This is a genomic window from Gordonia hongkongensis (genome assembly GCF_023078355.1).
GTDB classification, from domain to species: domain Bacteria; phylum Actinomycetota; class Actinomycetes; order Mycobacteriales; family Mycobacteriaceae; genus Gordonia; species Gordonia hongkongensis.
The window spans coordinates 3511125-3626467 of record NZ_CP095552.1; the positions used below are offsets into that span (position 1 = coordinate 3511125).

Below are 115343 nucleotides of genomic sequence, written 5' to 3' on the forward strand. Positions count from 1 at the left end.
ATCTTCGCGATCAGTGTCTGCGGACTCACCGCGGTGATGGCCTGATAGGCCGAGAACGCCTCGCCCCGAGTCGATCCGTACCGCCCCAACTCGTCGACGATCATCGCGATGGCCTGGTCGAGCCGGCCGTCGTTCGCCGACGCGTCGTCGGCGAGCATCTCCGCCAGCGCGTCCCGGACCGCCTCGACATCGAGCTCGCCGTCGGGGGTACGCGGGAGATCCTCGGTCACTGTGCGCATTCCGGCGCCGAGGGGGAACCACAGGTCGAAGACCCGGTCGAACACACCGCGATGGGCGTGATCGACGAGCAGTGTCGTCGCGAGCCCCTCACGCAGACGGGGGCGTTCGAGGAGATCGAGGACCTCCATCGCGCTCGCCGCATCGATCAGCGCCGACGGCCCGACCACGATCCCGCGACGACGCAACTCGTCGACGAAATCGGTGAGGTGCGCGACGAGCGGAGCCGTCATCAGCCCAGCTTGAGTTCTTTGAGAGCCGTCTTGAGGTCCGGCCGGTGCTTCAGCACGACACCGAGCGTCCGCGCTATGAGTCCGTCGTCGAATCCGCCACCGCTCTTCGCCGTTGCCTTCTCCCCGGCTCCCAGCGCCAACAGCGTGTTCGCCCAGTCGATCGTCTCGGCCACCGACGGCTTCTTGCGGATGTCGAGTGTGCGTAGGACACCGACGATCCGCACCAGCTCGGCGCTGAGCGAATCCGACAGGTTCGGCACCCGCGACGCGAGGATCTCCTTCTCGCGCTCGGCATCCGGGAAGTCGATGTAGAGGTACAGACAACGACGCTTGAGTGCCTCGGACAGTTCACGGGTCGCGTTCGATGTCAGCAAGACGATCGGACGACGTTGAGCGGCCACCCCCCCCCCCCCCCCCCCCCCCCCCCCCCCCCCCCCCCCCCGGTTCCCATCTCCGGGATGGTGATCGCGAAATCGCTGAGCACTTCCAGCAGCAGCCCCTCCATGTCGACGTCGGCCTTGTCGACCTCGTCGATGAGGAGCACGGTGGCACCCTCGCGCGAGATCGCCTTGAGCAGCGGCCGCGGCAGGAGGAACTCGTCGGAGAAGATGTCGGCCTTGGCCTCATCCCACGCGCGGTCCCCCGTCGCCTGGATGTGCAGGATCTGCTTGGCGTGATTCCACTCGTACAGCGCGCGGGCCTCGTCGATGCCCTCGTAGCACTGCAGGCGGATGAGTTCGGCATCCGTGGCCGCCGCGATGGACCGGGCGAGTTCGGTCTTGCCGACACCCGCGGGTCCCTCGACCAGCAACGGCTTGCCGAGACGGTCGGCCAGGAAGGTCGAGGTCGCGGTCGCGTCGTCGGCGAGGTAACCCGTCGCGCGAAGGCGACCGACGACGTCGTCGACACCCTCGAACGACGGCACGACGGCCGGGCCCGAGCCGGTGTATCCCGCGGTCCCCGCGTCCGGGGTCGTCGCGCTCATCAGGCGGGCCGCACGTGGCCGTTGCCCCAGACCACCCATTTGGTCGAGGTCAGTTCCGGCAGACCCATCGGGCCGCGGGCATGGAGCTTCTGGGTGGAGATGCCGATCTCGGCGCCGAAGCCGAACTGCTCGCCGTCGGTGAAGGCGGTCGATGCGTTGACCATGACGGCGGCGGCATCCACGCGCCGGGTGAACTCGTCGGCGGCCGCCAGGTCGGTGGTGATGATCGCCTCCGTGTGGCCGGTTCCGTAGGTGTCGATGTGGGCGACCGCGGCGTCGAGCCCGTCGACCACCTTCATCGCGATGTCCATCGACAGGTATTCCATGGACCAGTCGTCCTCGGTGGCCGGCTCCATACCCGGCTCGTCGCCGTGGATGACCACGCCCTGGGTCTGCAGCACCGAGGTGATCCGCGGCAGCGCGTCGGCCGCGACGGCCTTGTCGATGAGCACGGTCTCCGCGGTGTTGCAGACACTCGGCCGGCGGGTCTTGGAGTTGAGAATGACACGCGCCGCGACATCGAGGTCGGCGAGTGCGTGGACGTAGACGTGGCAGTTGCCGACGCCGGTCTCGATCGTCGGGACCGTCGCATTCGACACCACGGCCTCGATGAGCCCCGCGCCGCCACGGGGGATGACCACGTCCACGAGTCCGCGCGCCCGGATGAGCGCGGTCACGCTGGACCGATCGTCGCTGGGCAGCAGCGACACCGCATCCGCGCTGACCCCCTTGGCCGACAGGGTCTCCCGCAGCACGCGCACCAGTTCGGCGTTCGACGCCGCCGCCGACGACGAGCCACGCAGCAGCACCGCGTTCCCGGACTTGAAGGAGATCCCGAACGCATCGACGGTGACGTTGGGGCGCGCTTCGTACACGATGCCCACGACCCCCAGGGGCACGCGCAGCTGACGCAGCTGCAGCCCGTTGGGGAGGGTCTTCCCCGCAACCACCTCACCGATCGGGTCGGGGAGCACGGCGACCTGCCGCAGACCGTTGGCGATACCGGCCACGCGCGACGCGTCGAGCCGCAGCCGGTCGAGCAGGCTCACCTCGATGTCGGCCGCCTCGGCACGCGCGATGTCCTCCGCGTTCGCGGCGAGGATGGTGTCGGTGGCCGCCTCGATGGCGTCGGCCGCGGCGAGCAGGACCTCGTTCTTGCCCGCGGTCGTCAGACCGCTCAGCGAACGGGACGCCGATTTGGCGGCACGGGCAAGCCCGAGAACGACCTTCTCCGTGTCGGACTTCTCGGTGTCGGACTTCTCGGTGTCGGACTTCTCGGCGCCGGAGCCGCCTTCGGCAACGGACTGCTCTGCGGTGGGTGCGCTCATCAACATCCTCGACTTCGGTGGTTCCGGGCGCGACCGCCCGGAAAGTGCCGTTCTCAGAGTAACGCCGCAGGTTCGGAGTCCCCAACGAGATCCACGGACGGCGCCTCAGGCGAGTGTGAGGAAGAGCTTCTCCAGCTCTGCCTCGGTCAACGGCGGTTGCTCACCGTCAACGGTCTCGATGCACTGCCGCATTCCCGAGGCCACGATCTTGAAACCGGCGCGGTCGAGCGCACGGGACACCGCGGCGAGCTGTGTGACGACGTCCTTGCAGTCGCGCCCCGCCTCGATCATCGCGATCACACCGGCGAGCTGCCCCTGCGCTCGGCGTAGACGGTTGAGGACGGCACTCATCGCATCGTCGCCGACGGCCACGTGGGGCCTCTTGTCATCGGCCATCGAGGCCTCCTCGCTGTCGTGCACCACCGACGTCCGGTTGGGTGCTGAATTCTTGACGTCAAGATACCCCCATGGGTATGTTGGCCGCCAGACGGATACCCCGAGGGGTATATACGAAAGGAAATCCATGGCGCCGATCACACCTCTGTCCGACGAGGCGACCACTACCGACCCCGCGGGCTCCCCGCCCGGGGGCCTCGGCCGGTGGGGTGCGGCCATGGCCGCGCACGCCCGCTGGGTGTTCGGCGTGTGGCTCCTCGTCCTGCTCGTCCTGGGAGCCGCGGCGCCGTCGGTGTTTTCCGCACTCGCGGGCGCGGGCTGGCAGGCCGACGGGTCGGAGTCCGTGCAGGTCCGCGAGCTGGCTCAGCAACATTTCGGCGGGAACTCGTCGGCAGCGGTCCATGTGGTCGTCCACTCCGAGCGCGACACGGTCGACGGTCCCGCGATTCGAGAGGTGGTCGGCGAGATCGCTGCACTGGCGGGGACGGACAGCCGGTTCGCCCAGGTCGTCCCGCCACAGCCCGGCATGTCGATCAGCCCGGACGGCCACACCGGGATCGTCATAGTGGGCGCGGCCGCCGACACCGACGAGATGGTGCGCGCTGTCGATGAGCACAAGGACGCGTTGATCGCCCTGTCCGGAAACGGGATCGAGGTGTACCCGACGGGTGCCTCGGCCCTGTGGAGCGACTTCAACGAGGCCAATCACGACGCGATGATCAAGGCCGAGCTGTTCTCATGGCCGGTCACGCTGACGATCATGGTGCTCGCCTTCGGGTCGCTCGTCGCGGCCGGTCTCCCATTGTTGCTGACCATCGCCGGTCTCGTCGCATCCGCGGGCGGCCTGGTGTTGTTGAACCAGGTCACCCCGATCTCGGTGTGGGCCATGAACTTCGCGATGATGTTCGCGCTGGCGCTGGGCATCGACTACGCACTGTTCCTGGTGTCGCGGTTCCGCGACTCGGTCCGGGAGCACGGCGACGACATGCGCGCGGCGGTGGCGCAGACGATGGACACCGCAGGCAAGGCGGTGTTGCTGTCCGGCATCACGGTTCTGGTGAGCCTGTCGGCCGTGCTGCTGGTTCCGGCACCGGCGGTGCGCACGATGGCGGTGGGCATCATGCTCGCGGTGGCCTTCGTCCTCGCGGCAACCCTCACTCTCCTACCCGCCGCGCTGGGCGCCCTGAGTGGCCGGATCAACGCGGTCTCGCTGCCGTACGCGCGCCGCCAGCAGCACCGATCGCCGGTGTTCGCACGCTGGGGCGGCTTCCTGCAGCGCCATCCGTGGGCTGTCGCCACCGGCTCCCTGGTTGTTCTCGTCGCGCTCGCGATCCCGGTCGTCGGGTTGAAGGTCGCTATGCCCTCCATCGGCGTCGTCCCGGCCGACGCGCCCGTCCGCCAGGGCTATGAACTCGTGCAGTCGCAGATGGGCGAGGGCGCACCGGGGATGCTGCAGATCGTCGCACCCGCCGACGAGGCGCAGCAGGCCGCCGCGGTCGCGGCGCAGTCCCCGGGGATCACCATGGTCACTCCCGCGACGCCGGCCGCGGACGACTCGGACCTCGTTCTCATGCAGGCTCTTCCGACCGTCGACCCGTCCGCCGGCCAGATGGCCACAATCGTCGACGACCTGCGTGACGCATTGCCCGACGGCGCTCTCGTCGGCGGCGCGCCCACCGAGAACCTCGACCTGCAGCACGCTCTGAACGACTACTTCCCGCTGGTCGTCGCCGTCATTCTCGTCCTCGGTTTCGTCTTGCTGCTGGTGTCACTCCAAGCGCCGCTGATCGCACTCATCGGCACTGTGGTGAGCCTGCTGTCCACCGCCGCGGCGTTCGGCGTCGCGAAGCTGATCTTCCAGGACGGGCACCTGGCAGACCTGCTGGGCTTCACACCTCAGGGATTTCTCGACGGCTGGGCCCCCGTGTTCTTCTTCGCCATGATCTTCGCGATCGCGATGGACTACACCGTGTTCCTCCTCGCCACCGCCAAAGAACACTACGAACGCTCCGGGGATCCATCGACCGCGCAGGTCGACGGCATGGCCCACTCCGGGCGGATCATCTTCGCCGCAGCTGCGGTCATGGTCGCCGTCTTCTTCACCTTCGCCCTGGCCCAACCACTCCCTCCGAAGGAGATGGGGATCATCCTGGGTGTGGCAGTCCTGCTCGACGCCGTCCTGATCCGCCTCACCCTCCTGCCGGCGCTGCTACGCATCACCGGCCGGGCGGCGTGGTGGACACCATCCTGGTTGCGCCGGATCCTCCCGTCGATCAGCTTCAAGCATTGACCTCACCCGAATCGGGTACACGCCCCTTGAGGGCCGACAAGAAAGGACACACGATGTCACTCGCGCTGACCACCACGCTGCCGCACCCCTTCCCGGAGGCGGTCGAACGGACCAGAGCCGCGCTCGCCGATCAGGGATTCGGCATCCTCACCGAGATCGACGTCCAAGCGACGCTCAAAACGAAACTCGACGAGGACATGGAGCCCTATCTGATTCTCGGTGCCTGCAATCCGCCGCTGGCGCATCGGGCGCTCGGCGTCCACCGGCAGATCGGGTTGCTGTTGCCGTGCAACGTCGTCGTCCGCGCCGACCCGGGCAACCCCGACCACACGCTCGTCGAGGCGATGAACCCCGACCTCATGGTCCAGGTCTCGGGCGAACCCGACCTCGAACCGGTCGCACGTGATGCCGCGGAGAAGTTGCGCGCCGCGATCGATTCCCTGACCGCACAGTCCTGAATCCCCTTGCACATCCGCCCGAGACCTCCGGAGTTCTCATGACCCACTTCGATTTCTACTTCGACCCCGTGTGCCCCTTCGCCTGGGTCGCATCGCGATGGCTCATCGATCGGGCTCAGGCACACGATGCCTCCGTCGACTGGCACGTGATGAGTCTGGCCATCCTGAATGAGGACCAGGAGCCGGATTCCGACGAGCAGCGGCAGCAACTCGACACCTCGCGGCGACTCGGACGTGTGTTGATGGCGGCCGTCGACGAGTCCGGGACCGATTCGCTCGAACCCCTCTATTCGGCGATCGGCCGACGGCTCCACCATGTGGGCGACGAGATGACGCCCGCGGCGGTGTCGGAGATCCTCGTCGACACCGGCCTCCCCGCCGGCCTGGCCGAGGCAATGGACGACGAGTCGTTCGACGACGCCCTGCGCGCGTCGCATCAACGCAGTCAGGATGCGCTGGGCGAGGCCGGCGGCAGCCCCATCACCGGGATCGACGGCAACCATTTCTTCGGTCCCGTCCTCTCCGACATCCCGACCGGTGACGAAGCGGACGCACTTTTCTCGTCTCTGGTGACGCTCGCGGGCGTCTCGGCATTCGCACAGGTGAAGCGGCCGGCAGGAGGACCTCCGTCGTTCTCGGACTGATCTCGGCGCGCATCCCGCCCGTCTCCCGCCTACTGTGACGCCGTACAGATGTCCGAAGACGGGAGCGATCGCGAAGTGGCGTGGCTTGTCCTGGTGACCGCGGGTCTGGTCGAGATCATCTACATGGCAGCTCTGGAGAAGTCGAACACCTTCACACGTCCGATGTGGACGGCCCTGTTCATCATCGGGGTGATCGTGAGCATGGCCGGTGTCGCCTACGCGATCCGCTCGATCCCCCTGGGCACGGCCTACGCGGTCTGGGTGGGGATCGGCGCGGTCGGTACCGCGATCTATGGAATCCTGTTCCTGCGAGAACCGGCCGGCCTCGCTCGGCTCGGATGCATCTTCCTCATCCTCACGGGTGTCGTCGGACTGAACCTGTTGCACAACTCGGAGGGCGCGGGGGCGCATTGACGCGGCGGCGCATGGTCGTCAGTCCGCACACCGCAGCGCCTCCGACAGGACGCGTCGGGAGGGTTCGTCGATCGCCAATCCGTATGTAGCCGTGACGATCACGAACTGAATCGCGTACTGGCACCAGAATCCACGGGCCGGTGGCATCCAGCGCGCGGGTTCGGAGTCGCTCTTTTCCTGGTTCGAACGCCCGTCGACGGCAACGAGATTGGCGGGGTCGTTCGCGAAGTCCAGCCGCCGGTCGGGCGGCCACGCCCACGCTCCCATGTCCCAGGCATACGACAGCGGGACGATGTGGTCGATCTGCACCGCCGACGCGCTCCGATCGCGCCGGAAGACGACGAAGTCGCCGGTGTACGGGCTCCGCAGTTCGCCCGCCAGTACGGCACGAGGACAACTCGGCGTCGGGCCGGCTCGGATGTCGTGGAGATCCCGAGCCAGCACGTCGTTACGGGTGTCGCACCCGTTGCCGCCTCCGGGAACGGACCCGGCGTCCGACCAGGCGCTGCCGAACGCGGCCCGGTCGTAATCCTGTCGGTCGGTACGACCCGCACTGATCGGGATCGAGGCGAGCGACGACGCCGCCTGCCCCGCCATCGCCCGAATCCTCGGGTCGGTGTCGGGACCGGCCCGAAAGGCGTCGACGCCGACGGCGACCACCACCGCCGTGACGACGGCGGCGACGAGCACCGCCCACTGCCGTGGCGACCAGGACGGCGAGTCCCGCGGCGTCCAGCGCATCCATCGGATCCGCATGCGGAGTCGTCGCAGCGTCGGCGAACGCATCACCATGCATTCTCAGACGCACGCGGCAACCTTCTGGTTCCGTGTGTCGATCGGCCCGGTACCGGTGTCGCAGAACGTGGCGCCAGGCGCACCGATGCGCGACAACTGGGCTCGGGCCGAGCCGGTCAGGACTTGTCGAGGTACGCGATCTTGTGCGGCACGAGGATTCCGTCGACGAGATCCGCGAGCGGTCGGTGTTCGAGCAGCGTGATGTCCTCGCTCACCACCTCTTCCGCGAGTCCGCGGGCGTCCTCGATGACCTCGACGTCCTCGAGCAGGGACAGGAACCGCAACGACGTGTTGACGCCCGACTGTAGGGACCCGAGCAGATCACCCTCCCGGCGTTGCTCGAGATCGACTCGCGCGAGCTCGAATCCGTCGTTCGAACCGGCCACGGCGCGGAGGCGGTCCATCGACGGCGAGCCGTCCCGGGCATTCGTCATCAGCAGGCACAGACCCGCATGCCGCCCACGTCCCACACGACCGCGCAACTGATGCAGCTGGCTCACTCCGAACCGATCGGCGTCGACGATGACCATCGTGGTCGCATTGGGCACGTCGACACCCACCTCGATGACGGTGGTGGACACCAGCACGTCCACCTCGCCCCGACCGAAGGCATCCATGACGGCGTTCTTCTCGTCGGCGGGTAGGCGGCCGTGCAGGAGCTCCACGCGTCGGTGCGCGAACGGGCCGGCGACGAGGGCCTCGTACTGCTCGAGGACCGAGGTCGGCCGCGGGCCCTTCTCCTCGTTGTCGTCGGACTCGGGTTCGGGCCCGTCGCCGATGCGCGAGCACACGACATAGACCTGACGGCCGGCGTCGATCTCCTCGTTGGCGCGCGACCACACCCGGTCGACCCATGAGGATTTCCCGGTGGGCACCACCGACGTGGTGATCGGCTGCCGGCCGCGCGGCAGCTCCCGGAGGACCGAGGTCTCGAGGTCACCGAAGGCGGTCATGGCGACGGTCCGCGGGATCGGCGTCGCGGTCATCACGAGGAAATGCGGTATCCGCCCGTTGCGGCCCTTGCCGCGCAACACATCTCGCTGCTCCACGCCGAAGCGGTGCTGTTCGTCGATCACGACGAGTCCGAGGTCGAAGAACTCGACCTTGTCCTCGAGGAGCGCGTGGGTCCCGATCACGATCCCGGCCTGGCCCGTCACCACGTCGAGGAGCGTCTCGCGCCGGCCCTTGGTCTTCATCGAACCCGTCAGCAGCGCGAGGCGCGTCGCGCCGTCGGCCGCGGTCAGTTCGCCCGCCTCGGCGAGGTCGCCCAGCATCGTCTTCATCGTCCGGTAGTGCTGTGCGGCAAGCACTTCCGTCGGGGCCAGGATGGCGCACTGGTACCCGTTGTCGACGACCCGCAGCATTGCCAGCAACGACACGAGTGTCTTCCCGGACCCGACCTCGCCCTGCAACAGCCGCGACATCGGCTGCGCGCGGGCCAGATCCTCGGCGAGCTCCTCCCCCACCTCGACCTGACCGTCGGTCAGGGTGAACGGGAGTCGGTCACGCAACTTGTCCTCGAGACCGCCGGGCACGCGTGGACACGGTGGCGCCGACTCGCTCCGCCCCGCCAACCGGCGCTGCGCCAGCACGGTCTGGATGGCCAGCGCCTCATCGAACTTCAGCCGATGGGCGGCGACCTTCACGTCGTCCTCGGCATCGGGCAGGTGGATCTTGCGGATCGCCTCGTCGGTGCTGACGAGACCCCGCGCGCGGCGTTCGGCTTCGGTGAGTGCGTCGGGAATCGGCGCGCTCTCACTCAGGACCCGACGGACCGCGCCGAGGATGTCCCAGGTCTGAATGTTCTTGTTGGCCGGGTACATCGGCAGGATGTCGCGGTCGAACATGGTGACCAGGGGGTGATCGCCGCGCTCTCCGGTGATCTGCTCCTCGATCGCGTACATCTCGGTCAGCATCTTGGAACCGACGACGTCCTCGATCTCCGGATCGCCGTCGGGAAGGATCATCCATTCCGGATGCGACAACTGGATCTGGTCGCGGAAGTACTTGACCGCGCCGGCCATCATCACCCGTGCACCGGGTCGGAACAGCCCCTTGAGGCGGTGGGCGTTGAAGAAGCTGGCCTCGTAGACGTCGTTGTCGTCGGTGACCTTCACCTTGAGGAACGACCCTTTGCGGCTCCTCATCTTGATGAGATCGGACTTGGTGATCCGTCCGACGATCGTCAGCCACTCACCCGGTTCGGGCCGCTCCTGGTCGACCACGTGGCCGCGTCGGATGTACCGGCGGGGCGTGTACCGCAACAGCTCCCCGACCGTGTGCACGCCGACGGTGGCGAGCTGTTCGGCGGGCTTGGTCCCCAGGACGTCGGACAGCGAATCCGACAGTGCCAGTTCGGTCACTCCACACCCACCTGGACGAGATCGGTGCGCTGTCCGGTGCGGTACACCGCCAATTCGATGCCGGGGTAGCTGCGCCGCATCTGCTCCGCGACGGCCTCGAGGGCGGCCTCGTCGACCTCGACGCCGGCAAGCACCGTGACCAGCTCGCCTCCGGTGGAGAGCATGAGGTCGACGAGGGCGGTGCACGCCGACGTCTGATCCGGCGCCACGACGAGCACGTCGTCGCCGATCAGCCCCAGCACGTCACCGACCTCGCTCATCCCCGCCAGCGTCATCATCCTCGTGGTCGCCGACTGCAGCGATCCCCAGCGTGCCCCGGCGGCGGCCTCGGCCATCGCGTAGGCGTCGACGTCGGGGACCTCGCTCGGATCGTGCACGGCGAGAGCGGCGAGGCACTGGGTCATCGACGACGTCGGCAGCATCAGGACCGAACGCTGGGTGGACCGCACCTCGGTGGCGACCGTGACGAGATCCTGCGATGTCAATGCGCCGTTGGCCATGACGACGACATGCGCGCTGTCGGTGTCGCGGATCGCGCGGCCCAGCTCGTGGGCGGAGAGTCCGTCGTCGGCGCGCAGCACGACCGCACCGGCCTCGCCGAACAGTTCGGCCGCGCCGTCACCGGACACGACGACCACCACCGCCCGTTTGTGCCGGGGCGGCGGCTCAGCCGAATCCGCCTGTGCCCGAATGGCATCGAGAGCGAAGCAAGTGATCCGGACATCCGAGAGCTGCCCGATGCCCGCGCCGGCCTCGACCGCCGCACCCGGGTGGCAGGTGTGGACATGTACCGAGAAGCGTTCGCCCTCACCGCTGGAACTGTCGCCGACGATCACCACCGCGTCGCCGAGTTCGTCCAGACGTTCGCGCAGTTCGGCGATCTGCTCGCCGGCCGCGCCGTCGAGGAGGTACATGACCTCGAAGTCCTGGTCGCTCCCGTCGAGGCAACTGTCGTCCGGTCCGTGACCCAGCGTGGTGCTGTCGGTGAGGATGCCCCGGTAACGCCGGCGGCGGTGCGAGACGCCGGTGATGACCTTGACCATGGCGTCCACGATCGCGAGGAAGCCACGCCCGCCCGCGTCCACCACGCCCGCGTTCGCGAGCACCGACAGCTGTTCCGGGGTGCGTTCGAGCGCTTCGGCACAGTCGTCGGCGACGGCGCGCACCTGGTCGGCCGGGGACTCGTGCTCGTGCGCCGCGGCCGATTCGGCGGCGACCCGCACCAGCGTGAGGACCGTGCCCTCGCGCGGTTCACTCACCGCACGGGTCGCCGCGAGCGAACCGAGACGCAGACCCAGCGTCGAGAACTCGGCGAAGGTCAGGGCGTCGGTGTCGCCCAGGATCTCCGCACCGTCCGCGAGTCCGACCAGCACCTGCGAGAGGATGATCCCCGAGTTGCCCCGCGCCTGCGCCACCGCGCCGTCGGCCATCGCGCGGGCGACCTCGGGCAGCGACGCGTCGGGCGGCGTCTTCTCGACCGCCTCGGCCGCGGCCCGCATCGTGAAGAGCATGTTGCTCCCGGTGTCCGAATCGGGGATCGGGAAGACGTTGAGGTCGTTGATCTCGCCGCGCAGCGACTCGAGCTGTTCGACCGAGACTCGGGCCCAATCGCGCAGCAACTGCGGGTTGACGGTGCGGGCGATCACACGGTGGCTCTTTCTCGCAGACGCGGCGCGCGACGTACTGTGCTCTCGCGCGCAACGTGACCGGCTGGTGAGGTTGTGGGCAAGGTTACTCGGGGTGTCCGACCGTGCGGCGCGCCCGAGCGGGACCGGGTGGCGGATCGGCTCGGATTTGGTCACGCCACCACGACCTGGTTATCCTTGCAGGGTTGCCTTTCGCCTCGAGCGCGCACACCCACCGGTGGTGCCGATCGATCCGAGCGGCTGAACACCAGACCATGATCATCTACCAAGGGAGTTCGACGATGGCTGCCGTCTGCGATATTTGCGGCAAGGGCCCGGGCTTCGGCAAGTCGGTGTCTCACTCGCACCGCCGTACCAACCGCCGCTGGAACCCGAACATCCAGTCCGTTCGCGTGGAGGTCGCCCCCGGCAACCGCAAGCGCAAGAACGTCTGCACCTCCTGCCTGAAGGCCGGCAAGACCGCAGCTGTCTGACCTCCTCGCCCGTCCGCGGGTGGGAGTTCGAGAGCACGAGACCCGATGCCATGAGCGCAAGCTCCCCGGCATCGGGTCTTTGGTGTGTGCGCGATAGGGTTTCGCGCATGGCCTCATCGAACCCCACCGCCCCCGCTGCCGTAGACGACACCGACGCTCTGGTGCACGAGCGCAACGGCGTCCTCACCCTCGCGGTCTCGACGGCGGGCGCGGGCAACTCGCTCGACGACGCCGCCCTCGCCGCGGGAACCCAGGCACTGCGCGAGGTCGCGCGTGGACAGCGTGACGTGGGGGCGGTCCTGCTCGTCGGGCTGGGCAAGAACTTCTGCGCCGGCGGCAACGTCCGCGCCTTCGCCTGTGCGGACGACCGCCCGACCTATCTGCGCGAGATCGCCGACAACTTCCATCAGCTCGTCGGCGCCCTGTACGAGGCGAACCGCCCCGTCGTCGTCGCCGCGAAGGGCTGGGCCGCCGGCGCGGGCATGTCGCTGGTGTTGCACGCCGACGTCGCCGTCGGTGGTCCGTCGACCCGGCTGCGGCCCGCCTACCGCGGTATCGGTCTCACTCCCGACGGGGGTCTCACCTGGACCCTCCCCCGCGCCGTCGGCGCTGCCCGGGCACGCCAGATCATCCTGACCGACCGCGTCATCAGCGCCGACGAGGCCCAGCAGTGGGGGCTGCTGTCGGAGATCGTCGCCGACGACGAGGTCGAGTCCGCCGCGCGCACGGCCGCCGAGGCCATCGCGTCGGGTCCCCGCGACGCCGACGCGATGACCAAGCATCTGTTGGCCGTCTCCGCCGACACCACGTTGGTCGAGCACCTCGCCCTCGAAGCCCGCTCCATCTCCGAACGGTCCGGACTGCCCGAGGGCATCGAGGAGTTGACGCCTTCGTCGGCAAGCGCGCGCCGGACTTCACCCGGGGCCGTGCCACCACCGCCCCCTGATCCGAAAGAACTACATAACCATTGCTCCCTGAGGTGCGAGGAGCGCCAGCGACGAGCCACGAAGGGCCTGGTGAGACAGGTTGCGGAGCCCTTCGTGGCTCGCTTCGCTCGCACCTCAGGGAGCAGAGATGTGGACGCTCAAACAGTGTTCTTTCGTAGTCCACGACGGCCGCCAGGCCGCAGGTACTGAGGTGCGAGGAGCGCGTCGAGGTCGACGAGCCTCGAAGGGTCACGGCAGACGCCACTCCACCGGTTCGGCCCCGAGGTCCATCAGTTCCTCGTTGGCCCGGCTGAAGGGTCGGGACCCGAAGAACCCGCGCGAGGCCGACAACGGTGACGGATGCGCCGACACGATGGTCGGGACGTCGGGCAGCCACTTCTCCAGTCCCGCGGCGTCCCGGCCCCACAGGATCGCGACGAGCGGCTCGTCGCGGGCGGCAAGCGCCTTGATCGCGCACTCGGTCACCTCTTCCCAGCCCTTCCCCCGGTGAGAGGCCGGCTCGCCGGGGGCCACCGTGAGCACGCGGTTCAACAGAAGCACACCGTTGTCCGCCCAGGGCGTGAGATCCCCGGTGGTCGGCATGGGGTAGCCGAGATCGGCGCAGTACTCGGTGTAGATGTTCGTCAGGGAACGCGGGATCGGGCGCACGTCGGGCGCCACCGAGAAGCTCAGTCCGACGGCGTGTCCCGGCGTCGGGTACGGATCCTGCCCGACGATCAGCACGCGCACGTCGTCGAGGGGGCGCGTGAAGGCCCGCAGGACATGTTGTCCCGCAGGCAGATAGCGCCGCCCCTCGGCGATCTCGGTGCGCAGGAACCGGCCCATCTCGGTGATGAGCGGCTCGACCGGGGCGAGCGCCTGCGCCCAGCCCGGGTCGATCAGTTCGGCAAGGGGTTTGGGTGGTGCGGTCACTCGATTGCCTCCGTCGTGGGCGGTCGTCAGTCCAGTCGTTTCAGGGCGGTGCGATAGTGCTGCGCGTTCTGGAAGTACATCTCGCAGTTGAGTTCGGTGTGCCCCTCCGGTACCTCGTAGCCGTCGCGGAGCCGGGCCGGTACACCGAGCGCCATCCGTCGCGAGGGAACGTCGAACTTGAACGGGACCACCGCGCCGGCTCCGACGATCGCGCCGTCGCCGACCGTGGACCCGTTCAGGACCACCGATCCCGAGGCGATGAGGCAGTCGTTTCCGATCGTCGCGCCCTCTATGTGCGCGTTGTGTCCGACGACGCACCGTTCGCCGATCACGGTCGGGTCGAGAACCGTGCAGTGGATGACGGTGCCGTCCTGGATGTTGCTGCGGGCGCCGACGGTGATGGTCCCGTAGTCGCCGCGGAGTACCGCGCCCGGCCACACCGAGACACCGTCGCCCAGGGTGACCGCGCCGATCACCACCGCGTCCGGGTGCACGTAGGTGTCCTGTCCCAGGACCGGTTCTCGGTCGTCGAGTGCGTAGATCGCCATGAGGCGACTCTAATGGTGCGCCCCGGGGACCTCAGTCACCAGTCGGGTCGGCGAAGGACTGCCACCCGTGCAGTTCGAGACCGTCGGGCCCACCGACCCGGCGGTCGTCGACCCAGACCTCGGGCGCCGACGAGGACTTCTCCCCCACCGAGCCGATGACGGTCCACCCTGGCGGCACCACCGCGGGCCCGCCGAACGCCGCGAGCAGGTGATGGTCCTCGCCGCCGGCCAGTACCCAGCGGTCGACGTCCGCCCCGAGTTCGCTTGCCGCGGCAGCCAGATCCGGGCGCCGCGGTACGGCGTCGCCATGCACGGTCATGGCGACCTGGGCAGCCCTCGACATCGTGAGCAGTTCCTCGACCAGACCGTCGGAGATGTCGGTCATGGCGTGCGCACCTGCCGCCGCGGCGACCGGCCCCTGGGTGAGGTCGGGGTTCGGAACTCGGTGCAGTGCAACCAGTTCCGACCAATCGCTGACCATGAGACGCGGATCGGACAGCACCGCGAGTCCCGCGGCGCTGGCCCCCAGCGGACCGCTCACCGCGAGGACGTCACCAGGCCGGGCACCGCCCAGCGAGACGGGGGGCCGACCCTCGAGCGCGCCGACCGCGGTGACACTCACCACCACCTGACCGGCCGCGACGAGGTCGCCGCCCAGCACCCGGGCCCCCTGTCCGTGTGCCGCGCGGACCACGCCGTCGTTGAGGTCGAGGACGACGCCGACCGGCGTGTCCGACGGACACGCGATGGACACGACGAGACCCGTTGTGCGGCCGCCCATCGCGGCGACGTCGGCGGCACTCTGCACCACCGCGCGGGCGCCGACCTGCTCCGGCGTCGACCAGTCGAATCGGAAGTGGCGCCCCTCGACGACGGTGTCGGTGCTGATCACCGCCGATCCCCCGATGTCGAGAACGGCTGCGTCGTCACCGGATCCGATCACGATGTCGTCGGCGGGCTCACCGGAGGTCGCGGACGCGGTCAACGCGGCGATCACGGCACGCTCACCGATCGCCCCGACCGTGTCGGTCCGGTCGATCGCGCGGTCCTGCCGACCTGTCTCGTCGAAGGTCACTCGTCGGGGCCTTTCCTCTTCCGGTCGCGCGCGCACGGGGTTGTCGGTGACAATGTGTGCCACAGTGTATGGGGCCGCCGGGCGAGAGCGATCCGCAACAGTCCGGCCGCCCGCGGCAGTCGTGCACTGCCCGACGACCGCGCATGCGCCGAGCCGCCGGTACGACAGCCCGTGTCGACGATGTGCCCCATACGATGTGGCCCGGGAACGACACAGACGGAGAGGATGTCCGTGGTTCAGGCATACATACTGATCCAGACCGAGGTCGGCAGGGCCGCCCTCGCAGCCGCGACCATCGCCGAGATCGCCGGGGTCGCCTCGTCGGAAGAGGTCAGTGGGCCGTACGACGTGATCGTCCGGGTCGACGCCTCCGATGCCACCCACCTGACCGAGAACGTGGTTCCGCAGATCCAGAAGGTGGACGGGATCACCCGCACCCTGACCTGCCCGGTGGTCCCCACGACGCGCTGAGGGGCGTCGGCCGGCCGCCCACGACGGTGATCGTGACGGGTCCCCGTGCGCGGGTTCGGCAGACCGACTCCTACTGTTGTGGGGTGACGTCAGCAGGTTCGGATGACACCCAGCAGGATCCCGTCGACGGCGAATCCGCCGAGGACTCCGCGCGGTATGGCGGCGGCGGACGTCTCAGCCCCGCACTCGTCGCGACCCTGGTAGCCATTCCGGTGATGGTGCTCGCCGGCTTCATCGTGTTCGCCGCGATGCGCCCCGATCCGGTGACCCCGATCGAGTCCTACGACTCCGTCGGCCCGGTCGCCGCGGAGTGCACCCGCTTGCTCACCGAAGCACCGGACACCTTCGAGGGTTTCGGCACCAAAGAGGTCTCCGGCGACCGCGCGACGTGGCCGTCGACCGGCCCGGGCGACGACATGACACTTCGGTGCGGGGTGACCCGACCTGCCGAGCTGTCTCCCACCAGCAATCTCCAGGAGATCCACGCCGCCGGCCAGGCCGGGGTCCAGTGGTTCATCACGGACACGGTCGACGGCTCGGGCCAGGCCTATGTGTGCGTCGACCACCGGCCCTATGTCGCGATGTGGATTCCGACGAACGCCGGCAACGGACCCATCACCGACATCTCGGGACTGATCGACCGCACCCTCGAACGGGGACCGCTCGACTTCGGCTGATCGGCGGCGGGCGCTCAGTCCCGGTAGATCTCCGGCTTGGTGCTGCGGCCCAACAGCGAATTGACCGCGTCGGCCACCGACATGCCGTCGTGACAGACCTGGTGGACCGCGTCGGTGAGCGGCATCGGCACCTGGTGTCGCTCGGCCAGCGCACGCACCGACGAGCACGACTTGACGCCCTCGGCGACCTGCCCGTTGGTGGCCTCCTGAGCCTGCGCCATGGTGGCACCCTCCCCCAGCCGCGCGCCGAACGTGCGGTTGCGCGACAACGGCGACGAACACGTCGCGACGAGATCCCCGATCCCGGCGAGACCCGCCAGCGTCTCGATCTGCGCGCCCACCGCGACGCCCAACCGGATCGTCTCGGCGAGCCCACGAGTGATGATCGTCGCCAGGGTGTTCTGACCGAACCCGATGCCGCTGGCCATCCCGCAGGCCAGCGCGATGACGTTCTTCGCAGAGCCGCCGATCTCACATCCGACGACGTCGGTGTTGGTGTACGGCCGGAAGTATCGCGTACTGAACGCGCTCTGCAGCGTCACCGCCCGCGCCTCGTCGGCACAGGCGATCACGGTCGCCGCCGGTTGACCCTCCGCGATCTCGCGTGCCAGGTTCGGCCCGGTCAGCACCGCGATCCGGTCGTCGGCGACACCGGTCACCTCGGCGATGACCTCACTCATCCGCAGCAGGGTGTTGGATTCGATGCCCTTGGCGAGCGACACCAACGACGCATCCGACCCGATGTAGGGCGTCCACTGCGTCAGGTTGGGGCGCAACGACTGCGACGGGACACCGCAGACGACGACGTCGGCGCCGAGCAGGGCATCGACCGCCGAACTCGTCGCGGTGAGCGCGGCGGGCAGCGCGATGCCGGGTAGATAGTCGGCGTTGACGTGCTCGGTGTTGATCGCCTCGGCGAGTTCGGGTCGCCGCGCCCAGATCACGGTGTCGGTACCGGCATCGACCAGCACCTTCGCCACCGAGGTTCCCCAGGAACCCGCACCCATCACCGCTGCGCGCACCGCAACCTCCCACCGGGCAAGCCCAATTCCGTATTCCCACCGCCGGCGCCGGCCGGACGGCCGACCCTGCTCACCCTAGTGCCTGCCGGGTATGGCCGACCCGGAATGTCACCGACCAGGGGTCGGTGCATCATGATGGTCGGCATGGAACACAGCACCGTCGGCGCGGGCGCCGACTCGACGGTCGTCGACGCGGGGGGCAACGAGCCCGTCGCGACGTCGGTCGCGGCCGTGCTGGCGGTCAAGAATCTGCACCGCGCGAAGTCTCGACTGGCGGCGACGCTGTCCACCGCATTCGAGGGTGACGACCCCGTCGCCCGGGGTTCCCTCGTCCTGGCGATGTTCCTCGACACCGTCGACGCCTTGCGCGGCGCCGGGATCTCTCGGCTCGTCGTCGTCAGCCCCGACGACGAGGTGCTCGCCGCGGCGCGGCGCTCGGGCATGCGCGGCCTGAGCGAGTCGCCGCACCGGGCACCCGCGGACGCCGGTCTCAACTCCGCGTTCGTCGAGGGTGCGCGCTGGGCGCGCGAGGCGTGGCCCGAGTCGACGGGCCTGATGTACGTGCAGGCCGATCTGCCGGCGGCGACGAGCACGTCCGTCGCCGCCGTGTTGCGCGCCGCCGGTGAACACCGCTCGAGCTTCGTCACCGACCGGGACGGCTCCGGGACGGTGCTGCTGCACGGCACCGGTACCGGCGTCCCCGCTCCCCGTTTCGGTCCCGGTTCGGCGGCCGCCCACCGGGCCGCCGGCGCCGTCGAACTCGACCCGGCCGGCCGGGAGTGGGCCGACCTGCGCACCGACGTCGACACCGCGGCGGACCTGGGCGTCGCCCGCGAGCTCGGCCTCGGACCGCACACCGTCGCTGCGCTGCGTCATCTCTGACCCCGACCCGCAATCGACAAGCGTCCGACCGGCGGGCGTGTACGCCGGGGACGGCGATGGGTCATCATTGGGGGGTGAGCCCCGCCGACGATGACGTATCGCAGACCGCCACGGTCACCACGACACCGATCCCGCATGCCCCGCCGGCCGCCACCCTGGTGCCCGACGAATCCGCCGACCTGCCCGAGGACCGTTACCTCAACCGGGAATTGAGCTGGCTGGACTTCAACTCCCGGGTGCTCGCACTCGCCGAGGACACCTCCCTGCCGCTCCTCGATCGTGCGAAGTTCCTCGCCATCTTCGCCTCGAACCTCGACGAGTTCTTCATGGTGCGGGTGGCCGGACTCAAGCGGCGCGACGAGACCGGCCTGTCGGTCCGGTCCGCCGACGGCCTGTCGCCGCGAGAACAACTCATGCGCATCGCCGGACGCGCGCAGACCGTCGCCGACCGGCACGCGCGCGTCTTCCTCGATTCGGTCCGACCGGCGTTGGCCGACAACGACATCTACGTGGTGTCCTGGTCGCAGCTCACCGCCGAGCAGCAGGCGCGGATGACCGATTATTTCCAGGACGAGGTATTTCCGGTCCTGACGCCCCTGGCGGTCGACCCCGCTCATCCGTTCCCGTACATCAGCGGGTTGTCGCTGAACCTCGCGGTCACGGTCCGCGACGTCAACGAGAGCGGCGAGCACTTCGCGCGGGTCAAGGTACCGGACAACGTGAACCGCTTCATCCGCGTCGACCGGCTGTCGCCCGCTCGGGCGCCCGACGACGACAAGGCCGCCAGGAGCGCGGTGTTCCTACCGTTGGAGAGTCTGATCGCGGCCAACCTCGGGACGTTGTTCCCGGGTATGGAAATCGTTGAGCACCACGTCTTCCGGATCACCCGCAACGCCGACTTCGAGGTCGAAGAGGACCGCGACGAGGACCTCCTCCAGGCGCTCGAGCGAGAACTCGCGCGCCGCCGGTTCGGCTCGCCGGTGCGGCTCGAGGTCGCCGACGACATGAGCGAGCACATGCTCGAGTTGTTGCTGCGCGAGCTCGAGGTGGACCCCGCCGACGTCATCCAGGTGCCCGGACTCCTCGATCTGTCATCACTTTTCGAGATCTACGCGCTCGACCGCCCGCATCTCAAGGACCGTCCGTTCGTCCCCGCCACCCACCCCGCGTTCGGCGAGCGAGAGACACCCAAGAGCGTGTTCTCTACTCTTCGCGACGGTGACGTACTCGTCCACCATCCGTACGACTCGTTCTCGACGAGCGTGCAGCGGTTCATCGAGCAGGCCGCGGCCGACCCGCAGGTCCTGGCCATCAAGCAGACGCTGTACCGCACCTCCGGCGACTCCCCGATCGTCAACGCGCTCATCGACGCCGCCGAGGCCGGGAAGCAGGTCGTCGCGCTGGTGGAGATCAAGGCCCGCTTCGACGAGCAGGCGAACATCAAGTGGGCCCGCAAACTGGAACAGGCCGGCGTCCACGTCGTCTACGGCCTCGTCGGTTTGAAGACCCACTGCAAGACCTGCCTGGTGGTGCGTCGCGAGGGCTCGACGATCAAGCGGTACTGCCACATCGGGACCGGCAACTACAACCCGAAGACCGCGCGGCTCTACGAGGACGTGGGCCTGCTGACCGCGGCCCCCGACATCGGCGCCGACCTGACCGACCTGTTCAACACCTTGACGGGCTACTCCCGCAAGCAGGAGTACCGCAACATCCTCGTTGCGCCGCACGGCATCCGGGCGGGCATCATCAAACGGATCCATCGCGAGATCGAGCTGTTCCGCGACGGCGACACGCGCGCGAGAATCCAGCTCAAGGCGAATGCACTGGTCGATGAGCAGGTGATCGATGCGCTGTACCGGGCCTCGCAGAGCGGGGTACCCGTCGACGTCGTCGTCCGTGGCATCAGCGCGCTGCGGCCCGGGGTCGAGGGTTACAGCGACAACATCCACGTGCGGTCGATCCTGGGGCAGTTCCTCGAGCACTCCCGAATCCTGTATTTCGGTGCGCAGAACGAGTACTGGTTCGGCAGCGCGGACATGATGCACCGCAATCTCGATCGGCGCGTGGAGGTCATGGTGAACGTCCGTGACGAGCGTCTGGCCGGTGAACTCGGTGACATCTTCGCTTCCGCCCTCGATCCGCGGACCCGCTGCTGGGTCCTGCAGTCCGACGGGAGCTGGGTGGCCTCACCCGCCGAGGGCGAAGAGGTGCGCGACCATCAGCGACAGATGATGCGGCGCAATCGTCGTCGGCCGGAAACCAGTTCGTGACCGGCACCGACGCGTAACCTTCGACCTCTACGATCACCATCGACATGGCGAAGAAGACGAATGAGGTGTGGGCCGCCGGCGGTGTGGTGTGGCGACCGGTTGTCCCCGGTCCGACCGGGAACGATGCCGCCGAGATCGACGATGTCGAGATCGCGGTCGTCCACCGCCCCAAGTACGACGACTGGACGCTGCCCAAGGGAAAGGCCGAGCCGGGCGAGACCCTCATCGACACGGCGGTGCGCGAGATCGCCGAGGAGACGGGCCAACACGTCGTTCTCGGCCGGCACCTGGACGACGTCCACTACGACCTCGGCAGTACCCGCAAGCATGTGCGCTACTGGTCGGCGCGAGCGTCCGACGGAGAGTTCGTCGCCGGGCACGAGGTCGACGAGCTGCGGTGGCTCCCCGTCGACGAGGCCCGGGAGATGTTGAGCTATCCGCTCGATCGCACGATCCTCGAGGAGTTCGTGCGGCTACCCGCGGACCTGCACACGTTCCTGTTGGTACGGCACGCCAAGGCCGGCCGGCGCTCGACCTACAAGGGCGACGACCGGTTGCGGCCCCTCGACAAACTCGGCCGGGCGCAAGCCGCCGCCCTCGCCCCATTGCTGATCGCGTTCGGGGCGAGCCGGGTGCACTCGGCCGATCGCGTCCGCTGTGAGCAGACCCTGGAACCGCTACGCGACCGGCTGGGGGTCGAGTTGCACAGCGAGCCGGATCTGTCGGAGGAGACGTATCGGACCAATCCGGCAGCGGCGCAACGCCGGATCCTCGAACTCGCCGCCGACACGACGTCGACCCTGGCGGTCTGCAGTCAGGGCAAGGTGATCCCGCCCCTCATGGACTGGTGGTCCGAGCGCGACTCGATCCCGCTTCCCAAGGCCTCCAACCGCAAGGGCAGTGTGTGGGTTCTGTCTCTGTTCGACGGCCGGCTGGTGGCGGCCGATCACATCGCCGGGCCGCTCCCGACAGCCTGAGTCCCGCGCCCCTCCGCCGGTTGACCCCGAACACGATTCAGCCCCCGGCGGGGGAAGTACGCCGGGGGCTGAATTGTGGTCGTCGACTGCGGTTGTCCCGCAGGTCAGCGACGGGTGGTCTTCTTCGCCGCGGTCTTCTTCGCGGCAGTCTTCTTGGCCGGAGCCTTCTTCGCCGCGGTGGCCTTCTTCGCCGGCGCCGCCTTCTTGGCCGGAGCCTTCTTCGCCGCGGTGGTGGTCTTCTTGGCCGCCGTGGTCTTCGCCGGAGCCTTCTTGGCCGCGGTGGTCTTCTTGGCCGCCGTGGTCTTCGCCGGAGCCTTCTTGGCCGCCGTGGTCTTCTTGGCGGCGGCGGTCGTCTTCTTGGCGGCCGTCTTCTTCGCCGGCGCAGCCTTCTTGGCTGCCGTGGTGGTGGCCCCGCTTCCGCGCTTCACAGCCGGACCGGTCGCGGACAGCTTCTGCTTGCCCGCCACAACAGCTTTGAACTGAGCGCCCGGACGGAACGCCGGCACCGAGGTCGCGCGGACCTTGACGGTCTCGCCGGTGCGCGGGTTACGGGCGACGCGCGGTGCGCGCTTCCGCTTCTCGAATACGCCGAAGCCGGTGATCGTCACGCTCTCGCCCTTGTTGACTGCGCGCACGATCGTGTCGACGACGAGCTCGACGGCTTCAGTCGCAGTCTTGCGATCCGCGTCGAGCTTCTTGGTCAGCTCATCAATGAGCTCCGCCTTGTTCATGAGTACCTCCGCAAGCTGATCTGACCGAGTTTCGGCCAGCTACCAACACACGGTAAACGTCGGATGTGAAAACGTCCATCTTCCACGCCAATTAGGACGCCGTGTTGCGAAATGGCATGGCAGCTCACGACGGTGCCGCCGCGGCGAGATGACCCCGCCGCGGCGGTGCGGAATCAGTCCGCGAGGGTGCGCGGCTTGAATGCCGGACGCGCCGACTCGTACTCGGAAATCGCCTCTACCTCGCGCAACGTGAGTCCGATGTCGTCGAGACCCTCCATCAGACGCCACCGCGTGTAGTCATCAATTGCCAACGGCACCACGAGGTCTCCGGCGGTGACCGTCTTATCGACAAGGCTCACCGTCACTTCGAGGCCAGGATTCTCCTCGAGGCGCTTCCACAGCAGTTCGACGTCGGGCTGCTCGACCTGCGCGGCCACCAGACCCGCCTTGCCCGAGTTGCCGCGGAAGATGTCGGCGAAACGCGACGAGATCACCACGCGGAAGCCGAAATCGGACAGCGCCCAGACCGCGTGTTCACGCGACGACCCGGTGCCGAAGTCGGGACCGGCGACCAGGACCGACCCGCGGCTCCAGGGCTCGTTGTTGAGGATGAAGTCGGGATCGGTCCGCCAACCGGCGAACAGACCGTCCTCAAAGCCGGTGCGCGTCACCCGCTTCAGATAGACGGCCGGGATGATCTGGTCGGTGTCGACGTTGCTGCGACGCAGCGGGACACCGATACCGGTGTGTTCGGTGAACGGTTCCATGAGAAAAGCCCCTGTTCGAATGATGTGGCTGGGATATGGGTCGGACCGTGACTCAACCGAGATCGGCGGGCGCCGGCTGTGCGTCCAGGTCGGCGGGCGCGGACAAGGTGCCGCGCAGCGCGGTGGCCGCTGCCACTCCCGGAGACACGAGGTGCGTTCGGCCACCCTTGCCCTGGCGCCCTTCGAAATTGCGGTTGGAGGTCGACGCACACCGCTCCCCCGGGGCGAGCTGGTCGGGGTTCATGCCGAGGCACATCGAGCACCCGGCTTGCCGCCATTCGGCGCCGGCCGCGAGGAAGATCTCGCCGAGACCTTCGTCCTCGGCCTGTGCACGCACCCGCATCGAACCGGGCACGATGAGCATCCGCATCCCGTCCGCGACCCTGCGCCCCTTGAGGATGCCGGCGACCTCGCGCAGGTCCTCGATCCGCCCGTTGGTGCAGGAGCCGACGAAGACCGTGTCGACCTTGATGTCGCGCAGCGGCGTTCCGGGCTCGAGGCCCATGTACTCCAGCGCCTTGGCCGCGGCACTCGCCTTGACCTCGTCGCCGTACTCCGCCGGGTCGGGTACCGCGTCGCCGAGCGGCGCACCCTGTCCCGGATTGGTCCCCCACGTGACGAACGGGGTCAGCGAGGCGGCGTCGATGTGCACCTCGGCGTCGAAGGTGGCACCGGGATCGGTGCGCAGACTGTCCCAATAGGCAACGGCAGCATCCCAATCGGCACCCGACGGGGCATGCGGGCGGCCCTTGAGGAACTCGTAGGTGACCTCATCGGGTGCGATCATCCCCGCCCGGGCGCCTGCCTCGATCGACATGTTGCACACCGTCATCCGCGCTTCCATGGAGAGCTTGCGGATCGCCTCCCCGCGGTACTCCAGCACGTAACCCTGCCCGCCGCCGGTGCCGATCTTCGCGATGATCGCGAGGATCAGGTCCTTGCTCGTCACACCGGGCGGGAGCTCGCCGTCGACATTGATCGCCATCGTCTTGAACGGGCGCAGCGAGAGGGTCTGCGTCGCCAGGACGTGCTCGACCTCACTGGTACCGATACCCATCGCGATCGCTCCGAAGGCACCGTGCGTCGAGGTGTGGCTGTCACCGCACACGACGGTCATGCCGGGTTGGGTCAGGCCCAACTGCGGCCCGACCACGTGGACGATGCCCTGCTCGGCGTCACCCATGGGATGAAGGCGGACGCCGAATTCCTCGCAGTTGCTGCGCAGCGTGTCGACCTGGGTCCGCGACACGGGATCGGCGATGGGCTTGTCGATGTCCACCGTCGGGACGTTGTGGTCCTCGGTCGCGATGGTCAGATCCGGTCGGCGGACCGGACGACCGGCGAGGCGCAGACCCTCGAAGGCCTGGGGGCTGGTGACCTCGTGGACGAGGTGGAGATCGATGTAGATCAGGTCGGGATTGGTGTTGCCGGACGCATCGACGTCACCGGGGACGACGACATGGTCGCGCCACACCTTCTCGGCGAGAGTCAGCGGCTGGGCTGGGCTGTTGCTCATGGCTTCACTCGTTATCTGCTCGGGTTCTTCGGACTCTGCACGCGGTGTTGACGTTCTGGCTGTGTTTCGAACGTGCATCTCACTATTTGGACAGCTAGTATCGTCCTATGGGAAAGGATACCGCATCCGCGGTCAGCAGCGGAATCGGAGTGCTCGACAAGTCCGTGGCGGTGCTGCACGCGATCGCCGAGGCGCCGTGCAATCTCTCCGAACTCTGCGAACGCACCGGTCTGCCCCGGGCGACGGCACATCGACTCGCCGTGGGACTCGAGACGCACCGCTTTCTGACCAGGGATGTCACCGGCCGTTGGCAGCCCGGCCCCGTCCTCGGCGAACTCGCCTCCTCGGCACACGATCCCGTCACCGAGTCGGCTCTCATGGTCCTCCCCCGGCTCCGCGACATCACCGGCGAATCGGTTCAGGTCTATCGCCGCGAAGGTGCCGAACGCGTCTGCGTCGCCGCGATGGAACCACCGACCGGCCTGCGTGACACCGTGCCGGTGGGCACCCGCTTCCCCATGAGCGCAGGGTCCGCGGCGAAAGTCCTCCTCGCCTGGGCCGACCCTGCCACCCAGCGCGCGCTCGTGCCGGACAGCGTCTTCAGCGAGCGCGCACTGCACGAGATCCGCCGGCGCGGGTGGGCCCAGAGTGCCGGCGAACGCGCCGCCGGAGTCGCGAGTGTGTCGGCTCCCGTGCGCGACGGCAACGGTGACGTGGTCGCCGCGATCTCGGTGTCCGGGCCGATCGACCGGATGGGCCGACGACCCGGTGCACGCTGGGCCGCCGATCTGCTCGCCGCCGCCGACGCCATCCACAAACGCCTCCAGGCCGCACGTCCCTGACCCAGAGCCGTTGCACCCGGAGCGGTTCCGATGAACCCGCCGGTGGGCTAGCGTCGGGGAATGGGAGTCAACCAACGCAATCAGATCGTCATGTCCGAGGCCGAGATCGCGGAGTTCGTGGCGCGCAGTCGGACCGCGACCCTCGCCACCACCGGAGCGGACGGGAGCATCCACCTCGTGGCGATGTGGTACGGGATCATCGACGGCGAGATCTGGTTCGAGACCAAATCCAAGTCGCAGAAGGCGGTCAACATCCGTCGCAACAACCGGTGCTCGGTGATGATCGAGGACGGTGACACCTACGACACACTGCGCGGCGTCACCTTCGAGGGCACTGCCGAGATCCTCGACGACCCGGACTCGTGCCTGAAGGTCGGCATCAGCGTCTGGGAACGCTACACAGCGCCCTACACCGAAGAATCGCGACCATTCGTCGAGCAGATGATGAACAAGCGCGTCGCCGTCCGGATCCGTCCGTCCCGCACCCGTTCCTGGGACCACCGCAAGCTCGGCATCCCCGAGATGCCGGCCTCGGGCACCACCGCCGAATTCCTCTGACCGCAGTCCCGGCGCGACACCTTCCGACCCTCGTCCGTGTTTCGGTGTGATCATCGCAACACGGACGAGATGGTCTGTCGCGCAATGAAAAACACCCTCCCCCTGCATCGCAGAGGAAGGGTGTTTCTCGTAGCCCCGACGGGATTCGAACCCGCGCTACCGCCTTGAGAGGGCGGCGTCCTAGGCCGCTAGACGACGGGGCCATGGGAACTTCCGGCGATCAAGACCTTAGCACGGTCTCGATCTCTTTCTGTCCGCTGGGGTACCAGGACTCGAACCTAGAATGGCGGTACCAGAAACCGCTGTGTTGCCAATTACACCATACCCCATTGGCTTGATTCTCCTTGCGGAAAACTGCCGAGAAAGAGAGTATCAAAGGGTCACCGTAAGTCCACAAACGTGCAGCTCAGCGGCACTATTTGGCTGCGATCTCCCGTGCCGAGGCCAGCCGCGCGAGCGTCTTGTCGCGACCCAGGATCTCCATCGATTCGAAGAGCGGCGGACTGACCTGGGAGCCGGTCACCGCCACGCGTACCGGACCGAACGCCTTGCGCGGTTTGAGCCCCAGATCGTCCACCAGCGCAGCATTCAGTGCGTCCTGCAGTGCGGCGGTGGTGAAGGAGTCCAGCGACTCGACCGCGGCGATGGTGGCGTCCAGGACCGGCACCGCGTCGGCGCCCAGGTTCTTGCTCGCCGCCTTCTCGTCGATCGTGAACTCGTCGTCGGAGACGTAGGCGAAGGAGATGAGGTCCCACGCGTCGCCGAGGACCTGGATACGCGTCTGCACCAATTCGGCCAGAGCCGCGAAGGTCTCGTCGTCGGCGCTCTCGGGGAGCTTGCCCTGCGCGACGAGATACGAGCGCAGCCGCGCCGTGAAGTCGGCGACCTCGAGCATCCGGATGTGCTCGGCGTTGATGGCGTCGGCCTTCTTCTGATCGAACCGTGCGGGGTTCGAGTTGACCTGTCGCACATCGAAAGCCGCGATCATCTCGGCCAGGCTGAAGACGTCGACATCGCTCTTGTAACCCCAGCCGAGCAGCGCGAGGTAGTTGAGCAGACCCTCGGGGATGAAACCGCGGTCGCGATGGTGGAAGAGGTTCGACTGGGGGTCGCGCTTGGAGAGCTTCTTGTTGCCCTCACCCATCACGAAGGGCAGGTGCCCGAAGGCCGGCACGGCGTCGGCGACGCCGATACGGATCAGCGCGTCGTACAGCGCGAGCTGCCGCGGAGTCGACGACAGGAGATCCTCGCCGCGCAGCACATGGGTGATCTTCATCATCGCGTCGTCGACCGGGTTGACCAGCGTGTAGAGCGGATCGCCGGTCGCACGGGTCAGCGCGAAGTCGGGAACGGTACCCGCCTTGATCGTCGTCGTGCCGCGCACGAGATCGTCCCAGGTGAGGTCGGTGTCCGGCATCCGCAGGCGGACAACGGGTTTACGTCCTTCGGCGAGGTAGGCCGCACGTTGCTCGGGCGTCAGGTCACGATCGAAGTTGTCGTACCCGAGCTTGGGGTCGCGTCCGGCGGCGCGGTGCCGGGCCTCCACCTCTTCCGGGGTCGAGAACGCCTCGTAGGCCTCGCCGGCCTCGAGAAGGCGGGCGACGACGTCGGCATGGAGTTCCCGCCGCTCGGACTGCCGGTAGGGACCGTAGGGTCCGCCCACCTCCGGCCCCTCGTCCCAGTCGAGACCGAGCCAGCGCAAGGCGTCGAGGATGGCCTCGTAGGATTCTTCGCTGTCTCGCGACGAGTCGGTGTCCTCGATGCGGAAGACGAAGGTGCCACCGTCGTGCCGGGCCTGCGCGAAATTGAAGAGCGCGGTCCGCACGAGTCCCACGTGGGGAGTGCCGGTCGGGGATGGACAGAATCGGACGCGAACGGCCTCACTACTGGTCATGAGGCTCAGCGTATCGAAGCCGACCGCCGCCCCCGCACGCCCGCCGTCAGGCCCGGTGGCGCTCGCAGAACTCCACCAGGACCCGGTTCACCTCGGCCGGCTGTTCGAGATAACCGAAATGACCGGCCCGCTCGATCTCGACGTACTCCGCGCCTGGAATGGCTTCGGCGACTTCGCGCGCCAGCTTCGCCGGCAGGGTCCGGTCGTCGGCGAATCCGACGACCAGCGCGGGCCGGGTGATGCCGCGGTACGCCGCGAGACGGTTGGACTCCTTGTTGTGGAGTTCGAGCTGTGCGCGGACGCCCGGGGTGATCGTCTGCGGGGAGAACCCGATGATGTCGAGCCAGTCTCGCGCGGTGCGGTCGTCGTCGAGCGTGTGCGGCGACAGGTTGAGATGCGCGGTGATGGCGGCCTCGTACTCCGGTGGCAGCTTGATCTTGTTGTCGTAGAGGGCCCGCTCACCGGCCGAGATCGCTTCCTGCAGTGGGGTGTTGCGGCCGTACGTCGCAACCATCACCGCCGCCTTGACCACGTCGGGGCGGGCCAGCGCCAGCTCCTGGGTGATCCGGGCACCCAACGAGGTGCCGATCACGATCGCCGGACCGCGGCCGAGGTGTTCGATCAGAGCCGCGGTGTCGGCGACCATGTCGTCGAGCGTGAAACCCTCGGCGCACTCCGACGACGGTGCGACACCGCGGTTGTCGAACGTCACGACGGTGAAGCCGGCTTTCACCAGCGCGGGTTCCTGATGCGCCTTCCAGACGCGGCCGGGACTTCCGGTTCCCATGACCATGACCACGAGCGGGCCCGACCCGGCGAGGCTGTAGGAGATGTCGATCCCGTTGACACGGGCCGTGCTGGGAGCTGTCACTTGTCCACCACCGGGTTGGAGAGCGTACCGATACCGTCGACGGTCACCGAGATACGTTGACCGGCGACCATGGGCCCGACCCCTTCCGGGGTGCCCGTGAGGATCACGTCGCCGGGCAGCAGGGTCATCACGCGCGAGATCCACTCGACGATCTCACCGACGTCGTGGAGCATCAGCGATGTCCGGGTCCGCTGCTTGACCTCGCCGTCGAGTTCCGTCACGAGTTCGACGTCCGACGGATCGAGCGAGGTGTCGATCCACGGGCCGAGCGGACAGAAGGTGTCGTACCCCTTGCCGCGGGTCCACTGACCGTCGGCCTGCTGGTGGTCGCGGGCGGTTACGTCGTTGGCGACCGTGTATCCGAGGATCACGCCCTTGGCCTGCGCGGCCTTCACGTCCTTGCACGGGCGTCCGATGACGGCCGCGAGCTCCCCCTCGTAATCGACCCGTTGCGACGACGGCGGACGCACGATGGGCACCTCGGGGCCGATGATCGAAGTGTTGGGCTTGAGGAAGATCACCGGGTCGGCGGGCGCCTCGCCGCCCATCTCCGCCGCGTGTGCGGCGTAGTTCTTGCCGATGCAGATCACCTTGCTGGCGAGGATCGGCGCCAACACCCGGACATCCGCCAGCTTCCACGACCGGCCGGTGAACGTCGGCGTACCGAAGGGATGTTCGGCGATCTCCTTGACGACGGCGTCGTCTCCGTCGCCCTCGACGGACACGAAGGCCACGCCGTCAGGACTCGCAATTCGACCTAAGCGCATGTCCAGACCCTATCGCACCGCCGATCCCACACGTTGGGAGACGAGTTGGCGGACGTCGGTGCCGGTTTTACAATTTGGTCACACTGTTTCATATATTGAGATATCCAACCCCGGTTCACCGGGTCCGGACAGGCAGCGAGGTGAGTAGACCATGACCGATGTCGACGACATCACCACTGCCCGAAGGTGGATCATCCTCGGGTGCTCGCTGCTCGCCGCGCTCACCACGACTTGTGTGGTCAGCGGTGTCGCCTACCTGATCCCCACGCTGCACACCGACGCCGGACTCACCCTCACCCAGGCCTCGGCGCTTGCCGCGATCCCGACGGTCGGACTGATGGCGGCGACGATCCCGTGGGGAATCCTGTTGGACCGCTACGGCGAACGACGGATCCTCCTGCTGTCGCTGTCGATCTCGCTCGCCGGCGCGACCGGGGCGACCGTCGCCGCGTCAGCCGATGCGTCCTATGCCGTCGTGGGTGCCGCGCTCTTCGTGGGCGGTCTCGGCTCGGGGGCGGCGAACGGGGCCAGCGGTCGCATCGTCGTCGGCTGGTTTCCCGCACACCAGCGTGGGACTGCGATGGGCATCCGGCAGATGGCACAACCGCTGGGGATCGGCGTCTGCGCTCTCACCATGCCGGTTGTCGCAGCGAGTTCGGGACCCGCTGCGGCACTGGCGATCCCAGCCGTGGTGACTGCTGCAGGACTCGTCGCGGTGGTCGTCGGCATCACCGATCCGCCGCGTCGGCCGGCTCCCGCGTCGACGGTCGGCAACCCTCCCCCGCGCACGAATCCCTACCGCGACAACTCTTTCCTCGCACGCATCCACATCGTCAGCATGCTGCTGGTCATCCCCCAGTCCATGCTGTGGACCTTCGTACCGACCTGGCTGATCGTCGCGCACGGGTGGTCACCGGCCGGCGCCGGAACCCTGATCACCGTGACCCAGATCATCGGTGCACTGGGCCGGATCGTCGCCGGACGGTGGTCGGACGCCTGGATGTCGCGGATGCGACCGGTCCGCGTGATCGCGGTGGCCGGTGTCGCCGCCATGTCCGCGCTCGCGATCGCCGACTGGTTCGACAGCCCACTCGCGCCCGCGCTCATGGCGGTGGCGAGTGTCATCTCGGTGGCCGACAACGGCTTGGCGTTCACCGCCATAGCCGAGTACGTCGGACCGGAATGGAGCGGACGCGGACTCGCCGTGCAGAACACCGGACAGTATCTGGTGACCGCGGCGACCACACCGCTTCTCGGAGCACTCATCGCGACCGTCGGTTTCCCGATCGCCTTTGCCGCGACCGCCCTGGCACCGCTTATCGCGACGCCCCTGGTCCCGCGCGACCGGATGCGGGCAGCCGATGAGCTGGTCGACGTGTAACCCCACCAACGGGCGAACCCGCCACCGAATCGGTGGCGGGTTCGCCCGTTGCTCTTGAATCTGCCTGCGAATCAGAGCCGTTCGCGGATACGCGCACCGATCTCGGAGGTGCTGAACGTACCGCTGCGCTCGGCGAGGTCGTCGGCGACGGCCTTCTCGATCCGGGCCGCGGCGTCGTCGTCGCCGAGATGCTGGAGCAGGAGCGCGACCGACAGGATCGCGGCCGTCGGATCGGCCTTGCCCTGCCCGGCGATGTCGGGTGCCGAGCCGTGCACCGGCTCGAACATCGAGGGGTTGGCGCCGGTGGCGTCGATGTTGCCCGACGCGGCCAACCCGATACCACCGCTCACCGCGGCGGCGATGTCGGTGATGATGTCGCCGAACAGGTTGTCGGTGACGATCACGTCGAAGCGGCCGGGGTCGGTGACCAGGTAGATGGTCGCCGCGTCCACGTGGCAGTAGTCGGTGGTGACGTCGGGGAACTCGGCACCCACCTCCTCGACCGCGCGACTCCACATCGACCCGGCGAAGGTCAACACGTTGGTCTTGTGGACCAGCGTCAGCTTCTTGCGACGCTGCTGGGCACGCTGAAATGCGTTGCGCACGACGCGTTCCACACCGAACCGGGTGTTGACGCTGACCTCGGTGGCGACCTCGTTCGGGGTTCCGACACGGATCGCGCCACCGTTGCCGGTGTAGGGCCCCTCGGTCCCCTCCCGCACGACCGCGAAGTCGATGTCGGGGTCGCCCGCGAGGGGCGAGGAGACACCGGGGAAGCGGCGCGACGGCCTCAGGTTGACGTGGTGGTCGAGTGCGAATCGCATCGTCAGGAGCAGACCGCGCTCCAGCACGCCCGACGGTACGGACGGATCGCCGATGGCGCCCAACAGGATCGCGTCGTGACGACGAAGCGACTCGAGGTCGTCCTCGGTGAGCAGCTCGCCGTTGCGGTGGTAGCGGCGCGCGCCGAGGTCGAACTCGGTGGTGCTCACCGACGGTACGACCGAGTCGAGGACGCCCAGCGCCTCGCCGATGACCTCGGGACCGATGCCGTCGCCGGCGATGACTGCGAGTTTCATGCGAGGTCGACCTGTTCGATGAGGGTTGCGCTGACCGCGTCACCGATCGCGGCGACGACCTCGTCGTCGAGGACGCTGCTCACGCGCAGCATCATGGTCGCGCCGCCGCCCTCGGCGTCCTGCGACAAACCGGCCGCCAGGATGTCGATGCCGGCGTTCCCGAGCAGCGTTCCGATCTTGCCGAGGGAACCCGGCTGGTCGGCGTAGCTGACGATGAGGTTGTGCCCTTCGGCACGCAGGTCGAAGTTGCGGCCGTTGATGTTGACGATCTTCTCCACCAGGCGCGGACCCGACAGGGTGCCCGAGACATTGTGGGTCGAGCCGTCGGCGAACACGGCCTTCACGTCGACCACGCTGCGGTGGTTGGGACTCTCCGGCGCGGTGGTGACCTCGCTGGTCACGCCGCGTCCCTCGGCGACCGCGGGGGCGTTGACGAAGGTGACCGGCTCGTCGAGCACTGCGGAGAACAGGCCGCGCAGCGCGGACAGGCCGAGCACGTCGACGTTGTTCGCGGCGAGTTCACCCCGTACGTCGACGACGATGGAGGTCGGCGGCTCCTTGCTGATGGCCCCGACGAGCACGCCCGCCTTGCGAGCGACCTCGAGCCACGGTGCGACCTCTTCGTCGACGGCGCCCCCGGTGATGTTGACGGCGTCGGGGACGAAGTGACCGGCCAGCGCCAGCCGGACGCTCTTGGCGACGTCGGTGCCCGCGCGATCCTGCGCCTCGCTGGTCGATGCGCCGAGGTGGGGCGTCACGACGACCTGCGGCAGCTCGAAGAGCGGCGAGTCGGTACAGGGCTCGGTGGCGAAGACGTCCAGGCCGGCCGCGCGGACCTGACCGGAGTTGATCGCGTCGGCCAGTGCCTGCTCGTCGATGAGGCCACCGCGGGCGGCGTTGACGATGACGACGCCCTTCTTGGTCCGGGCGAGCTGCTCGGCGCCGATGAGGCCCAGGGTCTCCGGGGTCTTCGGCAGGTGGACGGTGATGAAGTCGGCGCGTTCGAGGAGTTCGTCGAGGCTGACCAGCTCGATCCCGAGCTGGGCCGCACGAGCCGGCGACACGTAGGGGTCGTAGGCGATGATGTGGGTTTCGAAGGCTGCCAGCCGCGCGGCCACCAGCTGGCCGATGCGGCCGAGTCCGACGACACCGACGGTCTTGTCGAAGATCTCGACGCCGTTGAACGACGAACGCTTCCAGGTCTTCTCGCGCAAGGTGGCGTCCGCGGCCGGGATCTGGCGCGACGCTGCCATCAGCAGCGCGACGGCATGTTCGGCCGCGGTGTGGATGTTCGAGGTCGGGGCGTTGACGACCATGACGCCGCGCTCGGTCGCGGCAGGCACGTCGACGTTGTCCAGACCGACACCCGCCCGGGCGATGATCTTCAGCTTCTTGCCCGCGTCGAGGACCTCGGCATCCACGGTCGTCGCGGAGCGGACCAGAATGGCGTCGGCGTCGACGACCGCCTCGAGCAACTTGGGACGATCCGGGCCGTCGACCCATCGCACCTCGACACCGTCACCGAGTGCTTCCACGGTGGACGGCGCCAGCTTGTCGGCGATGAGTACAACCGGGCGGCCAGCAGAGCTCACAGTCATTTCTCCAGGTTCGGGGAGTGCGGTTTCACGAACGTCGGTTCGGAGTGTCGATGACGACTCCGTACGACAGCTTAAAGGTGTGGTAGGTGCCGTCGAGCATGCGGTCTACCCCGGAACGAGAGCCCTGTCCCCCGGCACGAGTAGAGTGTGACGCGCATTACGGCAACTCGCGCGGCGCATCACAGAAGTGTTGCAAACCGACCGCGGCTCGATCCCACGCCGCCGTGCGCGCGTGGGGCGCCCGGTACGGTGTGCTTGCCGCCCATCGCTAAGTTCCCGACGGGCGGCGATGCCCGTGATCGAGAACTGGTAGACCCGAGAAGTGGAGTGCGGATGACGAAGAAGCTGACAGTACTGTTGGCGGTTTTGGCTGCGACGGTGCTGGCCGGCTGGGGAGGGGGCGTCGCGGTCGCCGCACCGGCGAAGATCTTCATGGGAGGCGGGTCCGGAATCCTGGTGCTCAAGGGCGGCAACTCCGCCGCGGCCTGCACCCTGACCACCATCGGCCGCTCGAAGACCAACAAGCTCATCGGCGTCACCGCGGGACACTGCGGCACTCCCGGCCAGAAGGTCTACTCCGAGACGTTCCAGGACCGCGGCCAGGCAGGCACCATCACCTACACCGCGCCGGATCTCGACATGGCGATCATCGAACTCGACGCCTCGCGAGTCGTGCCGCTGCGCACGGTCCGCGGCGTGACGATCCGCTCGGTCGACCAGGCGCCGCTCGCCTTCCCGACCATCGCCTGCAAAGAAGGCCGGACCACCGGCAACACCTGCGGCATCGCCTGGTTCTCCGACGGCGACGTGCACGTCAGCCAGATGTGCGTCATCGAAGGTGACTCCGGTAGCCCCGTGGTCGTCGGCGACCGGCTGGTGGGCATGGTGAACGCCTACTACTTCCTCGGTTGCCTCGGCCCCGAGACCGGCACCAACATCCAGCCGATCCTGAAGCGGATCGCTTCGCTCGACGCTTACAAGGGGTTCCGGGTCGCCTGACGACTCTGGGTCCCACCCCCACCGACGCCCCGGATGGTTTCCTCCGGGGCGTCGTCGTGTGCGGGGTGACGTGCGCAGTGAGGCGCCGGGACGACTGCTCGGGCCGAGCACGACCCGGGTGGTCAGCCGGCTTCGGTCACCGGGTGACCCCGAGCCAGTCCTCGATCTCCCGGGTGACCGCTGCCGTCGCCTCCAGGGGTGCGAGATGTCCGACACCGTCGAGGATCACGGGGTCGCGGCGGTCGGGCAGGAGGTCTCGTAGCTGCGTGGCCTGCTCGACGGGAATCCACGGATCGTCGGCGCCCCAGCCGATCCGCGTCGGGCATCGAACCTGAGACAGGCGTTCCGCGACGGGTCTGGTATGCTCCGGCCGCAATGCCGCGATCTGACGATAGAACCCGGCCTTGCCGTCCCCGCCGAGCCACGGACGAGTCAGCTCGTCGAGGTCATTGTCCGTCAGCCGGTGCCGCGCGGCACCGGCGATGTACTCGCGCACCAACGCCGCGTGCAAGGGGTCGGGAAGTTGCTCGAAGACCTCGGTGTTGTCGGCGACCAGTCGGAAGAAGGGCGACCCCCACGGATCGAGAGTCACGATGTCCCAGAGGAACAACGACGCGTACTCGCGACCGTGGAGCAGATGCGCGCCCAGTGCCACCGCGCCCCCGATGTCGTGTGCGATCACGTGCGGCCGCGTCAGACCCCACTGAGACTGCAGCACAGCGAATCTCGACATCTGGGTCGCCAGATCCACCGGTGCGTCCGTGACCATCGACTGCCCGTATCCAGGCATGTCCCACAGGAAGACTCGGCGACCGAGGCCGATCTGTTGCGCCACGCCGGCCCACACGTACGCCGACCACGGAGTCCCGTGGCACATCACCACATCGATGTCGGTGTGCCCCGCCGGCTCGAGAACATATGTCGCAACACGCTCCACGTCGACATAGACCGGCGGTGGCAGAACGATCCCTTGGCTGTCCACGAGTCAGACATTAAACCCGTCGAGCCGAACCCACCCATTTTCGGTATTTCCTCACCCCGCGACCCCGGTGGGTTTGCCGAAAAGGGGTGGGTCTGCGGAGACGCACGCGGGCCCGCACCACATCGGTGCGGACCCGCTGTCGGCGCTACGTTCAGCGCAATACCGCTGCGACTCAGGCGGTCTCGGTGATCGGACGATCAACCCAGCTCATCAGGTCGCGCAGCTTCTTGCCGGTGACCTCGATCGGGTGCTCGGCGTTCTCCTTGCGCAGGCCCTCGAGCTCCTTGTTGCCGCCCTCGACGTTGGCGACGAGGCGCTTGACGAAGGTGCCGTCCTGGATGTCGGTGAGGATGCCGCGCATGCGCTCCTTGGTGTCGGCGTCGATGACCCGCGGGCCCGACACGTAACCGCCGAACTCGGCGGTGTCCGAGACCGAGTAGTTCATGCGCGCGATGCCGCCCTCGTACATGAGGTCGACGATCAGCTTGAGCTCGTGCAGCACCTCGAAGTAGGCCATCTCGGGGGCGTAACCCGCCTCGACCATCACCTCGAAGCCGGTCTTGACCAGTTCCTCGGTGCCGCCGCACAGCACGGCCTGCTCGCCGAAGAGGTCGGTCTCGGTCTCTTCCTTGAACGTGGTCTTGATGATTCCGGCACGACCACCGCCGATGGCGCTGGCGTAGCTCAGCGCAAGCGCCTGGCCCTCGCCCTTGGGGTCCTGGTGGACGGCGATGAGCGCGGGAACGCCCTTGCCGTCGACGAACTGGCGGCGCACGAGGTGGCCGGGGCCCTTCGGGGCGACCATCGCGACGGTCACGTTCTCCGGCGCCTTGATGAGGCCGAAGTGGATGTTGAGACCGTGGCCGAAGAACAGCGCGTTGCCGTCCTGCAGGTTCGGCTCGATGTCCTCGGTGAAGATCTTCGCCTGCGAGGTGTCGGGCGCCAGCACCATGATGACGTCGGCCCAGGCGGCGGCCTCGGATGCGGTGAGCACCTTGAGGCCCTGCTCCTCGGCCTTGGCCTTCGACTTGGAGCCCTCACGCAGACCGATCACGACGTCGACGCCGGAATCGCGCAGCGACAGCGAATGCGCATGGCCCTGGCTGCCGTAGCCGATCACCGCGACCTTGCGACCCTGGATGATCGACAGATCCGCGTCGTCGTCGTAGAACAGTTCGATGGCCACTATGTTTCCCTTCGATATGTGGTGTCCCTGGCGGATTCTGAAGAATCCGTCGGGATTCGTAATTCCCTTGTCGCTCCTCGCCGATGCTCAGATGAGCGCGAGGACAGCGGGATTCTCTGTCAGCGGTTGGCCGACATGCTCTTCGGTCCCCGACCGAGGGTCACCGCGCCCGATTGCGCGATCTCCCGGATTCCATACGGATCGAGCATCCGCAGAAGTGCTTCGAGTTTTTCCGACGTGCCGGTGGCCTCGATCGTCAGCGACTCGGGCGAGACGTCGATCACCTTGGCGCGGAACAGATTCACCACCTCGATGACCTCGGTGCGCACCGTCGAATCCGACCGCACCTTGACCATCATCAGCTCGCGCGAGACCGAGCTCGCCGGGTCCTGCTCGACGATCTTGATCACGTTGATCAACTTGTTGAGCTGCTTGGTGACCTGCTCGAGGGGGAAGTCCTCCACCGAGACCATGATGGTCATCCGCGAGATGCCCTTGAGCTCGGTGGGGCCCACGGCGAGTGACTCGATGTTGAATCCGCGCCGCGAGAACAGCGCCGAGATCCTCGCGAGGACGCCGGGTCGGTCTTCGACCAGGACACTGAGGGTATGGGTGGTGCTCACTGCTCGTCCTTCTGGTTTGCGCGATCGGCCGGCGCGTTGTCGACCGTTTGATGGCCATCCATCGCCTGGTGGATCTCCACCGGACCCGACGCCGACTCGTCGTCGTCGAACAGCGGCCGGATGTCGCGGGCGGCCATGATCTCGTCGTTGCCGGTACCGGCGGCGACCATCGGCCACACCTGGGCGTCCTTGCCGACGATGAAGTCGATGACCACCGGGCGGTCGTTGATCTCCCGCGCCTTCGCGATCACCTCGTCGACGTCCTCCTCGCGCTCGACGCGGAAGGCCACGCAGCCCAGCGCCTCCGAGAGCTTGACGAAGTCCGGGATCATCCGCGAGTGCGTCGACAGATCGGTGTTCGAGTAACGCTCTTCGTAGAACAGCGTCTGCCACTGACGGACCATGCCCAGGTTGCCGTTGTTGATCAGCGCCACCTTGATCGGGATGCCCTCGATCGCGCAGGTGGCGAGTTCCTGGTTGGTCATCTGGAAACAGCCGTCACCGTCGATCGCCCAGACCTCGGCGTCGGGGTCGGCGGCCTTGGCGCCCATGGCGGCGGGCACCGCGTAGCCCATCGTGCCCAGACCACCGGAGTTGAGCCAGGTGCGCGGCTTCTCGTAGGAGATGAACTGTGCGGCCCACATCTGGTGCTGGCCGACACCTGCGCAGTACACCGCGTCCAGGCCGGCGGCCTTGCCGAGGGCCTGGATGACGAACTCCGGCGACATCGAGCCGTCGGTCTGACGGTCGTAGCTCAGCGGATAGGTCCGACGCAGGTTGTCGAGGTAGGACCACCACTGCGAGATGTCGGGAGTCGAGCCGCTGGTCGCCCGCTCCTCGCGCAGCGCCTCGGTGAGCTCGGCGATGACCGCCTTGCAGTCACCGACGATCGGCACGTCGACGGGCCGGTTCTTGCCGATCTCGGCGGGGTCGATGTCGGCATGGATGACCTTGGCGTTCGGCGCGAACGACGACAACTGTCCGGTGACCCGGTCGTCGAAGCGTGCTCCGAGGGTGATCAGCAGGTCGCTGCGCTGCAGGCCCGCGACCGCCGCCACCGTGCCGTGCATGCCGGGCATGCCCAGGTGCAGCTGGTGGCTGTCGGGGAACGCGCCGCGTGCCATCAGCGTGGTGACCACCGGGATGCCGGTCAGCTCGGCCAGTTCCAGCAGCTCGGCCGACGCGTTCGCCTTGATGACACCGCCGCCGACATAGAGCACCGGCGACTTCGCGGCGTTGATCATGCGGGCCGCCTCGCGAACCTGCTTGCCGTGGGGCTTGGTCACCGGGCGGTAACCGGGCAGGTCGATCTGCGGCGGCCAGGAGAACGTGGTCTGCGCCTGCAAGATGTCTTTGGGGATGTCGACCAGGACCGCGCCGGGACGACCGCTCTCGGCGATGTGGAACGCCTCGGCGATGGTCTTCGGGATGTCGATCGCCCGGCTGACCAGGAAGTTGTGCTTGGTGACGGGCATCGTGATACCCGAGATGTCGGCTTCCTGGAACGCATCGGTGCCGATGAGCGCGCGACCGACCTGGCCGGTGATCGCGACGACCGGCACCGAGTCCATCTGGGCGTCGGCCAGCGGGGTCACCAGGTTGGTGGCACCGGGACCGGACGTGGCCATCATGACGCCGGCGCGTCCGGCGACCTGGGCGTACCCGGTCGCGGCGTGACCTGCGCCCTGCTCGTGACGGACGAGGACGTGGCGGACCTTCTGCGAGTCCAGCAGCGGGTCGTAGACCGGCAGGACCGCGCCACCCGGAATGCCGAAGACGACCTCGACACCGAGCTCCTCGAGGGAACGAACCACAGACTGGGCGCCGCTGACACGCTCGGGAGCAACGGTGTGCTGGGTTACCGCACGGAGGTTGCCCGCCGCCGGAGACTGCTGCCGCAGTCCTGCGTTGCGCGTCGGCTCGTTGCGGCCGGCGTCGGTGCGTGCTGTTGGTGCGCTCACTGCACGATCCTCATCTTGGTTGTGGAATCCGATATCGGTGATGGAAGTACCTGGCATGAAAAAACCCCCGACAGCTTCCGCTGTTCGAGGGTGGCGCGTCGATGCCGGTTGGGGGTCTGCGAGGTGACCGGTCAGGCGAAGACGCGCCAGCCGATTACTACGAGGATCCCGTTCTGCATCACGGGTTCACGGTAGGACTGTGTTCGGTTCTGAGTCAAACTCCGGACCACGCCGTCTCACCATCTGGGAAAACACTGGTCGAGTCGGTTGTCTGCGCACCTCGATTTCGGTCCGGCGCGACGAACCCGTCGGCGAGAGGCCTCGGGGCCGGTTGGCACAATGGAGCGGTGCCGACTGATTCCACCGACCCCGTAGACCCGAAGACCAGCGCGACCCCTGCCGACGACGTCGCATTCGACTATCCGGTGACGTTCCGTATCAACCGGACCGCCTACTTCACGGTCCCGATGGCCGCGCTGGTGGTCGTGCTCCTGGTCGGCGCCTCCCCGTGGTTTGCCTTCGCCCTGATCGTCCCGGTCCTGGTCTGGTTGTGGATCCACCGGTTGCGGACCGTGGTCACCGAGAACGGACTCACCTCGGTGCGGATGTTCTCGACCACCGAGATCGCCTGGTCCGACATCGCCGGCCTGCAGTTCCCGAAGTGGAGTTCGGTGCGTGCGGTCCTGACGGATGGCAGTCGAGTTCGTCTGCCCGCCATCGGTTTCCGTGATCTTCCCGCGTTGTCGCTCGTCAGTGGTGGCCGCATTCCGGACCCCTTCGAGGCGGCCCGCTCTGCCGAGTAGTCACGGTCTCCTCGTTTCCGGCACGGATCCGACTCCGCTCGGTCTCAGAGGCCTCCACCTGCCGGCGATAGAGTGCGGCCGTGGAGCACACCCGAACATTCGACGCCGGTGAACTCGACGAACTGATCTCGGCAGGTCGCCTCGCAGACGTCGGGACGACGCTGTCCGCGATGCCCGCGGGCGACATCGCCGCCCTGCTCGACCGGCTCCCCCACAAGTCCCGTGGCGTCGCGTTCCGTCTGCTGGCCAAGGACCTCGCGGTGGAGGTGTTCGACGATCTGTCGGCCGGCTCGCAGCGCCGCCTCATCGACGATCTGGGCACCGCGGACGTGGCCGCCGCCTTCGACCACCTCGACCCCGACGATCGCGCCGAGTTGCTGGACGAGTTGCCCGCGGGAGTCGCCAAGTCGCTGATCCAGCAGTTAACCCCGGCCGAACGCGACATGACCGCGGTGGTTCTCGGCTACCCGCGCGGTTCGGTGGGGCGTCGGATGAGTCCCGAGTTCGTCCACGCCCGAGAGGACGAACCGGCCGGCGACGCGTTGGCCCGCGTGCGAGAACGCAGACACGCCGCGGAGACGATCTACACGGTGCCCGTCCTCGACGGCGCTCGCTCGCTGTGCGGTGTGGTCAGCCTGCGCGACCTCCTCCTGGCCGACCCGGCCGAACCCGTCCACGACCTGATGAACAAGCCGATGTTCGCTCATGCCGAGGATGACGCCGAGGCCACCGCACAGAGGTGTGTGGACCGGGGAATCCTCGCCATGCCCGTCGTCGACAGCGACAGCCGCCTGGTCGGCGTCCTGACGATCGACGATGCCGTCGACGTCGTCGAGCAGGCCCGGGACACCGACGAGGCCCGTGCGGGCGCGCGTGAACCCCTCCGCGACCCGTACCTGTTCTCGTCCATCCTGTCGATCACGCGCGCCCGGATCGTGTGGCTGTTCGTGCTCGCGGTGTCGGCGATCCTCACCGTCAACGTGCTGGAGATCTTCGAGGGCACCCTCGAGCAGCGGGTCGCGCTGGCACTGTTCATCCCGCTGCTCACCGGGATCGGCGGGAACACCGGTTCGCAGGCGGCGACGACCGTGACCCGCGCACTCGCCACCGACGAGGTCGCCCCGCGCGACGTCGCCCGCGTCGCCGCCAAGGAGGTCCGCGTCGGACTGACCATGGGCGCGCTACTCGGACTCGCCGGGTTCACCGTCGCCGCACTCGTCTACGGCCTCGAGATCGGTGTGGTGATCGGCCTGACGATCCTGTCGGTGTGCACCCTTGCCGCGACCGTGGGCGGCGTGATGCCGCTGATCGCGAAGTCGATCCGCGTCGATCCCGCGGTGTTCTCCACGCCGTTCATCTCGACGTTCTGCGACGCCACCGGCCTTCTCCTCTACTTCTCGATCGCCAAGACGGTGCTGGGGATCTGACCCCGACCGAGGACGGCACCGGCGCGGCCCGGCCCGCACGCCCGAATGGTTTTGTTACCCATCGTCACAGCGGAGTAGCCTGCTTCTCGGTGCTCCCTCACGCCCACCCTCAGCGAGGCGGCGCCCGTCAACACAGTTTCACCCCCGGCCACAGCCCGTGGGAACACACCCGGGGTCGCGGTGTTGAGCCGAAGAGTCCGGCGCCGGTCCGTCACCGCACGTCCGATCGCGCCGGGCCGCCTGAGCCACACGATCGATTCGAGGAACCCATGCCTGCTCTGAGGTCACGTACCACCACCGTCGGCCGCGAAGCCGCCGGCGCCCGCTCCCTGTGGCGCGCCACCGGGATGACCGACGACGACTTCGGCAAGCCGATCGTGGCCATCGCCAACTCCTACACCCAGTTCGTGCCGGGGCATGTGCACCTGAAGGACGTCGGCGACATCGTGGCCGAGGCCGTGCGGGCCGCCGGTGGCGTGCCGCGGGAGTTCCACACCATCGCCGTCGACGACGGCATCGCGATGGGTCACGGCGGCATGCTCTACTCGCTGCCCAGCCGCGAGATCATCGCCGACTCGGTCGAATACATGGTCAACGCCCACACCGCGGACGCGCTGGTGTGTATCTCCAACTGCGACAAGATCACTCCCGGCATGCTCAACGCCGCGATGCGCCTGAACATCCCGACGGTGTTCGTCTCCGGCGGGCCGATGGAAGCCGGCAAGGCAGTCGTCGTCGGCGATGTCGCACATCCGTCGTCGGACCTGATCACCACGATCTCGGCGTCGGCGAACAGTGCTGTCGACGACGCCGGACTCGACGAGGTCGAGCGGTCGGCGTGCCCCACGTGCGGTTCGTGCTCGGGCATGTTCACTGCCAACTCGATGAACTGTCTGACCGAAGCTCTCGGACTGGCACTGCCCGGCAACGGCTCGACGCTGGCCACCCACGAGGCCCGCCGCGCCCTGTTCGCGCGCGCCGGCACGGTCGTCGTCGATGCGGCGACACGTTGGTATCGCGACGACGACGCATCGGTGCTGCCGCGGAACATCGCCACGCCGACCGCGTTTCGCAACGCGATGGCCCTCGACGTCGCGATGGGCGGTTCGACCAACACCGTCCTGCACATCCTCGCCGCCGCGCAGGAGGGAGAGGTCGCCGATTTCGACCTCGGAGTCATCGACGAGATCAGCCGCAACGTGCCGTGTCTGTCGAAGGTCTCGCCGAATTCGGACTACCACATGGAGGACGTCCACCGGGCCGGCGGAATCCCGGCGATCCTCGGGGAACTGCGCCGCGCGGGCCTGCTCGACGACACCGCGTCGACCGTGCACACCCCGACCATGGCCCAAGCGCTCGACGACTGGGACATCCGCGGCGGCAAGGCTATCGACGAGGCCGTCGAACTCTTCCACGCCGCACCGGGCGGCGTCCGCACCACCACTCCGTTCTCGACGTCGAACCGGTGGAGTTCGCTCGACACCGATGCCGCAGGCGGTTGCATCCGCGACCTCGAGCACGCCTACACCGTCGAAGGCGGTCTGTGCGTGCTGCGCGGCAACCTCGCCCCCGACGGCGCTGTCCTGAAGACCGCGGGCATCGACGAGGACCTGTGGCACTTCGAGGGCCCGGCCCGTGTCGTCGAGAGCCAGGAAGACGCCGTCCAGGTCATCCTCTCCAAGACCATCCAGGCCGGCGAGGTACTCGTCGTGCGGTACGAGGGTCCCGCGGGTGGCCCCGGCATGCAGGAGATGCTGCATCCGACAGCCTTCATGAAGGGCACCGGGATGGGCAAGAAGTGCGCCCTCATCACCGACGGCCGGTTCTCCGGCGGGTCATCGGGCCTGTCGGTCGGTCACATGTCCCCCGAAGCCGCGTCGGGTGGTGCCATCGGACTCGTCGAGGACGGCGACCCGATCCTCATCGACGTCAAGACCCGCCGCCTCGAGGTCCTGGTCGACGACGAGGTGCTCGCCGAGCGCCGCGCCAAGATGGAGGCCTCCGAACGGCCGTGGCAGCCGAAGGACCGTCAGCGCACGGTGACCACCGCACTCCGCGCGTACGCCAAGCTCGCGACGTCGGCCGACCGCGGCGCGGTGCGTCAGGTCGACTGACTCCTCACCACAGAGTGCGGGGGACGTATCGGATTCCGATACGTCCCCCGCGTTCTGTGTCGGTGCCGACTCAGATGAGCGGGTTGCTCCCGTTGGCCAGGACCCAGACCGCGACGGCTGCCGCCACGCCGACGATGAGCCAGAGGAACGAGCCGACGAACGGCCGTCGCGCCCAACCCCGCGGATAGTCGAGTGAGTACAGACCCGGGCCGGTCAGGATGACGACCGCCGCGGCCACCGCGAGGAAGAGCTCGAACTCGACCCCGCCGGCGGCGGCGAAGAACGAGAAGCCATCGGCCATCGACATCTTGTAGGCCGCGGCGACGAGCATGGTGCCGAGGATCGCCGACGCCCCGATCGGGGTCAGCAGCCCGAGGATCACCATCAGTCCACCGATCGTCTCCGACAGCGCACCGACGATGGCGAGGATCTGGGCGTAGTCGGCGGTGAAGCCGGCGTCGACGAGCATGGACTCGAAGCCGCTCAACCGCGGACCGTTCCACAACCCGAAGAGCTTCTGCAGGCCGTGCGCACCGACCAGGCCGCCGAGCGCAACACGCAACAGCAGCAAACCCAGGTCGATGGTGCCGCGCCGCGATTTCGCGAGCGCGTCCTCGAGGTCGTCGTCGGCCCCGGCACCGCGCCGATCATCGGTGTCGTCGTCGGTTCGGCGCCGCCCGAACCGACGTCGACCGCGCGGCTCGTCGTCGAGCACTTCGGTGTCGGACGCGGCGTCGTGCGCTCGGGCGCGGGAGATCAGATCGTCGTCGTCATCGACGAAGTCGTAGCGCGCGGTGCCGACCGGCGGCAGGGCGGGCTCCGGGGTGGTGACCGCGTCGTCGGCGGTCTGCACGCGCGCGGGGCCGGGCTGTTTGGCGAACTGTACGGTCTCGAAGTCGTCATCGGACGGTGCACCCGTTCCGGCGGGAGGCCGTGAGGTCGCCGCGACCGGTCGCGTCGGCGCCGGGCCGGGCCGAGGAGTCGCGGCCGGACCAGCGGCGACCGAACGGGTCTCGACGTCGCCGGGATCGAGGTCGTCGAGGTCGTCCACCCGGGAGTAGGGGGCCGGCGACCGCCGGGCGTGCCGGTTGTAGAAGTCGTCTCGGTCGGTCACCGCGGGTGGCGTCGGCGGGCCGGCGTCGGGACTCGAACTGCCCGCCCCGGGTCCGGTGCCGGGTGCGCCGGTCGCGCCGCCCGGGACCGGGATCTGTCCGGTCGGTTCGTCGTAGGGGCTCGTCGCCGGTGTGTCGCGCTCGCTGGTGCCCGACGTGTCGCGTTCGCTCACACGCCCGACTCTAGAGGCTCGCGGACTGCGGTCACCGGACCCCGACGGGGTGAGTCGGGGCACCACGCTCGGGGCACCGCCACCCGGAGCACCATTACTGTGGACGGCATGTGGAAGGGGCGCCCGACGGGCACGCGCGACGATGCCCGGACGAGTTCAGCCGCGACGGCGGACCGCCGGGTGTGGGCCCGGTGGCGAGTGCTGGTGACGTTGCTGACGGCGGTCGTGGTGCTGGTCGGCGGCTGCGCGGACTTCAGCGCCCAGGACAATCAACGCGAGGCGGGTGCGTTCAGCCCCAACAACCGGCCGAGCGGCCAGCCCGAACCGACGCCACCGCCGGAGACCCCGCGCGAGACGCAACCGCCACCGACCGGCCCGTGCGTCGACCCCGACCCCGCGGTGATCGCGACGTGCCTCGCGTCCACCGGCGGTGTGATGCCCGGCGACGAGCAGGGCGAGGTCACCGTGGTCGCCGAACGTACGACCGGCAAGATCATCACAACCAAACGCTACGGGCCTGCCCGGACCCTGGGAGAGACGCCGGTCGATGCGTCCGGTGACGGCGGTCTGATCGATTTCGCCTACTCCCCCACCTATTCTCAGGACCGGTTGATCTACGCCTACATCACGACCCCGTCGGACAACCGCATCGTCCGCCTGGCACCGGGAGACGTGCCCAAGCCGATCCTGACCGGCATCCCCAAGGGCGCCACCGGGAACATGGGCGCGATGTACTTCCGGTCGCCGACCGAACTCGTCGTCGCCACCGGCAATGCGGGGAATCCCGCGGCCGCGGACGATCCGTCGTCCCTCGCCGGCAAGGTACTGCTGGTGACATCGTTCACCTCTGGCGACGGCCCTCGGCCGGCGATCCTCGCATCCGGCTTCGGGTCGTCGGTGGCGTTGTGTCCCAACGCTTCCACGGGGACGGTCTACGTCGCCGACCAGACGGCCACCGAGGATCGCGTGCAGGTGCTCGAAGAAGGCGGGCCCAAGGTGCTGTGGACGTGGCCGGACCGGCCGCAGATCGCGGGTTGCGGGGTCGCCGGCGGCAGCATCTTCGTCTCGACGACGCGCACCCAACGGATCGAGGCCATCAACGAGCCCACTCGCGAGGAGCCGACGATCACCGCTCCTGCTGTCGTGCTCGACCGGCGGTACGGTGCCCTCGGCCGGATGGCCGCGCTCCCCAATGGGCTGCTGCAGGTGGCGACCGTCAACAAGGAGGTGGGTTCAGCGAAGCCCACCGACGATCGCGTGTTCCGCTTCCTGCCCTCCGGCGGTGGCAACGACCGGACGTGACCGGGACGCGCCCTTCAAGGCTCGTCGACCTCGACGCGCTCCTTCGTCGCTTGCTCGGCCCGGCGGCGTGCGCTCCCCGCACCTCAGTAACTGCGGCCGGGCGGCCGTCGTGGATCGTGAAAGAACACTCTTGAGCGTCCACATCTCTGCTCCCTGAGGTGCGAGCGAAGCGAGCCACGAAGGGCTCCGCAACCTGTCTCACCAGGCCCTTCGTGGCTCGTCGCTGGCGCTCCTCGCACCTCAGGGAGCAATGGTTGTGTCGTCTTTCGGATCAGGGAGCAGAGGGGCTGTGCCCGCCTCAGGAACAGGCCGCGATGACGAGTTCTTTGACGCGGGCCGGGTCTGCTTGTCCGCGAGTCGCTTTCATGACGTCTCCGACGATCTTGCCGGCGGCCTGGACCTTCCCGCCGCGGATCTTGTCGGCGATGTCGGGGTTGGCGGCGAGCGCGTCGTCGACCGCCTTCTGGAGCGCGGAGTCGTCCCGAACCACCTCGAGGCCGCGGTCGGCGACGATCTGAGCGGGCTCACCCTCACCGTCGAGGACGGCGGTCGCGACCTGCTGCGCCAGCTTGGTCGTGAGTTTGCCCTCGTCGACCAGCCCGATGATCTCGGCGACCTGCGCCGGCGTGATGGACAGGTCCGCGAGTTCGACTCCGCGAGAATTGGCCTGCTGCGCAAGGAAGGACACCCACCAGCCGCGCGCCGCCTCGGGTGCTGCCCCGGCGTCGACGGTGGCGATGATGAGATCGACCGCGCCGACGTTGACGAGGTCACGCATGACCTCGTCGGAGACTCCCCAGTCCTGCTGGATGCGGGCGCGACGTAGCCACGGCAGCTCGGGCAGGTTCGCCCGCAACTCCTCGATCCACGCCGAATCCGGCTGCACCGGAGGCAGATCCGGCTCCGGGAAGTAGCGGTAGTCCTCGGCGGTCTCCTTGCGGCGCCCGGCCGACGTGGTGCCGTCGGTCTCGTGGAAGTGCCGCGTCTCCTGGACGATCTCGCCTCCGGCCTTCAGGATGGCGGCCTGACGGCGCATCTCGTAGCGAACCGCCACCTCGACGCTCTTGAGCGAGTTGACGTTCTTGGTCTCGGTGCGCGTACCGAACTCGGTGGCGTCCTTGGTCTTCAGCGACAGGTTCACATCGCAGCGCATCGAGCCCTGGTCCATGCGCACGTCCGACACGTCCAGCGACTTGAGCAGATCACGCAGTGCCGACACGTACGCCCGGGCCACCTCGGGCGCGCGTTCCCCCGCGCCCTCGATGGGCCGCGTCACGATCTCGACGAGCGGCACGCCCGCGCGGTTGTAGTCGAGCAGCGAATGACTCGCCCCATGGATTCGACCCGTCGAGCCGCCGATGTGCAGCGACTTGCCGGTGTCCTCCTCCATGTGGGCGCGCTCGATCTCGACCCGCCAGGTGGTGCCGTCGCCGAGCACGACGTCGAGGAAACCGTCGTAGGCGATCGGCTCGTCGTACTGCGAGATCTGGTAGTTCTTCGGCTGATCCGGGTAGAAGTAGTTCTTCCGCGCGAAGACGCTCGACGGCCGGATGGAGCAGTTCAGCGCGAGGCCGATGCGGATCGCGGACTCGATGGCCTTGGCGTTGGCGACCGGGAGCGAGCCCGGCAGTCCGATGCACACCGGGCACACCTGGGTGTTCGGGTCGGCGCCGAACTCGGTGGGGCACCCGCAGAACATCTTGGTCGCGGTGCCCAGCTCGACGTGCACCTCGAGACCCATCACCGGATCGAATGCGGCAAGCACCTCGTCGTAGTCCAACAGGTCGACGGCTGCGGAAGTCATAGCGGCCAGTTTATGCGGCGATATCCCAGGGGCACGTTCAGGGTGATCACCGATGCCGGGAGCCGGACCCGCTCCTAGCGTGGATGTCACCGGCGAACGACGCCGGACCACAATCCACACAGGAGGACGAGATGACCACCCCACAACCCGCCGGCACCGGCCCCCGCCTGATGCGCTCGCGCACGAACTCGTGGCTGGGCGGCGTCTGCGGCGGCATCGCCCAGCGCTGGGGGTGGGATCCGACGCTCATCCGCGTCCTGTTCGTTCTGTCGATCCTCTTTCCCGGCCCCCAGGTGCTGATCTACCTGGCGCTCTGGATCATCATCCCTCGCGAACCGGTTGCGTCGGCGGTGTCGCCTGTCGTCTGACGCGCGGCCGCGATCTCACCCGAAGATGACCCGGATCTCCTTGTACTGATCCAACGGCACCGTCTTCAGTTCACCAAGTGCCTCGTCGAAGGTGATGCGTGCGATCTCGGTGCCGTGCAGCGCGACCATCTGCCCCCAGCCCTTCTCGGCGACGAGGTCGGCGGTCGCCATCCCCATGCGGGTCGCGAGCACCCGGTCGTAGGCCGACGGCACGCCGCCGCGCTGGATGTGGCCGAGGATGGTGGCCCGGGTCTCGATCCCGGTCCGCTCCTCGATGAGCGGGGCGAGCACCTCCCCCACACCACCGAGTCGGGGACGGTTGAAACCGTCGAGGCCCTTGGTGGAGTACGCCTCCTTCATCTCCGGGAGCTTGAACCCCTCGGCGACGACGACCATCGGCGAACGCCCGCGCGACTTGACGCTGGTGACCCAGGCACAGATCTGGTCGAGACTCTCGGGGTTCTCCGGGATCAGGATGACGTGGGCGCCGCCGGCGATCCCGGAGTGCAGGGCGATCCAGCCCGCGTGGCGACCCATGACCTCGAGGACCATGCACCGCTTGTGCGAGTTGCCGGTGGTGCGGAGGCGGTCGATGGCCTCGGTCGCGATCTCCACCGCGGTGTTGAACCCGAAGGTGTAGTCGGTGGCGGCGATGTCGTTGTCGATGGTCTTGGGAACCCCGACGATGTTGATGCCGTCGTCGAACAACCGCTTCGACGCCGCCGCCGTGCCCTCGCCGCCGATCGCGATCACGCCGTCGATCTCGAGGTTCTTCAGCACCTTCTTGATGTTCTCGGGACCGCCGTCGGGTTCGGAGTAGGGACCGAACCGGCTCGTGCCGAGAATGGTGCCGCCCTGGTTCGACAGGCCGCGGACCGTCGACCGGTTCAATTCGACGATGTCGCCGTAGACCAGTCCGGCCCAGCCGTCCCGGAAGCCGACGAACTCGTGGCCGTACACCGTCTCACCCTTGAGCACTGCGCCGCGAATGACCGCGTTCAGTCCGGGGCAGTCTCCCCCGGACGTCAGAATGCCGAACCTCTTGGCCACTGGTGAGACCACCCTCCCTGTCGTCATCGGTCAACCTGCCCGAGCAACCCCAATCTAGTGCCCCGGCGAGCCCGGCGCTGGTCGCGAAATCACTTGATGCCGTTCTCGTAGGCGAACACGACGGCCTGCGCCCGATCCCGGAGCCGGAGCTTGTTCAGGAGACTGCTCACATGGGTCTTCACCGTCTGCTCGGTCACGAACAGGTCCGCGCCGATCTCGGCGTTGGACTTGCCGTCGGCCACCAGGTCGAGCACCTCGCGCTCCCGTGGGGTGAGCGTGTCGAGCTTCTGATCCCGCGCCGGCCGCCGGCGCCTGGCGGTGACCTCGGTGATCAGCCGCCGTGTGATCGACGGTGCCAGCAACGCCTCACCCGCGGCCACGACGCGGACCGCTCGCACCAGCTCATCGGCTGGCGCATCCTTCAGCAAGAATCCCGATGCCCCTATGCGCAGCGCCTCGTACACGTAGTCGTCGATGTCGAAGGTCGTCAGCATCAACACGCGCGTGGGCGGTTCGGCAGAAGACGCGAGTATCTGCTCCGCGGCCCACAGTCCGTCCTTGCGCGGCATCCGCACATCCATCAGCACGACGTCGGGACGCACCCGACGACACACCTCGACGGCCTCGACCCCGTCGGCGGCATCGCCGAGGACCGAGAGGTCGGGTTGCGCGGCGAGCAGCGCCGAAAAGCCCTGACGCACCATGGCCTGGTCATCTGCGATGACTACGGTGATCGGCACGCCGTCACGCTACCGTCGTCGTGACGACGGTTCACCGGAACCCGTGGAGGTCACGACCGACTCGGGGACGAGCACGTCCCGCCGCGGCGTCGCCGGGATGCGAGCCCGCACCGCGAATCCGCCGGTCGGGGTCGGCACGGCGACCAGCGAACCACCCACCGCCTGAGCGCGATCGATCATCCCAGGGATACCCACTCCGCTCCCACCGATCTGCAATGGTTCAGCGGTCGCGGCCGTGTTGACCACGGCGACGTCGACGAGATCGCCCTCCCCGTGCGTCACCTCGACGTCCACACGCCCGCCGGGGGCGTGCCGGGTGGCATTGGCCAGCGACTCCTGCACGATCCGATAGATCACCAGCGCGGCCGATTCACCGACGTCGTCGGCGTCGATGGCCAGGTCCAGCACGACCTCGGCACCCGCGCGGCGTGTCTCGGTGATCAGCGAATCGAGTTCGGCCAATCCGGGATTGGGTGCCGCCGAAGCATCCGCACCCTCGACGCGCAGGACCCCGAGCAACTGCCGGACCTCGTCGAGGGACGTACGTGCCGCCTCCGCAATGGCGTCGAATTCCGCTGCGGCAGAAGGGCTCACATCCGGCAGGCGATATCTGGCGGTCTGTGACATCACCACCACCATCGACATCCGGTGCGCGACCACATCGTGCAGGTCCCGGGCGATTCGCGCCCGCTCCTGGAGTACGGCTGCCTCGGCTTCGGCGGCCTCGGTCTGCTCGGTGCGCACCGCCAACTGCCGGCGCGAAGCCATCAGTCCGCGCAGCAACGCGACCACGACCGCGAGCACCGAGATCCCGAAGACCCACCCGACGCGCGCGGTCGGTTGCACGGCGAAGGCGATGACGATCGACGTCGAGACCCAGACCACCGGAATCCATCGCAGCGGGCACTTGAGGAAGGCCATGAACGTGAGGACCAGCAGTTCGATCAGGTGGGTGACCTGGATCGTCAGCTCCCACCCGCCCCGGGTCGGGACGACGATGCCGATGAGTTGGGCGGAGACCACCGAGATCGCCCACCCCAGCAACGGGGCCGACCACGCGAGGGCGATCGGCAGGGCCGCGAAGGCAGCGACCACGGGTAGCACGAACACCGGCATCGAGTGGGTGATCGGCAGCGTCGGCCACGCAACCGAGTACATGACCAGTGCGACGAACAGAAAGAACCAGTTGAGGCGCGACGAGAAGTAGTGGCGCACCGCGGGGTCCTGGGCCACCGGGGCGGTCGAGGCCCATTCGAGTGAGGACGCCCCCACCGCGCGGAGCTTCTTGCGGTATCCGAACATGCCCTCACCCTAGGCTCGCCGACCGCTCGAAGACCTCATACTTCCGAGGGAGACGACCCGATACCGTCGTAGCGTTTCGGCGTCGACGAACCGGCCTGGGGACGACCGCGGCCGGTCCCGCGGAGCGATGTGCCGGCCGGATCCGGACTCATAGCGTCGATGACATGACCGGATCAGAGAACATCCGAAAGCTTCCGTCGGACAACGTCTTACACCAGCACCGCGATCTCTCCGCAACCACTCGCCGACGACGGTCGCGGTGGTGGGCGGCGATGCTCACCCTGGCCGTACTCGTCACCGGCCAGTGGGTCTCGACGGCACACGCCGTCGCGGGCCCTCTCCTCGCAGCATCGAGCCCGGCGGTGACGGCGCCGGCGGCCGATGCGACCAATCCCTACGCGGCCGTGGTCGTCGCCCTCGTGGGACCGCACCCGGCCACCGCACTGGCGTCCCTTCCGCCGTCCTTCGTCGTGGCGCAGGGGTACTCCCCGCGGATCGTCGACGGATACCCGATCGACCCGGATGGAGACTGCTCGTCGCCAGTCCCGTTGCCGCAACACTTCACGTCCCTGTGCCGCACCCACGATCTCGGCTACGACCTGTTGCGGGCGGCGCAGCGAAACGGCAAACCGCTCGGCGCCTGGGCCCGGATCGCGCTGGACCGCATGCTGATCGACCGGATGTACGCCTCCTGCCGGACAGCTGCCTGCACGACTGCCACGCATGGCGCTCGGATCGGGTTGGCGTGGAACACGTGGCGGCAGTACGGCGGTCCCCCGGCCCGGGGCGAGTCGTTGTCGGCCTTGGTCCGCACGACCGTCGAGCGCGCCCTGGTCGATCCCGACGAGCGCGAGGTGCGGCGATGACGAAGTACCGAGACGCCCGTTGGCTGCGTGACGGCCCGTTCCGATCGTGGCCGCATCCCACGATCAGTGTCGCGGTGACCCTCGGTTACCTCATGGCGGTCTATCCGGGCACGCTGCCCCGGGACGCGACGACGACCGCGATCGTGACAGCGGCATTCGGCGCCCTGGGTGCGATCATCGGGATGATCGTCGCCCGGCGCAGCCGGCGACAGCCGGACGACCAGGCACGGCGCGTCGTGTTCTGCTCTTGCCTGGTGATCCTCGGATGCGCGGTCGGCGTGGCGGTCTGGTGGCAGAACCTCATCCGTGCGGCGGTCGACGTCGCCCCCGTCGGGCTCGGGTGGGGCGCGGCGGCCACGATCCCGCCGGCCGTCCTCGTCCTGGCGATCGTCGCCGTCCCGCGCAGCTGCGCTCTGCTCGCGGCCGGCGCAGTCGCCCTCACTGCGGGACTGCTGGCACCCGCCGACGCCGGCGCCGACGAACAGCCGGTGCCGGCGTCGTCGACGACGGTGGCGACGCATTCGGACGTCCTGGCCCGCGGGGAGCTGAGCACCGATGGATTCGACCGCGCCGCTGCACAACTCGTGCGGACGTGGACGCGTTCGGGCGGACTGTCGACGCGGGCGGTCGTGGTCGCGGTGCCGACCGGATCGGGATGGATCGACCCGGCAGCGGTCGACGGTTTCGAGAGCCGGTTCGCCGGCGACGTCCGGGTTCTCGCACTCCCCTACGACGACGTGCCGTCGTGGCAGGCCTTCGTGTCCGACCGCTCCCGATCGGCGGACTCGGCGATCGCGGTGGTGTCGGCACTGGCGGGCGTCCTCGACGGTGTTCCCGACCGCGAACGTCCGCGGGTGATCCTCTACGGGCAGAGTCTCGGTGCCGTGGGCGCCGACGCCGCCCGGGTATGGCTGGAGAACGAGCGCCCCGCTCTGCTCGACGAGACCGTGCTGGTCGCGCCGCCGGCGGGCACCGTCGCTCCGGATTCCCGCACCTCGCGAACGGTTCTCGCCAATTCCAGCGACCCCGTCGTGCGCTGGTCACCCGCCGGACTGTGGAGGCCGCACCGCGCGACCGAGGACACCCACATCCGCGGTCCGCGGGTCCCGTCGGCGCCGTGGCTACCCGTGGTCAGTTTCGTACAGACAAGCATCGACCTTCTCGGCGCACTCGACGGTGCGGCCGGGGTCGGCCACCGGTACGGGTCGGAACAGTCCGGACCGCCGCAGCCGATGCGGAACTGACAGCCCCGCGACGGCGTGCACCGAGGACGGCACGCCGCCCCGGTCGTCAGACGATCGGCCCCCGAGCCGCTTCGTACGACGCTCCCACGCGGTACAGCCGGTCGTCGGCCAGGGCGGGCGCCATGATCTGCAGCCCGACGGGCATGCCGTCGTCGACCGACAGCCCCGACGGCACCGACATCGATCCGATGCCGGCGAGGTTCACCGGCAGCGTGCACAGGTCGAACAGGTACATCGCGAGCGGGTCGTCGACCTTCTCCCCGATCGGGAACGCGGTGGTCGGCGTGGTCGGCGAGATGAGCACGTCGACCTTCTCGAAGGCGGTGGCGAAGTCACGCGCGATCAGGGTGCGCACCTTCTGCGCCTGACCGTAGTAGGCGTCGTAGTAGCCCGAGGACAACGCGTAGGTCCCGATCATGATGCGGCGCTTGACCTCTGGACCGAATCCCTGCTCCCGGGACAGAGCCATGACCTCATCGGCCGAATGCGAGCCGTCGTCGCCGACCCGCAGTCCGTAGCGCATCGCGTCGAACCGCGCGAGGTTCGACGACACCTCCGACGGGAGGATGAGGTAATAGGCGCCCAGCGCGTAGGTGAAGTGCGGGCAGCTGACCTCGACCACCTCGGCGCCGCGCTCCTCGAGGAGCTTGACGGCCTGGTGGAAGGAGTCGAGCACGCCGGACTGGTAACCCTCGCCCTGCAGTTCGGTGACGACACCGATCCGGACGCCGGCGAGATCCCGCTCGGCCCCTTCGCGGGCCGCCGAGACGACGTCGGGCACCGGCACATCGATCGAGGTCGAGTCCCGCGGGTCGTGCCCGGCGATGATCTCGTGCAGCATCGCGGTGTCGAGGACGGTACGGCCACACGGGCCGCCCTGGTCGAGCGACGAGGCGCACGCCACGAGCCCGTAGCGCGAGACCGTGCCGTACGTGGGCTTGACGCCGACCGTCGCGGTGACCGCGGCCGGCTGCCGGATCGAGCCCCCGGTGTCGGTACCGATCGCCAGCGGGGCCTGGTACGAGGCCAGCGCGGCGGCGCTGCCACCCCCCGAACCACCCGGGATCTTGCTGGGATCCCACGGGTTCCGGGTGAGCTGGTAGGCGGAGTTCTCGGTCGAGCTGCCCATCGCGAACTCGTCCATGTTGGTCTTGCCCAGGATCGGGATGCCCGCGGCGCGCAGGCGTGCGGTGACCGTGGCGTCGTAGGGCGGAACCCAACCCTCGAGAATCTTGGAGCCGCACGTGGTGGGTGCGTCGGTGGTGGTGAAGACGTCCTTGAGGGCGATCGGTACACCCGCGAGGGCCGACGGGGCGTCCCCGGCGGCGATCGCGTCGTCGGCGGCCTTCGCGGCGACCAGCGCTTCGGCGCCACTGACGTGGAGGAACGCGCCGAGTTGGTCGTCGATCTCGGCGATGCGGTCGAGGTGGGCCTGGGTGACCTCCACCGAGCTGACCTCGCGGGCACCGATCCGGGTGGCGAGTTCGGCGGCGGACAATCCGGTCAGATCACCGTCGGGACGCGGCGCGGCGGCGCTGGAATCGGGACTCACTGCTCTTCTCCCAGGATCTGCGGAACCGCGAAACGGTCCTGCTCGACGGCCGGTGCACCGGACAGCGCGGCGTCGGTCGTCAGACCCGGGACGACGACATCGGGGCGCAGCACATTCGCCAGTTCGGCCGGGTGGGCCGTGCCGGGCACGTCGTCGGCGGCCACTTCCGACACCGACGCGACGTGGGTCAGGATCGAGTCCAGCTGCTCGGCGTAGACATCGAGTTCGTCCTCGCTCAACGCCAGGCGCGACAGACGCGCCAGATGCGCGACTTCGTTGCGCGATATGGACTTCGGTTCGCCAGCCACCGCAGCGTCCTTCCTTCCATCACTGTTCGTTCGGGTCTCGTCGTCCCCGCCGTGTCGTCGACCGATGTCGTGTCGGCGTCTGGGCGACGTCTCCAGACTATGGGAACCCGCGACGACCGCTTCCCCCAGCCACCGGTTGGCAGCCGTGCACTGCGCGCCGCCCGCGCGTGGGTGCGAGAATGTCGCACGTGTCCTACCTGTTGCGGGTCTATCTCGAAGACCGGCCGGGCAGCCTCGGCGTGCTCGCCGTGCAGCTCGGCTCGGTCGGCGCAGACATCCTGTCCCTCGAGGTCGTCGAGCGCGGCAACGGTTACGCCGTGGACGACCTCGTCGTCGAGGTGGCGCCCGGGGCGCTGCCCGACAGCCTGATCACCGCGGCCGAGAAGGTCAACGGCGTCCGTGTCGACTCGATCCGCCCCTACTCGGGCGTGCTGGACACCCATCGTGAACTCGAGTTGGTCGATCAGGTGGCCACTGCCGGACGTGACCGGTTGCAGATCCTGGTGGACAACGCGCCCCGCGTCCTGCGCGTCTCTTGGGCGATGGTGGTCACACCGGCCAGCGGCGGCGTGCTGCAGCTCTTCGGCTCGTCCGGCGCCCCGGAGACCCCGCTGACCAGGGCGGACTGGCTACCGCTCGAGAGAGCCGTCGAGCTGGACGCCGACGGCGACTGGGTGCCCGGTGCCTGGCAGGACATGGACACCCGTCTCGCGGCGGCTCCCCTGGGATCGGAGTCGAGGGCGATCCTGCTCGGACGCATCGGCGGACCGGACTTCCGGCCGTCGGAGGTCGCCCGACTCGGTTATCTCGCCGGGATCGTCAGTACCGTGCTGCGCGCCGAGAGTTAGCCACAGCCGGTCGATCCGGAGGCATCATGGTCTGATGACGTCCATCACGTTGATACAGGGCGACATCACGACACAGTCGGTCGACGCGATCGTGAATGCCGCGAACTCCACACTGCTGGGCGGCGGCGGTGTCGACGGCGCGATCCACCGGCGGGGCGGCCCGGCGATCCTCGCCGAGTGCAAGGAGCTGCGGGCGGGCACCTACGAACGTGGACTACCTGTCGGCGAGGCCGTGGCCACCACGGCGGGAGACCTCGACGCACGTTGGGTCATCCACACGGTCGGACCGGTGCACTCCTACGACGAGGACCGCTCATCCCTGCTCGTCTCCTGCTACCGCGAGTCACTGCGCGTCGCAACCGAACTCGGTGCCACCACCATCGCCTTCCCGGCGATCTCGACCGGCGTCTACGGCTGGCCGATGAACGACGGCGCCCGCAAAGCGGTCGACACGGTGCGTGCCACGCTGCCGGAGACCTCGATCGAGGAGGTCCGTTTCGTCCTTTTCGACCAGCGTGCCTTCCGCGCGTTCGAGTCCGCTCTGGGCTGATCGACGGTCACTCGGGGCTGCCGGTCTCCAGCAACTTCTTGAACGCGTCCTCGTCGAGCACCGGCACGCCGAGCTGTTCGGCCTTGTCGGCCTTGGTGCCCGGCGAATCCCCCACCACCACGTAGTCGGTCTTCTTCGACACCGAACCCGACGCCTTGCCGCCGCGTTGCAGGATCGCCTCCTTGGCCCCGTCACGGGAGAAGTCCACCAGCGAACCCGTCACGACGATCGTCTTGCCCTCGAGGGTCCGCGGGATCGACTCGTCGCGCTCGTCTTCCATGGAAACGCCTGCGGCGCGCCACTTCTCGACGATGTCTCGATGCCAGTCGACGGTGAACCAGTCGTGGATCGACTGGGCGAGGGTCATTCCCAACCCCTCTACGCCGGCGAGCTGGTCGATGTCGGCGGCCTCGATGGCCTCGAGGGAACCGAATTCGGTGGCGAGGGCGCGGGCGGCGGTGGGCCCGACATGGCGGATCGACAGCCCGACCAGCACGCGCCACAGCGCCACGTCCTTGGCCTTGTCGAGGTTCGCCAGCAACCGCTTGCCGTTGGCCGAGAGCGCCCCCGCCTTGGTGGTGAACAGATCCGTGCGGATCAGGTCCTCGGCCGTCAGCGAGAAGAGGTCACCCTCGTTGGTGAGCACCCCCGCCGACAGCAGGGCCGACGCGGCCTCGTAGCCTAGCGCCTCGATGTCGAAAGAACCCCGACCGGCCAGGTGGAAGAGCCGCTCGCGCAACTGAGCCGGACAACTCTCCTGGTTCGGACAGCGGAGGTCGGCGTCGCTCTCCTTCTCCGGCCGCAGCGGCGTCTCGCAGGCCGGGCACAGTTCGGGCATCTCGAACTCCACCTCGGTGCCGTCGCGGAGATCGACGACCGGCCCGAGGACTTCGGGGATCACGTCCCCCGCCTTGCGGATGGTGACGGTGTCACCGATCAGCACACCCTTGCGCTTGACCTCCGAACCGTTGTGCAGGGTCGCGCGCGAGACCGTGGACCCGGCGACGAGCACGGGTTCGAGAACTGCGAAGGGTGTGACCCGGCCCGTGCGTCCGACGTTGACCTGGATGTCGGAGAGTTTGGTGGTGGCTTCCTCGGGCGGGTACTTGTAGGCGATCGCCCACCGCGGCGCCCGCGAGGTGGAACCGAGGCGGCGCTGCACGGTCACGTCGTCGACCTTGACCACGATGCCGTCGATCTCGTGCTCGACGTCGTGACGGTGCTCGCCCCAGTAGGCGATCTTGTCGATGATCTCGTCGGCGCCGGACACCTTGGTGGTGTGGGTCGACACCGGCAGACCCCAGGCCCCGAGCGCCAGGTAGGCGTCGTGCAACGACTCCGGTCGCCAGCCCTCCGTGTGCCCGATCCCGTGACAGATCATCCGCAGCTTGCGACGGGCCGTGACCTGCGGATTCTTCTGCCGCAGCGAGCCGGCGGCCGAGTTGCGCGGATTCGCGAACGGCGGCTTGCCCTCCGCCACGAGCGAGGCGTTGAGCGCCTCGAAGTCCTCCACCCGGAAGAAGACCTCGCCACGGACCTCGAGGACCTCGGGAATCGCGTACTCCGCGGACTCGGTCAGGCGCATCGGGATGTCATCGATGGTGCGCGCGTTCAGAGAGACGTCCTCACCGGTGCGTCCGTCGCCACGGGTGACACCTCGCTCGAGAACCCCGTTCCGGTAGACCAGCGCCAGGGCCACGCCGTCGATCTTGAGCTCGCAGAGGAAGTCGGCCCGGGCGCCGGCGTCGGCGACCACGCGGTCGACCCAGGCGCGCATCTCGTCGTGGTCGAAGACGTTGTCCAGCGACATCATTCGCTCGAGGTGGTCCACCGCGGAGAACGCCGTGGAGAAGCCGCCCCCGACGAGCTTGGTGGGTGAGTCGGCGGCCGCGAGTTCGGGGTGCGCGTCCTCGAGCGCCTGCAGGCGTCGGAGGAGCAGATCGAACTCGCCGTCGGTGATGACCGGCGCGTCCTTCACGTAGTAGCGGAACTGGTGCTCGCGGATCTCCTCGGCGAGCGCGGTCCACTCCTCACGCAGGTCCGCCTCCGGCCCCGACTGCTCGGTGACCGGCTGACCCGACTCCGTTGTATCTGCCACGTTCCGAGGGTATCGGAGTGGTGGGACAGACCCAGCTCGTCAACCGATGCCTCATTCGCGCGGTACTGCTTCCCCGCTGATCGGATCCGATCAGCGGGACGGAGACGGGACCGCGGGAGTTTCCGCGCCGACGATCACAACGGACCGAGCTTCGCCACCGACCGTTTGGGTGCGATCTGGCGGTAACTCGTGTCGAGGAGTTCGGCGACCTCGTCCCAGTCGGTCTCGGCGTCGAGGATCAGCCCCACCCAGCCGGCCGGCCCGAGGTAGGCCGGCAGGAAGAACCGCGGATCGTCCAGCAGCGCGGGCCGCTCGGAGTCGTCGGCGAGGACCAGGATCGATTGATCGTGACGCACCTTGCTGCCCTTGACGCCACCGCCGTAGTTGCCGAACATCTTGCCGCAGCGAAAGGTCGGGCGACCGTGCGCGACGACCTCGGTTGCGTCGGGCAGCGCGAGCGCGATCTCCCGTATGCGGCCCAGATAGGGATCCGCGTCGTCGAACATGATCGGGTGCGGCATACCGACGAGAATAGGTCCGCGACGTCGGACCCGCAGGGGTTTTCAGAGCGCGGAGGGATCGCTGCCGAGCAGCTGACCGGCCTCCGCGGTGATCGCCAGCGCCGTCTTGGCCCACTTCGTCGATGCCCCGGCCAGACCACAGGTCGGCGTCACGATCACGTTGTCCGACAACACTTTGCGGTCCAGCCCGATGCGGTCGGTCAGCGCGGCGAGTTCGGTCGCCACGTGTTCGGCGGCCAGCGGACGATCGGGCGCGGTCGACGGCACACGACCTGCGAGCAGGACGCCGCCGCGGTCGACGAGCATCCCGATCCCGTCGAGATCGGTCGCCGACGGTGTGGTGATGTCGATCGAATACGCAACCCCGGGAAGATGTTCGAGGAGGTCCCACCGCGGTGTGCCGCAATCGTGCAAGACCACCGGGACGCCGACGTGGTCGACGAGATCGGTGAGTGCGCGAGCCACCTCGACCGCCGGTATCGCCCGGATGGGGTCGAAGCGGGTCAGTGGCTTCACCGTGCCGTCGATGACCTGGCCGACCATCGGCTCGTCGATCTGGACCACCACGCGCGCACCAAGTCGGCGTTCCACCTCGGCGACGTGCTCGCGCACACCCTCCGCCGTCGACTCGACGATGTCGCGGACGGCTCCGTGGTCTTTCAGGACTCGTTGCCCGTTCGTCAGCTCGACAGATGCCGAGGTGGTGAACGGACCGGCCACCTGCACCTTGAAGATGCGGCCGGTACCGATGAAACCCGCTGTCTCCCAGAGTTCCTCGACGACGTCGAGGTCCTCGGCAAGCAGGTCCGCGGCGCGTCGGGCCAGGCGGGAGTGGCGTTGCGCCAGCCGGTAACCCCATGTCGCGGTGTCCATCGGCAGGTCGACGAGGATCGCCGCCATCCGGCCGATCAGATCCGCACCGATACCTCGCGCGGGCAGTTCGACGAGGTGGGCGAGATCGAGTTCCCCGTTCACCACCGCGGCGGCCGCACGTGCGTCGGTGCCGGGCATCGACCCCACGCCGGTGCCCACTCCGGTGGGCAGTGCCGCTCCGGTCACCGAGATGCGACGACAGTCGGCTGCGATGAGGTGGTGGCGATGCGTCCGCACCCGACGACCTGGTCGCCGCGTCGGGCATCGGGCAGGTACAGCACCGCGGCCTGACCGCGGGCGACGCCGGTGAGCGGCTCCTGCAGCGCGATGTCGATGGCGGGTTCACCGTCGATCGTGGTGGCGGTCGCGCGCACCGGCGCGAGCCCGCCGTGGGCTCGCACCTGCACCATCGCGTCGAAGGGTTCGTCCGGAGTGACCCCGGAGGTCCAGACCGCGCGCGTCGCGGTGATGCCCCAGACCTGCAGATCGGCTGCCGTCCCGACAGTCACCGTTCCCGAATCCGGGTCGATCTCGGTGACGTAGCGGGGCTTGCCGTCGGCGGCCGGCGCCTCGACCCCCAGGCCCTTGCGCTGCCCGATGGTGAAACCGTGGACCCCGTCGTGCTCGGCGAGGCGCTCGCCCGACGTCGCGTCCACGATCGCGCCCGGCCGGACACCGATGCGGGCTCCGAGGAACGCGCGGGTGTCACCGCTCGGGATGAAGCAGATGTCGTGGGAGTCCGGCTTGTCCGCGACGGCCAGGCCGCGCCGGGCCGCCTCGGCCCGGATCTCGGACTTCGGGGTGTCACCGATCGGGAACATCGCCCGCGACAGCTGATCACGCGTCAGCACGGCCAGCACGTACGACTGGTCCTTGTCGGCGTCGACCGCTCGTCGCAACTCGCCGTCGGTCAGCTGCGCGTAGTGACCGGTGGCCAGCGCGTCGAAGCCGAGCGCCATCGCCTTGTCGGCGAGGGCCGCGAACTTGATCTTCTCATTGCACGTCAGACACGGGTTCGGGGTGCGTCCGGCGGCGTAGGCCTCGACGAACTCGTCGATCACATCGTCCTTGAACCGGTCGGCGAAATCCCAGACGTAGAACGGGATTCCGAGGACATCGGCGGCCCGGCGGGCGTCGGAGGCGTCCTCGCGCGAGCAGCATCCGCGCGAACCGGTGCGCAGCGCACCCGGAGCCGTCGACAACGCCAGGTGAACTCCGACCACCTCGTGACCGGCCTCGACCGCCCGGGCCGCGGCGACCGCCGAGTCGACGCCGCCGCTCATCGCTGCCAATACGCGCATCAGGAGATCCTTCCGCCGGGGACCGAGACCAGTCCGGCCGCCCGCGCCCGGTCGACGACCTCGTCGATGACTGCGGCGACCGCGTCGATGTCGGCCTCGGTGGTGGTGTGGCCGAGGGAGAACCGCAGCGACGACCGCGCGTCGGCCATGTCCAGACCCATCGCCAGGAGGACATGGCTGGCCTGGGCGACCCCGGCGGTGCAGGCCGATCCGGTGGAACACTCGACGCCCTTGGCGTCGAGAAGCATGAGCAGCGAGTCACCCTCGCAACCGGCGAACGACACGTGCACGTTCCCCGGGAGGCGACGATCGCCGTCGGCACCGTTGCGCACCGTTCCGTCGACGCCGAGGAGAATGTCGGTCAGCCGGGTCTGCAGGGCGCGGACGTGCGCGGTGTTCTCGTCGAGGTGCTCGACGCACCACGACAGTGCGGCGGCCATGCCGGCCGCACCGGCGACGTCCTGGGTTCCCGAGCGCACGTCGCGTTCGTGGCCGCCGCCGTGCAGCAGCGGCACACACCCGACATCGCGACCCAGCAGCAGGGCGCCGACACCCTGCGGCCCGCCGAACTTGTGGGCGGTCAGGCTGAGCGCCGAGAGGCCGCTCGCGGCGAAGTCCACCGGCAGATGGCCGACGGCCTGGATCGCGTCGGAATGCACCGGGACGCCGAATTCGGACCCGACCGCGGCGAGCTCGGCGATCGGTTGGATCGTGCCGACCTCGTTGTTGGCCCACATCAGCGAGATGAGAGCGGTCTCGGCGGCGTGCTCCTCGAGCTCCGCGCGCAGGTCGGCGGGCGAGACGACACCGTCGGCGTCGACCGGGAGCAGGACGAGCTCGGCGCCGGCCTGCTCGGCCAGCCACTGCGCGGGGTCGAGGACGGCGTGATGTTCGATCGCCGAGGTGATGATCCGGCGACGGCGGGGGTCGGCGTTCCGCTGTGCCCAGTAGATCCCCTTGACCGCCAGGTTGTCGGCCTCGGTGCCGCCGCCGGTGAAGACGACCTCGGAGGGCCGGGCACCGACCGCCGCGGCGATGGCCTCGCGGGCCTCCTCGAGCCGACGACGTGCGGTGCGACCGGATCCGTGCAGCGACGAGGCGTTACCCGGCTGCGCGAAGACGGCCGTCATCGCCTCGACGGCTTCGGGCAGCATCTGCGTCGAAGCGGCGTGATCGAGGTAGACAGGCGCCTTCACGGGCGGTCGGCTTGGCACGGGCATCGCTAGCAAGGATAAACGCGCGTAGGTCGCCGACAAATTCCGCGATCGGACGCGGAACGACAGCCCGTCTCAGACCCGCTCGAGGTAGAAGTACAAGTGACGGCCGTCGATGACTCCGCCTTTGCCGTTCATGATCCCCATCACCGTGGTGTCGTCGACGCGCTTGAAGTGGTCGATGACCGGCTGACCGTCGTAGATCATCGATGCGGTGATCTCGCCGCGGAACTCGATCGCCCACAGGCTGGCCTCGCCCTTGCCGAGTGTGGTGTTGGAGTAGAGGTTGCCGTTCTCGTCGCGGCACACCAGCGGTTGGACGTCGCTGCGTGAGGTGAACGTCTTGCCGAACCAGTTGGCCTTGGCGAGCGCGCCGTTGATGGCGTGCCCGGTGGTGAACTCGCCGCCCTTCCATGCGCCGAGCATCTCCTCGGGCCGCAGCGGCGACAGCCCGGCCCACACGGTGTCTAGGTCGGCGTCGTCGACCCGGCCGTCGACGTCGCGGAGTTCGAAGAACTTGGCGCGCGCGGCTTCTCGGGTCTGAGTGGACGTCATCGTCGGCCTCCTGGAGGTACGCGGTTGATCGTCCGCAGAGCTGCGGACGGCTACCGGAGAAACCTATATCAGGGAACGGGTGATGTCACTTTCCGCGCCCGGGAATCGCCCCGCCACGACGCGCTCACACCGACGCGCCAGCTCGCGACGATCTGCGCCGGGTTCCTCGGGCGGGTGGATGACCATCGTGACGACGAGACCACGCGCCCGCAGGACCCGTCGCAGCGTGTCGGCCGGGGTGTCGGCGCCGATGAAACTCGGTGCCGTCGCAGTGGTCCCATCGCTGCCGACGAAACGCAACCTCACCGGCACGACCGGCACGTCCGCATCGATCGCGGCCTGGAAGAACGCCGGTCGGAATGCACCGGCCGAGCGGCCGCAGTACGTGGTGCCCTCGGGGAACACGATCACCGACGAGTCGCGGTGCAGCCGCCCGGCCACGTCGCCGACCGTCCCCGGCAGACCGCGGAGCGTGCCGCGATCGACGGCGATGACGCCGAACCGGCGCGCGAGGGACGACACCACCGGCATCCCGACGACATCGGATTTGGCCACTACGTCAGCAGGGCTGATCAGCGCGAGCACCAAGACGTCGAGGAACGAGATGTGATTGGCGACCACGAGTCCGGCGCGGGTCGGGCCACCGCGCCGGTCCTCGACGCGGACGGCGATGCCCAGGGCCGCCAGCAGTGCACCCGACGCGGATCGACGCAGGGGACGCGGCGGACGACGACGCAGCCGCGCCACCGCCCCGGTGGTCAGCGCCGCCCAGACGATCCACACCACGACCACGACGAGTCGGCACAGACGCCACGCGACGATCGTCGCGCCGAAGACCGCGTCGAACCGCCCGGCCCGCGGTGCACCGATGCAACCGTCGCCACAGGTGCTGATCGGGAACCACGGGTGCGCGAGCGCGCCGGCCGGGCGGGCAGGCGGACACGCGGCGTGTTCGCGTCGGGGACGCTCGGAGCGAGGTCCGACCGGACCGACCAGCAGGGCGGTCATCGTGCCGCGCCCCCGGGCTCCGGCGTGGCATCCGCGCGGGCCGAACCCAGCCGTCGGGCACTCGATCGCAGCCGGTCGAGGTACCGCTTGTTGGCCCCTTCGCGGTCGAGCAGGGTCAGGAAGTCCGCGACGTCGAAGACGTCGTCGACCGCCGGCTCGCCACAGATGCGGGCGCCGAGGCGGAGGTATCCACGCATCAGCGCCGGCATCGCGACCGTGTCGGACGGCACGATGTCGTCGAGCAGGCGTCCGCCGATGCGCGCCGGTGCCAGCGGGTGGGCGCGTCGCTCGGGGTCCTGGTGGTCGTCCCGCAGACGATCGCGCAGGGCGCGCAGCGACGACCCCGGCAGCCATTCACCCGGCGTGTGCAGGGGCACCGACACACAGCCCATCAGGTATCGCAGGTCGGCGTCGTCCATGTACTGCAGCAGCGCCGCCCACATCAGCGCGGTGACCGACCCGTCGCGGTACTCGGAGTGGACACACGCCCGACCCAATTCGACGGTGGCGGAGACGATGTCGTTCATCTCGCGGAGGTCGAACTCGGTGGCCGAATACCAGCCGCCGGCGGCGATCGCCCGCGCCGGGGAGAGCAGGCGCGCACACCCGACGACCCCGTCGTCGGCGTGGCGGACGATGAGGTGCTCGCAGAAGGCGTCGAACCGGTCGGCGTCCCGTCCGGTGACCGCGTCACCGATGCGGTTGGAGAAGCCGGGTTCGTCGGCGAAGACGCGATACCGCAGTTCCTGGGCGGCGACGATGTCGGCGGGATCGTCGGACACGAGGACCCGGATGGGTCCTGCGGTGAGCAGGGTCGTCGGCACGGCCCGCGAGAACCGAGCGCGCGCGACATGGCTGGTGCGGACTGGCGACTGCATGGCGTTCATGACTCGAATGGAAACGAGACCGGGCATCGGCAGAACCACCGCAGCGTGTCGTGTCGGTGCGGGTTCGATGAACTCGGGCCGCCACCGGATGAACAGGCCTCGCCACGGCCACCTGCGGGTGAACGACCCCCGAACGCACGGTGACCCCCGACGGGGAGTCGGGGGTCACCGGATTCTGCAGTTGATCAGCTCATGATCACTTGCGCTTCTTGACCTCTTCGGTCAGTTGCGGCGCGACGTTGAACAGATCTCCGACGACGCCGTAGTCGGCGATCTCGAAGATCGGGGCCTCTTCGTCCTTGTTGACGGCCACGATCGTCTTCGAGGTCTGCATGCCGGCGCGGTGCTGGATGGCGCCCGAGATGCCCAGGGCGACGTACAGCTGCGGCGACACGGTCTTACCGGTCTGACCGACCTGGAACTGACCGGGGTAGTAACCGGAGTCGACGGCCGCGCGCGAAGCGCCCACGGCGGCACCGAGCACGTCGGCGAGTTCTTCGACGACGGAGAACTTCTCGGCGCTGCCGACACCGCGACCACCCGAGACGACGATCGACGCCTCGGTCAGTTCGGGACGATCGCCGCCGACGTTCGGCTCGACCTTGGTGATCTTGACCGCGCCCTCTTCCTGAGCCGGGACCTCGACGTCGACACGCTCGCCGGCGCCGGCCTGCGGAGCGGCCTCGACGCCGCCGGGGCGGATCGAGAAGACCGGGACCTCGCCCTTGGCCTGGGCGTCGACGGTGTAGGCGCCACCGAAGATGGAGTGGATGCCCACGCCGCCTTCCTTGACGTCGACGATGTCGGCGAGGACGCCCGAGCCGAGGCGCACGGCCAAGCGGCCGGCGATCTCCTTGCCGTCGGCGGTGGCCGCGACGAGGATGCCGGCCGGCGAGGCGGTCTCGGCGATCGAGGCCAGCACGTCGACCTGCGGGGTGATGAGGTAGCTACCCGCATCGTCGGACTCGGCGACGTAGATCTTCTCCGCGCCGGCCTCCTTGAGTCCGTCGAGGATGCCGTCGGCCGAGCCGGGCTTGCCGACGACGACCGCCGACGGGGTGCCGAGTGCGCGGGCGGCGGTGATGAGCTCGCTGGTGACCTTCTTCAGGGCGCCTTCGGCGTCCTGTTCCACGAGAACGAGTACTTCTGCCATGGTGGTTTTCTCCTGAATGTCTGGGGGTTCGCCGGTGGTCTGCGTGGAGAAGGTCAGATGATCTTCTGGCCGACCAGGTACTCGGCGACCTTGGTGCCGCCATCGCCTTCGTCGGTGACGCGCTCGCCCGCGGTCTTCGGCGGCTTCGGGGTGTTCGCCGTCACGACCGAGCCGGCGTTCTCCAGGCCCACATCGCTTGCCTCGACGTCGATCTCGGCGAGGGTCAGGACGGTGACCTCCTTCTTCTTGGCGGCCATGATGCCCTTGAAGGAGGGGAAGCGCGGTTCGTTGATCTTCTCGTTCACGCTGACGATGGCCGGCAGGCTGGCCTCGATGTGGAAGATGCCGTCGTCGGTCTCCCGCTCGCCCTTGAGGGTCTCGCCCTCCAGGGTCAGCTTGCGCAGGTGGGTCAGGTGCGGGAGCTCGAGGTACTCGGCGATCATGGCCGGGATGGCGCCGACGCGACCGTCGGTGGCCTCGTTGCCGGCGATGACCAGCTCGACACCCTCGACCGTGCCGAGCGCCCGGGCCAGCACGTAGGCGGTCTGGACCGCGTCCGAACCGTGCATGAGGTCGTCCTTGATGTGGATCGCCTTGTCGGCGCCCATGGACAGGGCCTTGCGGATGGCGTCGGTGGCGCGCTCGGGACCCGCCGTCAGGATGGTGACCTCACCGCCGTCGGCCTCCTTGATCTTCAGCGCTTCCTCGACGGCGCGCTCGTTGATCTCGTCCAGGACGGCGTCGGCGGCCTCACGGTCCAGGGTGTAGTCGTCGTCGGACAACTTGCGCTCGGACCATGTGTCGGGAACCTGCTTGATCAGTACGACAATGTTTGTCATGGGTCTACGTCGACCTCCTGCATCGGGTTCGGCAACTTACCGGCGGGTAAGGCCATGGGTCCCCACCACTTTAGCGTCTCCCATGTTTCCACTAAACATCGACTACCTCACACAATGCACGCTACCGTTCGCTCGCTCGGTACGACGGCCCCGGCGGTCCCCGGGGCATGCCCTACTCTCTGTCAGATGACTGACGCAGACCTCGGATCGTCGCGCGGGACGGCAACCACTGGTCTCGAGGCGCTCGACACCGACCAGCAATTGGCGCTGACCGGCGAGCGGACGGTCCCGGGGATTCCCGCCGAGAACTACTGGTTCCGGCGCCACGAGATCGCCTACCGCCACATCGCCGACCGGTGCGCGGGCCACGACGTCCTCGAAGCCGGCTCCGGCGAGGGGTACGGCGCCGCGATGATCGCCGACGCCGGGGCGTCGTCGGTGGTCTGCGTCGACTACGACGCCGCCGCGGTCGAACACACCCGACGCCGCTATCCCCAGCTCGTCGTCCACCAGGGCAACCTCGTCGACCTCCCCCTCGCCGACGCCTCGGTCGACATCGTGGTCAACTTCCAGGTCATCGAACACCTCTGGGATCAGCCGCGATTCGTCGCCGAATGCCACCGCGTGCTGCGTCCGGGCGGGGTCCTGCTCATGTCGACGCCCAACCGCATCACCTTCTCCCCCGGTCGCGACACACCGCTCAACCCGTTCCACACCCGTGAGCTCGACGCGGCCGAACTCACCGAACTGCTTCTCGACGGCGGTTTCGTGATCGACGCGATGTGGGGAGTCGTCCACGGACCGCGCCTTCGCGCCCTGGACACCAAATGGGGCGGTTCGCTCATCGACGCCCAGATCGAGCGTGCGCTCGCCGGCGAGCCCTGGCCGGACGAGCTGGCCGCGGATGTCGCCGGCGTGGTCGCCGCGGACTTCGATGTCGTCGATTCCGGCGTGTACGACATCGACGACTCGCTCGACCTGTTCGCCGTCGCGTTGCGGGGCTGAGGGGTGACCACCCGCACCGAACCCGTCCCGGGCCAGTTCACGCTGGTCCTGCACTCGCATCTGCCGTGGCTGGCCAATCACGGCCGTTGGCCGGTCGGCGAGGAATGGCTGTATCAGTCGTGGGCCGGGTCCTACCTGCCGCTGTTCGACATGCTCGAGCGGCTGGCCGCCGACGGTTTCACCGACCAGCTCTCCCTCGGGATCACGCCGGTGCTGGCCGCGCAGCTCGACGATCCGCACTGTGCGTCTTCGATGTACGAGTGGCTCGCCGACTGGCAGCTCCGGGCCACGCAGGCAGCGATGTCCCGCGACGCCGACCGAGCCGCGGCGGGCCGCCGTGAGTACCTCGACGCCCAACGCGCGCTGGACACCTTTGCGTCCCGATGGCGTCACGGCGCGTCGCCACTGATCCGCGGACTGGCCTCGACCGGCGTCGTCGAGATCCTGGGCGGCCCCCTGGCCCACCCGTTCGCACCGCTGCTCGACCCGCGACTGCGCCGATTCTCGCTGACCGAGGGGCTCGCGGACGCCCATGCGCGGTGGGGTTTCGATCCGACCGGGATCTGGGCACCCGAGTGCGCCTTCGCGCCGGGGATGGAAACGGAGTACGACCGCGCAGGCGTGCGCCACTTCATGGTCGACGGGCCCGCCTTGCACGGCGACACCGCGCTGGGACGCCCCGTCGGCGACAGCGCCGTCGTCGCCTACGGACGTGACCTGACGGTGAGCTATCGCGTCTGGTCGCCGAAGTCGGGCTATCCGGGTCATGGCGCCTATCGGGATTTCCACACCTATGACCACGAGACCGGGCTCAAGCGATTCCGGGTCACCGGCCGGACCGTGTCCGGAAAGGACAAGAAGCCCTACGACCCGGCGCGCGTCGACGCGGTGGTCGACCGGCACGTCGAGGACTTCGTCGCGCATGTGCGGCAGCGTCTGGTCGACGAGTCCGCGCAGATCGGCCGGCCCGCGCTGGTGGTCGCCGCGTTCGACACCGAACTGTTCGGGCACTGGTGGCATGAGGGCCCGGTCTGGCTGGATCGGGTGCTGCGACGTCTGCCCGAGGTCGGGGTCACCGTCGGGACACTCGCGGGCGCAACGCAGGCCGGGCTCGTCGGCGCGCCCATCGACCTCCCCAGGTCGTCGTGGGGGTCGGGTAAGGACTGGCGGGTGTGGAACGGCCCGGCCGTGCAGCACCTGGTCGACCTGAACGCCGAGGTCACCGAGACGGCGCTCGACGCGATCGCCAAGCTGCGGCAACAAGGAAGTGCACGCAGCCGGGTCGCCGATCAGATCGTGCGCGAGGCGCTGCTGACCGTGTCCTCGGACTGGCCGTTCATGGTGTCGAAGGACACCGCGGCGCAGTACGCTGTGTCGCGAGCTCACACGCATGCGCATGCCACCCGCGAGATCAGCGACGCGGCGATGCGGGGCCGCGACGACGCAGCCGAGACGCTCGCCGCCGCCTGGGCGCGTGCCGACAATCTCTTTCCCGCACTCGATGCGCGCCGGCTGCACACGGCTCTGACCGCCGACCGGGTCGGTGTCGAGGGGGAATCCGATGAAGGTGTTGTTCGTGTCGTGGGAGTACCCGCCGGTGGTGGTGGGCGGACTCGGCCGGCATGTCCATCACCTCGCCACCGAGATGGCCGCCGCCGGGCACGACGTGGTCGTGCTGACCCGGCGTCCGTCGGGGACCGATGCGGTGACTCATCCGACGACGGACACCGTCGTCGAAGGTGTCCGGGTAATGGCCGTCGCCGAGGACCCGCCGGAGTTCGAGTTCGGGCAGGACATGATGGCCTGGACGCTGGCCATGGGGCATGCCTTCGTGCGGGCGGGACTTCGGATTCTGCACGGCGGGGGGTGGGTGCCGGAGGTCGTGCACGCGCATGATTGGCTGGTCGCCCACCCGGCCATCGCGCTGGCCGAGTTCTTCGATGTGCCACTGGTTTCCACGATCCACGCGACGGAGGCCGGGCGGCACAGCGGCTGGGTGAGCGGTCGGACGAACCGGCAGGTGCATTCGGTCGAGTGGTGGCTGGTGTCCGAATCCGACGCTCTCATCACGTGTTCGGCGTCGATGCGCGACGAGGTGAACCGACTGTTCGGCTACGACGCCGCCGACATCACGGTGATCCACAACGGCATCGACATCCGTACGTGGCCGTTCGCCGAACGCGCTCGGACGAGCGGTCCGGCCGAGCTGCTGTTCGCGGGGCGGCTCGAATACGAGAAGGGCGTGCAGGATCTGCTCGCGGCGCTCCCCCGATCCGGCGCAGCCATCCGGGTACGACGCTGACGATCGCCGGTGACGGCACCCAGCGGGACTGGCTGATGGAGCAGGCGCGCAGGCATCGGGTCGGTAAGGCGGTGCGGTTCGTCGGCCCGGTCGACCACACCGAGCTGGTGACGCTGATGCACCGCTGCGACGCCATCGTGCTGCCGAGTCGCTACGAGCCGTTCGGAATCGTGGCGCTGGAGGCGGCGGCAACCGGCGTGCCCTTGATCGTGTCCACGGCCGGGGGTCTGGGTGAGGCGGTTCGCGAGCCGGACACCGGGCTGACGTTCGAGCCCGCGGATGTCGCCGGTCTGGCCGCGGCGGTCCGGGCCACGCTGTCCGATCCGGGCGCGGCCGCGCAACGAGCACTGCGGGCGCGGGCACGACTCACCGCGGAGTTCTCGTGGGCCGAGGTCGCCGAGCGCACCGCGAGCGTGCACCTCGCCGCGAAGCGTCGGGTCCGGCACGCGATCGGACGGCCCGACATCCCGGAACGCCCGCTGCCAGAACGGGACCCGGGCCAGGCATAGCCCCCTGCTCCCTGAGGAGCCCGGAGCCTGCGGAGGGCGTCACGAAGGGTCCCGCTCGGCCGCGGCCTTCTTCCGTTCGATGTCGGCGAGGGCGCGTTCGAGTTCGGCGCGTTCGGCGGCGTTCGAGGCCCAGTCGTCCATCCGGTTCTTGACCACCCGAGCGGGGGCGCCGACCGCGATGGCGTAGTCGGGGATGACGCCCTTGACCACCGCGTGCGAGCCCAGCACGCATCCTCGCCCGACGATGGTGTTGCGCAGCACCGACACCTTGGCCGCGACCCACGTGTCCGGCCCGATGCGCACCGGGCCCTTCACGATGCCCTGGTCTTTGATCGGCAGCGTGATGTCGTCCATCTTGTGGTCGAAGTCGCAGATGTAGCACCAGTCGGCGATGAGGGTGGAACCGCCGATCTCGAGGTCGAGGTAGGAGTTCACCACGTTGTTGCAGCCGAAGACGGTCTTGTCGCCGATGCGGAGGCTGCCCTCATGGCAGCGGATGGAGTTGCCGTCGCCGATGTGGACCCAGCGACCGATCTCCATGCGCGCGAGTTCCGGCGTCGCGTGGATCTCGACGTTGCGCCCGAGGAACACCATGCCCCGCAGCACGATGTGCGGATTGGCGAGGCGAAACCGCGCCAGGCGGTAGTAGCGCACGAGGTACCACGGCGTGTACGCCCGGTTGCGTCTGATCCAGCGCAGCGAGTCCAGCGTGAGAAAACGCGCCTGGTCGGGGTCGCGGCGTCGGCCGGCGCGCCGGCGGGACCGGTACGACGCATTCCACATGGTGGTCATGACCAGAAACCCTAATCGACGCGATTTTCGCGCACGATAGGCTCACTGCTGGCGCGGAAGGTGCCGTTCGATGGCATGCCCGGCGCCTGGACACGATGCAGAACAGGGCACGACGACGAGGAGCAGGATGGCTTTGGCACGACCGCAGGTGTCCCGACGCCGCCGATCCGCGCTGACCCGCCCGCTCGTCGCGCTGACGGCCGTGTGCTCGATGGCGCTCGCCGCCTGCTCGGACGGTCACATCGACGTCCGCTCCGTACCGAGCGTCGGATGGCCCAGCTACGGGGGTGTCCCGGGCAACGCCAACTTCGCGTATGCCGATGTGCCGGAGGACCTCACGCTGAGCTGGACACGGCCGACCGGCGGCCCGGTCACCGCGCCGGTGACGATCTCCGGCAAGGGGAACGTGGGCGTGACGTCGAATGCGGCGCAGGGATGCAACGTGCTCGTGCTCGACAGCCGCTCCGGACGCAAGAACTTCTGCAAGGACATGCGGGCCGGTGTCGAGATCAACGCGATGCTCGTCGATCAGTACGACCAGCCCTATCTCGGCGAGGAGACGACCTTCCTCGCCTTCAATGCCGGCGGCGCCATCCGCTGGCGAGCCGGCGTGATCGGGGTACCGCTGTCGGCGAAGTTCGCGGCCCCGAACGAGGTGCTGGTCGCCACCACACAGGGTCAGATCCTGCTGATCGACACCCAGCGCAACGAACTCCTCGCGCCTGAGGTGAGACTGCGCGACGACGCCGACCCCGCGCAACCGCTCCGCGGCTTCGGCGACTGCGTGAGCAACGGGCCGCAGTGCGCGATCCCCGCCCCCGCTGCCGTCGACACCGAACGAGAACGCTTCTTCCTCAACTTCTTTCCCCAGGGCGCAGCGACGTCGCAGATCCGCGCGATGAAGTACGGCGCCGTTGCCGGGAACCGCGAAGTCCGGACTGCGTGGCAGGCCGACGTCCCCAGCGGCGTCATCGGGACCCCGACGCTCTCGGCCGACGGCGCGACCCTCTATGCGTTCTCGCGCGACGGCAAGATCGTCGCCCTGAACGCCGAGGACGGATCGACGCGGTGGACCTACGACATCGGCGGCCACGGATTCGCGACGATGACCGTCTCCCCGGACGGCCTGATCATCCCGACCGGTTCGCTCGGCGCCCCGCTGACCCTGCTGCGTGATCGGGGCGATGGTGCCGAACAGGTCTGGCAGCGCACCGATCTGGCGACGGTGAGCCTGTCCGCGCTGACCCAGCAGCAGACCGCGTGGACGGTCGCCCGCGATCCCGGCAGGGACTCCCTGTCCCTGGTCGAGGTGTCCACGACCGACGGCGCGACGAAACGGACTCTGCCGCTGCCGGATTCACGCGGTTTCGCGACCGGCGTCTCGGTGTCCTACTCCGGACAGATCGCGACCGCGACCAATCTCGGCGAGGTGTACTTCTTCGACAGCAAGGCCGATCTCGGGTAGGTGTTCGTAGAGTGCGGGATTCGTACTGGAAACCGATACAGATCCCGCACTCTGCGTGGTCGGGTTGGGTTCAGAACCGGACACCCGGCTCACAGATGAACGCGACACCCTTGCGCCCGATCCGGGTCAGCACCACCGACAACGGCCGGGAGCCCTTGAGCTTGAGCTTCTTCCGCAGCCGGTCGGGGTCGACGTCGAGTCCGCGGACAAGGATTTCCAGGGGGCCGCAGTCGAGCGCCGTGAGCGCCTTCCGGAGCGCCTTCTCGGTCACCCCCGTCTGCTCGATCACCCGGAACCCGCGGGCGCCGTCGGGGACGGAATCACCCGTGAGATAGGCGATCTGCGGGTCGAGTTGCCAGAGCCCGGACCGGCGGGCGTAGTGCTTGACCAGCCCGGCGCGCACGATCGCCCCGTCCGGGTCGACGATCCACTCCCCCGCCTCACCGGTCGGCACGTCGTCGTCTTCGCGGTCGGTGACCTCGACCTCGGCGAGGGTTCCGTCGGCGCGGGTGCGGAGCACGGTGGCCCGCCGGCCGGGCTCCACACCCGGACCCGTCCACAGGCACGCCTCGCGCACGCCGCCGTCGAGTGAGGTGACCTGGACCTCGCCGTCGAAGCCATAGCGGTTTCGCAACATCTGATGGTCCAGTCCGGGAGCGCATTTCACGATGAGCGTGCGACCGGGATAGGTCGTCAGCAGCTCGAAGAGCGGTGGGGTCAGCTGATCGAGCCGGAAGATGCGGCCCGCATCCGATCGCCGCGCGGGATCGGCGAGGAGCACGTCCGCGGTCGAGGTCGGGGTGAGCGCGTCCGCGACCAGCAGCGTCGCCTCCGGCACGTTGGAACGCGCCATCGCGAGCCGGACCCGGTCGATGTCGCTGCCGATGACACCCGAGATACCGTTGGCGCGCACCAGCTCTCGCAACTCCGCCCCGATCGAACAGGTCAGGTCGTGCACCACCGATTCCGGAAACCGCGCCGCGATTTCGGCCGCACGGTGCGCGGCGACCACCGACGCGGTCGCCTGCTGCAGGGCGTCGTCGGTGAGCAGGAGCGCCTCGGCATCGCGCAGCTTCGAGCGGGCGCGCCTACGACACTGCACCGTCTCGATCAGCGCGGCGTCGTGGGGCGCGTATCGGCTGCGTACCTCGGTGATGTCGGCCAGCATCGTCGACGGGGTGAGCTCGAGGCCGGCCACCGTGTCGAGCGCCTTCTCGCCGTGCCGCGACCGCAGGAACGCGACGTCGTCGAGATCGAAGGAGTAGCCCATGGCCTGACGACGGAACCGCCTACTGCGGCTTCGTCCCCGTCACCACGACGTTGTAGAAGAACTTCGGGGGTACGACCTTGCGCAGCACGTTCTCGTCGAGCCAGGTCAGCCGCTTCCAGCCACCGAAGGCGAATCGCGCCCAGCCCCACCCCAGCTTCTCCGGCGGCACCGCGGCCTCGAAGGTGCGGACCGGCCAGCCGAGCATCGCGGCGGCCAGTTCCTCGGTGGCCGTGTCCACCTTCTGCGCACCGGCCGCGCGCGCGATACCGGCGAGCTCGTCGGGATCGAAGGTGTGGATGTCGACCACGGCCTCGAGCGCGGCCGCGCGGGAGGACTCGTCGAGCTCCTCCTGCGGGCGCCGCCATCCCTGCAGCGGACCGAACTTGGTGACGTTCGTCGTGGCGAACCACGTCGCGCGACTCATCCAGCGTGCGTAGAAGTCGCCGATCGTCGACGGTTCCCCCGCGAAGATGAACCGCCCGCCGGGCTTGAGGACCCGCAGCACCTCGCGCAGCGCCTGCTCGACATCGGGAATGTGGTGCAGCACAGCATGTCCGACGACGAGGTCGAAGGTGTCGTCGTCGTACGGGATCTTCTCCGCGTCGGCGACCCGGCCGTCGACATCGAGACCGAGGTTCTCCGCATTGCGAAGGGCGACCTTGACCATCCCCGGCGAGAGGTCGGTGACCGACCCCTTCGACGCGACACCCGACTGCATCAGGTTCAGCAGGAAGAAGCCGGTGCCACAACCGAGTTCCATCGCGCGGCCGTACGGCAGGGGCTCGTCGGTGGCCACGGCGTCGAAACGGCCACGCGCGTAGTCGATGCAGCGTTCGTCGAAGCTGATCGACCACTTCTCGTCGTAGGTCTCGGCCTCCCAGTCGTGGTAGAGCACCTGGGCGAGTTTGGTGTCGGTGAGGGCCGCCTTGACCTGTTCCTCGGTGGCGTGCGGATTGGGAGCGGGATCGGTGCCCGGTGTGGCGTCGGTGGTCATGATCGCTTCCTGTGTGCGTGGTGACGGGATGCTGTGGTGGAAGGGTGCGCGGCGACGACGGCTCAGCGGCCGACGAATTCCGCCTTCCCGGGGCCGTTCTCGAGGAACGAAGTCAGACCGATGGCGCGGTCCTCGGTCGCGAACAGCGGGGCGAACAACTGCTCTTCGATCTTGAGCCCGGTGTCGAGGTCGACGCCGAGCCCCTGATCGACGGCCTTCTTGATCGCGGCGAGCGCCACCGAGGCGGCGCCGTCGAACTGTCCGGCCCAGGCGAGCGCGGCGTTGTAGACCTCGTCCGGCGCGACGACCTCGTCGACGAGTCCGATCGCCAGTGCCTCCGCGGCGTCGACGAAGCGGCCGGTGAACATCAGATCCTTGGCCTTCGACGGCCCGATGAGACGTGCCAGCCGCTGCGTGCCGCCGCCGCCGGGGATGAGACCGAGCAGGACCTCGGGCAGCCCGAGCTTCGCGTTGTCGCCCGCGATCCGTCGGTCGGCACCCAACGCGACTTCGAGGCCACCGCCGAGCGCGTACCCGGTGATGGCCGCGACGGTCGGCTTCGGGATGGCGGCGATCGCGCCGAGATCGCTCTGCAGGCGACCCGCCACCCGGCTCATCTCGGCGTAGCCGACGTCCCGCATCTCCTTGACGTCCGCGCCGGCCGCCAGGATCTTCGGGCCGCCGTAGACGACGACGGCCTTGATGTCGGCGCGGACCGTGGCCTCCTCGGCCGCGGCGGCCAGTTCGGCCTGCACCTGCCGGCTCAACGCGTTCATCGGCGGCCGGTGCAGCAGGATGGTGCCGACCCCCGGATGAGCGTCGGAGCACTCGAGGGTCACGAACTCAGGCATGGTCGAAGGCTACCGGTAGGTAAGTCCGATCGATGCCCCAGCCCGACGACCCAGGCCGACGACCCGGCACGCACGACGCGGCCCGGAGTCCGCCGCCCACCGGCATCGGAGCCATACAGTGGCGGTCATGGCGAAAACGTCGGGTTCCGCAGGTGATCCCATCGAGCTCGAGGTCGGCGACCGCACCGTCCGGCTGTCGAGTCCCGACCGCGTCTACTTTCCCGAGCGCGGTGAGACCAAGCGCGATCTCGCCGAGTACTACCTGTCCGTCGGCGACGGGATCGTCCGTGCGCTGCGCGACCGTCCGTGCATGCTGCACCGGTTCCCCAAGGGCGTCAGCGGCAACAAGGTCCACCAGAAGCGCATCCCCGCCGGTGCGCCGGACTGGCTGGAGACCACCGAGATCTACTTCCCGCGGTACGGCCGCACCGCCGACGAACTGTGCGTCACCGAACTGGCATCGGTGATCTGGGCGGTGCAGATGTCGACCGTCGAGTTCCACCCCTGGAACTCACGACGCGACGACCCCGAGTCGCCCGACGAGTGGCGTATCGACCTCGACCCGATGCCCGACTGCACGTTCCCCCGGATCCGGCGCGTGGCGCACGTCGTCGAAGAAGTGCTCGACGAACTGGGTATGCGCGGGTTCCCCAAGACCTCGGGCGGTCGCGGGCTGCACATCTACGTCCGCATCGCGCCGGAGTGGGGCTTCCCGCAGGTCCGGCGTGCGGCTCTCGCGTTCGCCCGGGAGGTCGAACGTCGGGCGCCCGACGACGTGACGACGACCTGGTGGCGCAAGGACCGCGACCCGGCGGCGGTCTTCGTCGACTACAACCAGAACACCCGCGACCACACCATGGCGTCGGCCTACTCCGTGCGTGGCAACGAGCGGGCCACCGTGTCGACGCCGATCACCTGGGCCGAGATCGACGACATCGAACCCGACGATTTCACCATCGCCACCGTGCCGGCCCGGTTCGCCGAACTCGGAGACCTGCACGCGGAGATCGACGACGTCGCGCACCGACTCGACACCCTCATCGACTGGGCCGACCGCGACGACATCGGCACCGACGAGGACGCCGAGATCATCGATATGGATCGGTGACGTCGCGTAACGACCGCAATGCCCTTTCCAGGGCGGCGAACTGGGCGTCGCCGAGATGCTCGCGCCACTCCTGCTGCTGCGCCTCGACCTCTCGCGCGGCGACCTCGCACAGGTGAACGCCCCGCTCACTCAGCGTCACCAGCCGGGCGCGACGGTCGGACGGGTCCGGCACCCGGGTCAGGTAGCCCGCCGCCTCGAGCTGGTCGACGATGCCGCCCGCGGTCTGCTTGGTGACACCCGCCTGCTCGGCGAGATCGGTCAGCCGCATGGGTTCGGGTGCCAGCCGCTGTAGCACCCGGGACTGCGCCGGAGTGATGTCGTCGGCCCCTTCCTCGGCGATCCGTGCCAACACTCGGCGCTCGGTCGCGCGATGGGCGATGAACATCAGAACGGCGATCTCCGGGTCGGACACGTCGTTGACTTTAGTACGAAAACCTGACTAATATCAGTCAGGGAACCTGACTATCTGTGCGGCGGGAGCGACCGATGGACACCGACCTCATCTGGCAGCGCATCGACGAGCAACGACTCGAACTCGCCGCGCTGATCGAGACCCTCACGCCCGAGCAACTCGCCACCCCGTCGCTGTGCGACGCGTGGACGGTGCGCGACGTCGCGGTCCACCTCACCCACTCCCACACCTCACCGGCACGAGCGATGATCGCCGCGTGCCGATACGGCTTCCGGTTCAACACGATGATCCGCGAACTCGCGCTGCGCGACGACACCACGGCGGATCAGGCCGCCTCGAAGTTGCGCGCCATGGTCGGTTCGCGTCGGCATCCGATCGGGACGACTCCCATGGCGCCGCTACTGGATTCGCTCCTGCACGGGCAGGACATCGCCGTCCCGCTCGGACTCGACCGGCCGATGCCGACCGACGCCGCGACGGCGTGCGCCGACTACCTGTGGTCGACGGGTTTCCCGTTCCACGCACGTCGCCGAAACGAGGGACGACGCTACGTGGCCACCGACTGCGACTTCGCGGCCGGGACGGGCGAGGTCGTCGAGGCGCCGATCCGCGACATCGTCATGCTGTTCGGCGGACGGACGAACGCCGCCGGGGCTCTGGCGCCCTCAACCTGACAGCGCGTCCGGTCAGAGCGTGATCTCGGGCGGCTGCTGATCGCCGAGAGTCCGGAAGTACTCGTCGGAGCCCGGGAAACCGAGGCCGGCCAGCCCGGCGCCGGCTGTCACGTTCGGCAGGATCGGTTCGATGACACGCTCGGCGTCGAGCAGTTCGTCGATGGTCGAGAACTGCGAGACGTAGTTGAGCTGCGACCACGTGGGCGGCATGAGGAAGTGCTGGCCCGCGGCCCAGGAATCGATCGCGACGCGGGCGTTCACCCACCGGGCGACCTCGGCTTCGGTGGTCTCGGCGTCGGCATGCTGTCCGTCGGGCATCGCGGCCAGGAAGAACCGGGTGTCGTAGCGTCGCTTCTCGTTCACCGGGGTGATCCAGTGCGCGAGCGGACGCAGCAGATCGGCACGCAGCGTCAGTCCGCGCGCGGTGAGGAACTGCGCGAACGACAACGACTTCTCGACGAGGCGTTGCCGATCCTCGGCCAGTCCCTCCGGTTCGGCGAAGGCGCCGTCGGCATCGGTCGCGAGCAGGACGCCGCACTCTTCGAACGTCTCGCGGACGGCCGCGCACACCAGGGCCTGGGCGATCTCGGCGTCGCTGCCGAATTGCCCGGCCCACCAGGTGGCCTCGGGACCCGTCCACGCCAGGTCGGCGTCGGCGTCCCGCTTGTCGACGCCGCCGCCCGGGAACACCGTCATTCCCCCCGCGAAGGCCATCTGCTTGACGCGGCGTTGCAGGAAGACCTCGATGCCGTCGGCAGCGTCGCGGACGAGCACGACGGTCGCGGCATCCCGCAACGGTGCGGACACGATGTCCGGGCCCTGCTGCTGTGTCGACGTCATTCAGTTACCTCCTGCTGCTCGACGGTGGCCACCCGCACGGCGCCGGCGCCGCGCGAAGTACCGGCCGTCGACCTTGTCCAGAACGATCTGCTGGCGGAAGGCGGCGGTGAGGTTCTCACTCGTGAGTACCTCCTCGAGCAGCCCCTGGGCCACCACGCCACCCTCGGACAGGATCATCGCATGTGTGAAACCTTCGGGGATCTCCTCGACGTGGTGGGTGATCAGCACGATGGCCGGCGCGTCGGGGTCGGCGGCGAGGCGGGCGAGACGATCGACGAGTTCTTCGCGGCCACCCAGGTCGAGCCCGGCGGCCGGTTCGTCGAGCAAGAGCAGTTCGGGGTCGGTCATCAGCGCGCGCGAGATCACGACACGCTTGCGCTCGCCCTCGGACAGCGTGCCGAAGCGACGGTCCGCGAGGTGCTCGGCACCCATCGATTCCAGCGATTCGACGGCCTGCGCACGGTCCACGGCGTCGTAGCTCTCGCGCCACCGCCCCAGGACCGCATATCCCGCCGAGATGACGACGTCGCTGACGATCTCCTCCGGCGGCACTCGATCGACCAGCGACGGGCTCGAGACCCCGATCCGGGTCGACAGCTCGCGGATCTCGACCCGGCCGAGCTTCTCGTTGAGCACGAAGGCGGTGCCCGACGTCGGGTGGATCTCCGCCCCGGCCAGTCGGATCAGTGTCGTCTTTCCCGCGCCGTTGGGTCCGATGATCACCCAGCGTTCGTCCAGTTCCACCTGCCACGACAGCGGGCCGACGAGAGTCTTGCCGCCCCGGACGACGGCGACGTCGCGAAAATCGATCAGGAGGTCGGGATCGGATTCGGTCACTCCCCCATCCTGCACCACGAGGGAATGGTCGACCCGTTCGACTCACGGCAGACCGGACGGCGGGAATAGTCCGGGGCGTCGGCCGCATTGAACATCGTCGTGACCCCTTCGAACCTCCCCTTGTCGATCCTGGATCTCGCGCAGATCGGTCGTGACGAGACTGCCGCGCAAAGCCTGTCCGCCAGTGTCGATCTCGCACAGAACGCGGAGAAGTGGGGCTACCGCCGGATCTGGTACGCCGAGCACCACAACATGTCGGCCATCGCGTCGTCGGCACCGGCGGTGCTCATCGCACACATCGCCGCGCACACCTCGACCATCCGTCTCGGCGCCGGCGGCGTGATGCTGCCGAACCATTCCCCGCTGACCATCGCCGAGCAGTTCGGCACACTCGCCGAACTCCATCCCGGGCGCATCGACCTCGGGCTCGGGCGCGCGCCCGGCAGCGATCAGCAGACCTTCGCGGCCCTGCGCCGCACCCACGCCTCCGCGGAGCGGTTCCCGCACGACGTCCTGGAGCTGCAGGCCTTCCTCGGCGACGAGTCGCGTGTCGAAGGCGTTCGCGCGACCCCGGGCGCGGGCACCCACGTGCCGCTCTACATCCTCGGCTCGTCGCTGTTCGGCGCGCAGCTCGCCGCGGCCCTCGGACTTCCGTACGCCTTCGCCTCCCACTTCGCGCCGCAGGCGCTCACCGAGGCCGTGGCGTTGTACCGCCGCGAGTTCCGGCCGTCGGAGGTCCTCGCCGAGCCCTACGTCATCGCGGGTGTCGGAGCGATCGCCGACGAGGACGCCGACCGTGCGCAGGCGCAGCTGCAGATCGCGAAACGTCAACGCGTGTCGCTGCTCTACGGCCGCGGCCGGACCTTCACCGACGAGGAAGCCGACGCCATCCTCTCGATGCCGCAGGGACGCCAGATCGACGAGATGCTGACGTACTCGGGTGTCGGGACGCCGGGCGAGGTGCGCGACTACCTCTCGTGGTTCGCCGGGCACGCCGACGCAGACGAGCTGATCGTCGCGTCGCTGGCGCCCGATCGTGACGTGTGGCTGGGCACCTTCGGCCACCTCGCGCCGGTGAACTCACCGGTCGCCGCCGGCTGACCGAGATCCGAGGGCAGACCGTCAGGCCAGCCGGAAGTCCTCGAAGTCGAACCCGGGCACGACGATACAGCTGACTAGTGACGGCTCGTCCCCGGCGGGCCGTGCACGCTGCCACACGCCCGGCGGCACGAGCGCCTGGGGTCGGTGACCGGCCTCGATGTCGGGTCCGACGAGAACTGTCGTCGGGTCACCGGGGACATCGGCGTCCCCGCCGAGATCGAGTTCGACCGGCGCTCCTCGATGGTGCAGCCACAGTTCGGCGCCGCGTACCGTGTGCCACGCCGACTCGTCGCCCGGCATGAGGACGAAGTAGATCGCCGTGCCGGCGGCACGGTCGCCGGTATAGCCGTCGGCAAGCGACGCCGACGGCACGACGACGTCGCTCCGCCACGTCTCCCGGAACCAGCCGCCTTCCGGATGGGGTTGCAGATCAAGAGCTTTCACCCATTCCGGCGGTACCGCAGCGCTCACGTGTCCTCCTGGGCCCGGATGACCTCGGCGATGACGGTCACCGAACCGGGCGCGATCTCGGTGAACCCGGCGTCTCGAACGGCCACCGCCCTCCCGGCGGCATCGGCGGAGAGCAGTTCTCGCCACCGCCCGGGCGTGGCCTGACGGACCGCGAGCGGGCAGTCGTCCCGACGCCACTCGATCGCGTCGTCCGCGGCGAGGAGCTTGGCCGCCAGCATCGACGCGTGACCGACCTGCGCGGCCAGTTTGCCGACAGTCATCGGCAGGTCGGGATTGGTCCACAGCACGACGCCCGAGACCGGCGGCTGCTCGGGCAGCTCTCCCTCGACCTCGGTCCCACCGATCTGCAGCTTCGCCACACGCCGGTCGAGGTCACCGACGCGGCCGGGCACGAACGCCCGTGCCGACGCCCCGCCCTCGGTCGCGGTCACACCCCAGACCTCCTGCGCGGCAGCCCATTGCGCGCCACGCGCGCGCCGGGCGATCTTCCGGATTCGTGCGTCGCACCAGGCGTCCATCGCCGCCGACCACGGACCGTCGCCCGCACTTCGTTCGTCGAGGCACAGTAACGCCACCGCTCGCGCCGCCGCGGTCAGCAGTTCGGTGCGGTCGGGCGGATCGTTCTTCTCGATGCGGAGCACCATCGCCATCGCCAGGACGTCGGCGGGGTCAGACGGGTCGTCACCGCCTCCGACGTAGGCGACCAGCCGCCGATGATCGGCAACGATCGCTTCCGGATCGACCTGCGGAGAGACCGTGCGCTCGGATCCCATGGAGCGGTGCGAGGTCAGCCCAGGGGTACCCGGCGATAGACGCCGTCGGCGGCGTCGGCCGCCTCGATCTCGTCGCGGGAGACGCCCAGGATGAACAGGACCCCGTCGAGAAACGGGTGATTCAGCGTGGCGTCGGCGACCTCGCGCAGCGCCGGCTTCGCGTTGAAGGCGATTCCCAGCCCGGCGACGCTGAGCATGTCGATGTCGTTGGCGCCGTCGCCCACCGCGATCGTCTGCTCCATCGGCACCCCGACCTGATCGGCGAACGACCGCAGCGCGTGCGCCTTGCCCATCCGGTCGACGACCTCGCCGACGACCCGGCCGGTCAGTTTCCCGTCGACGATCTCCAGGGTGTTGGCCCGGACGAAGTCGAGTTCGAGTTCGTGCGCGAGTCCGTCGATGACCTGACGGAAACCGCCGGACACGAGACCGCAGTGGAATCCGAGGCGGTGCAGCGTACGGATCGTCGTCCGAGCACCGGGGGTCAGTTCGAGTGACTTGGCGACATCGTCGAGAACACTCGCGTCGAGTCCGGCCAGGGCCTTGACGCGTTCGTGAAGGGACTGCGCGAAATCGAGTTCACCTCGCATCGCCGCCTCGGTCACCGCGGCGACCTCGGCTTCGCGGCCCGCGTGCGCGGCGAGCATCTCGATCACCTCGCCCTGGATGAGGGTCGAGTCGACGTCGAAGACGATCAGGCGCTTGGCGCGCCGAGCGAGTCCGCCGCGCTCCACGGCGATGTCGACCGAATGCTTCGCAGCAACCTCGGCGAGGCCTTTGCGGAGGGCGGCGTCGGCGGCGACACCACCCCGGCCGGCAACGCTGACCATGAGTTCGAGGCCGGTGAGCGGGTAGTCGGCGATTCCGCGGATCGAGTCGATGTTGCCGCCCTGGCTCGCCAGTTTCGCCGCGACGGCGCTGAACGCGGTGGCGGTGACCGGGCTGCCGAGGATCACGACGGCATGCGAGGACGGCGAGCGGCTACCGGGATCGACCCCGATCTCCACCCGGACGTCGAAACCGATGGACGCCATCGCCTGTTCGACGACTTCCTGCAGCGCCTCGGGGTCGCCGGTGGAGGACACCAGCACGCCGAGGGTCAGCTGTCCGCGGATGACCACCTGCTCGACGTCGAGCAGTGCAACGGCCTGACCGGCCAGGGCACCCATGAGAACAGAGGTGACACCTGGCCGGTCGGGACCGGTGACAGTGACCAGGACGGTCGTACCGGAACTGGCTGTCGAGTCCTTGCTCACCGGGTCAGCGCGGGTCGGGATCCGGGGATCCCTCGTGCGTTCCCACGGTGAACGGCTCGCGACGAGCCTCTTCCATCTGACGGTCCTTGCCCGCGGCGTGGCCCGGTCCGACGTGTGCCTCGGCACGCATGCGGTCGATCATGTGCGGGTAGTGCAGCTCGAACGCCGGGCGCTCCGACCGGATGCGGGGCAGCTCGGTGAAGTTGTGGCGCGGCGGCGGGCAGGAGGTGGCCCACTCGAGCGAGTTGCCGAAGCCCCACGGGTCGTCGACGGTCACGACCTCGCCGTAGCGGTAGCTGCGGAAGACGTTCCACAGGAACGGCAGGGTCGACAGGCCGAGGATGAACGCGCCCACGGTCGAGATCATGTTCAGCGTCGTGAAGCCGTCCGACGGGAGGTAGTCGGCGTAGCGACGCGGCATGCCCTCGTTGCCCAGCCAGTGCTGCACCAGGAAGGTCATGTGGAAGCCGATGAACGTCAGCCAGAAGTGGATCTTGCCGAGTCGCTCGTCGAGCATGCGCCCGGTCATCTTCGGGAACCAGAAGTAGATGCCGGCGTAGGTGGCGAACACGATGGTGCCGAAGAGCACGTAGTGGAAGTGCGCGACGACGAAGTAGCTGTCGGACAGGTGGAAGTCCAGCGGCGGGCTCGCGAGCAGCACACCGGTCAGACCACCGAAGAGGAACGTCACGATGAAGCCGACCGAGAACAGCATGGGGGATTCGAACGTGATGTGACCGCGCCACATCGTGCCGATCCAGTTGAAGAACTTCACGCCGGTGGGCACCGCGATCAGGAACGTCATGAAGGCGAAGAACGGGAGCAGCACGGCGCCGGTGACGTACATGTGGTGGGCCCACACCGCGGCCGACAGGGCGGCGATGGCGAGCGTGGCGTAGATCAGACCGGAGTAGCCGAAGATCGGCTTCCGCGAGAAGACCGGGAAGACCTCGGACACGATGCCGAAGAACGGCAGGGCGATGACGTACACCTCGGGATGTCCGAAGAACCAGAACAGGTGCTGCCACAGGATGACGCCGCCGTTGGCCGGGTCGTAGATGTGGGCACCGAACTGGCGGTCGACCTCGAGACCCATCAGCGCCGCGGTCAGCAGCGGGAAGATGAGGAGGATCAGCACGCTGGTCACCAGGATGTTCCAGGTGAAGATCGGCATGCGGAACATCGTCATGCCGGGTGCGCGGAGACAGATCACGGTGGTGACCATGTTGACGCCACCGAGGATGGTGCCGAGACCCGAGACGGCCAGACCCATGATCCACAGGTCGGCGCCGATGCCGGGGCTGTGCACGGCGTCGGTCAGCGGCGTGTACGCGGTCCAGCCGAAGTCGGCGGCGCCACCGGGCGTGATGAAGCCGGCGACGGCGATGGTCGAACCGAAGACGAACAGCCAGAAGCCGAGTGCGTTGAGTCGCGGGAAGGCGACGTCGGGCGAACCGATCTGCAGCGGCAACACGAAGTTGGCGAAGCCGATCACGATCGGCGTCGCGTACATCAGCAGCATCACGGTGCCGTGCATCGTGAAGAGCTGGTTGAACTGCTCGGTGGACAGGAACTGCATGCCCGGCATCGCGAGCTCGCCACGCATCAGCAGGGCCATGAGGCCGCCGATGAGGAAGAACGCGAAGCAGGCGGTGATGTACATCATGCCGATCAACTTGTGATCGGTCGTCGTCAGCAGCTTGTAGATGAACGAACCCTTGGGCTGATAGCGCTCCGGGAACGGACGCACTGGAGCCACTTGCGTGGTGGGTTGGTCTACCGCGGTCACAGATCCTCCTCTTGCCCGAACCCGACGCCGAACCCCTTCGGCCGTCGGTCGGCACATGAACAAACCGAGCGCTGGTTACTGATCCTAAACCCTCACCGGTGCCCGGGCCGAGCGGGTCCTACGATCTGTCGTATTCGATGTCGGAGCCACCGGATCGGCAGTGCTCATCGGCGGTTTCTTCGACGACGCGCCAGGCTCTCGGAGCACCCCTCCGATCACCGGCGTCCGGCGCCCGGGAGTGCGCATCCGAGCCTACTCCGGGTGCCTCGGGACCGGTGCTAGGTTGGGCGGGTGCAACGGAGGGTCACGGTCGCGAACGAGGCCGCCAGAAGTGTCGAGGCAGCCACCGGCGAGACCCGGTGCTCACTCGTCCGACGCATTGGCCTGGCGACCACGATCGGGTTGACCGTGGTCGCGCTGGCCGCCTGTTCGGGCGAGGAGCCGCTGACGACTCCGGACGGCTCCCCCATCTCCACCGTGACGACACGGGTGGCGGAGGTGAACATCGTCTCGGCCGACCGTGATTACGCGAAGACCTGCCTCGCCCCCACCGCGCCGGATCCGGATGAGGCCGACGTCGAACGCATCGTCGTGACCGACCCCGCTGTTCTCGACGCGCTGTGCGCCCTCGGGCTCGGCCCCGAGGTCGTCGCGGTGGCTGCCGAGCCCGGTTCCGTGCCCGAGTATCTCGGTCCCCAGCTGACCTCGGTCCCGGCCATCGGACCGATGCCCGACGCCGCGGCGGTCGCCGACGCCGACGCCGGACTCGTCCTCACCACCGCCGACACCGCGGACTCCGCCCGCGCGTTCCCCGGTGTCCGCACCGTCACCGTCCCGACCGACGGCACCTGGCAAGAGCAGTTCCAAGCCGTCGCCGACGCCGTGAACCGCAGCGGGTCGGGTCGGACACGCCTCGCCGAGTACACGACCGAGGCCACCAAGACCGGCCGGCGGATGGACGCCTCGCACACCCAGGTGTCGCTGGTGCGCTTCGGCGACGACTCCGAGACCATCGCCGGGATGAACACCTTCGCCGGCCAGGTGCTCGGGGACATCGGCGTCCAGCGGCCCGGCCCGCAGCGCGTGCCCGACTCCTTCGCCCTCACCGACGACGACCTCCGCGACGCCGACGCCGACCTCATCTATGTGAGCTTCGAGGGCGAGGAGGGCCTCGCCCACGGGGAAGAGGTCCTGCTCAGCGACGAGTGGCTCGGCCTCGGCGCACCCGTGTGGAAACGTGTGCTCGCCGTCGACGACGACGTCTGGTACGAGTCCTCGGGACTTGCCGCCGCCTGGCTGGTCCTCAACGACGTCAAGGGATCACTCGACGGCAACTCCTGACGGTCTCCGATAGGCAGGTGTCGCACATCGTTGCCCCAGGCGCAACGAAGCGCTACATCTGCGTAGCCGTTTCGGTCACTTCCGATCACCGACATCCAAACCCTCGCCGGGGCGACGTCGACACATCAGGATCGGCGCATGAGTGTCACCGACGAATACCTCGCGAACAACGCCGAATACGCCAAGACCTTCACCGGGCCGTTGCCCCTGCCGCCGGCCAAGCACGTCGCGGTGGTGGCCTGTATGGACGCCCGGCTCGACGTCTACCGCATCCTCGGATTGAACGAGGGCGAGGCCCATGTGATCCGCAACGCCGGCGGGGTGGTCACAGACGACGAGATCCGCTCCCTGGCCATCAGTCAGCGACTGCTCGGCACCACCGAGATCATCCTCATCCACCACACCGACTGCGGCATGCTGACGTTCACCGACGACGACTTCAAGCGCCAGATCCAGGACGAGATCGGGCAGAAGCCCGCGTGGTCGGCGGAGGCGTTCGCCGATCTCGACGAGGACGTCCGCCAATCGATCACCCGGATCCAGAACAGCCCGTTCGTCACCAAGACCACGTCGTTGCGCGGGTTCGTCTTCGACGTCGCGAGCGGGCTCCTGCGCGAGGTGTCCTGACCCGGGTTACCCGACCTTCCTACGAGTCGCCGCCCTCGGAGCGCTGGACCGCTTCGGGGGCGTTCTCGCGGGTGGCCATCCCGCCCTCGCGTCCGTGGTCCTGCGGGCCGGGCGGATCCTTCTCGACTTCGGTGTCCGGACCCTTGCCGGTATCCCTGTCCCCCGAGGTCGCGGAGCTCTCGGACTGTCCCATCGGTACCTCCTACGATCTTCCGGCCGGTCTGCCGGGCGACGATCGTCGATACCCGGCTCCCCGAACGGGCAAACCATTGTCGGGTGGTCTCGCGCACCGTCCGCCGTCGACGACTGGTGTCGGAGCCCGTCGCTAAACTGGCCGACGATCCTCCATGCCACATGATGCGCCGTCCAGCGGGCAGCCTGCCACCGACTCTGCCCCGAAGCCCAGCCCCGCCGAGCCCCTGCACGCCCTGTGGCGACCGGGCGTCGGCCTGGCGGTGTGGGTCGACGGGGACCCGTCCGATCTCGCCGCGCCACTTCGCGACCTACTCGACGGCCGTCGCTTCCGCAGCGAGATCCCCGTCGTCGACGCCGACGGCCACCGACGTTTCGTCCGCGCCGCGACGTTGGGCATGACGTCGGCGATCACGCTCCTCGACGCGTCGCGATCCATCGCGGTGACCGGCGATGTCCGCTGGTATCGATATCTCCTCGACGGTGTGCGGGCCTTCGTGCGGTCGGGCACCGTGGCGCCGTCGGTCCAGCAGGTGGCCGGCGAGTGGATGGTGCGCTGGGTCGTCGTCGCGACGCCGACGTGGCGCAGCTGGCATGCCGTCGTCGTGGGAAGCGCGCCGGATGCGCTGCTGCACAACGGGTCCGCACCCGCCCTGGACGACTTCCTCGCCGAACTCGTCGACCACGAATGCCGTTCCGCCATCGCGCGTTCCGCCGTCCGCCTCGGCGAACCACGGCCCGCGTCACCCATCGTGCGGGCACTGCTCCCCGACGCCGATCCCCGCCCGCCCAGCTCACCGGAACGTCTCGCCGCCGCCGCGGGTGGCTGGTCGCGGTGGAACGCCGGCGCTCCGCGCGACGATCGTTCGCTCATCTTCCGGCTGCACGAACCCGAGTACGACGACCTCGCCGACGCTCAGTGGGCCGACGCATGGGACGACGACACGGTCGACCCGCCGAGCCGCGCCGAAGTGGCCGAGACCTCGCGGTGGCGACTGCAGGTCTGTCGTCGGAGCATCGATGGACAAGTCGAACCCGTCGCACCGCACCGCCTCGACGCCCACGAACTCGACGAACTGACGACCGAATTGGCCACGGCAGTCCGTGAATTCCCCGAACTGGGCCGCGCCGACCCCGATCGGGGCTCCCTCGACTTCCTGCTGCCGACCGCGATCGCGGAGGAACTCTTCGCCACGGGCGCGGCGGCGCTCGGGGCCGTCGGCATACCGGTTCTGTTGCCGCGGACGATCGCCGAGGTCCGTCCGAGCCTGACGCTGCGCGCGCTCGCCCCGCCCGGCGGCGGGGCACCGGCAGCCATGGTCGGCCTGCGGGAGATCCGGGAATTCGAGTGGCGTCTCGCCCTCGGCGACACACCCGACGCGATCACGCTCACCGATGCCGACCTCGACGAATTGTCCGGCCAGAAGGGCGATCTCGTCCGCGTGCGCGGGGTGTGGATGCGCGCCGAGGGCGCCGCGCTGACCCGGGCAGCCACGTTCGTCGCCACCCAGCGCGCGCTGGCCGCGGCCGAACCGCCGAGCGACTTCGGCGAGCTGTTCAACCTCGTCACCGGCGAGTCGGACCGTCTACCCGTACCGGTGTCACGGGTCGAAGGCCTCTCCTGGCTCGACGACGTCGCCGACACCGGCGTCCTTCGTCCCGAATCCGTCGCGCCACCGACGGGGTTGACCGCCACCCTGCGTCCCTACCAGCAGCGCGGCCTGGACTGGCTCGCCCATCTGGCGACTCTCGGTGTGGGCGGCGTGCTGGCCGACGACATGGGCCTGGGCAAGACCCTGCAGGTCATCGCTCTGGAATGCCACGAACGCAGCGGTCCGTCCGCGTCGCCTGCCGATGATCGTCGGAAGCCGACGCTCGTCGTCTGCCCAATGTCTCTGGTGGGCAACTGGGCGCGGGAGTTCGCCCGGTTCGCGCCCGCGCTCCGTGTGGCGATCCACCACGGGCCGTCCCGCGAGTCCGGGGCGGCGTTCGCTGGCATCCGCGAGTCCGTCGACATCGTGGTCACCACCTTCGCGATCGCGGCGCGCGACCACGAGTTGCTGTCCTCACGACCCTGGCATCGGATCGTGGTCGACGAGGCCCAGCACCTCAAGAACGTGAACACCATTGCGGCCAAGGCGGTTCGGACGGTCCCCGCCGACCACCGACTCGCCCTCACCGGCACCCCGGTTGAGAACCGCCTGGAGGATCTCCGCGCCGTCATCGACCTGGTCAACCCCGGCCTGCTCGGGTCCGCGTCGGTGTTCCGCGCACGCTACGCCGAACCGATCGAACGGGATCGTGACCCGGCCGCCCTCCGACGGTTGTCGGCGATCACCCGGCCGTTCATCCTGCGCCGCGAGAAGACCGATCCGGCGATCGCCGCCGACCTCCCGGAGAAGGCGGACTTCGCCGTCCGGGCCAACCTCACCGTCGAGCAGGCGGCGCTGTACCGCGCGGTGATCGACGAACTGATGGCGGCACTGCGCGACAAGCAGCAGCGCACACTACGACGCCGCAACGTGCTGGCCGCACTGACCCGCCTCAAGCAGGTGTGCAATCACCCCGCGCATTATCTCGCCGATGGCACCGACCTCGTCCGCGACGGCGAACACCGCTCCGGCAAGGTCGAATTGCTGGCCGACATCGTCTCCACCGTCGCCGAGGAGGGCGACCGCGCATTGGTCTTCACCCAGTTCGCCGCCTTCGGTGACATGCTGTCGTCGTGGTTGTCCGCGGAGTTCGGCAGTGAGATCCCGCTTCTGCACGGCGGTCTGGGCCGCACCGAGCGCGACCGCCTCGTCGCCGATTTCCAGTCCGACGACGGGCCGCCGGTCCTGCTGGCGACGCTGAAGGCCGGCGGCACCGGGCTCAACCTGACCGCGGCCAACAACGTCATCCATGTCGATCGGTGGTGGAACCCGGCTGTCGAGGACCAGGCGACCGACCGCGCCTACCGGATCGGCCAGGACCAGAAGGTGTCGGTGCATCGGTTCGTCTGTGTCGGCACCATCGAGGAGCGCATCGACGACATGATCGCCAAGAAACGTGAGCTGTCCCGGCTGACGGTCGAGGCCGGCGAGAACTGGGTGTCCGACCTCGCCGACGACGAGCTCTTCGAACTCTTCCGGCTGCGCGACGAGGCGGTCAGCGAATGACGGTGCGCAAGAAGGGCACGCAACGACGCGGTGAGCGTGGCACGATCGCGGTCCGCGGCTATGGCCTCACCTCGTGGTCACGCGCCTTCGTCGATGTCGTCGAGGGCCGCGGCGCCGACGGCGAATCGGTCGCCGACAGCCGTCGTATCACCAAGGCGCGCAGGTATTTCCGCGATCGGCATCTGCGCGGCCTGCGGATCGACGCCGGCCGGGTGACCGCCTCGGTGGAGGGCACCCAGCTCGAGCCGTTCGACGTCATCCTGACCACCCGCACCGTCGACACACCGACACTTGCGAACCTTCTCCGCGAGCGCAACGCTGTCGATGAACTCATGCTGCTCACCCGCGGCGAACAGCCGCCGGCGCTGGGTGAGCTGCTGGTGCCCACGGAATCCGCCGACGTCGAGACCGACTGCACGTGCCCCGACGAGGCGCCGCGGTGCATCCATGCTCTCGTCACCTGCTACGAGGTGGCCGCCGAGATCGACCGCACCCCGTTGACCCTGCTGACCGTGATGGGCACCGACCTGCGAGCGCTGCTGGCCGAGATCGATTCTCGCCCACCGGTATCACGGACCGCGGACGACGCCCAGTCCGCGGAGTCGTTGCAAGTCGACGACTACTACGGCACCGCCTCGACGTTGCCTCCGCTGCCGTCGCCGTCGCGGATGAACCCGCTGACCGCGCTCGACGGCGGCGAACTACGGGCGGCGTTGCGCGCCACCGGCGTCGCGCCCGCCGACATCGCCGAGGCGATCGACGAGCTCGGCGACCTCTACGACCGTCTCACCGCCGGCGGTTCGTAGCGCCAATGCGCATATAGCACGCATTGACGCTACGAAATCCTCGGTGGGACTAGAAGTCCCAGTCCTCGTCCTCGGTGTTGACGGCCTTGCCGATGACGTAGGAACTGCCCGACCCGGAGAAGAAGTCGTGGTTCTCGTCGGCGTTGGGCGACAGTGCCGACAGGATCGCCGGGTTCACGTCGGTCTCGTCGCGCGGGAACATCGCCTCGTAGCCCAGATTCATCAGGGCCTTGTTCGCGTTGTAGCGCAGGAACTTCTTGACGTCCTCGCTCAGCCCGACCTCGTCGTACAGAGCCTCGGTGTAGTCACTCTCGTTGTCGTAGAGCTCGAACAGCAACTCGAAGGTGTAGTCCTTGAGCTCCTGACGACGCTCCGGGGTCTCGACCTCGAGTCCGCGCTGATACTTGTAGCCGATGTAGTACCCGTGCACCGCTTCGTCGCGGATGATGAGGCGGATCAGGTCGGCGGTGTTGGTGAGCTTCGCGCGGCTCGACCAGTACATCGGCAGGTAGAAGCCGGAGTAGAACAGGAACGACTCGAGCAGCGTCGAGGCGACCTTGCGCTTCAGCGGGTCGTCGCCACGGTAGTAGTCCATGACGATCTGCGCCTTGCGCTGCAGCTGCTCGTTCTCCTCCGACCAGCGGAACGCCTCGTCGATCTCCTTGGTGGAGCACAGTGTCGAGAAGATCGAGCTGTAGCTCTTGGCGTGCACCGACTCCATGAAGGCGATGTTGGTGAGCACCGCCTCCTCGTGCGGAGTGGTGGCGTCCGGGATCAGCGACACCGCGCCGACCGTGCCCTGGATGGTGTCGAGCAGGGTGAGACCGGTGAACACCCGCATGGTGAGCTGCTTCTCGTATTCGGTGAGCGTGCCCCACGACGGGATGTCGTTGGACACCGGCACCTTCTCGGGCAACCAGAAGTTGCCGGTGAGGCGATCCCACACCTCGGCATCCTTCTCGTCGGGCACGCGGTTCCAGTTGATCGCCGAGACCCGGCTGACCAGCTTGAGCTTCTCAGACATGGCAGATGTCGCTTTCTTCACTCATCGGGTTTGGCTACATCGTCGATGCAGTACTGACACGTGCTCTTGAACACGCCTTTGTTCGTGTGGTGCCTGGTGTGGGCATTCCGTTTGCTCGAGGGCTTTGGACGCCCCCTCTGAGCGTCGGACATCTTGCGGCGTGTCTCCTCGCTCGCGCGCCGCCCGAAGTTCGGATTTCCCTCGCCTTTTCGTTGCTCCGACAGTCGAGCGCGAGCTTCCTCCGACATGACGCGCCCGTAGCTGGGGTGAGCAGGTCCGAACTTCCCGAAGTTCGGATTTGCTTCTCCGGTGATAGAGCCTCTGCGCTGGACCGACCACTTCTCACGCTGTTCGTCGGAGTGCTTGAGACCATAGAACGGATTGTCATCCGCAAACCGGCTCAGCCCCTTCCGTCCAGTGGAACGAACCCGAGCCGCTTCTCGCATCTCCCCGGTCCAAACCACCCCGGTAGGACCCAATCCGCCCTCTGCCAGGTTCAGCAGCGGTTGGCCGTCGCGCTTGAGGTAGGCGATCCAAGCGATCTCGGCCTCCCCCAACTCGTTGAGTCCTTCGACGAACTGCAACTCGTCCGCCAAAACGTTGTCGCGATCTTGCAATCGGAGCCAGTCATAGAACGGTGTCTTTCTTCCGGCCGCCGCGACTTTGAAGTGTTGCCGCAGCCGCTGCTGCCCAGTTTTTGTGGTGAGCCCGATGTAGCGATAGTCATACGCGGCCCGCAACCGAACCCCGTAGATCACGCCGCCTGTGGCCGGAACCATGTTCGTACGCAACGGTTCACACTCAACAGGTCACAACATGCAGCTGACGCAATTTTCCACCTCGGTCCCCTCGAGCGCGATCTGGCGCAGGCGGATGTAGTAGAGCGTCTTGATGCCCTTGCGCCATGCGTAGATCTGCGCCTTGTTGACGTCGCGCGTGGTGGCGGTGTCCTTGAAGAAGAGCGTCAGGCTGAGGCCCTGGTCGACATGCTGCGTGGCCGCGGCGTAGGTGTCGATGATCTTCTCGTACCCGATCTCGTACGCGTCCTGGTAGTACTCCAGGTTGTCGTTCGTCATGTACGGCGCCGGGTAGTAGACGCGGCCGATCTTGCCTTCCTTGCGGATCTCGATCTTGGCGGCGACCGGGTGGATCGAACTGGTCGAGTGATTGATGTAGCTGATCGAACCGGTCGGCGGGACGGCCTGCAGGTTCTGGTTGTAGATGCCGTCACGCTGGACGGCGGCCTTCAGCTCACGCCAGTCGTCCTGGGTCGGGATGGCGATCCCGGCCTGCCCGAACAGGTCTCGCACCTTCTGGGTCGCCGGTTCCCACACCTTCTCGGTGTACTTGTCGAAGAACTCACCGCTCGCGTACTTCGACTTCTCGAAGCCGGTGAACGCCCGGCCGCGCTCGGCGGCGATCCGGTTCGACGCGCGCAGCGCGTGATAGAGCACCGTGTAGAAGTAGATGTTCGTGAAGTCGATGCCTTCTTCGCTGCCGTAGAAGACCCGCTCACGCGCCAGGTATCCGTGCAGGTTCATCTGCCCCAGGCCGATGGCGTGAGACTGGTTGTTGCCGTGCTCGATCGAGGGCACCGACGTGATCGTGGTCTGGTCGCTCACCGCGGTGAGGCCGCGGATCGCGGTCTCGATGGTCTGGCCGATGTCGGGCGAATCCATCGTCTTGGCGATGTTCAGCGAACCCAGGTTGCACGAGATGTCCTTGCCCACTTCGGCATACGACAGGTCGTCGTTGAAGGTCGACGGCGTCGACACCTGCAGGATCTCCGAGCACAGGTTGGAATGCGTGATCTTGCCGTCGATCGGGTTGGCCCGGTTCACCGTGTCCTCGAACATGATGTACGGGTATCCCGACTCGAACTGCAGCTCGGCGAGGGTCTGGAAGAACTCGCGCGCCTTGATCTTGGTCTTGCGGATGCGACGGTCCTCGACCATCTCGTGGTACTTGTCCGTCACGTTGACGTCGGCGAACGGTACGCCGTAGACACGTTCGACGTCGTACGGACTGAACAGGTACATGTCGTCGTTGGCCTTGGCCAGCTCGAACGTGATGTCCGGGATGACCACACCGAGCGACAGGGTCTTGATACGGATCTTCTCGTCCGCGTTCTCGCGCTTGGTGTCGAGGAAGCGGTAGATGTCGGGGTGGTGCGCGTGCAGGTACACCGCGCCCGCGCCCTGCCGGGCACCGAGCTGGTTGGCGTAGGAGAAGGAGTCCTCGAGCAGCTTCATGATCGGGATGACACCCGAACTCTGGTTCTCGATCTTCTTGATCGGCGCACCGTGCTCGCGGATGTTGCTGAGCAACAAGGCAACTCCGCCGCCGCGCTTGGAGAGCTGCAAGGCCGAGTTGATCGACCGGCCGATCGACTCCATGTTGTCCTCGATACGCAGCAGGAAGCACGAGACGGGTTCGCCGCGCTGCTTCTTGCCGGAATTGAGGAAGGTCGGCGTCGCCGGCTGGAACCGGCCGTCGATGATCTCGTCGGTGAGGTTGCGCGCGAGGACCGTGTCGCCGTCGGCCAGGGTCAGCGCCACCATGCACACGCGATCCTCGAAACGCTCCAGGTACCGCTTGCCGTCGAACGTCTTGAGCGTGTAGCTCGTGTAGTACTTGAACGCCCCGAGGAAGGTCGGGAAACGGAACTTCTTGCTGTAGGCGTGCCCGAAGAGGCTCTTGACGAACTCGCGGTCGTACTTCGCGAGGACCTCGGGCTCGTAGTAGTTCTCCTCGACGAGGTAGTCGAGCTTCTCGTCGAGATCGTGGAAGAAGACCGTGTTCTGGTTGACGTGCTGCAGGAAGTACTGGTTCGCGGCTTCGCGATCCTTGTCGAACTGGATCTTGCCGTCGGCGTCGTACAGGTTGAGCATCGCATTGAGAGCGTGGTAGTCGAGCTCGCCCGGGTCGTGTCCCGAGGGCCCGGGGTGCACACCCGACTTGCTGGCTGAAGTGGTGTCCGAGACGGCGGCGGTGGGCGACACGACAGATGACTCCTGCGGGTAGTGGTGGCTGTTACCGAGGGCCGGTGCGGCCAGAGTATGGGAGGGGTACGACAAAGCCTGATCGAGCGGAATCCGCAGGTCAGGCAGGCGAGGCGCTGAGCGACACACTCGCCGCGAACGCCGGACTCTGGGCGAACTCGGCGAGTCCCGCGCGGACGCGGTCGACATCGTCGGAGGTGCCCATCAATTCGAATCGGTAGAGATAGGGAACGCCGCATTTGCGTGCGATGACGTCGCCGGCATAACAGAACTCCTCGCCGAAGTTCGTGTTACCCGCCGCGATCACCCCTCTGATCGATGATCGATTGTGTTCGTCGTTGAGGAAGCGGATGACCTGCTTGGGAACGTAGCCGCCGGGTTGCCCCGTCGCCTTGCCCCCGCCGTAGGTCGGGCAGACCAGGACATACGGCTCGTCGACACGGAAAACACCGGTCCGATCGAGGACCGGGATGCGCACGGCGCGCATGTCCAGTTTCTCGACGAACCGGTGGGTGTTCTCCGAGACGGAGGAGAAATACACGATCAACGGCGATTCTGCCGCCATGTCTCCTCCAGCCGGTAGTTCTCGTGATCTCGCCGGCCGTGTCCGGCCCGGCACTGTCGGTGTCAACGCCGTGAGCGGCGTGACCATTTCCTCGATGACCTCGCGATGCGATGTGATCCGGCTTCCCCGTCGGATCGCCTCTGCACCGCCGGTCGGGCGGGCGATGTCACCGTGATGGTGACGGCAGATCAGGCAGCGGCGGTGGCGAGTGCCTTGATGCGGTCGGGACGGAAGCCCGACCAGTGCGCGTCGCCGGCGACCACGACGGGTGCCTGCAGGTAGCCGAGCGCCATCACGTAGTCACGCGCCTCGGCATCTTCGCTGATGTCGACGATCTCATAGGACAGACCCTGCTTGTCGAGGGCCTTGTAGGTGGCATTGCACTGGACGCAGGCCGGCTTCGTGTAGACGGTGATAGACATTCGGAGGTACTCCTCGGGTCGTAGGAATCGCCAGTGACGTGCGGTTTCCCAGCGTGAAGATGGTGACCTGGATCACCATCGTGGTGGCTTTCTCCGAGGAGTCGAACTGCTTCTCGTCGTCTGCCTGACTGGTAGCTCAAACACTACACCTAGTGGCTGACATTTCTGGTCACCACAAGGGCTTGTGAATAACATTGATGGAAGACATGCAGGTCGGAGCGGTGCACGATCACAAATCCCCCGCGTGTCCTCCGCGTGTCCGGCGTGTCGTTCACAGGCTGTCCCGAGGCGGTCCACAACATGTCCACCGACCATCCACATCCGCCCCCGGTCGCACTCGCGGCCCGACGCCGGCACCCCCGGACACGACGACGCCGCGCCGGGCAAGGGCCGGGCGCGGCGTCGGGACGTCGGTGTGGGGTCAGGCGCTGACAGCGACCTCGTCGACGAGCCGGGTGACGGACGCGACGACCTTCTCGACGACCTCCGGAGAATCCAGGCCGGCCTCGGGCAGTGCCGCGAGCTGCAGACCGAGGTCGGCTTCCGCGATCGCGCGACCGCCGGCGATGCCGACCGACTTACGGGTGTCCTCACGGGTCCACGCGCCGCCGTACTGGCCGAGGGCCGCGCTCAGCACCGCGACGGGCTTGCCCGTGAGCGCGCCGGTGCCGTAGGGCCGAGACAACCAGTCGATGGCGTTCTTGAGTGCGGCGGGGATGGTGCCGTTGTACTCGGGGGTCGCGATCAGCACGCCGTCGGCGGCGCCGACGACCTGGCGCAGGTTCGCCACGGCTGGGTCGAGCTGCTCCTCGATGTCGATGTCCTCGCTGTAGAACGGCAGCGAGCCGAGATTGTCGACGACCGTGATGGAGACTCCCGACGGCGCATTGTCCGCGGCCAGGTGGGCGAGCTGGCGGTTGACCGAGGCCGTACGCAGGCTTCCGACCAGCGCGACCAGTTCGACGACTCGTTCCGACATGTGATTCCTCTCGATGGCACAGGAGTCCGTGGAAGTCCACGCGACCTTGTCTACGACATGCTCTAACCGGACCAGGGTCCGATTCATTCCGCATCTGGTCAAGGGTTACGCTCATCACGTGCCAAACGGGCCCGACCACTCCCCTCTCCACATCTCTCTCAATTCTTCGGGGACCGAACGTGCCGACGCCGCACGTAACCGGCGTCTGTTGCTGGCTGCCGCCAAGAACCTCATCGATCACCACGGTGCGGCCGCGGTGACGATGGAGGCGGTTGCCCGCGAAGCGGGTGTGGGCAAGGGCACAGTGTTCCGGCGCTTCGGCAGCCGGACCGGGCTCATGCTCGCTCTCCTCGACCACAGCGAGTCCGAGATCCAGCAGGCGTATCTGTCCGGTCCGGAGCCGCTGGGTCCCGGCGCTCCCCCGCTCGACCGACTCCTCGCCTACGGTCGCGCTCGCCTCAAGCTCACCGCCGACCACCTCGACATCCTGCTGGAGGCCGGCGCCGGCGCCGAGGACTTCATGAGTCACCCGGTGGCCCGAACGTCCACCCAGCATGTGCAGATCCTGTTGCGCCAGTTGGGTTTCGACGGCGCCCTGGATTTCCTGGCCCTCACTGTCCAGGCGCCGCTCTCGGCGAGTTCGGTCCGCTACCTGTTGGTGGACGTCGGGCTCGACCTCGAGACGATCACCCATCAGTGGCAGGACATGGTCACCGCGCTCGTCACCGGACACGACCGGTCCTGACCCGTCGGGTCCATCCCGGTCACGACGTCCTCGCGGCGGCGGTCAGGCGGCGAGGTGTCCGGCGTACTCGCCGCGCGCCGCGGCTCGCGGACACCTAGCCTGGGTTCCTGTGAAAGCTGTGATCATCGGCGCCGGTATGGGCGGGACCTCGGCGGGCATCGCGTTGCGACAGCTCGGGCACGAGGTCGAGATATACGAGCAGGTCACCGAGAACCGCCCCGTCGGCGCGGCGATCTCGGTGTGGTCCAACGGGGTCAAGTGCCTGAACCACCTCGGCCTCGAAGCCGAGACCGCCGCGCTGGGCGGCATCGTCGATTCGATGAGCTACATCGACGCATTCACCGGAGAGACGATGTGTCGCTTCAGCATGGCACCGCTCATCGACGAGGTCGGGCAACGTCCTTACCCGATCGCACGCGCCGAACTCCAGCTCATGCTCATGAACGCCTTCGGCCACGACGAGATCCGGTTCGGCAAGAAGATGGTCGCCGTCCACGACGGTCCGGACGGCGCCACTGTCGAATTCGCCGACGGCACCACTGCCCAGGGTGATGTCGTCATCGCCGCCGACGGTGCGAGATCGCTTGCCCGCGACCATGTGCTCGGTCACGCGGTCGAGCGTCGTTACGCGGGGTACGTGAACTTCAACGGACTCGTCCCGATCGACGAGGACATCGGACCGGCCACCGAATGGACCACCTACGTGGGCGATTCGCGTCGGGTATCGGTGATGCCGGTGGCGGGCAACCGGTTCTACTTCTTCTTCGACGTGACCATGCCCGAAGGGGTTCCGTTCGAACGTGGAACCGCACGCGAGGTGCTCGCCGAGGAGTTCGCCGGATGGGCGCCCGGCGTCCAGAAGCTCATCGAGACACTGGATCCCGCGACCACCAACCGCGTCGAGATCCTCGACATCGATCCGTTCCACACCTGGGTCCGGGGACATGTAGCACTACTCGGCGACGCCGCACACAACACCACCCCCGACATCGGGCAGGGTGGTTGTTCGGCGATGGAAGATGCGATCGCCCTGCAGTTCGCCTTCCGTGATCACCCCGACGACCTGCACGCGGCCCTCACGACCTATGAGGCGTCACGCACCGAACGGGCCGCCGACCTCGTGCTCCGCGCACGCAAGCGCTGCGACGTCACGCACGGCAAGGACCCGGAGGCGACCGCGGCCTGGTACGAGGAACTGCGATCCGAGGACGGCACCAACGTCATCCGCGGGATCGTCGGCAACATCGTCGGCGGCCCGCTCACGTAGGGCCGCGGCGGGAGCGCCGTCGATCATCCGCCGGTCGAGGGTCCTTCGGTGTGCTCCGCGCCGGCGTCGAGTCGTGCGGTCTCCAGGCCGTCGTGCGCGACGAGGGCGTTCTCGCGCGAGAGGGTCGGCCCGGGCGCCAGCAGCGACACCACCGACCACGGCGCGCGGGACGGTGAATCCCCGAGCCCGAGGATGCCGCCGGTCTCGAAGTCCGGTACGCCGAACCGCACACCCGAATCGTTGACATAGAACAGCGATTCGGTACGCGAGCTGTCCGCCTCGTTGCCGGTCACCTGCAGATACTCACCCGAGCCCGGCGGCATGTAGACCGCGTCGAGGTTCGGTCCGGCACCATCGGACGACGTCAGCCGGACCGGCACCGCGTCCGACGCGAGCGGCAGTTCGCGCCCCGCGAGCAACGTCGTCTGTGCGCGGGGCTCCCCGTCCCGCGGGTCCAGGTGCGGCACAGCGTCGGATCGCCGCTCACGTCCAGCAGCGTCGGCGCGACTTCGGGAAAGTCCGAGACGGGTTCCGACTCCACGGTTCTCAGCGCGGCGAGCTGCCCCGGGGCGACGGTCGTCACCGGCGCTGCGTCGGAGTCGGCCAGCCGCATGAGTTCGGCGGTCGGGGCGCTGATCTCCTGCACCCCGTCGCGCAGGACCAGGTGATAGGACGTCGTGTCGTCGACACCGACCGACTTGACGACACTGCCGACGCTCGCGCCGTCGACTGCCCCGGGCCGGCCGGCGCCCGAGATCTCCGGCACGGCAAGCGGATCGACCAGTGGGAAGGTGTTGAGCAGGCCGGTGGACATCTGCCGGGGCGTGGCCCCCTCGAGACCGAGAGCCCGCATGACGGGCGCGCTCTCGGTGTCGACAGCGGCACGGACCGGACTCCAGACACCGTCCCGGAACAGCTGATACACCAGGAAGGTCTGGTCCCCGCCGTCGACGAGCACGGCGTCGGCGGGGTTCGCCGTCCCGATCGCGTCACCCAGACGCGGCGTCTCGGCGATGACGGTCTGCTCGATCGACTCGACCGGCGCCTCCGACACGGTCGACGAATCGCAGACCGTCCAGGTGGAGGAGTCCGCGTGCGACGACTTCGGCAGTGCCGCCGGCGCACCCGGGATGCCCAACAGGGGTCCGCGCGGGTACGGCTTGAGCTTGTTGTCCCCGACCGAGGTCGGCGACTCCGAGCTACCCGTCACCAGCCGTGCCGAGGCCAGGTTGAGGACGGGATGCAGGGTGTCCTCGATCAGGACGTAGGTGCTGCCGCTGTTCTTGCTGACGATGATCGTGGCGTCGCCGACGGACCCCTGCGGCCGGATCAGGCCCCAGATTCCGCACCCGCCGAGGACCAGCAAGCCGAGGACGGTCCCGACCACGAGCGCCTGCAACTGTGAACGCATGGGATCGTGCAACATCCGGACGTCGCGTCGTACCAGCGCGTGCTCGAGCCTCTTGATCAGGAAACGGTAGCCGTTGACCTGGGCTTTGGTCGTCAGCTGACGTGCCACGGCTCCCCCTGTCCGCACCCGGGCCGCGGCGTCGGACATTCTCCGGCGGCGAGCGGGTTGTGATCTCCTGCGGCATACCCCCTGCCGCGCGGTAGTAGCCTAGCCGACAAACATGCCCCTGACGTGTGGGGCTCCACCGCTTGTGCACACTCTCGGTGGACGGCACGCGGCAGTCGGCAGCGGTGATCGAGGGGGTCGCAACCGTGGAGCGGAACAGGCGTGGGATGGCACTGCCCACACTCGTCGTGATCGAGGCGGTGCTGGCGCTCGGACTCGTCGTCTGGGTGGTGTCCGGCAGCGTCTGGGGAGCGACCGCACTCGGCGTGGCCGCGGTCGTCTCCGCAGGTCTGGTGCGGGTCGGCGGCCGGCCGTCGGTGTTCGGTCGAATCGTGGCGAATCTGTCGTTCTCCTGGTCGCGGATGCGCCGCGACCACGGCGATCTCGCCCCGGCCCCGTTCGACATACCGCTGCCCGCCCCCAGCACCCACGCCACCGCACGGCGGACATCGGCTCCGACGACCATCGGCGCGAGGTGGGTCGGCGACACCCTGGTCACCGTCGTCCGGGTGGACCCGGGCAGCCCGGCCGTCACCTACCTGACCCCGGGCCACAGCGAACTCGGCGACGAATCGGGCCAGGTGGTGCCCCTCGGCGTCCTGGCCGAGTGCATCAGTCCCTACGACATCCGGCTCAGCTCCATCGAGGTCATCAGTCACGGTGTGCGCGTGTGGGGTTCGGGCATCGCGCCGGACACCTACGACCGCACCCTGGGCCCGCTGTCGGCGACGGCCCAACGGTCGGTGCTGGTCGTCCTCCGGCTCAATCCCCTCGACTGCGCCGACGCCGTCGCCCGCCGCGGGGGCGGCGCGACCGGTGCACTGCGCACCGCGACGGTGACCACCCGCCGCGTCGCCAAGAGGCTCGCCGAACACGGCTTGTCGACGACCATCCTGTCGGCGGCACAGATCACCGCCATCACGGCGCAGCTCACCGAGGGCGCGAGCCTCGACTCGCTCGCCGAGGAACGCGACTCGGTCGGCGTCGCCGGTCTGCGGATGCGCAGCGCCGCCGTCGAACCGGCCGCCCTGACCGACGTGCTGCGCGGCGTCTGGGTCAACTCCGCGGTCTCGACGACCGTCACCGTGAAGTTGTGCCCACGAGTCACCGAGGGCAGGCGTCGCGGCGATCGCACGACGGTCGAGGTGTCCGGGATCGTCCGCGTCAACGAGTTCCCCGCCGCGAGGCGCGCACTCGGTGGATGGCCCGCGGGTCTGATCCCCCTCGACGGCCGCCAGTTCGACGCTCTCGCAGCGAGTCTCCCCATCTCGACGCCGACCCGGCTCGACCGGGCCGTACCCGCACTCACGGGTTCGGAGGCGGAGGCGTTCCTCGCCTCGGCGCGTATCCCGGCAGGCGGTTGCGGCCAGCTCATCGGCGCCGATCACGCCGGCCGCGCGGTCGCCACCCGGCTCGTCGGACCCGGTATCTCCACGGTCTCGGTCGCCGCGGGCATTCACGTCGTGGCCCAGATCGCTCTCCGCGCAGTGGCGGTCGGTGCCGCGGTGCGCGTGCACACCGACCGCCCGCACCGGTGGACCCCGGTGGTCACCGCCGTGGGCGATCCGAGCGCGCTGTCACTCTCGGGCGACCGCACCCCGGCGCGCCCCGGTCCGGGCCTGGTCATCGTCGACGGTGTGGCGCCACCTTCCCCACAGCCCGACACCACGCGGATGATCGTCGTCGCACCGGGCCTCGACGAACCCGCCGACGGCGCCACCGTCGCGCTGCGTCAGAATCCGCGCACGCCACAGGACATCGCACTCGACACCGGCGGGCGGCCGATCCTGGTCACCATGGTCGCGACCCCCGACGAATGGAACCTGATCGGCGGCTACCCCGAACCCGCGGGCACCGCTGCGGCTACTCCGGTTCGACGCTGACGGACTGACATCATTCGGACGCGGACGCCACCGATGAGGTCAGGTCGGGTTGCGCCGAGACCGCGGCCGGCACCAGCGCGCGGTAGAAGACCGCACGAGCCGACGCCGCGCGGACGATGACGTCCGGGTCGTCGTCGGTGATCCACACCGCCCGTCCGGCCGTCACGGTGAGCGGATTCCCACCCGCCGGTCGGACCTCCACCGCGCCGCTGAGCACGGCGAGGATCTGCGGGCCCGGCATGTCGAAGCAGATCGACGAGGCGTGGTGGAGGCCCGTCCCGTCGAGTTCGACACGCGACAGCCGGAATTCGGGAGCGGGGGTGAGGTACACGCGCTCGGCGCCGACGGTCCGGATCTGCGGGGTCAGGTCCGAGACATCGACCGGGGTGAAGTCGAGGACGCGCAACAACTCGGGAACGTCGATGTGTTTGGGCGTCAGTCCGCCCCGCAGCACATTGTCGGAGTTCGCCATGATCTCCACACCCGTACCGCGGAGGTAGGCGTGCAGGTTACCTGCGGACAGATAGAGACCCTGCCCGGGTTCGAGGTGAATATTGTTGAGCAGCAACGATGCCAGGACTCCGGGATCGTTCGGGTAGGCCTCCCCGAGTTCACACACCGTCCGCAGTTCGGCGACGAACTCCGTCTCACCCGTGCTCAGCACGGTGACCGCGCCGGCGAGTACCGCCGGGACCAGCTGACGGAGCAGCGACTCGGGCAGCGTCAGCCACGTCGTGAAGAGCGCCCGCAGCCCCTCCGAGTCCGGCTGCCCCGCGAGCATCCCCAGATAGGGGTCGAGCTCACTGACCTGCAGTGCGCGGAGCAACCGGATGGTGTCCTCCGGTCGACGGAAGCCGGCCAGGGCGTCGAACGGTGTCGTCGCGACGATCAGTTCGGGCTTGTGCCATGGATCGCGGTAGTTGCGGTCGCGGGCTTCGAGCGCGACACCGCGGGCGTTCTCGCGTTCGAATCCTGCCCGGGCCTGTTCGGCGGACGGATGTGCCTGCAGGGACAGCGGTTCCTCGGCGGCGAGCACCTTCAGGAGGAACGGCAGACGCTCGCCGAAAGCCGCCGTGCTTGCCGCGCCGAGCGTGCCGATCGGATCCGCGTCGATCACATCGACGAGATCCTGCTCGATCCCGGCGACATCGACGCACCGAGCCGAACCCGCGGGATGGGACCCGAACCACAGCTCCGCCTCCGGGTGCGCCGATGGCACGGACCTACCCTGCATGGACGCGATCGCGGTCCGCGACCCCCAGGCGTATGGCCGCACCACTCCGTCGATGATCCTCATTGCAACGCGTTCCCAACCAGGCGGAGGTACACCGCCGCCATCTCGACCCGTAGTGCCACGATCAGGAAATCCAGTACATCCCCCGGGCCGTCGGCCACCGGATCCTCACCCGGCGCCGGACGCCGGTCCTCCCACTCGCGGCCGTCCGCGCCCCCGGCGGCCGAAGTCTCTTGCGCACGATCGATTCCGACGAGGAGATCGACCTCTCCGAGACCGGTGATCCGCTGACGCGTGAACCATTCCCGCCGCCCGGTCGAGACGACCTGGACGCGCGGCGCGGGAGCTGCCGGCGGTCCGTCGAAGTCGGGATCGTAGAAGATCGAGTCCGCACTCGGCGCGACATCCGAACGCGACCCGAGCAACTGCACCATTCGCGACACATCCGTGAGTTCGGCTGCGGCGCTGACGATCCCGGAGAGTCCGACGAGCCCGGCGACCGCATGCCGGGCGATGGCCGCGCCGGCCGGGCTGTCCGCCGTCCAGACGGTGGGGCGGCCCTGGACGCGCAGCGCCAGCGATTTGGCGCGATTGTGGAAGGCGTCGCGGGCCGGGTGTCCGGTCGAGGCCTCGTCGTCGAGTGCGTCGGCGAGGTCGTCGAGTGCGGGCACGCTCCCGGTGAACCGGACCTGGGTCAGCGCACCGAACACCGCGAGCAGCGCGGCGGCGAACCCCACGAAGCGGAAGCGGGTTCGATGTCGAACCGCGGCGCGAGGTTGATCCCGTTGCCGCCCAGCGCATCTCGAAGAGGCCCGGCCACGGGTGCGACCACCACGACCTCGGCCCGCCGGCGTAACGCCCGCGCGGCGGCGTCGGCGAGCGCCATGTCCCCGGCGTCGTCGCCGGCGACGATCACGACGTCGAGCGGGCCGATCCACCCGGGCAACACCGGACCGCTGACCACCGGGACGTCCACCCGCGCACCGAGCGTGGCCACCGCGAAGTCGGTCGCCCGATGGGAGACGCCGCTGGAACCGTGGACCACGATGACGCTACGGGGACGCAGGTCCGCGAGCGGGGCGAGCACGCCTTCGCGTACCGCTTCGGCGACGGCGCGCACCTGTGCGCCGGCGAGCGCGACCGCTCTCAGCAAACCGTCGACATCGGCCGAGATCAGCTCCTCGGCGTCGTCGAGGTCGGGGGAACCGGTTCGCATGTCACCAGGGTAGCCAGGTCGCGGAGTCGGCGCGCACGTACTCGGCACAGTTGCGGCGATGCCTTCGGGGTCCACGCCCCCCGCGCGGTGGTGACCGGTCAGTCGACCGGGTCCGGCAGTACCCGCAGGTGTCCGCGGCGCCCCGGGCGCGGCCGGGTCTGGTGACGCGACGCCCCGGCGGTCGGGGCGGGCGCATCGACCGGGCCGGCGCGGTGCCGACCCGTCCGACGGTCGTCCACGGCATCGCGATGGGCCTCGACGAACGCGGTGTCCTCGAAGGCATCGAGGGCGTCGATCGGACTGCGGTCGACGTACCGCGGGCGTCCACCGCCGGCGACGGCTCCGGCTTCCCGAACCGCCTCGGCGAGCGCGGTCAGCTCTTGATCCTCGGCCGGCGGCGCGGAGAATCCCCGCTCGCTGCGCAGCATCTCCCAGCCGCGCGGGACGGTGATCCGGCGGGCGTGATCGTCGCACAGGTCCCACGAGTGCGGCTCCTGCGACGTCGCGAGCGGACCGATCACCGCGGTCGACTCGGCATAGACGAAGGTCAGGGTAGCCACCGCGGATCGGGCGCAGCCGGGTCGGCAGCACAGTCGGGGAAGCTTCACGTGACGAGATTAGCCCTCGTCGCTCGCAACCGCGTCGGCGACACGCTCACCGGGCGGGCGCCCGGCGAAGACCCGGACCGCCGGAGCAGACACGCAGCGACCGGAGGAGACACGGACTCGTCCGACCTCCTACACTCTCGCCATGCGTATCGACCCGAAGCCGACTCCACGTGGCTCCTCCGGCCTGCCGGAGGCGCGCCGCGGTCGTCGGCGGACGGGTCGTCACCGCGATCGTCGCGGACGGGGACTGCGCTCGCCGTTGCTGCCACAGGGCGTGCCCGCCCACAACAGCCGGTCCGATGAATTCGACGCGGTCGCCCTGGAGGCGTTCGCCGAGATCGACGCGCAGTGGCATGACCAGATCGCCGGACTCGACATCGCCGTCGACGAGATCCCCCGGCTCCTGCCCCGTGACCCCGAGACGGTCGAGTGGCCCGACGAGGTGACCGCCGACGGTGCGGTGCCGCTCGCACGGCTGATCCCGGCCGGGATGGATGTGAACGGCGCACCGACGCGGGCGCAGATCATCCTGTTCCGCCGGCCACTGGAGTCCCGGGCCAAGAAGGGCACCGAGTTGCTGGATCTGATCCACGAGGTACTCGTGCAACAGGTGGCGACGCATCTGGGCGTCGACGAAGACACGATCGACCGCGGACCAGAGTGATCCGCGGTCGATGATCGGTGGGGACGACTCCGTCGCGAGCCGTCCGGTCAGATGGTGACGCCGGTCAGATGATGCCGCGCTTGAGACGCCGGCGCTCCCGCTCCGACAGGCCGCCCCAGATACCGAAGCGTTCGTCGTTGTGCAGTGCGTACTCGAGGCATTCGGACTTGACCTCGCAGCCCTGGCAGATCCGCTTGGCCTCACGTGTCGACCCACCCTTTTCCGGGAAGAACGCCTCGGGGTCGGTCTGCGCACACAGGGCACGGTCCTGCCACTGCTCTTCGACGGCGTCGAAGAGATCGTCGAAGTCGTTGGGCACCAACGAAAGATGACGACGACCCGGGTCGGCGTCGTCGGCGACGGGCCCGTGCGGCGACCCGAAGTCGGTCCCGATGCCGATGGCCGACGCGGCGGCAGTGCCGCCGATCATCGAATCATCAACGGGGCCAAGGGTGTTGAATTCGGCGGTGAATTGCGGGCGGTTCTGTGGTTCAAGCGGATTGCCGATCGGGTTTTCCAAAGCCATCGTCGGCGCCTCCTAGCTCGGGATGTTGGTAGTTTCTGCGTCCTCTGCGAACACGGCCTGTGTGCCGCACCCACCACTGTTGCCACACCACTTGTACTACGGATGTGGAAACACCCACATCAGACGTACACAGCGCCCGAGCGACGGCCCGCGAAGTGCCGGAACCGACCCTCTCCCGAGTTCGAACATACGATCGAATCCGTTGAAGTCCAGCGGTTTTCGATCCGAAGGTTCTCGATCTCAAACTCGGAATGACACTGATGTGATTACACACGCCCAAGGCGGTCCCGGTCAAGTTGAAGTCAAAGATTCTCTGTTTACCACCAGGATCCGACAACCCTGTGACTCGACACGACATTGACCTCAACCCGACGTGAATGTCACACCGAACCCGGCACGGGTCGAAACCATCCGCACCGCACCGACAGCGCCTGACCGCCGACTCGCACCGCGCACTACAGTGGCGGTGTGAAGGAGTACCTGCTGTGAAGGTGACCGTACTCGTCGGGGGCGTCGGAGGGGCACGATTCCTCCTCGGTCTGCGCGAATTGTTCGGCCCGACGGCGTTCCCGGCCCCCCAGGACGACGCGTCCGGCGCCCCGGCGACCGAGCACGAGATCACCGCCATCGTGAACGTGGGCGACGACGCCTGGATGCACGGCGTCCGCATCTGCCCCGACCTCGACACCTGTATGTACACCCTCGGGGGCGGGATCGATCCCGAACGCGGGTGGGGTCGGCGCGACGAATCCTGGCGCGCGAAAGAGGAACTCGCCGCCTACGGGGCCGACCCGGATTGGTTCGGACTCGGCGATCGCGATCTCGCGACCCACCTCATCCGGACCCAGATGCTCGACGCCGGGTACCGGCTGTCCGACGTCACGGCCGCCCTGTGCCGGCGCTGGGTCCCCGGGGTACGGCTCCTGCCCGTCACCGACGATCGTCACGAAACCCACGTCGTGGTCGCCAAACCCGACGGCGAGGACGGCGAACGGGTCGCGATCCACTTCCAGGAATGGTGGGTACGCCATCGCGCGCAGATCCCCACCTTCGGCTTCGCGCAGGTCGGTTCGGACGACACGGCGCCGGCACCCGGCGTCCTCGACGCGATCGCCGACGCCGATGTCATCCTCCTCGCGCCGTCGAACCCGGTCGTGAGCATCGGCGCCATCGTCAGTGTTCCCGGGATGCGCAGCGCGCTGCGCCAGACCAAGGCGCCGGTCGTCGGGATCTCACCGGTCATCGACAACCGTCCCCTGCGCGGCATGGCCGACGAATGCCTGTCCGTGATCGAGGTCGAGTCCTCGGCACAGGGGATCGCCGGACACTACGGCGCCCGCAGCGGCAACGGGATTCTCGACGGTTGGCTCATCGCCGACGGCGACCACGCCGCTGTCGACGGCATCGCCGTCGGCGCCGCACCGCTGCTCATGACCGACCCCGCGGCCACCGCGCAGATGGTGCGTGCGGCCTGCGCGCTCGTCGACGTACCGCTGCCCGACACGAACAAGGGCGTGCGGTGACCGCTCGCCCCGACCACCGTGCACCGGGACATCTCGAGATCCGGCCGGTGACCGGCCTGCCCGAGTTCACCACCGATTCCGACGTCGCGGGCGAGATCCTCGGCGCCGCACCCTGGCTCGAGTCCGGCGACGTGCTGGTGGTCACCAGCAAGATCATCTCCAAGGCGGAAGGGCGGATGGTCGACGCGCCCAGCGACCCCGAGGAGCGGGACGCACTGCGTCGTCGCCTCGTCGACGCCGAATCGGTGCGCGTCCTGGCCCGCAAGAACCGGACCCTGATCACCGAGAACCGCCTCGGCCTGGTGCAGGCCGCGGCCGGGATCGACGGCTCCAATGTGCGCAGCGACCAGCTCGCGCTCCTCCCGGAGAACCCCGACCGCAGTGCGGCGTCTCTGCGGCGTGCCATAGCCGACGCCGCCGGGCTCGACGTCGCGGTGATCATCACCGACACGATGGGTCGGGCCTGGCGGACCGGACAGACCGACGTCGCCATCGGCGCGGCCGGCATCGCCGTGACCCATCCCTACGAGGGCGGCGTCGACGACTACGGGAATCCGTTGATCGTCACCGAGATAGCGGTGGCCGACGAACTCGCCGCCGCGGCAGACCTCGTCAAGGGCAAGCTCGCCGCCGTCCCGGTCGCCGTCGTCCGCGGATTCGCTCCGGCCGACGACGGCACCACCGCCGCCGACCTCATCCGTCCCTACGACGAGGACCTGTTCCGTCTCGGGACCGAAGAGGCGATCGCACAGGGCCGCCGAGAGGCCATCCGCACCCGGCGTTCGGTGCGCACCTTCGCCGACCGGCCCGTCGACCCCGCGGAGATGCGCGACGCCCTCGCCGAGGCGCTCACCGCCCCGGCACCCCACCACACACATCCGGTCCGCTTCGTGTGGCTGCGTTCCGCCTCGCGACGCCGCGAACTGCTCGACGCGATGACGCGCGACTGGCGCACCGACCTCGAATCGGACTCCAAGACAGCCGAATCCATCGAGAAGCGACTTCGACGCGGGCAGATCCTCTACGACGCCCCGGAACTGGTGATCCCGTTCCTCGTACCCGAGGGCGCCCACGACTACCCCGATGATCGTCGCAACGCCGCCGAGCACACGATGTTCACCGTGGCCGCGGGCGGGGCGGTCGCGACCCTGCTCACCGCGCTGGCAATCCGCGACATCGGCAGCTGCTGGGTCGGGTCGACCATCTTCGCCGCGCCGACGGTGCGCCGCGTCCTCGATCTGGATCCGAGTTGGGAACCGCTGGGGGCCGTCGCCATCGGACATCCGCTCGAACCGGCCGGGTTGCGCGACCCCGCCCCCACCGCGGAGTGGGTCGTCGAACTGTGACCGCCGAGTCGCTGCACGCCTCCGCCGTCGAGGCCCTGACACGGTGGGAGACACCCGATCCCGCCCAGGACTCCCTGCGTCACGCATATCTCGCGTTCCTCGCCGCGTCCCCGGACGGGTGTCTTCGGGCCTGCACACCAGGACATCTGACGGGTTCGGCGATCGTCTTCGACGCGACGCGCCGACACGTTCTGCTGACCCTGCACCCCCGCGTCGGGAAGTGGATACAGCTCGGCGGTCACTGCGAACCCTCCGACGATTCCCTCGCCGGCGCGGCGCTACGCGAGGCGCGAGAAGAGTCGGGCATGCCCGAACTCGTGCTCGACACCCCCGACCCCAACCTCGCCGGTGACGGGATGGTGCACCTCCACACCCACCCGATCACCTGCTCCTTGGGAGTCCCCACCCGCCACCTCGACGTCCGCTACCGGGTGGTCGCCGCCCCGACGCACGACGGTGAACTCCCCCGCGTCGTATGCAGTGACGAGTCCGTGGACCTCCGCTGGTGGCCGGTCGACGCGCTTCCGGACGACGCCGGAGACGACATCGCGACGCTCATCGACGCGGCCCTACGCGACGGGCCAACCCCCGCTCCCTGAGGTGCGAGCGAAGCGAGCCCCTCTTTGTTCCCTGAGGTGCGAGCGAAGCGAGCCACGAAGGGCGGTCGTCAGACCTGGATGTTCTTGCCGACGGTGACCACACCGCCGGCGCTCACCGAGAACCGTTCGCGGTCGGCCTCGAGATCGACACCGAGCTGCTCGCCGTCACCGACCACGACGTTCTTGTCGAGGATGGCCTTGCGGACCACCGCGCCCTTGCCGACGCGCACGCCGGGCATCAGCACGCTGCCCTCGACCACCGCGCCGTCCTCGACGATGACGTTCGACGACAGCACGGAGTTGCGCACCGTGCCGGCGGAGATGATGCATCCGGAACCGACCACGGAGTCCTCCGCGACCCCGCCCTGGACGAACTTGGCGGGCGGCAGGTTGTGGGTCTCGCCGCGGATGGGCCAGCGGCCGTTGTAGAGGTTGAAGATCGGGTGGACCGACACCAGGTCCATGTGCGCCTCGTAGAACGCATCCAGGGTTCCGACGTCGCGCCAGTAACCGGTGTCGCGTTCGGTGGCACCGGGTACCTGGTTGTCCTTGAAGTCGTAGACGAAGGCGGTGTCCCGGCGCACGAAGGCCGGGATGATGTCACCGCCCATGTCGTGGTCGGAGTCCGAGTCGGCGGCGTCGGCGCGCAGCGCGTCGACCAGCGCCTCGGTGGTGAACACGTAGTTGCCCATCGACGCGAACGTCACGTCGGGATCGTCCGGCGTGCCGGGCGGATCGGCCGGCTTCTCCAGGAAGCGGGTGATCTTCCCGCCCTCGTCGGAGTCGATGCAGCCGAAGGCCACCGCCTCCGCTCGGGGCACGCGGATCCCGGCCACCGTGACGTCGGCGCCGGATTCGATGTGCGCGGCCACCATCTGCGACGGGTCCATCCGGTACACGTGATCGGCTCCGAAGACGACGATGTACTCGGGTCGTTCGTCGGTGATGAGGTTCATCGACTGGAAGATCGCATCGGCACTGCCGGTGTACCAGCGTGGTCCGAGTCGCTGCTGGGCCGGCACCGGGGTGATGTACTCGCCGTGGAATCCCGACGTCCACCAGGTCTGCGAGATGTGCCGGTCCAGCGAATGCGATTTGTACTGTGTCAGCACGCAAATGCGCTCGTAACCGGCATTGACCAGGTTCGACAGCACGAAGTCGATGAGTCGGTAGGCACCGCCGAAGGGCACCGCAGGTTTGGCGCGGTCCATCGTCAGCGGGTACAGACGCTTGCCTTCGCCGCCTGCGAGGACGATGCCGAGGACGTGCGGCTCAGATCTCACTCCCCCAACTTAACCGCGATCGAAGCCGTCGGCCAGATGACCGGGCGGTCAGTATGCGCAGCGTCGGCCGCGACCGGGGTTTGGCAGCACCGATGGCGATCTGCGCGCGATGGCACTAGCGTCGAGACCATGCGGGTGGCGATGATGACACGGGAATATCCACCTGAGGTCTACGGCGGCGCCGGGGTCCACGTCACCGAATTGGTCCGGTATCTGCGCGATCTCATCACCGTCGACGTGCACTGCATGGGCGCCGAGCGGGAGACCGCCGCGGTGTACACCCCCGATCCGGGGTTGGCCGGGGCGAATGCGGCGATCACCACGTTGTCGGCCGATCTGCGGATGGTGGTGGGTGCGTCCGGCGCCGACGTCGTGCACTCCCACACCTGGTACACCGGACTTGCCGGGCACCTGGCGGGGCAGCTCTACGACGTGCCGCACGTGCTGACCGCCCACTCGCTCGAACCGTCGCGCCCGTGGAAGGCCGAGCAACTCGGCGGCGGGTACCGGGTGTCGAGCTGGGTGGAACGCAACGCGGTGGAGTACGCCGACGCGGTGATCGCGGTGAGCTCGGGGATGCGCACCGAGATCTGTGACACCTACCCGCGTCTGGACCCTGAGCGTGTCCAGGTGGTGCGCAACGGGATCGACACATCTCAATGGTTCCCGGTCGACGATCCGTTCGGACCCGACTCGACGCCGACCGCACTCGGGCTCGACCCGGATCGCCCGATCGCGGCGTTCGTCGGCCGGATCACCCGGCAGAAGGGCGTCGCACATCTGGTGGCCGCGGCGCACCGGTTCGATCCGGACATCCAGCTCGTCCTCTGTGCTGGTGCCCCCGACACGCCGGAGATCGGCGCCGAGATCGAGAGCGCGGTGGGCGAACTCTCCGCCTCGCGTCCCGGCGTCCACTGGGTGCGCGAGATGCTCCCACTCCCCCGCATCCGCGAGATCTTGACCGCGGCAACGGTCTTCGTGTGCCCATCGGTGTACGAACCGCTGGGCATCGTCAACCTCGAGGCGATGGCCTGCGGTACCGCGGTGGTGGCTTCGGCGGTCGGCGGCATTCCCGAGGTGGTGCGCGACAACGTCACCGGCCGCCTCGTGCGGTACGACCCCGTCGATCCGGCGAGCTTCGAACACGATCTCGCCGACACGGTGAACGCGGTGGCCTCGGATGCGGCGGCGGCGTCGGCGATGGGGGTGGCCGGCCGCGAACGCGCCGAAGCCGAGTTCTCCTGGGCGTCGATCGCCGAACAGACGCTGGGTGTCTACGAGTCCGTACGGCGTTGAGCGGGTGAGCGTCCGCGGGCGGGCCGACACGTGGTCACCACGACCGACACCGTAACCCGCACCCGACCGTCCCCGGCGAAGGCCGCGGCCCGCGAGCGGATGTCGGCCTCGTCGGAGTGAAATGCCGACGGGCCCATGGCGACCAGATCCCCCACGGTCTGCGCGTCGACGTCTGCGGAGTACCGGACAGGTGACTCGTCGACCAATTCGAAGCCCGCGTCGAGCGAGGCACGGAGGCGCTCGGATTTGGCCTCGTCGACACGCAGCATCGCCATCGGCTCGATGAGTTCGCCGAGGTGATCGGGCCCCGGACTCACGATGATCAGTGCGCCATCAGGGGCCAGTACGCGGGCGAACTCGCTCGCGTTGCGCGGCGCGAACACCGAGAGCACCACCGCGACAGCGTCATCGACGACGGGCAGTCCGCGCCAGACGTCGGCGACGACGGCAGCGAGGGGCCGGGGTCCCCGCGCCATGGCCCGCGCGCAGTACTTCGAGAGGTCCAGGCCGATTCCGGCGGCCGAGGACCGTCCGTCACCGCCGGGCACCCCACTCGCCTCGACCGCGGCGCGAAGATAGTGTCCGCCACCGGCCCCCGCGTCGAGGATCACCGGCCGGTCGTGTCCACCCGTGACCTCGGCCGCGCGGCCGGCGACGAAATCGACCACGGGGAGCAGGAAACCGGAGTCGTGCACGCGGGCTCGGGCGGCCACCATGGCTGCGGTGTCGGCGCGCAGCGCGCCGGACCGGCCGTCGAGCAGTGAGACATAGCCCTGACGGGCGAGGTCGAAAGAATGCGCCTGCGGACAGCGCAGCGACGCGCCGTCCCCCGATAGGCGCCCGGTACACACCGGGCAGCGCAGGATCTCGAGTACCGAAGTGAGGCCATGCGCCCGGTGCGGAGTCGGTGGGTCCGCCCGGGCCTCATGGGAACTGCCCTCGTGGGGCATGTTCAGCCGGTTACCCCGCGGAGTTCCTCGCCCAGCGCGGCTGCTTCGTCGGCGGTCAGCTCGACGACCAGTCGACCTCCACCTTCGATCGGAATCCGGACAACGATTCCACGCCCTTCTTTGGCCGCTTCGAGGGGGCCGTCCCCAGTACGTGGCTTCATTGCCGCCATTCTCAAGCTCCCTTCAAGGTCCCTGCTCCGAACATGATACGTGCCCGGGTCGCACACGATTGTCAGTGCGCGACACGCG

Annotated in this window: 104 protein-coding genes, 2 tRNA genes and 6 pseudogenes (1 of these 112 only partly in view); 44 read left to right on the top strand and 68 right to left on the bottom strand. The window is 68.4% G+C overall.

Features of this window, described 5'->3' with window-relative positions; translation table 11 throughout:
• From MVF96_RS15915 to MVF96_RS15930, 4 genes and pseudogenes are all read right to left on the bottom strand, one after another.
• A protein-coding gene (locus MVF96_RS15915) for a vWA domain-containing protein (RefSeq protein WP_247449671.1) crosses the window boundary here: on the bottom strand, nt 1-470 show its 5' end (the start). It extends 925 nt beyond the left edge of the window; the window shows 470 of its 1395 coding nt (coding positions 1-470); the start codon lies at nt 468-470; the stop codon falls past the left edge of the window.
• Nucleotides 470-1455 (bottom strand): annotated as a pseudogene (locus tag MVF96_RS15920) (AAA family ATPase). The gene MVF96_RS15915 and the pseudogene MVF96_RS15920 overlap by 1 nt, the downstream one beginning before the upstream one ends.
• Nucleotides 1455-2783 carry a glutamate-5-semialdehyde dehydrogenase gene (locus tag MVF96_RS15925; RefSeq protein ID WP_247449672.1) on the bottom strand — a complete coding sequence of 443 codons (1329 nt, stop codon included), beginning with the start codon at nt 2781-2783 and terminating at the stop codon, nt 1455-1457. Before MVF96_RS15925 ends, MVF96_RS15920 begins: the two are co-directional and overlap by 1 nt.
• 105 nt (nt 2784-2888) lie before the next feature.
• Complete coding sequence (locus MVF96_RS15930) at nt 2889-3179, bottom strand: metal-sensitive transcriptional regulator (protein ID WP_217492978.1); 291 nt, start codon at nt 3177-3179, stop codon at nt 2889-2891.
• 127 nt (nt 3180-3306) lie between these two features.
• On the opposite strand from MVF96_RS15930, the gene MVF96_RS15935 reads away from it, so the two are divergent.
• From MVF96_RS15935 to MVF96_RS15950, 4 genes are read left to right on the top strand one after another with little or no spacing between them, the layout of a single operon-like run.
• Nucleotides 3307-5469 (top strand): MMPL family transporter, encoded by a 2163-nt coding sequence (locus MVF96_RS15935; RefSeq protein WP_068970229.1) that lies wholly within the window; start codon nt 3307-3309, stop codon nt 5467-5469.
• Nucleotides 5470-5522: 53 nt separating this feature from the next.
• Nucleotides 5523-5927: a DUF302 domain-containing protein gene (locus MVF96_RS15940; protein ID WP_068970230.1), complete on the top strand. Its 405-nt coding sequence runs from the start codon at nt 5523-5525 to the stop codon at nt 5925-5927.
• Between the two features lie 38 nt (nt 5928-5965).
• The gene (locus tag MVF96_RS15945; protein WP_068970231.1) at nt 5966-6571 is read left to right on the top strand and encodes a mycothiol-dependent nitroreductase Rv2466c family protein; all 606 of its coding nucleotides are present in this window, start codon (nt 5966-5968) and stop codon (nt 6569-6571) included.
• Nucleotides 6572-6619: 48 nt separating this feature from the next.
• Nucleotides 6620-6985 carry a DMT family transporter gene (locus tag MVF96_RS15950; protein ID WP_336276194.1) on the top strand — a complete coding sequence of 122 codons (366 nt, stop codon included), beginning with the start codon at nt 6620-6622 and terminating at the stop codon, nt 6983-6985.
• A gap of 18 nt (nt 6986-7003) precedes the next feature.
• Here MVF96_RS15950 and MVF96_RS15955 read toward each other — a convergent pair whose 3' ends face one another.
• From MVF96_RS15955 to MVF96_RS15965, 3 genes are all read right to left on the bottom strand, one after another.
• Complete coding sequence (locus MVF96_RS15955) at nt 7004-7771, bottom strand: HNH endonuclease family protein (RefSeq protein WP_388031250.1); 768 nt, start codon at nt 7769-7771, stop codon at nt 7004-7006.
• Between the two features lie 125 nt (nt 7772-7896).
• Complete coding sequence (gene recG / locus MVF96_RS15960; RefSeq protein WP_137808991.1) at nt 7897-10143, bottom strand: ATP-dependent DNA helicase RecG; 2247 nt, start codon at nt 10141-10143, stop codon at nt 7897-7899.
• Nucleotides 10140-11789: a DAK2 domain-containing protein gene (locus MVF96_RS15965; protein ID WP_068970234.1), complete on the bottom strand. Its 1650-nt coding sequence runs from the start codon at nt 11787-11789 to the stop codon at nt 10140-10142. Before MVF96_RS15965 ends, recG begins: the two co-directional genes overlap by 4 nt.
• A gap of 281 nt (nt 11790-12070) precedes the next feature.
• Here MVF96_RS15965 and rpmB point away from each other — a divergent pair, with 281 nt between their 5' ends.
• Both rpmB and MVF96_RS15975 read left to right on the top strand, forming a co-directional pair.
• Nucleotides 12071-12262 carry a 50S ribosomal protein L28 gene (gene rpmB / locus MVF96_RS15970; RefSeq protein ID WP_004023092.1) on the top strand — a complete coding sequence of 64 codons (192 nt, stop codon included), beginning with the start codon at nt 12071-12073 and terminating at the stop codon, nt 12260-12262.
• A gap of 107 nt (nt 12263-12369) precedes the next feature.
• Nucleotides 12370-13208, top strand: a pseudogene (locus MVF96_RS15975) (enoyl-CoA hydratase/isomerase family protein).
• A 229-nt stretch (nt 13209-13437) separates the two neighbouring features.
• Here MVF96_RS15975 and MVF96_RS15980 read toward each other — a convergent pair.
• Genes MVF96_RS15980 through MVF96_RS15990 form a run of 3 tightly spaced genes read right to left on the bottom strand, consistent with a single transcriptional unit; the run spans nt 13438 to nt 15744 of the window.
• Entirely contained in the window at nt 13438-14121 is a 684-nt protein-coding gene (locus MVF96_RS15980; RefSeq protein ID WP_065632720.1) for a uracil-DNA glycosylase, read from the bottom strand.
• A gap of 26 nt (nt 14122-14147) precedes the next feature.
• A complete protein-coding gene (locus tag MVF96_RS15985) occupies nt 14148-14669 on the bottom strand; it encodes a gamma carbonic anhydrase family protein (protein WP_058252116.1) in 522 nt (173 codons plus the stop codon).
• A 31-nt stretch (nt 14670-14700) separates the two neighbouring features.
• Entirely contained in the window at nt 14701-15744 is a 1044-nt protein-coding gene (locus MVF96_RS15990; RefSeq protein ID WP_068970239.1) for a thiamine-phosphate kinase, read from the bottom strand.
• A gap of 225 nt (nt 15745-15969) precedes the next feature.
• Here MVF96_RS15990 and MVF96_RS15995 point away from each other — a divergent pair, with 225 nt between their 5' ends.
• Nucleotides 15970-16215, top strand: a complete 246-nt coding sequence (locus MVF96_RS15995) for an Lrp/AsnC ligand binding domain-containing protein (RefSeq protein ID WP_058252118.1) — start codon at nt 15970-15972, stop codon at nt 16213-16215.
• 83 nt (nt 16216-16298) lie between these two features.
• Complete coding sequence (locus MVF96_RS16000) at nt 16299-16892, top strand: DUF3515 domain-containing protein (protein ID WP_068970242.1); 594 nt, start codon at nt 16299-16301, stop codon at nt 16890-16892.
• Between the two features lie 14 nt (nt 16893-16906).
• Here the strand turns inward: MVF96_RS16000 and MVF96_RS16005 are convergent, their stop codons facing one another.
• Nucleotides 16907-17914 (bottom strand): NAD(P)H-dependent glycerol-3-phosphate dehydrogenase, encoded by a 1008-nt coding sequence (locus tag MVF96_RS16005; protein ID WP_058252120.1) that lies wholly within the window; start codon nt 17912-17914, stop codon nt 16907-16909.
• Between the two features lie 144 nt (nt 17915-18058).
• Here MVF96_RS16005 and cofC point away from each other — a divergent pair, with 144 nt between their 5' ends.
• The 3 genes from cofC to MVF96_RS16020 all read left to right on the top strand — a co-directional run bounded on the left by cofC (nt 18059) and on the right by MVF96_RS16020 (nt 22046).
• A complete protein-coding gene (cofC, locus tag MVF96_RS16010; protein WP_065632753.1) occupies nt 18059-18796 on the top strand; it encodes a 2-phospho-L-lactate guanylyltransferase in 738 nt (245 codons plus the stop codon).
• Nucleotides 18797-18870: 74 nt separating this feature from the next.
• The gene (locus MVF96_RS16015; protein WP_137808992.1) at nt 18871-21069 is read left to right on the top strand and encodes an RNA degradosome polyphosphate kinase; all 2199 of its coding nucleotides are present in this window, start codon (nt 18871-18873) and stop codon (nt 21067-21069) included.
• A gap of 44 nt (nt 21070-21113) precedes the next feature.
• On the top strand, nt 21114-22046 hold the full coding sequence (locus MVF96_RS16020; RefSeq protein ID WP_165629837.1) for an NUDIX hydrolase: 933 nt from the start codon (nt 21114-21116) through the stop codon (nt 22044-22046).
• A gap of 104 nt (nt 22047-22150) precedes the next feature.
• Here the strand turns inward: MVF96_RS16020 and MVF96_RS16025 are convergent, their stop codons facing one another.
• The 3 genes from MVF96_RS16025 to leuC form a co-directional block, all read right to left on the bottom strand.
• Entirely contained in the window at nt 22151-22777 is a 627-nt protein-coding gene (locus MVF96_RS16025; protein WP_058252122.1) for an HU family DNA-binding protein, read from the bottom strand.
• Between the two features lie 173 nt (nt 22778-22950).
• Entirely contained in the window at nt 22951-23544 is a 594-nt protein-coding gene (gene leuD, locus MVF96_RS16030) for a 3-isopropylmalate dehydratase small subunit (RefSeq protein ID WP_165629836.1), read from the bottom strand.
• A gap of 52 nt (nt 23545-23596) precedes the next feature.
• Nucleotides 23597-25060 (bottom strand): 3-isopropylmalate dehydratase large subunit, encoded by a 1464-nt coding sequence (gene leuC / locus MVF96_RS16035; protein ID WP_165629835.1) that lies wholly within the window; start codon nt 25058-25060, stop codon nt 23597-23599.
• A 107-nt stretch (nt 25061-25167) separates the two neighbouring features.
• Here leuC and MVF96_RS16040 point away from each other — a divergent pair, with 107 nt between their 5' ends.
• Complete coding sequence (locus MVF96_RS16040) at nt 25168-25902, top strand: IclR family transcriptional regulator (protein WP_058252125.1); 735 nt, start codon at nt 25168-25170, stop codon at nt 25900-25902.
• 60 nt (nt 25903-25962) lie between these two features.
• A complete protein-coding gene (locus tag MVF96_RS16045) occupies nt 25963-26460 on the top strand; it encodes a PPOX class F420-dependent oxidoreductase (RefSeq protein ID WP_058252126.1) in 498 nt (165 codons plus the stop codon).
• Nucleotides 26461-26590: 130 nt separating this feature from the next.
• On the opposite strand, the gene MVF96_RS16050 is transcribed toward MVF96_RS16045, so the two are convergent.
• The 5 genes from MVF96_RS16050 to MVF96_RS16070 form a co-directional block, all read right to left on the bottom strand.
• Nucleotides 26591-26663 (bottom strand) — tRNA-Glu (locus MVF96_RS16050).
• A gap of 54 nt (nt 26664-26717) precedes the next feature.
• Nucleotides 26718-26789 (bottom strand) — tRNA-Gln (locus MVF96_RS16055).
• Between the two features lie 86 nt (nt 26790-26875).
• On the bottom strand, nt 26876-28354 hold the full coding sequence (gltX, locus tag MVF96_RS16060) for a glutamate--tRNA ligase (RefSeq protein WP_068970241.1): 1479 nt from the start codon (nt 28352-28354) through the stop codon (nt 26876-26878).
• Between the two features lie 46 nt (nt 28355-28400).
• Complete coding sequence (locus tag MVF96_RS16065; RefSeq protein WP_065632710.1) at nt 28401-29225, bottom strand: alpha/beta fold hydrolase; 825 nt, start codon at nt 29223-29225, stop codon at nt 28401-28403.
• Complete coding sequence (locus MVF96_RS16070; RefSeq protein WP_065632709.1) at nt 29222-29992, bottom strand: fumarylacetoacetate hydrolase family protein; 771 nt, start codon at nt 29990-29992, stop codon at nt 29222-29224. Before MVF96_RS16070 ends, MVF96_RS16065 begins: the two co-directional genes overlap by 4 nt.
• A gap of 151 nt (nt 29993-30143) precedes the next feature.
• Between MVF96_RS16070 and MVF96_RS16075 the strand changes: the two genes are divergently transcribed.
• Nucleotides 30144-31373 (top strand): MFS transporter, encoded by a 1230-nt coding sequence (locus tag MVF96_RS16075; RefSeq protein WP_065632708.1) that lies wholly within the window; start codon nt 30144-30146, stop codon nt 31371-31373.
• 71 nt (nt 31374-31444) lie between these two features.
• On the opposite strand, the gene MVF96_RS16080 is transcribed toward MVF96_RS16075, so the two are convergent.
• Together MVF96_RS16080 and serA are read right to left on the bottom strand one after the other, a co-directional pair.
• Nucleotides 31445-32452 carry a 3-isopropylmalate dehydrogenase gene (locus tag MVF96_RS16080; RefSeq protein WP_247449675.1) on the bottom strand — a complete coding sequence of 336 codons (1008 nt, stop codon included), beginning with the start codon at nt 32450-32452 and terminating at the stop codon, nt 31445-31447.
• Nucleotides 32449-34044, bottom strand: a complete 1596-nt coding sequence (gene serA, locus MVF96_RS16085; protein ID WP_058252194.1) for a phosphoglycerate dehydrogenase — start codon at nt 34042-34044, stop codon at nt 32449-32451. Before serA ends, MVF96_RS16080 begins: the two co-directional genes overlap by 4 nt.
• Nucleotides 34045-34383: 339 nt before the next feature.
• Here serA and MVF96_RS16090 point away from each other — a divergent pair, with 339 nt between their 5' ends.
• Nucleotides 34384-35049, top strand: a complete 666-nt coding sequence (locus tag MVF96_RS16090; protein ID WP_058252132.1) for a chymotrypsin family serine protease — start codon at nt 34384-34386, stop codon at nt 35047-35049.
• Nucleotides 35050-35185: 136 nt separating this feature from the next.
• On the opposite strand, the gene MVF96_RS16095 is transcribed toward MVF96_RS16090, so the two are convergent.
• From MVF96_RS16095 to MVF96_RS16110, 4 genes are all read right to left on the bottom strand, one after another.
• Nucleotides 35186-36031 carry an alpha/beta fold hydrolase gene (locus tag MVF96_RS16095; RefSeq protein WP_247449677.1) on the bottom strand — a complete coding sequence of 282 codons (846 nt, stop codon included), beginning with the start codon at nt 36029-36031 and terminating at the stop codon, nt 35186-35188.
• Between the two features lie 172 nt (nt 36032-36203).
• On the bottom strand, nt 36204-37217 hold the full coding sequence (ilvC, locus tag MVF96_RS16100; RefSeq protein ID WP_058252140.1) for a ketol-acid reductoisomerase: 1014 nt from the start codon (nt 37215-37217) through the stop codon (nt 36204-36206).
• 119 nt (nt 37218-37336) lie between these two features.
• The gene (ilvN, locus tag MVF96_RS16105; protein ID WP_058252141.1) at nt 37337-37840 is read right to left on the bottom strand and encodes an acetolactate synthase small subunit; all 504 of its coding nucleotides are present in this window, start codon (nt 37838-37840) and stop codon (nt 37337-37339) included.
• Nucleotides 37837-39801 (bottom strand): acetolactate synthase large subunit, encoded by a 1965-nt coding sequence (locus MVF96_RS16110; RefSeq protein WP_247449679.1) that lies wholly within the window; start codon nt 39799-39801, stop codon nt 37837-37839. Before MVF96_RS16110 ends, ilvN begins: the two co-directional genes overlap by 4 nt.
• Before the next feature lie 347 nt (nt 39802-40148).
• Here MVF96_RS16110 and MVF96_RS16115 point away from each other — a divergent pair, with 347 nt between their 5' ends.
• The 3 genes from MVF96_RS16115 (at nt 40149) to ilvD (ending at nt 44145) form a co-directional block, all read left to right on the top strand.
• The gene (locus tag MVF96_RS16115) at nt 40149-40604 is read left to right on the top strand and encodes a PH domain-containing protein (protein ID WP_068972332.1); all 456 of its coding nucleotides are present in this window, start codon (nt 40149-40151) and stop codon (nt 40602-40604) included.
• Nucleotides 40605-40684: 80 nt separating this feature from the next.
• Nucleotides 40685-42031: a magnesium transporter gene (gene mgtE, locus MVF96_RS16120; protein WP_247449681.1), complete on the top strand. Its 1347-nt coding sequence runs from the start codon at nt 40685-40687 to the stop codon at nt 42029-42031.
• A 269-nt stretch (nt 42032-42300) separates the two neighbouring features.
• On the top strand, nt 42301-44145 hold the full coding sequence (gene ilvD, locus MVF96_RS16125; protein ID WP_065632696.1) for a dihydroxy-acid dehydratase: 1845 nt from the start codon (nt 42301-42303) through the stop codon (nt 44143-44145).
• A gap of 70 nt (nt 44146-44215) precedes the next feature.
• Here ilvD and MVF96_RS16130 read toward each other — a convergent pair whose 3' ends face one another.
• Nucleotides 44216-45430: a DoxX family protein gene (locus MVF96_RS16130; RefSeq protein ID WP_137809001.1), complete on the bottom strand. Its 1215-nt coding sequence runs from the start codon at nt 45428-45430 to the stop codon at nt 44216-44218.
• Nucleotides 45431-45538: 108 nt separating this feature from the next.
• Between MVF96_RS16130 and MVF96_RS16135 the strand changes: the two genes are divergently transcribed.
• A complete protein-coding gene (locus MVF96_RS16135; protein ID WP_388031272.1) occupies nt 45539-46732 on the top strand; it encodes a PQQ-dependent sugar dehydrogenase in 1194 nt (397 codons plus the stop codon).
• A 298-nt stretch (nt 46733-47030) separates the two neighbouring features.
• Here MVF96_RS16135 and gatB read toward each other — a convergent pair whose 3' ends face one another.
• The gene (gene gatB / locus MVF96_RS16140; protein WP_247449683.1) at nt 47031-48536 is read right to left on the bottom strand and encodes an Asp-tRNA(Asn)/Glu-tRNA(Gln) amidotransferase subunit GatB; all 1506 of its coding nucleotides are present in this window, start codon (nt 48534-48536) and stop codon (nt 47031-47033) included.
• 131 nt (nt 48537-48667) lie between these two features.
• On the opposite strand from gatB, the gene MVF96_RS16145 reads away from it, so the two are divergent.
• Nucleotides 48668-48904 (top strand): PspC domain-containing protein, encoded by a 237-nt coding sequence (locus MVF96_RS16145; protein ID WP_137809002.1) that lies wholly within the window; start codon nt 48668-48670, stop codon nt 48902-48904.
• Nucleotides 48905-48919: 15 nt separating this feature from the next.
• On the opposite strand, the gene MVF96_RS16150 is transcribed toward MVF96_RS16145, so the two are convergent.
• The 3 genes from MVF96_RS16150 to MVF96_RS16160 all read right to left on the bottom strand — a co-directional run bounded on the left by MVF96_RS16150 (nt 48920) and on the right by MVF96_RS16160 (nt 51996).
• Entirely contained in the window at nt 48920-49954 is a 1035-nt protein-coding gene (locus MVF96_RS16150; protein ID WP_137809003.1) for a 6-phosphofructokinase, read from the bottom strand.
• 89 nt (nt 49955-50043) lie between these two features.
• On the bottom strand, nt 50044-50694 hold the full coding sequence (locus tag MVF96_RS16155; protein ID WP_065632692.1) for a response regulator: 651 nt from the start codon (nt 50692-50694) through the stop codon (nt 50044-50046).
• Between the two features lie 9 nt (nt 50695-50703).
• Complete coding sequence (locus MVF96_RS16160; protein WP_247449685.1) at nt 50704-51996, bottom strand: sensor histidine kinase; 1293 nt, start codon at nt 51994-51996, stop codon at nt 50704-50706.
• A 164-nt stretch (nt 51997-52160) separates the two neighbouring features.
• Here MVF96_RS16160 and MVF96_RS16165 point away from each other — a divergent pair, with 164 nt between their 5' ends.
• Nucleotides 52161-52862: a hypothetical protein gene (locus MVF96_RS16165; RefSeq protein ID WP_223258986.1), complete on the top strand. Its 702-nt coding sequence runs from the start codon at nt 52161-52163 to the stop codon at nt 52860-52862.
• Nucleotides 52859-54106 (top strand): alpha/beta-hydrolase family protein, encoded by a 1248-nt coding sequence (locus tag MVF96_RS16170; RefSeq protein WP_247449687.1) that lies wholly within the window; start codon nt 52859-52861, stop codon nt 54104-54106. Before MVF96_RS16165 ends, MVF96_RS16170 begins: the two co-directional genes overlap by 4 nt.
• Before the next feature lie 46 nt (nt 54107-54152).
• Here the strand turns inward: MVF96_RS16170 and gatA are convergent, their stop codons facing one another.
• Together gatA and gatC are read right to left on the bottom strand one after the other, a co-directional pair.
• Nucleotides 54153-55658 carry an Asp-tRNA(Asn)/Glu-tRNA(Gln) amidotransferase subunit GatA gene (gatA, locus tag MVF96_RS16175; RefSeq protein ID WP_137809006.1) on the bottom strand — a complete coding sequence of 502 codons (1506 nt, stop codon included), beginning with the start codon at nt 55656-55658 and terminating at the stop codon, nt 54153-54155.
• Nucleotides 55655-55966, bottom strand: a complete 312-nt coding sequence (gene gatC / locus MVF96_RS16180) for an Asp-tRNA(Asn)/Glu-tRNA(Gln) amidotransferase subunit GatC (RefSeq protein WP_065632687.1) — start codon at nt 55964-55966, stop codon at nt 55655-55657. The genes gatA and gatC overlap by 4 nt, the downstream gene beginning before the upstream one ends.
• Nucleotides 55967-56145: 179 nt before the next feature.
• Here gatC and MVF96_RS16185 point away from each other — a divergent pair, with 179 nt between their 5' ends.
• Together MVF96_RS16185 and MVF96_RS16190 are read left to right on the top strand one after the other, a co-directional pair.
• The gene (locus tag MVF96_RS16185) at nt 56146-56814 is read left to right on the top strand and encodes an ACT domain-containing protein (protein WP_058252155.1); all 669 of its coding nucleotides are present in this window, start codon (nt 56146-56148) and stop codon (nt 56812-56814) included.
• A 34-nt stretch (nt 56815-56848) separates the two neighbouring features.
• Nucleotides 56849-57364: an O-acetyl-ADP-ribose deacetylase gene (locus MVF96_RS16190; RefSeq protein ID WP_068971731.1), complete on the top strand. Its 516-nt coding sequence runs from the start codon at nt 56849-56851 to the stop codon at nt 57362-57364.
• 7 nt (nt 57365-57371) lie between these two features.
• Here the strand turns inward: MVF96_RS16190 and ligA are convergent, their stop codons facing one another.
• The 10 genes from ligA to MVF96_RS16240 all read right to left on the bottom strand — a co-directional run bounded on the left by ligA (nt 57372) and on the right by MVF96_RS16240 (nt 67813).
• Nucleotides 57372-59462, bottom strand: coding sequence for an NAD-dependent DNA ligase LigA (ligA, locus tag MVF96_RS16195; protein WP_247449688.1), 2091 nt, complete (start codon nt 59460-59462; stop codon nt 57372-57374).
• Between the two features lie 134 nt (nt 59463-59596).
• Nucleotides 59597-59983 (bottom strand): MmcQ/YjbR family DNA-binding protein, encoded by a 387-nt coding sequence (locus MVF96_RS16200; protein WP_065632683.1) that lies wholly within the window; start codon nt 59981-59983, stop codon nt 59597-59599.
• A 42-nt stretch (nt 59984-60025) separates the two neighbouring features.
• A complete protein-coding gene (locus MVF96_RS16205; RefSeq protein WP_247452125.1) occupies nt 60026-61042 on the bottom strand; it encodes a uroporphyrinogen decarboxylase/cobalamine-independent methonine synthase family protein in 1017 nt (338 codons plus the stop codon).
• Nucleotides 61039-62157 (bottom strand): tRNA 2-thiouridine(34) synthase MnmA, encoded by a 1119-nt coding sequence (gene mnmA / locus MVF96_RS16210; protein ID WP_065632681.1) that lies wholly within the window; start codon nt 62155-62157, stop codon nt 61039-61041. The genes MVF96_RS16205 and mnmA overlap by 4 nt, the downstream gene beginning before the upstream one ends.
• On the bottom strand, nt 62157-63377 hold the full coding sequence (locus tag MVF96_RS16215; protein WP_175401208.1) for a cysteine desulfurase family protein: 1221 nt from the start codon (nt 63375-63377) through the stop codon (nt 62157-62159). Before MVF96_RS16215 ends, mnmA begins: the two co-directional genes overlap by 1 nt.
• 69 nt (nt 63378-63446) lie before the next feature.
• Nucleotides 63447-63926 carry a DUF4334 domain-containing protein gene (locus MVF96_RS16220; protein ID WP_247449689.1) on the bottom strand — a complete coding sequence of 160 codons (480 nt, stop codon included), beginning with the start codon at nt 63924-63926 and terminating at the stop codon, nt 63447-63449.
• Between the two features lie 63 nt (nt 63927-63989).
• Nucleotides 63990-64934: a lysophospholipid acyltransferase family protein gene (locus MVF96_RS16225; RefSeq protein WP_247449691.1), complete on the bottom strand. Its 945-nt coding sequence runs from the start codon at nt 64932-64934 to the stop codon at nt 63990-63992.
• Nucleotides 64931-65917, bottom strand: coding sequence for a GNAT family N-acetyltransferase (locus MVF96_RS16230; protein WP_159371951.1), 987 nt, complete (start codon nt 65915-65917; stop codon nt 64931-64933). Before MVF96_RS16230 ends, MVF96_RS16225 begins: the two co-directional genes overlap by 4 nt.
• Before the next feature lie 100 nt (nt 65918-66017).
• Entirely contained in the window at nt 66018-66974 is a 957-nt protein-coding gene (locus MVF96_RS16235) for an electron transfer flavoprotein subunit alpha/FixB family protein (RefSeq protein WP_068970697.1), read from the bottom strand.
• Between the two features lie 53 nt (nt 66975-67027).
• A complete protein-coding gene (locus MVF96_RS16240; protein WP_247449692.1) occupies nt 67028-67813 on the bottom strand; it encodes an electron transfer flavoprotein subunit beta/FixA family protein in 786 nt (261 codons plus the stop codon).
• Nucleotides 67814-67999: 186 nt separating this feature from the next.
• Between MVF96_RS16240 and MVF96_RS16245 the strand changes: the two genes are divergently transcribed.
• The 4 genes and pseudogenes from MVF96_RS16245 to MVF96_RS24590 all read left to right on the top strand — a co-directional run bounded on the left by MVF96_RS16245 (nt 68000) and on the right by MVF96_RS24590 (nt 71629).
• Nucleotides 68000-68818, top strand: coding sequence for a class I SAM-dependent methyltransferase (locus MVF96_RS16245; RefSeq protein ID WP_068970698.1), 819 nt, complete (start codon nt 68000-68002; stop codon nt 68816-68818).
• A gap of 3 nt (nt 68819-68821) precedes the next feature.
• Nucleotides 68822-70372, top strand: a pseudogene (locus MVF96_RS16250) (1,4-alpha-glucan branching protein domain-containing protein); the annotation flags it as partial.
• Between the two features lie 7 nt (nt 70373-70379).
• Nucleotides 70380-70916 (top strand): annotated as a pseudogene (locus MVF96_RS24585) (glycogen/starch synthase); the annotation flags it as partial.
• Between the two features lie 65 nt (nt 70917-70981).
• Nucleotides 70982-71629, top strand: a complete 648-nt coding sequence (locus MVF96_RS24590; RefSeq protein WP_336276195.1) for a glycosyltransferase family 4 protein — start codon at nt 70982-70984, stop codon at nt 71627-71629.
• Between the two features lie 39 nt (nt 71630-71668).
• Here MVF96_RS24590 and MVF96_RS16260 read toward each other — a convergent pair whose 3' ends face one another.
• Complete coding sequence (locus tag MVF96_RS16260) at nt 71669-72421, bottom strand: acyltransferase (RefSeq protein WP_065632672.1); 753 nt, start codon at nt 72419-72421, stop codon at nt 71669-71671.
• Nucleotides 72422-72548: 127 nt separating this feature from the next.
• Here MVF96_RS16260 and MVF96_RS16265 point away from each other — a divergent pair, with 127 nt between their 5' ends.
• Complete coding sequence (locus MVF96_RS16265) at nt 72549-73886, top strand: outer membrane protein assembly factor BamB family protein (protein ID WP_247449693.1); 1338 nt, start codon at nt 72549-72551, stop codon at nt 73884-73886.
• 70 nt (nt 73887-73956) lie between these two features.
• Here MVF96_RS16265 and MVF96_RS16270 read toward each other — a convergent pair whose 3' ends face one another.
• The 3 genes from MVF96_RS16270 to MVF96_RS16280 all read right to left on the bottom strand — a co-directional run bounded on the left by MVF96_RS16270 (nt 73957) and on the right by MVF96_RS16280 (nt 77001).
• Nucleotides 73957-75156: a class I SAM-dependent methyltransferase gene (locus tag MVF96_RS16270; protein ID WP_247449694.1), complete on the bottom strand. Its 1200-nt coding sequence runs from the start codon at nt 75154-75156 to the stop codon at nt 73957-73959.
• 19 nt (nt 75157-75175) lie between these two features.
• Nucleotides 75176-76150: a class I SAM-dependent methyltransferase gene (locus MVF96_RS16275; protein ID WP_247449695.1), complete on the bottom strand. Its 975-nt coding sequence runs from the start codon at nt 76148-76150 to the stop codon at nt 75176-75178.
• Between the two features lie 62 nt (nt 76151-76212).
• A complete protein-coding gene (locus MVF96_RS16280) occupies nt 76213-77001 on the bottom strand; it encodes an enoyl-CoA hydratase/isomerase family protein (protein WP_058252172.1) in 789 nt (262 codons plus the stop codon).
• Between the two features lie 127 nt (nt 77002-77128).
• Between MVF96_RS16280 and ligD the strand changes: the two genes are divergently transcribed.
• Nucleotides 77129-78109: a non-homologous end-joining DNA ligase gene (ligD, locus tag MVF96_RS16285; protein ID WP_159371163.1), complete on the top strand. Its 981-nt coding sequence runs from the start codon at nt 77129-77131 to the stop codon at nt 78107-78109.
• On the opposite strand, the gene MVF96_RS16290 is transcribed toward ligD, so the two are convergent.
• Nucleotides 78090-78494 (bottom strand): MarR family winged helix-turn-helix transcriptional regulator, encoded by a 405-nt coding sequence (locus tag MVF96_RS16290; protein WP_065632745.1) that lies wholly within the window; start codon nt 78492-78494, stop codon nt 78090-78092. The two genes, ligD and MVF96_RS16290, sit on opposite strands and share 20 nt — an antisense overlap.
• Nucleotides 78495-78595: 101 nt before the next feature.
• Here MVF96_RS16290 and MVF96_RS16295 point away from each other — a divergent pair, with 101 nt between their 5' ends.
• Nucleotides 78596-79195 carry a maleylpyruvate isomerase family mycothiol-dependent enzyme gene (locus MVF96_RS16295; RefSeq protein WP_247449697.1) on the top strand — a complete coding sequence of 200 codons (600 nt, stop codon included), beginning with the start codon at nt 78596-78598 and terminating at the stop codon, nt 79193-79195.
• Between the two features lie 12 nt (nt 79196-79207).
• On the opposite strand, the gene MVF96_RS16300 is transcribed toward MVF96_RS16295, so the two are convergent.
• Together MVF96_RS16300 and MVF96_RS16305 are read right to left on the bottom strand one after the other, a co-directional pair.
• A complete protein-coding gene (locus tag MVF96_RS16300; RefSeq protein WP_247449698.1) occupies nt 79208-80035 on the bottom strand; it encodes an NUDIX hydrolase in 828 nt (275 codons plus the stop codon).
• A complete protein-coding gene (locus tag MVF96_RS16305) occupies nt 80036-80872 on the bottom strand; it encodes an ABC transporter ATP-binding protein (protein ID WP_065632666.1) in 837 nt (278 codons plus the stop codon).
• A gap of 99 nt (nt 80873-80971) precedes the next feature.
• On the opposite strand from MVF96_RS16305, the gene MVF96_RS16310 reads away from it, so the two are divergent.
• Nucleotides 80972-81973, top strand: a complete 1002-nt coding sequence (locus MVF96_RS16310; protein ID WP_058252200.1) for an LLM class flavin-dependent oxidoreductase — start codon at nt 80972-80974, stop codon at nt 81971-81973.
• A 21-nt stretch (nt 81974-81994) separates the two neighbouring features.
• On the opposite strand, the gene MVF96_RS16315 is transcribed toward MVF96_RS16310, so the two are convergent.
• From MVF96_RS16315 to ctaD, 4 genes are read right to left on the bottom strand one after another with little or no spacing between them, the layout of a single operon-like run.
• Nucleotides 81995-82444 carry a cupin domain-containing protein gene (locus tag MVF96_RS16315; protein ID WP_137809019.1) on the bottom strand — a complete coding sequence of 150 codons (450 nt, stop codon included), beginning with the start codon at nt 82442-82444 and terminating at the stop codon, nt 81995-81997.
• Nucleotides 82441-83217, bottom strand: a complete 777-nt coding sequence (locus MVF96_RS16320) for a peptidyl-tRNA hydrolase (RefSeq protein ID WP_247449700.1) — start codon at nt 83215-83217, stop codon at nt 82441-82443. Before MVF96_RS16320 ends, MVF96_RS16315 begins: the two co-directional genes overlap by 4 nt.
• Nucleotides 83218-83231: 14 nt before the next feature.
• Nucleotides 83232-84473, bottom strand: a complete 1242-nt coding sequence (serB, locus tag MVF96_RS16325) for a phosphoserine phosphatase SerB (RefSeq protein ID WP_068970709.1) — start codon at nt 84471-84473, stop codon at nt 83232-83234.
• A gap of 4 nt (nt 84474-84477) precedes the next feature.
• Nucleotides 84478-86262, bottom strand: a complete 1785-nt coding sequence (gene ctaD / locus MVF96_RS16330; protein WP_065632663.1) for an aa3-type cytochrome oxidase subunit I — start codon at nt 86260-86262, stop codon at nt 84478-84480.
• A gap of 291 nt (nt 86263-86553) precedes the next feature.
• Here ctaD and MVF96_RS16335 point away from each other — a divergent pair, with 291 nt between their 5' ends.
• Together MVF96_RS16335 and MVF96_RS16340 are read left to right on the top strand one after the other, a co-directional pair.
• Complete coding sequence (locus MVF96_RS16335; protein ID WP_247449701.1) at nt 86554-87603, top strand: ABC transporter substrate-binding protein; 1050 nt, start codon at nt 86554-86556, stop codon at nt 87601-87603.
• A 138-nt stretch (nt 87604-87741) separates the two neighbouring features.
• Complete coding sequence (locus MVF96_RS16340; protein ID WP_247449703.1) at nt 87742-88230, top strand: beta-class carbonic anhydrase; 489 nt, start codon at nt 87742-87744, stop codon at nt 88228-88230.
• A 19-nt stretch (nt 88231-88249) separates the two neighbouring features.
• Here MVF96_RS16340 and MVF96_RS16345 read toward each other — a convergent pair whose 3' ends face one another.
• A complete protein-coding gene (locus tag MVF96_RS16345) occupies nt 88250-88423 on the bottom strand; it encodes a hypothetical protein (RefSeq protein ID WP_091344398.1) in 174 nt (57 codons plus the stop codon).
• Between the two features lie 154 nt (nt 88424-88577).
• Between MVF96_RS16345 and MVF96_RS16350 the strand changes: the two genes are divergently transcribed.
• Both MVF96_RS16350 and MVF96_RS16355 read left to right on the top strand, forming a co-directional pair.
• Nucleotides 88578-91580 (top strand): DEAD/DEAH box helicase, encoded by a 3003-nt coding sequence (locus MVF96_RS16350; protein WP_247449704.1) that lies wholly within the window; start codon nt 88578-88580, stop codon nt 91578-91580.
• Nucleotides 91577-92386 carry an SWIM zinc finger family protein gene (locus MVF96_RS16355; protein ID WP_247449705.1) on the top strand — a complete coding sequence of 270 codons (810 nt, stop codon included), beginning with the start codon at nt 91577-91579 and terminating at the stop codon, nt 92384-92386. Before MVF96_RS16350 ends, MVF96_RS16355 begins: the two co-directional genes overlap by 4 nt.
• Nucleotides 92387-92435: 49 nt before the next feature.
• Here the strand turns inward: MVF96_RS16355 and nrdF are convergent, their stop codons facing one another.
• The 6 genes from nrdF to MVF96_RS16385 all read right to left on the bottom strand — a co-directional run bounded on the left by nrdF (nt 92436) and on the right by MVF96_RS16385 (nt 98378).
• Complete coding sequence (gene nrdF, locus MVF96_RS16360) at nt 92436-93410, bottom strand: class 1b ribonucleoside-diphosphate reductase subunit beta (protein ID WP_065632743.1); 975 nt, start codon at nt 93408-93410, stop codon at nt 92436-92438.
• A 17-nt stretch (nt 93411-93427) separates the two neighbouring features.
• Nucleotides 93428-94189: an NUMOD3 domain-containing DNA-binding protein gene (locus MVF96_RS16365; protein WP_226513681.1), complete on the bottom strand. Its 762-nt coding sequence runs from the start codon at nt 94187-94189 to the stop codon at nt 93428-93430.
• Nucleotides 94190-94219: 30 nt separating this feature from the next.
• Nucleotides 94220-96412 (bottom strand): class 1b ribonucleoside-diphosphate reductase subunit alpha, encoded by a 2193-nt coding sequence (gene nrdE, locus MVF96_RS16370; protein ID WP_068970713.1) that lies wholly within the window; start codon nt 96410-96412, stop codon nt 94220-94222.
• A 100-nt stretch (nt 96413-96512) separates the two neighbouring features.
• Nucleotides 96513-96977 (bottom strand): class Ib ribonucleoside-diphosphate reductase assembly flavoprotein NrdI, encoded by a 465-nt coding sequence (nrdI, locus tag MVF96_RS16375; RefSeq protein ID WP_159371170.1) that lies wholly within the window; start codon nt 96975-96977, stop codon nt 96513-96515.
• Nucleotides 96978-97165: 188 nt separating this feature from the next.
• Complete coding sequence (locus tag MVF96_RS16380; protein WP_004019249.1) at nt 97166-97399, bottom strand: redoxin NrdH; 234 nt, start codon at nt 97397-97399, stop codon at nt 97166-97168.
• A 421-nt stretch (nt 97400-97820) separates the two neighbouring features.
• Complete coding sequence (locus tag MVF96_RS16385; protein ID WP_078112944.1) at nt 97821-98378, bottom strand: NAD(P)H-dependent oxidoreductase; 558 nt, start codon at nt 98376-98378, stop codon at nt 97821-97823.
• Nucleotides 98379-98496: 118 nt separating this feature from the next.
• On the opposite strand from MVF96_RS16385, the gene MVF96_RS16390 reads away from it, so the two are divergent.
• Both MVF96_RS16390 and hpxO read left to right on the top strand, forming a co-directional pair.
• Nucleotides 98497-99123, top strand: a complete 627-nt coding sequence (locus tag MVF96_RS16390; RefSeq protein ID WP_065632656.1) for a TetR/AcrR family transcriptional regulator — start codon at nt 98497-98499, stop codon at nt 99121-99123.
• Nucleotides 99124-99232: 109 nt separating this feature from the next.
• Nucleotides 99233-100390 (top strand): FAD-dependent urate hydroxylase HpxO, encoded by a 1158-nt coding sequence (gene hpxO, locus MVF96_RS16395; RefSeq protein WP_159371171.1) that lies wholly within the window; start codon nt 99233-99235, stop codon nt 100388-100390.
• Between the two features lie 23 nt (nt 100391-100413).
• Here the strand turns inward: hpxO and eccB are convergent.
• Nucleotides 100414-101948: pseudogene (eccB, locus tag MVF96_RS16400) on the bottom strand (type VII secretion protein EccB).
• Between the two features lie 185 nt (nt 101949-102133).
• Between eccB and eccE the strand changes: the two are divergent.
• Nucleotides 102134-103849: a type VII secretion protein EccE gene (gene eccE, locus MVF96_RS16405; protein ID WP_247449706.1), complete on the top strand. Its 1716-nt coding sequence runs from the start codon at nt 102134-102136 to the stop codon at nt 103847-103849.
• Nucleotides 103850-103859: 10 nt separating this feature from the next.
• Here eccE and manA read toward each other — a convergent pair whose 3' ends face one another.
• The 3 genes and pseudogenes from manA to MVF96_RS16420 all read right to left on the bottom strand — a co-directional run bounded on the left by manA (nt 103860) and on the right by MVF96_RS16420 (nt 106907).
• Nucleotides 103860-105146 carry a mannose-6-phosphate isomerase, class I gene (gene manA, locus MVF96_RS16410; RefSeq protein WP_247449707.1) on the bottom strand — a complete coding sequence of 429 codons (1287 nt, stop codon included), beginning with the start codon at nt 105144-105146 and terminating at the stop codon, nt 103860-103862.
• Nucleotides 105143-106299: pseudogene (locus MVF96_RS16415) on the bottom strand (hypothetical protein). The gene manA and the pseudogene MVF96_RS16415 overlap by 4 nt, the downstream one beginning before the upstream one ends.
• Before the next feature lie 98 nt (nt 106300-106397).
• Nucleotides 106398-106907 (bottom strand): DUF3499 domain-containing protein, encoded by a 510-nt coding sequence (locus tag MVF96_RS16420; protein ID WP_247449708.1) that lies wholly within the window; start codon nt 106905-106907, stop codon nt 106398-106400.
• Nucleotides 106908-107049: 142 nt separating this feature from the next.
• Between MVF96_RS16420 and MVF96_RS16425 the strand changes: the two genes are divergently transcribed.
• Nucleotides 107050-107571: a metallopeptidase family protein gene (locus MVF96_RS16425; protein ID WP_058252540.1), complete on the top strand. Its 522-nt coding sequence runs from the start codon at nt 107050-107052 to the stop codon at nt 107569-107571.
• A 64-nt stretch (nt 107572-107635) separates the two neighbouring features.
• Here the strand turns inward: MVF96_RS16425 and MVF96_RS16430 are convergent, their stop codons facing one another.
• Nucleotides 107636-107893 (bottom strand): WhiB family transcriptional regulator, encoded by a 258-nt coding sequence (locus MVF96_RS16430; RefSeq protein ID WP_171011557.1) that lies wholly within the window; start codon nt 107891-107893, stop codon nt 107636-107638.
• Between the two features lie 689 nt (nt 107894-108582).
• On the opposite strand from MVF96_RS16430, the gene cofD reads away from it, so the two are divergent.
• The 3 genes from cofD to MVF96_RS16445 are packed head-to-tail and all read left to right on the top strand — an operon-like array spanning nt 108583 to nt 111565.
• Nucleotides 108583-109620: a 2-phospho-L-lactate transferase gene (gene cofD / locus MVF96_RS16435; protein ID WP_247449709.1), complete on the top strand. Its 1038-nt coding sequence runs from the start codon at nt 108583-108585 to the stop codon at nt 109618-109620.
• A complete protein-coding gene (locus MVF96_RS16440) occupies nt 109617-110966 on the top strand; it encodes a coenzyme F420-0:L-glutamate ligase (RefSeq protein WP_247449711.1) in 1350 nt (449 codons plus the stop codon). The genes cofD and MVF96_RS16440 overlap by 4 nt, the downstream gene beginning before the upstream one ends.
• Nucleotides 110963-111565, top strand: coding sequence for an NUDIX hydrolase (locus MVF96_RS16445; protein ID WP_247449713.1), 603 nt, complete (start codon nt 110963-110965; stop codon nt 111563-111565). The genes MVF96_RS16440 and MVF96_RS16445 overlap by 4 nt, the downstream gene beginning before the upstream one ends.
• Before the next feature lie 68 nt (nt 111566-111633).
• Here the strand turns inward: MVF96_RS16445 and glgC are convergent, their stop codons facing one another.
• Nucleotides 111634-112848 (bottom strand): glucose-1-phosphate adenylyltransferase, encoded by a 1215-nt coding sequence (gene glgC / locus MVF96_RS16450; protein ID WP_247449714.1) that lies wholly within the window; start codon nt 112846-112848, stop codon nt 111634-111636.
• 129 nt (nt 112849-112977) lie between these two features.
• Between glgC and glgA the strand changes: the two genes are divergently transcribed.
• Nucleotides 112978-114144, top strand: coding sequence for a glycogen synthase (glgA, locus tag MVF96_RS16455; RefSeq protein ID WP_247449716.1), 1167 nt, complete (start codon nt 112978-112980; stop codon nt 114142-114144).
• On the opposite strand, the gene MVF96_RS16460 is transcribed toward glgA, so the two are convergent.
• Nucleotides 114123-115094 carry a putative RNA methyltransferase gene (locus MVF96_RS16460; protein WP_083207514.1) on the bottom strand — a complete coding sequence of 324 codons (972 nt, stop codon included), beginning with the start codon at nt 115092-115094 and terminating at the stop codon, nt 114123-114125. The genes glgA and MVF96_RS16460 overlap by 22 nt on opposite strands.
• A 2-nt stretch (nt 115095-115096) precedes the next feature.
• Nucleotides 115097-115264, bottom strand: coding sequence for a DUF3117 domain-containing protein (locus MVF96_RS16465; protein ID WP_004019232.1), 168 nt, complete (start codon nt 115262-115264; stop codon nt 115097-115099).
• Nucleotides 115265-115343: the final 79 nt, after the last annotated feature.

Bases quoted from the DNA above. Each gene is read 5' to 3' on its own strand.
- MVF96_RS15925 (WP_247449672.1), bottom strand. From the start codon at position 2,783: ATGAGCGCACCCACCGCAGAGCAGTCCGTTGCCGAAGGCGGCTCCGGC.
- MVF96_RS15930 (WP_217492978.1), bottom strand. From the start codon at position 3,179: ATGGCCGATGACAAGAGGCCCCACGTGGCCGTCGGCGACGATGCGATG.
- MVF96_RS15935 (WP_068970229.1), top strand. From the start codon at position 3,307: ATGGCGCCGATCACACCTCTGTCCGACGAGGCGACCACTACCGACCCC.
- MVF96_RS15940 (WP_068970230.1), top strand. From the start codon at position 5,523: ATGTCACTCGCGCTGACCACCACGCTGCCGCACCCCTTCCCGGAGGCG.
- MVF96_RS15945 (WP_068970231.1), top strand. From the start codon at position 5,966: ATGACCCACTTCGATTTCTACTTCGACCCCGTGTGCCCCTTCGCCTGG.
- MVF96_RS15950 (WP_336276194.1), top strand. From the start codon at position 6,620: ATGTCCGAAGACGGGAGCGATCGCGAAGTGGCGTGGCTTGTCCTGGTG.
- MVF96_RS15955 (WP_388031250.1), bottom strand. From the start codon at position 7,771: ATGCGTTCGCCGACGCTGCGACGACTCCGCATGCGGATCCGATGGATG.
- rpmB (WP_004023092.1), top strand. From the start codon at position 12,071: ATGGCTGCCGTCTGCGATATTTGCGGCAAGGGCCCGGGCTTCGGCAAG.
- MVF96_RS15985 (WP_058252116.1), bottom strand. From the start codon at position 14,669: ATGGCGATCTACGCACTCGACGACCGAGAACCGGTCCTGGGACAGGAC.
- MVF96_RS15995 (WP_058252118.1), top strand. From the start codon at position 15,970: ATGTCCGTGGTTCAGGCATACATACTGATCCAGACCGAGGTCGGCAGG.
- cofC (WP_065632753.1), top strand. From the start codon at position 18,059: ATGGAACACAGCACCGTCGGCGCGGGCGCCGACTCGACGGTCGTCGAC.
- MVF96_RS16020 (WP_165629837.1), top strand. From the start codon at position 21,114: ATGGCGAAGAAGACGAATGAGGTGTGGGCCGCCGGCGGTGTGGTGTGG.
- MVF96_RS16025 (WP_058252122.1), bottom strand. From the start codon at position 22,777: ATGAACAAGGCGGAGCTCATTGATGAGCTGACCAAGAAGCTCGACGCG.
- leuD (WP_165629836.1), bottom strand. From the start codon at position 23,544: ATGGAACCGTTCACCGAACACACCGGTATCGGTGTCCCGCTGCGTCGC.
- leuC (WP_165629835.1), bottom strand. From the start codon at position 25,060: ATGAGCAACAGCCCAGCCCAGCCGCTGACTCTCGCCGAGAAGGTGTGG.
- MVF96_RS16040 (WP_058252125.1), top strand. From the start codon at position 25,168: ATGGGAAAGGATACCGCATCCGCGGTCAGCAGCGGAATCGGAGTGCTC.
- MVF96_RS16045 (WP_058252126.1), top strand. From the start codon at position 25,963: ATGGGAGTCAACCAACGCAATCAGATCGTCATGTCCGAGGCCGAGATC.
- gltX (WP_068970241.1), bottom strand. From the start codon at position 28,354: ATGACCAGTAGTGAGGCCGTTCGCGTCCGATTCTGTCCATCCCCGACC.
- MVF96_RS16070 (WP_065632709.1), bottom strand. From the start codon at position 29,992: ATGCGCTTAGGTCGAATTGCGAGTCCTGACGGCGTGGCCTTCGTGTCC.
- MVF96_RS16075 (WP_065632708.1), top strand. From the start codon at position 30,144: ATGACCGATGTCGACGACATCACCACTGCCCGAAGGTGGATCATCCTC.
- MVF96_RS16080 (WP_247449675.1), bottom strand. From the start codon at position 32,452: ATGAAACTCGCAGTCATCGCCGGCGACGGCATCGGTCCCGAGGTCATC.
- MVF96_RS16090 (WP_058252132.1), top strand. From the start codon at position 34,384: ATGACGAAGAAGCTGACAGTACTGTTGGCGGTTTTGGCTGCGACGGTG.
- ilvD (WP_065632696.1), top strand. From the start codon at position 42,301: ATGCCTGCTCTGAGGTCACGTACCACCACCGTCGGCCGCGAAGCCGCC.
- MVF96_RS16135 (WP_388031272.1), top strand. From the start codon at position 45,539: ATGTGGAAGGGGCGCCCGACGGGCACGCGCGACGATGCCCGGACGAGT.
- gatB (WP_247449683.1), bottom strand. From the start codon at position 48,536: ATGACTTCCGCAGCCGTCGACCTGTTGGACTACGACGAGGTGCTTGCC.
- MVF96_RS16145 (WP_137809002.1), top strand. From the start codon at position 48,668: ATGACCACCCCACAACCCGCCGGCACCGGCCCCCGCCTGATGCGCTCG.
- MVF96_RS16160 (WP_247449685.1), bottom strand. From the start codon at position 51,996: ATGTTCGGATACCGCAAGAAGCTCCGCGCGGTGGGGGCGTCCTCACTC.
- MVF96_RS16165 (WP_223258986.1), top strand. From the start codon at position 52,161: ATGACCGGATCAGAGAACATCCGAAAGCTTCCGTCGGACAACGTCTTA.
- MVF96_RS16170 (WP_247449687.1), top strand. From the start codon at position 52,859: ATGACGAAGTACCGAGACGCCCGTTGGCTGCGTGACGGCCCGTTCCGA.
- MVF96_RS16185 (WP_058252155.1), top strand. From the start codon at position 56,146: ATGTCGCACGTGTCCTACCTGTTGCGGGTCTATCTCGAAGACCGGCCG.
- MVF96_RS16190 (WP_068971731.1), top strand. From the start codon at position 56,849: ATGACGTCCATCACGTTGATACAGGGCGACATCACGACACAGTCGGTC.
- MVF96_RS16200 (WP_065632683.1), bottom strand. From the start codon at position 59,983: ATGCCGCACCCGATCATGTTCGACGACGCGGATCCCTATCTGGGCCGC.
- mnmA (WP_065632681.1), bottom strand. From the start codon at position 62,157: ATGCGCGTATTGGCAGCGATGAGCGGCGGCGTCGACTCGGCGGTCGCC.
- MVF96_RS16215 (WP_175401208.1), bottom strand. From the start codon at position 63,377: ATGCCCGTGCCAAGCCGACCGCCCGTGAAGGCGCCTGTCTACCTCGAT.
- MVF96_RS16220 (WP_247449689.1), bottom strand. From the start codon at position 63,926: ATGACGTCCACTCAGACCCGAGAAGCCGCGCGCGCCAAGTTCTTCGAA.
- MVF96_RS16225 (WP_247449691.1), bottom strand. From the start codon at position 64,934: ATGACCGCCCTGCTGGTCGGTCCGGTCGGACCTCGCTCCGAGCGTCCC.
- MVF96_RS16235 (WP_068970697.1), bottom strand. From the start codon at position 66,974: ATGGCAGAAGTACTCGTTCTCGTGGAACAGGACGCCGAAGGCGCCCTG.
- MVF96_RS16240 (WP_247449692.1), bottom strand. From the start codon at position 67,813: ATGACAAACATTGTCGTACTGATCAAGCAGGTTCCCGACACATGGTCC.
- MVF96_RS16245 (WP_068970698.1), top strand. From the start codon at position 68,000: ATGACTGACGCAGACCTCGGATCGTCGCGCGGGACGGCAACCACTGGT.
- MVF96_RS16260 (WP_065632672.1), bottom strand. From the start codon at position 72,421: ATGACCACCATGTGGAATGCGTCGTACCGGTCCCGCCGGCGCGCCGGC.
- MVF96_RS16265 (WP_247449693.1), top strand. From the start codon at position 72,549: ATGGCTTTGGCACGACCGCAGGTGTCCCGACGCCGCCGATCCGCGCTG.
- MVF96_RS16270 (WP_247449694.1), bottom strand. From the start codon at position 75,156: ATGGGCTACTCCTTCGATCTCGACGACGTCGCGTTCCTGCGGTCGCGG.
- MVF96_RS16275 (WP_247449695.1), bottom strand. From the start codon at position 76,150: ATGACCACCGACGCCACACCGGGCACCGATCCCGCTCCCAATCCGCAC.
- MVF96_RS16280 (WP_058252172.1), bottom strand. From the start codon at position 77,001: ATGCCTGAGTTCGTGACCCTCGAGTGCTCCGACGCTCATCCGGGGGTC.
- ligD (WP_159371163.1), top strand. From the start codon at position 77,129: ATGGCGAAAACGTCGGGTTCCGCAGGTGATCCCATCGAGCTCGAGGTC.
- MVF96_RS16290 (WP_065632745.1), bottom strand. From the start codon at position 78,494: ATGTTCATCGCCCATCGCGCGACCGAGCGCCGAGTGTTGGCACGGATC.
- MVF96_RS16295 (WP_247449697.1), top strand. From the start codon at position 78,596: ATGGACACCGACCTCATCTGGCAGCGCATCGACGAGCAACGACTCGAA.
- MVF96_RS16300 (WP_247449698.1), bottom strand. From the start codon at position 80,035: ATGACGTCGACACAGCAGCAGGGCCCGGACATCGTGTCCGCACCGTTG.
- MVF96_RS16320 (WP_247449700.1), bottom strand. From the start codon at position 83,217: ATGGGATCCGAGCGCACGGTCTCTCCGCAGGTCGATCCGGAAGCGATC.
- MVF96_RS16340 (WP_247449703.1), top strand. From the start codon at position 87,742: ATGAGTGTCACCGACGAATACCTCGCGAACAACGCCGAATACGCCAAG.
- MVF96_RS16345 (WP_091344398.1), bottom strand. From the start codon at position 88,423: ATGGGACAGTCCGAGAGCTCCGCGACCTCGGGGGACAGGGATACCGGC.
- MVF96_RS16350 (WP_247449704.1), top strand. From the start codon at position 88,578: ATGCCACATGATGCGCCGTCCAGCGGGCAGCCTGCCACCGACTCTGCC.
- MVF96_RS16355 (WP_247449705.1), top strand. From the start codon at position 91,577: ATGACGGTGCGCAAGAAGGGCACGCAACGACGCGGTGAGCGTGGCACG.
- nrdF (WP_065632743.1), bottom strand. From the start codon at position 93,410: ATGTCTGAGAAGCTCAAGCTGGTCAGCCGGGTCTCGGCGATCAACTGG.
- MVF96_RS16365 (WP_226513681.1), bottom strand. From the start codon at position 94,189: ATGGTTCCGGCCACAGGCGGCGTGATCTACGGGGTTCGGTTGCGGGCC.
- nrdI (WP_159371170.1), bottom strand. From the start codon at position 96,977: ATGGCGGCAGAATCGCCGTTGATCGTGTATTTCTCCTCCGTCTCGGAG.
- MVF96_RS16380 (WP_004019249.1), bottom strand. From the start codon at position 97,399: ATGTCTATCACCGTCTACACGAAGCCGGCCTGCGTCCAGTGCAATGCC.
- MVF96_RS16385 (WP_078112944.1), bottom strand. From the start codon at position 98,378: ATGTCGGAACGAGTCGTCGAACTGGTCGCGCTGGTCGGAAGCCTGCGT.
- eccE (WP_247449706.1), top strand. From the start codon at position 102,134: ATGGCACTGCCCACACTCGTCGTGATCGAGGCGGTGCTGGCGCTCGGA.
- manA (WP_247449707.1), bottom strand. From the start codon at position 105,146: ATGAGGATCATCGACGGAGTGGTGCGGCCATACGCCTGGGGGTCGCGG.
- MVF96_RS16425 (WP_058252540.1), top strand. From the start codon at position 107,050: ATGCGTATCGACCCGAAGCCGACTCCACGTGGCTCCTCCGGCCTGCCG.
- glgA (WP_247449716.1), top strand. From the start codon at position 112,978: ATGCGGGTGGCGATGATGACACGGGAATATCCACCTGAGGTCTACGGC.
- MVF96_RS16460 (WP_083207514.1), bottom strand. From the start codon at position 115,094: ATGCCCCACGAGGGCAGTTCCCATGAGGCCCGGGCGGACCCACCGACT.
- MVF96_RS16465 (WP_004019232.1), bottom strand. From the start codon at position 115,264: ATGGCGGCAATGAAGCCACGTACTGGGGACGGCCCCCTCGAAGCGGCC.